The organism is Streptomyces sp. NPDC054834 (genome assembly GCF_053611185.1).
In genome coordinates this window covers 1-81,905 of record NZ_JBSGZV010000044.1, presented here as the reverse complement: position 1 = coordinate 81,905, position 81,905 = coordinate 1, and the positions used below count along the sequence as shown (strand labels likewise).

Sequence of the window (81,905 nt, the reverse complement as noted above, 5' to 3'; positions counted from 1 at the left end):
GGCCCAAGGGCCGGCGCCCCTTACCGTTGCATCCGGCCCATGGATCTGGTGAAGGTCGCCGGGTCGTCCTCGAAGCCGTGCACGCCCGGGTGGAAGTTCCAGCCGCCGGACTCGTTGCGCACGAACTCCGCGACCGTCGCCGCCGTCGCCCCGAGTACCGAGCCGAAGTCGTCCTCGGCGAGCACGTTGTAACCCTCCCGGATGCGTACCGCGGGGTTCAGAACGCCGACGAAGGTCCGGTCCACGATGCGCTGCTGGATGACCACACCGACCACCACGCGCGCGTACCGGGTGTCGAGCCGGTCGAGCTCGAGGGTCATGACCTCGTCCCAGCCGAAGCCCTTGCCGTCGGTGCTGTCCCGGTTGAGGAAGATGGTGCCGTCGGGGGACCTGCTGTCGAAGTGCACCACATACGCCGGAGCACCGTACGGGTCTCCTGCGAGGAACGGCGCGGCAACGATGTCCAGATCGGTGGGCGGCTGCCCCACCGGACTCGGATCCCACTTGAGCGCCACCTCGACCTTGCTGATCCCCTTGCTGAAGCCGGTCACCAGGCGTTCCCTTCCCCCTAGAGGCTTCACTGCCTCAACTCCTGAGCAGCGACAGGTCTTTGTCCATCGTGCCATGGGCACGGGGGCGCGTGCGCGGGCGATCTCCGCCGGAGCGTGACCGACGCCACGCCCCGTGGCCTTACCATGGCGCGGTGCTGGTCAAGTGGATTCGCTGCACCGTGGTGGACCGCCGCGGCTTCGAGCGGGGGCAGCGAAAATGGGCGGGGCTTCTGGGGGAGCCGGGATTTCGGGGGCAGGGGGGAGGGTGGAGCCGACAGCGGCCCGGCGTGGCGCACACCTTCGCCTTCTGGGAGAGCCGTGCCTTCTACGACTCCTTCATGGCCCGCTCCCACGACCGGCTGGCGGCGTCGCAATCGGGCACCTTCAAGGACATCCAGGTCAAGCTGTTCGAGTACCGCTTCGACGTGAAGACCGGCTTCGAACCACGGTTCACGGACACCGACCTGATCCGCGTGGCCCTCTGCCGTGTCCACGAGGAACGCGTCGAGCACTTCACGCTCATGCAGGAGAAGGTCTGGAACCCCGCGATGGCGGGCTCACCCGGCATGATCCGCGGCATGTTCGGTGAGGCTCCGGGGCAGGAGTTCCTGGTGTTGTCCATGTGGCGATCGGCGGCCGAACACGGCAAGTACCGCACCGAGCGTGTGGAACGCCTCGCCCTGCGCGCACAGACCGAGGCGGACATCGCCGCCCTCACCGGTGACATCGTGGAACTGGAGCCGAGCTGGACGGTTTGACACCCGCGGCCCCGAGCCGAGTGTGCTTGTGTGGTCCGTGGTGCGGGAATCATGTGACCTATGCCGTATGGAGCCCGTAGGAGTGCTCGACCGGCTCTCATTCGATCTAGGGTTCTGGCATGGCACGACCACGGCGCATCGTTCTTGTCCGGCACGGGGAGTCAACGGGCAATGTTGATGACTCCGTGTACGAGCGGGAGCCCGACCACGCCCTCGCACTCACCGAGCAGGGCTGGCGGCAGGCGGAAGAGACCGGAAAGACACTCCGCGAGGTGTTCGGACGCGAACGCGTGAGCGTGTACGTGTCCCCTTATCGGCGTACGCACGAGACTCTGCGCGCCTTCCACCTCGACCCGGACCTGATACGGGTGCGCGAGGAGCCCCGGCTACGTGAGCAGGACTGGGGAAACTGGCAGGACCGCGATGACGTACGCCTCCAGAAGGCCTACCGGGACGCCTATGGGCACTTCTTCTTCCGCTTCCCGCAGGGCGAGTCCGGTGCCGACGTCTACGACCGGGTCGGCGGCTTCCTGGAGAGCCTCTTCCGCAGCTTCGAGGCCCCCGACCATCCGCCGAACGTGCTCCTGGTGACCCATGGCCTGGCCATGCGCCTCTTTTGCATGCGCTGGTTCCACTGGACGGTTGCGGAGTTCGAGGCGCTGTCCAACCCCGGGAACGCCGAGATGCGCATGCTCGTTCTCGGGGATGACGGCAGGTACACCCTCGACCGGCCCTTCGAGCGCTGGCGGGAACCGATGCCGTTCTGGATCAACGGCTAGAGTGACAGGGCGATGACCGCTGACTCCTCTCCCCCCGACCGCCTGGCGCGCGCCCTGACCAGCCTGCGCGGGCTCGCTGTGGGGGACGCGCTGGGCTCACAGTTCTTCGTTCCGGCGCACTACCCCCTGCTCAAGCGCCGCGAGCTGCCCGCCGGGCCGTGGCAGTGGACCGACGACACGGAAATGGCCTGCTCGGTGGTCGCCGTGCTGGCCGCCCACCACCGCATCGACCAGGACGCCCTGGCCCACTCCTTCGCCCACCACCACGACTTCGACCGGGGCTACGGCCCGGCGGTCAACCGATTGCTGCGTCTCGTCCGGGAGGGCGAGGACTGGCGAGAGCTGGCCGCGGCGCTCTTCAAGGGGCAGGGCTCCTGGGGCAACGGCGCGGCGATGCGGATCGCGCCTCTCGGCGCCTGGTACGCGGACGACCCCGAGCAGGCCACTCACCAGGCGGAGATCTCCGCGTATCCCACGCACCAGCACCGCGAGGCCGTCGTCGGCGCCATGGCCGTCGCCGCGGCCGCCGCCCTGGTCGCGGCCCCCGACGGTCCGCCGAGCCCCGAAGCACTTCTCGACTCGGTCGTCGCCCTCGTCCCGAAGAGTGCCGTCGGTGCTGGCCTGCGCCGCGCCCGCGACATGCTCGACTACGGCGACGCCGGCACCGTCGCCGCCGTACTGGGCTGTGGCCGGCGTACCAGCGCCCATGACACAGTGCCCTTCGCCCTCTGGTCGGCCGCCCGGTCCCTCGGTGACTACGAAGCGGCGTTCTGGACCACCGCCCAGGTCGGCGGTGACGTGGATACCACCTGCGCCATCGTCGGAGGTGTGCTGGCGGCCGGCAAGGCGGGGACTCCGCCTGCCGAGTGGGTGCAGCGGACGGAGCCGCTGCCGGACTGGGCCCCCACGACCGTGTGACGCCTGTGGGCACCTGAACACTGCTCGCCCGATGACATGCGAAGACTCTGCGTGCTCGACGGGAACTGTGTGTGACCGTCGTGCGTTGTCCGGACAGCCGCCGTGCGACGGCGGAGGGCGCGCGGTCATCGGGCCGCTCGGGCAGCAGGAGGTGGGGGCGTGGCATACGTACTTGTGATGGCCGTTTTCGTGCCTCTTTTCATGCCCTGTCTTCGCGCCTGCTTGCCGGCCCCGCGGCCGGGATGCGGATGGCCGGCCGATGCCCCTGCCGTCTGTCCCCCGGGCTCGGGCCGGCCGTCCGTGGCCTTGCGCGGACCCGGTCGGGTCAGCCGATGCCCGGACCCGCGCTGCCTGCGAGGGCCTCGAGGTCGCTCTTGCGCACCCTGATCACCAGACCGGCGGTGGCCAGGGCCAGTACGGCCATCGCGGCAGCGGGGACGAACGCGGTCGAGATGCCATGGGCCAGCACCTCGTGTCCCCAAGGGGCGGGCAGCTGATGCGTCTTGGCGAACTCGGCCTGTTGCTGGGACGTGCCGTCGGCGAGGAACTTCGGCAGCTGTTTCTTCGCCTCGTCCTTGCTGGCGGACCCGAACACCGTGGTCAGGATGGACAACCCCAGCGAACCGCCCACCTGCTGCGTGGCGTTGAGCAGCCCGGACGCCGCGCCGGCCTCGTGCTGGGCGACGCCGGAGACCGCCGTGACCGTCACCGTCACGAAGTTCAGGCCCATGCCGAAGCCGAACACCAGCATCGGTCCGAGTACTCCGCCGAGGTAGGAGCTGTCAGGGTTGATGAAGGTCTGCCAGACGAGCCCGATCACCACGAGCGTCGAGCCCACCGTCATGAACGGCTTGGGGCCGAGGACGGGCAGGAAACGCTGCGACAGCCCCGCGCCGACCGCGATGGCGACCGTCACGGGCAGGAAGGCCACACCGGCCTTGATCGGGCTGTAGCCCAGTACGTTCTGGACGAACAGGACGATGTAGAAGAACATGCCGAACATCGCCGCGGCCAGGCTCAACATGATCACGTACGTGCCCGAGCGGTTGCGGTCGGCGAACATCTTCAGCGGGGTGATCGGCTCCTTGGCCCGCCTCTCGGTGAAGGCGAAGGCCAGCAGCAGGACCACCGCGGCGCCGAAGGACCCGAGCGTCAGGCTGTCGCGCCAGCCCTCCTCGGACGCCCGGATGAAGCCGTAGACGAGCGTCGCCATACCTGCCGTGGAGGTCAGCGCACCCGCGATGTCGAAGCGCCCGGGGTGCCGTTCGGACTCGCTGATGTAGAGCGGTGTCAGGAAGGCGATCAGTACGCCGATCGGCACGTTGACGAAGAGCACCCAGCGCCAGTCGAGCCATTCGGTGAGCATGCCGCCCGCCAGCAGGCCGATGGCACCGCCACCCGCGGAGACCGCGGCGAACACACCGAACGCCCGGTTCCGCTCCGGACCTTCGGGGAACGTGGTGGTGATGAGCGCCAGCGAGGTGGGCGACGCGATCGCGCCGCCCATGCCCTGCAGGGCCCGTGCCGCGAGCAGCTGCCAAGGTTCCTGCGCGAGACCGCCGAGCAGCGACGCGAAGGTGAACAGCAGGATTCCGGTCATGAACACCCGGCGGCGGCCGAGGATGTCACCGGCGCGAGCGCCGAGCAGCAGCAGGCCACCGAAGGTGAGCGTGTAGGCGCTGACCACCCACGTGAGGTCCGTGGTGCTGAACTTGAGCGCGTCTTGAATGTGCGGAAGCGCGATGTTCACAATCGTCGCGTCGAGTACCACCATGAGTTGGCAGGCCGCGATGACGGTGAGCGCGATGCCGGGATGCCCCTCCCGGCGGGCCGCTTTCGGCTTGTCGTCCTGAATCAGTTGAGAGGTTGTCACCTTGGGTCCCCCACAAAGCCGTTAGTGAACGCTCGCGTTCACTGTCGCGTCAACGGTAGTGAGTCCCCGATAGAGAACGCAAGCGTTCACTTAACTTGTCGCCGCGTCGCGTCCCCCTTTTGCCGCGCGGCGCCTGCCCTGTTGCCTGAATCCCCGCTCCCCCGCTTCCTGGAGAAACTCGGATGGTTACCTCGCGCTGGACGGCCGCTCCCGCCCGGCCGGCCACCCCTCGCCGACGCGGCGCCGTACTCGAACGCGCGATCTTGGACGCCGCGCTGGAGCAGCTCGGTACGGTCGGCTGGAACGGCCTCACGATGGAGGGCGTCGCCGCCGGCGCGCAGACCGGCAAGGCAGCGGTATACCGCCGCTGGCCGTCCAAGGAGGATCTCGTCGTGGACGCGCTTCAGGCCGGACTGCCGCGTCTCGAGGAGGCGCCCGATCTGGGCGGTATTCGTGAGGACCTGCTCGCGCTCTGCCTCCAGGCCCGTCGGGCCATGTTCTCCCGCCCTGGGTTCGCACTGCGCGCTGTGATTCACGAATGCGACCCCGCACAGGCGGAACGCTTCCATGGCGTGATCTTCAGCAGTGTCGTAGAGCCAACCGTCAGGCTGCTGCGTGACGTCATCACCCGTGGGATAGAACGGGGAGAGGTGCGGCCTGACGCGGCGAACAGCTATGTCTTCGACGCCATTCCGGCGATGATGATGTACCGCTCAAAGGTTGGCGGCAGCGAATGGAGTGACCAGGATCTGGAGGAGATGATCGATCAGCTGATGCTTCCGCTGCTGCGGCCGAACGTCCCCTGATCCCCGGCCGCACCGGCCTCGGTCGCGGTTGGGCAACCGGGGTGTCGCGCGGCGATCTCGGCGGCGTAGTCTTAGGGCGCCATGCCGTACGAACCACCTACTCACACCGTCGAGCGCTCACTCCGAGCCACGACCGGAGCCAAGGTCATTGCCGGTGTCGACGAGGTGGGGCGCGGCGCGTGGGCCGGGCCCGTGACCGTCTGCGCGGCGATCACCGGCCTTCGCCGCCCACCGTTGGGCCTCACCGACTCCAAGCTGCTGACCGTCAAGCGACGCTCGGAGCTCGCCGTGGTGCTGCGCCAGTGGGTAACGGCCTACTCCCTGGGACATGCCTCCCCGGAGGAGATCGACGATCTCGGGATGACGGCCGCACTGCGGCTCGCTGCGGGCCGTGCCCTGGAAGCCCTGCCCGTCCGACCCGAAGCCGTCATCCTCGACGGGAAGCACGACTATCTCGGCGCGCCCTGGAGGGTGCGGACGGTGATCAAGGGTGACCGGTCGTGCGTGGCTGTCGCGGCGGCGTCGGTGATCGCCAAGGTCCAGCGCGACAAAATGATGGCCGAACTGGGTATCGACCATGCAGACTTCGGTTTTGCGGACAACGCCGGGTACCCGTCACCCGTGCACAAGGCCGCACTGGAGGAGCGGGGCCCCACCCCGTACCACCGGTTGTCGTGGGCGTATCTTGATGCGCTGCCCCAGTGGCGGCACCTCAAGAAGGTCCGCAGCTGGGCGGATGGAAGCGTTCCGGAAATCGAGGGTCAGCTCGGCTTCGATTTCTGACCGTTCCGCTCGCACTGATGTGCCACCCAGTCGCGCGAGCCGCGCCAATGTTTGATAAATATCAGCTCATGCCTCTCATTCCCGAGGAGCCTCAGATTCACGAGAGTGCCCAGGGTCCCCGCGCTACTCCGGCCAGTGGCCGTACCGCGCCGACCCCCCGCCCCGTACCCGGCCCCCGCCCCGCGGCTCCGTCGCGTCCCGGTCGTCCGGGCCCTCTCCGGCCCGCACCGCCGGTGCAACGCACGCCGCGTGACACGGCCACTGCCAAGCCGGGCCCGTCGGGCCCGGCCGCTGCTGCCGCCATCGCGACGGCCACCCCGCAGATCCAGATGATCCCCGCCTCCGCCGAGGGTGCCCTCGACGCCGCCGAGGAAGCAGTGGACCTGCTACTGGAATCGGGACGTGCCCCCGGTGAGGTGCTGGTGATCACCACCGGCGAACCGCACCCGTGGGCCGCCCACGAACTGACCTTCGGCGAAGCCTCCTACTGGGCGCAGCACGACGCGGGCGACGACGTCTTCTACACCGACGCCGCCGTGGCCTCCCGCGCCGCGTCCCGCCCCGTGGTCGTCGTCGCCGTCAACGGCGGTTCAGACGACGCTGCCGCCACCGCCCTTCCGCTGGCCCATGCGCGAGCGGGTGCCCTGCTGATCGTCTGCGGTGACCCGCAGCAGATCAACTCGGTGCTGGGCGCGGGCGTCTGATCCGCGTCCGGCCCGTCCGGGGGCACCGTAGGTGACGCTGCTGCGGCGGCGGCATGTGCACGGTGCGGCCTTCGGCATGCCCGCGTGATGGGCGGAACAGCGCTCCCCGCGCGGCATGGCGCGGGGACATCGCGCGCGGGATTTCCGTGCGTTGTACGACGATGCCGTGGCCGTCGTACGTCACCGCAGAGCGACCGTCGCCGGAGGGCGGTGTCGCCGTCGTACGCCACCCCCTGGCGCCGTACAGGCGCAGTGCCTGGTCGACAGGCGTCTGCCGCGCGTCGCGGGGGTGTCGAACGGCTCCCGTGCCCGTAGGGCCTCGCTCAGCGGGCCGCCGCGCGGCGAAGGACCTCCGAGACGGCGCCGCCGGTACGGGGCAGCGGGGGCAAAGCGTCCGAGGCGGCGAGGGACTCCGGTGCCGAGTCCGCGTTCGGGCGGCGTCCACCGCGGCCTTCGCCGAGGACCTGCCAGCCGTCCCGGGTCAGCGTGATGTACGCCCCGCAGCGCAGCCCGTGCAGGGTGCAGGCGTCACGCAGGCCCCACATCCACGCGCCGTCCTCCTCCGTCCAACGCGCGTCCCCTTCGCGGCAGTAGAGCAGCACGGCGGTGCGCACCGGGGTGCGGCGCCGCAGGTCGTGCGGGATGACCCGGCGGAGCTGCGCCAGCAGCGCGTTGCGGAACATCCAGCCGTCGGCAGGGGCTGCGCGGCGGGTGAACGAGGCGCTGGCGCACAACCGGTCCTCCGGGTCCAGGACGGCCACGATCGCGGTGGCCGGCTTGGGACGGTGCCGGGCGTGCAGCCCGCTGACCACCTCGCGGGGGTTGCGCAGCAGCGGGATTCCGGCGGCGGCCCATTCCGCCGGCTCGAGCAGGCGACTGGCGGACGCGGCGGACGCGGACGTCGACAGCGATGCCGACGACGACGGAGCGAATCCGAAGGTCACGTTCCTCCCTTCGGCTACGCGCCCACACTGCGGGCGAGGTCGGATTTCAGGGGAGCGCGCACCGCAGCAGAACCCAGCCGGATCACGGACGAGCCGTGCGGGGAGCGGACCTCAATTCTTCCTGTCGAACTTGGATGCGGCAACGAGCAATTGGGGCCACCGACTGTTATCTGATGCTGCGTGGCTTATATCCCTACCCATTGGGTCGCCTGGTGACGCAAGAGGTGGACGATCAGCCCTGGACGGCGAGGACCAGCGGCAACACCCCCTGCGCGCCGGACCTCCTGAGCAGCCGGGCAGTGACCGCCAGTGTCCAGCCCGTCTCGGTGTAGTCGTCCACGAGCAGGACGGGGCCCTGTGCCCCGGCGAGAGCCGATGCGAGCTCCGGCGGCACGGTCAGCGCACCGTCCAGGGCCTTGAGGCGCTGCGCGCTGTTGCTGCGGGAGGCGCGCGGCACGTCACCGGCGTACGCAACGGAGCCCAGCAGGGGCATTCGGCCGATCTCCGCGATGCGGGCGCCCAGGGAATGGATCAGCCGCGGCCTGGTCCGAGAGGCGACGGTGACGACGCCCGCCGGGCGATCCTGCGCGTCGGACACGCCAGGGGCCCAGCCGCCGGGCCCCTTCGCCCAGTCGGCCAGCACGCCCACCACGGCTCGTGCGATGTCGTCAGGCACGGGTGCGTCGGCGGCCCCGGGCGCGAACATCGGCCGCAGCCGGTTGCCCCAGCCGATGTCCGACAGACGCCCCAGGGCCCGCCCCGGGGCAGCCTGTTCGGCTGCGGGGATACGGCCCTTGAGCTCGATGCCGATCGCCGGAAGCCCCGTCGGCCACATGCGGCGGGGTTCCACCTCCACACCGGCCCGGTCCAGATCGACACGCGCGGCGTCCAGCGCGGCCGTCGAGGTGTCCGCGGTGAAACGCGCGCCCGCGCAGTTGTCGCAACGGCCGCAGGGCTTCGCGCCCTCGTCGTCCAGTTGGCGTTGCAGGAACTCCATCCGGCAGCCCGTGGTGGCGGCGTACTCACGCATCGCCTGCTGCTCGGCCTTCCGCTGGCGTGCCACCCAGTCGTACCGCTCGGAGTCGTAGGTCCACGGCCGGCCGGTGGCGATCCAGCCGCCCTTGACGCGCTTGACCGCGCCGTCCACGTCGAGGACCTTCAACATCGTCTCCAGCCTGGAGCGGCGCAGTTCCACCAGGGGCTCCAGGGCGGGCAGCGACAGCGGGCCGTCGGCGCGGGCGAGCACGTCGAGGGTGCGGCGCACCAGATCCTCCGAGGGGAAGGCGAGCGACGCGAAGTACTCCCAGATCGCCTCGTCCTCCTTGCCGGGCAGGAGGAGCACCTCGGCGTGCTCGACCCCACGGCCCGCGCGGCCGACCTGCTGGTAGTAGGCGATGGGGGAGGAGGGCGAGCCGAGATGGATGACGAATCCCAGGTCGGGCTTGTCGAAGCCCATACCGAGCGCCGAGGTCGCGACGAGCGCCTTGACCCGGTTGGCGAGCAGGTCCTCCTCGGCCTGCTGCCGGTCGGCGTTCTCGGTCCTGCCGGTGTACGAGGCGACGGCGTGCCCGCGCTGCCGGAGGAAGGCGGTGACCTCCTCGGCGGCGGCCACGGTGAGCGTGTAGACGATCCCGGAGCCCGGCAGGTCGTCGAGGTGGTCGGCGAGCCACGCCATGCGGTGCGCGGCGTCCGCCAGCCCGAGGACGCTCAGGGTGAGGCTCTCCCGGTCCAGCGGGCCGCGCAGCACCAGCGCGTCCGAGGTGCCGCCGGTGCCGAGCTGCTCCGCGACGTCCGCGGTGACGCGGGCGTTGGCCGTGGCGGTGGTGGCCAGCACGGGGACGCCCGGCGGGAGGTCGGTGAGCATGGTGCGCAGCCGGCGGTAGTCCGGACGGAAGTCATGGCCCCAGTCGGAGATGCAGTGGGCCTCGTCCACGACGAGGAGGCCGGTCGCGGCGGCGAGCTTGGGCAGGACCTGGTCGCGGAAGTCCGGATTGTTGAGCCGCTCCGGGCTGACCAGCAGGACGTCGACCTCGCCGGCGGCGATCTCGGCCTGGATGGCATCCCAGTCCTCGGTGTTCGAGGAGTTGATCGTCCGGGCGTGGATGCCGGCGCGGGCCGCCGCGTCGACCTGGTTCCGCATCAGCGCCAGCAACGGCGACACGATCACGGTGGGCCCGCTGCCGTGGGCCCGCAGCAGCGAGGTCGCCACGAAATACACCGCGGACTTGCCCCACCCGGTGCGCTGGACGACCAGGGCCCTGCGCCGGTCGGCGACCAGTGCCTCGATCGCCCGCCACTGGTCCTCGCGCAGCCGGGCGGCGCCGGTGGTGTCCCCGACGAGGCGGGCGAGGACGGCGTCGGCCTGTGTCCGGAGATCCGCGTTGCTCGTGTGCTCCATGCGTTCCATACAACAGGACGGCACTGACAGTCGGGCACGCCACGGCGCCCGGAGCGCGAAGCCTTGACGCTTGGCGTGTCCCTGCTCGGAGTTATCCACAGGCTCAAGCGGAATCTCGTGATCCGCGAGATCGTCGGTGCATGACGAACCACAGCGAAACGACCGGACCCGCCGAAAACGGTGACATCACCGCAGGCGGCGCAGTGAACGCACCCATCGGACGCGACGGCCAGGTCACCCTGCGCACCCCGGCCGAGCTGGCCGACGCCCTGCCCTACCTGCTCGGGTACCGCCCCGAGGACAGCATCGTCCTGGTCGCCCTCCGCGACCGCGACGGCCGAGGCCGGTTCGGCGGGCGGGCCCGGCTCGGCATCCCGGCGAACCCGGACGACTGGGCCGCGGCCGCCCGGCAGTTGGCCCATGGCCTGGTGACCGGCAGCGAACGCAGGGGCGCCCGCCCGGAGCAGATGGTGGCCTACGTCTGCCAGGAACCCCAGAAAGGCGAGTCGGGCGGCGAGGTCATGCGGCGTCTGCGTCCGCTCGCCCAACTGCTGCGCACCGAGTGCGGCCGCCTCGACGTACCGGTGATCGAGGCGCTGTGCATCTCCGGCGGCCGCTTCTGGTCGTACTGCTGCCCGCACGAGGGCTGCTGCCCGGCCGAGGGAACGCCGATGGGCCTGCCCGGCACCTCCGTGCTGGCGGCTGCGGCCACCTACGCCGGCATCCAAGTACGCGGCACACTCCGCGAGTTGCATGTCAGGCTGCTGCCCTGGGAGACCGCTGCCGCGCTGGAACAGGAGATCGTCCTCGACGCCGCCGGCATGGATCTGGTGCCCCGGATCCTCGACGACGCGAGCCGTGCCGACGTGGCTGAGGAGACCCTCGGCCTGGCCGAGCGGATCATCGGCCGGTTCGCGGCGGCCCCCGCCGTGTCCGGCGCACTCCAGGCGGACCGCCGCGACGACGAACTGCTCGGTCACGACGAGGCCGCGACGCTCATCCTCGGCCTGCAGGACCGCACGACCCGCGACCGCGCCGCCGCGTGGATGGAGGGTGAGGAGGCCGGCCCGGCCCTGCGTCTGTGGCGGGCCCTGGCCCGCCGCTGCGTCGGACCCTACGGGGAACACGCTGCCGCACCCCTCACCCTGGCCGGCTGGGTCGCATGGTCCACCGGCGACGACCTCGAGGCCCGAGAAGCCCTGGCCATGGCGCTGGGCGCGGACCCCGACTACCTCTTCGCCCGCCTCCTGCACCAGGCATGCAACGAAGGCCTGGACCCGGAGTCGATCCGCCGCTGCCTGCGCGCGGAACGCGCGGGACATGCCCGGCCGGACGACACGGCCGAGGACACGCAGCCGGATGCCGCCGCGACCGGCCAGGACGTGCCGGAGACCGGGAGCCGCCGACGCCACCGCGCCCGCGCCAGCGAGCGCCCCGACGCCCACCCGCGCCCGGCACGAGCGGCCGAGGGCAAGCGAGCCCGTCCCACGGCCCCGGACCGCACCCGCCCCGGCACCTCGAAGCCGGGCAGCACGCGCACGCGTGCGGCGGGGAAGAGCCGTGGCCGACGCGACGCCACCGCGCCGGAGGCCACGCGATCCGCGGGCAACGCCATGGAGGGGGACATGTGAACAACGGCTGGATCCGACTGCCGACGGCCCGTCTCCTCTCCTTCGCCCGGATCCGGCTCGGGCGTCGCTCGGTGGGGCCGGGCTGTGACAGCTCCGAAGGGTTGCCGCCGTCCAGCGGACGCGGGCATCGGCCGGCCCGGGGGAGCGGGGCCGGTTCCGGCGGCCCGGCACCCTTCCGCCGCCGGCACCGGCGCGGTGGCCTGAACCCCACGCCGGCACTCCGGGCGCGCCGCCACCCGCTCGACTCACCCGAGGGGAGGCGTGACCCGGAGGAACCTCGTTCCGTTCACCTGAGTGGTGGAACGCCTGGACGGGCCGTGCCGCCGCACGTCCCCTGTCCCTCCCGAACCCTCGCCCACCCGGCGCCGGGCACGTCCCCGGCGCAGAGAGCGCAGAAGAAGCCCGCCATGCATCAGCCGACTCCGCACGTCGCAGCCGACGGCCGCCCCGCCCCCCGCCGACCCGCGCTGTCGCCGCAGGGCGCCGGCCTAGGCCCGCCCTCCCCGGACAGCACGGGTGTTCCGCCCCGACCACCGACACGGGTCGCCACCTCGCCGCGCGCAGACCCCGCACGCGCACCGCTCCGGGCCACGCACCGTCCGGCCGACCTGCCCCCCACCCATACCGCCCTGATCTGTGTCGCGCTCCCCGGCCTGGCCATTTCCACGGAACAGGGACAGCTGACCGGTCGGGGCCTGGAGGGCTTCTACCGAGCGGGTCGCCGCCTTCTCTCACGCTGCCGGCTCAGGGTGGCCGGCAGAGAGCCGCTGCCGGTGCAGGCCAGGATGACCGGAGCCGACCGGGCCCGCTTCGTGGGGACGCTGCGCACCTCCCCAGCCGTGGGGCCGGACCCCGACGTCGTCGTCGAGCGCATCCGCCACGCCGACGGCACCGAGCGCATCACGCTCCACAGCGCCGCCCCGCGCCCACTGCGCCTGCCGGTCGAGGTGGCCCTCGCCACGGACCTCGCGGACCTGAGCGCCATCGCCTCCGGCAACGCGGGCCCCGAACTACCCGCCACCGTCCACGACTCCGGCCTGCGCTGGACCCGCGCCACCGGGAACTCCTCGGTCACGGCCCACCCACCGCCCGCCGACGCGCTGGCCTCCGCGGGGCTCTTGCGCTGGGAGTTCGAACTGCCGCCGGGCGGGACGGCCACCGTGGAGCTGCGGGTACGCGCCGACGGTGCCGGACCGGTCAGAGCCGTGGGCCGAGCCGCGACGAGCCCCCTGGCGTCCGCCCGGGCGGCGGGCGACGACCCGCGGGTCCCGGCGCTCCTGCGCACGAGCATCGAGGACCTACAGGCCCTGCTGCTGCGCGATCCCGCACAGCCCTCCGACACCTACCTCGCGGCAGGGGCGCCCTGGCGCTGTGGCCCGGCCCCGGCCGAGGCGCTCGCCGCCGCGCGGATGACGCTGCCGCTCGGCACCCGGCTCGCCGCGGGCACCCTGCGCGTCCTCGCGCGCACCCAGCTCACCGGCCCAGGACCGCGGGCGGGCATGATCCCGGGACCGCGCCGCGACACGGGCGCCCACCTGCCGCCGGGCTGCACGGGCACCGAGGCCACACTGCTGTTCCCGGCCCTGCTGGCGGAGGCCCGCCGCTGGGGGCTGCCGGAGCAGGAGACGGAGGAACTGCTGCCCACGGCGGAGCGCTGCCTGACGTGGCTGCAGACCACCGCGGGCGAGGGCCCCTACCTCCGCGACCCACAGCCGGGCGGGCCCATTCGCTGCGAGACACAGGCCCACGCGCATCGCGCCGCGCTGCTCGGCGCCGATCTGCTCGACGCGTACGGCAGACCGGGCGGCGACGGGCTGCGGCGGTGGGCGCAGGAGCTGCGGAGCGCGTTCCGCGAGGACTTCTGGGCGGAGGATCCGGGCGGCGGCGGCCCGGTCGCGGCCCGCGGTCCGGACGGCCGCCCCGTTCCGCACCTCGGCTCCGCCGCCGTCCATCTCCTGGACACGGGCCTGCTGGGCGCCGGAGAACTCGCGCCCGGTCTGCTCGACAAGGTGCGGACCGAACAGCTCGCCCGGCTGCTCGGCGGCCCGGCCATGGACTCAGGCTGGGGCCTGCGCGGACTGGGCGCCAAGGAGGCGGGCCACAATCCGTTCGGCCACCGGACCGGAGCCGTCCGCGTCCAGGAGACGGCCCTCGCCGTCGCCGGGCTGGCCGCGGCGGGCTACGAGAAGGAGGCCGGCGGGCTGCTGCGGGGGCTGCTCGCCGCGGCCGAGCACTTCGGGCACCGGCTGCCCGAGATGTACGCAGGGGAGCAGCGCGCCGACGGCAGCGCGCCCGTACCGCATCCGGCGGCCTGCCGCCCGGCGGCCACGGCGGCGGCCTCCGGGGTACTGGTCCTCGCCACGCTCGCGGGCATCCGCCCCGACGCGCCCGCCCGCACGGTCACCCTGCGCCCCATGCACAGCGCGCCCGTGGGCGAGATCGGCCTGACCGGACTACGGGTCGCGGGCGCGCCCTTCTCCGTGCGGGTCAGCAGACTCGGCCTGGCCATGGTCGAGGAGGCGGCGGACGCCCTGCAACTGGGAGTGTGACCTCGGGCGATGCGAAGGATGACATCAGCTGTAGCCGATCACGGGCCGTATGACGGCTGAAGTGGATCAGAGGCCGATGCGACCGGCGAAGGGCGTGTTTATCGTCAGGCAGACGACTATGATCGCGGCATGCCCTACGACCCGTCAGCGTTCCCGCCCTTCGCAGTCACCGTGGACCTGGTCGTGCTGACCGTGCGCCGCCACGCCTTGTGTGCGCTGGCGGTGCGCAGGGGCGAGCCGCCGTTCCAGGGGCGCTGGGCGCTGCCCGGCGGCTTCGTGCGGGAGGACGAGGATCTGGCACAGGCCGCGGCGCGCGAACTCGCCGAGGAGACGGGGCTGCGCGCCCACGACCCGGACGCGCCGTCCCAGGACCACGGTGCGCATCTGGAGCAGCTGGCGACCTACGGCGACCCCAAGCGCGACCCACGGATGCGTGTGGTCAGCGTCGCGCACCTCGCGCTCGCCCCAGACCTGCCCGCACCCCGCGCGGGCGGCGACGCCAGCAACGCGCGCTGGGCGCCCGTCGAGGAGCTGCTCCAGCAGGGCGGGTACGGCCGCGACGGGGAGCCGGTGGCGCCCCTGGCCTTCGACCACGCCCAGATTCTTTCCGACGGGGTGGAGCGGGCGCGGTCGAAGATCGAGTACTCGTCGCTGGCGACCGCGTTCTGCCCGCCCGAGTTCACCGTCGGAGAGCTGCGCCGGGTCTACGAGGCGGTGTGGGCTGTCGCACTCGACCCCCGCAACTTCCACCGCAAGGTCACCGGCACCCCGGGGTTCCTCGTCCCCACCGGCGGTACGACCACCCGCCAAGGAGGCCGCCCGGCCCAGCTTTTCCGGGCCGGTGGCGCCACGCTGCTCAACCCTCCGATGCTGCGCCCCGAGGTCTGACGGCTCCGGCGCTGAGCGACGACAGCGAAGCGGTACCCGAAAATCCGGACATATCGCGCTATCTTGCTGCGGGTGATCCAGGCCATCGGACTGACCAGCAACGCCCGCAAGGGATGCCCGCCTGCCGTCGACGACGTCTCCTTCGAGGCGCGGCCGGGCTGTGTCACCGCGCTCCTGGGAACACCGGGCGCGGGCAAGACGACGACGCTCAGACTGATGCTGGAACTCGAACCGGGGCGTGGGATCACGTACTTCAGGGGGCTGCCCCTGCACCGCATCGCCCACCCGTCGCGTGAGGTCGGGGCGCTCCTGGGCGACGTGCCCGGACATCCGGCACGCTCGGTCCGCGGTCACCTGCGCATGCTCTGCGCCGCGGCGGGAGTGCCCGTCCGGCGCGCCGACGAGGTGCTCGAGGCGGTCGGACTCGTCAGCCTGCGCGAGGAACGCCTGGGCACGCTCTCGCGTGGCGTGGACCGTCGGCTCGGCCTGGCCTGCGCCCTGCTGCCCGACCCGCACACGCTCGTGCTGGACGACCCCGCCGACGGGTTGTCCGTCCGGGAGGGCCGCTGGCTGCACGGCATGCTGCGCGCGCATGCGGAGCAGGGTGGCACGGTTCTGCTCACCACGGCCGACCCCAAGGAGGCCGCTCGCGCCGCCGACCGCGTCGTCACCCTGGAGCGGGGCAGGCTCCTCGCCGACCAGGACGCCTCGGAGTTCGGCCGCACCCGCCTGCGCCCCCGCGTCGCCGTCCGCAGCCCGCACGCCCCACGCCTCGCCGCCCTCCTCGCCAAGGAGGCCCGCACGGGCCGGCGCTCCGTCGAGGTCGTACCGGAGGGCGGAAACCATCTGTCCGTGTACGGCAGTACGACCGCCGAGGTCGGCGAGACCGCGTTCCGCCACGGCATCCTCGTCCACCAACTCGCGGACGAGGTGGGGGACATGGGACCCGGTGCCGGAGCGCAGCCGTCGGCGGGCAACGGACCCCGCGACGCGGACGAAGCGGCGCCGGCGAGCCGGTGGAAGACCGCGGACGGGTACCCGGTTGTCGGGCAGCCGCGCAAGGGCGAGCGCTCCGGCGCGGACGAGGCGTCCGCGGTGGATCGAGCGGAGAACGCCCACGAGTTGCCGGTCGTGGATCGAGCCGAGGACACCCACGAGTTCCCGGCCGTGGACCGAGCGCAGACCGCCCACGAACGGTCGGCAGCGGACCGAGCCCCAGCCGGCGGTGCGCTGTGGACGCGAGGGCAGCCGCAGCCCGACGGTGACTCGCCCGCCGCGGACGCGGCACCGTCGATCCCCGCCCCGTCCGCCGTGGTGGCGGTCACGGCCGCCACCGCCACGCACTCCGCTCAGGACTCCGCCACGGCCCAGGCCGTCCAGGCGCCGGCAGGCACCTCCACCGCCGCAGCGACCGGTCGTTCGTCCCTCACCGAAACGTACGCGCCGTACGACGAGCATGACCCAGCCGACGATCGGACCGTCCCGAGCGGCTCCGGGCTCACCGCCGCGCATGCCATCCCCGACCCCGACTCTGACCCCCTGAGCCCGCTCCCGCCCCCCATCTCCGTACGCTCCGCCCCCAGTCCCCTCCGCCCGCTGCGCTACGAACTCCGCCGCGCCTGCGGTATCGGCACGGGTTTCCTCACCTGCGGCGCCGTGCTCGTGGTGTCCGCGCTCGCCGCCGTGCTGCTCGCGCGCCTCGGTCACACCCCGCAGGCGCGCCTGTTCGCCGCATGGCCGCTGGAGCTGCCCCTGCCGCCCGCGGCGCTCGGCGCGGCGCTGCTCGGCGCGCTGGCCTTCGGTGACGAGTTCCGCCATCCCGCCCTGGCGGCCGACCGCGGCACCGTGCCCCGCAGGCTGGGGCTGCTGACCGCGAAACTCCTCGTCTCCGGTGCCACGGCGGGGATGTTGGCCTTCCTCACCGTGGGCTGCGACGCCGAAGCGCTCTACATCGTCTACGGACAGGAGTTCGCGAAGGTTCCCGCCGACTGGCTCTCTCTCAGCGCGAGTTGGTTCGGGCTCGTGGTGGGGTGCGGCTGGGCAGGTGTGCTGGCCGCGGGAGTCTTCCGGTCCACCACGGGCGGGCTCGCCGCGGTGGTCGCCGTACCGGTCGTCGTCGTACCGCTCGTGGAGAAGGCGCTGGAGGGCCCGGCCGCGCGGATGGCGGCGGACTTCCCGCTGCGTATGCATCAGGTCTTCCTGTTGCAGTGGCCCTTCGGGGGCGAGCGCTACCTGGTCGCCGCGGCCCGGGTCATCGCCCAACCCGTCGGCGGCGCCCTGACGTTGTCGCTGACCGCCCTGCTCTGCGCGTATCTGCTCACGACCCTGAGGAGCAGGCTCCGCTGACTACTGTGCGTACTCGCCTGACCCCAGCATGCGCACAACTCCCCACAGAAAGCCCATTTCTTTCCGATAAGGCGTCAAGTGCGACGGGGTAAGCGATCACCCTTTCGTGTGCTTTTCACCAAAGCCCTCAAGGGAGTTGGACACGGCGCCGACAAAGGATCCGTGAGTACCCTTGCGCACACCATGATGACCGCCGCCCGCTCCGCCGACTCAGGTCTGTCCGGCCCGGGCGAACTCGACCGCTACCCCTACGCAGAGGCGTCCGCCGTCGACCGCGTGGGAGCGCCCGTCTGGGAGGGCGCGGACCCCGAACTGGGGCGTGTGGGCCGACGCGCCGCGGGCAGCCGCGGCCGCGGGCTGCACGGCCAGCTCGTGCAGCAGCTGGGTCAGATGATCGTCTCGGGCGATCTGGGCGCGGACCGCCCACTGGTGCCCGAGGAGATCGGCCAGCGCTTCGAGGTCTCCCGCACCGTCGTCCGTGAGTCCCTCCGCGTCCTGGAGGCCAAGGGGCTGGTCAGTGCCCGCCCGAACGTCGGCACGCGCGTGCGTCCCGTCAGCGACTGGAACCTCCTCGACTCCGACGTCATCGAGTGGCGCGCCTTCGGGCCGCAGCGGGACGACCAGCGGCGGGAGCTGAGCGAGCTGCGCTGGACGATCGAGCCGCTCGCGGCGCGCCTGGCCGCCGGGCACGGACGCGAGGACGTCCAGCAGCGGCTCTCCGACATGGTCGAGATCATGAGTCACGCCATGCCGCAGGGCGACGCGCTCACCTTCTCCCGCGCCGATGTCGAGTTCCACACGCTGCTCATCCAGATCGCGGGCAACCGCATGCTGGAGCACCTCTACGGCATCGTGTCGGCCGCGCTGCAGGTATCCGGCGGCCCGTTCACCGGCTGCGAGCGGCCGAACGAGGCGTCGGTGGCCCAGCACGCGCGGATCGTCGACGCGCTCGGCACCGGGGACGGCGTGGCGGCCGAGGCGGCCATGCGTCAACTGCTCACCGTCCATCCCGAGGTCGAGCGCGTAGTGCCCGCCCCGCGCGAGCACTGACCGCACCGTCGGCGGTGGGGTCGGAGTGCCGCGTTCTCGTGGTGTGGCCGGGCCCGGGAACCGTCAGCCGCCGGACCGCGTCGGATCCTTTGGGAACCCGCGGGTCCGGCGGCGTGATCATCTACGACCTCGTCTGTCCGTGTCTGGCCATTTTTGCGTGTTTACGGGGTGTGACTCGGGCCACGTAGATTGGGCGTAACGCTTGTGGGAACAACGCGATGACCTAAGAGGTGACAGCCGCGGAGGGAATACGGACGCCATACAAGGCGCTGTGCATCTTCCCGGCCCCCGCCCGCGCCGTCGGCCCATCCCCAAGCCGGCGGTCGGCCCCTGTCCGTCTTGGACGGGGCCGGAAGCCGTTTTCCAACGTTCCGAGAGGTTGTTCGTGTCGGCCAGCACATCCCGTACGCTCCCGCCGGAGATCGCCGAGTCCGTCTCTGTCATGGCGCTCATTGAGCGGGGAAAGGCTGAGGGGCAGATCGCCGGCGACGATGTGCGTCGGGCCTTCGAAGCTGACCAGATCCCGGCCACTCAGTGGAAGAACGTACTGCGCAGCCTCAACCAGATCCTCGAGGAAGAGGGTGTGACGCTGATGGTCAGTGCCGCGGAACCCAAGCGGACCCGGAAGAGCGTCGCAGCGAAGAGTCCGGCCAAGCGCACCGCCACCAAGACGGTCGCGGCGAAGACGGTGACCACGCGGAAGGCCACCGCCACCACGGCCGCTCCGGCCGCGCCCGCCGACCCGTCCGCCGTCGATCCCACCGACGAAGCCGCACCCGCCAAGAAGGCCGCAGCCAAGAAGACGACCGCCAAGAAGGCGGCCGCGAAGAAGACCGTCGCCACCAAGAAGACGGCGGCCAAGAAGACGACCGCGAAGAAGGACGACGGCGAGGTCCTCGAGGAAGAGGTTCTCGAGGACACCAAGGTCGCCGACGAGCCCGAGGGCGCCGAGAGCGCGGGCTTCGTCCTCTCCGACGAGGACGAGGACGACGCGCCCGCCCAGCAGGTCGCCGCGGCCGGCGCCACCGCCGACCCGGTCAAGGACTACCTCAAGCAGATCGGCAAGGTCCCCCTGCTCAACGCCGAGCAGGAGGTCGAGCTGGCCAAGCGCATCGAGGCCGGCCTCTTCGCCGAGGACAAGCTCGCCAACGCCGACAAACTGGCGCCGAAGCTCAAGCGCGAGCTGGAGATCATCGCCGAGGACGGCCGCCGCGCCAAGAACCACCTCCTGGAGGCCAACCTCCGTCTGGTGGTCTCCCTGGCCAAGCGTTACACCGGCCGCGGCATGCTCTTCCTGGACCTCATCCAGGAGGGCAACCTCGGTCTGATCCGCGCCGTCGAGAAGTTCGACTACACCAAGGGCTACAAGTTCTCCACCTACGCCACCTGGTGGATCCGTCAGGCGATCACCCGCGCGATGGCCGACCAGGCCCGCACCATCCGTATCCCGGTGCACATGGTCGAGGTCATCAACAAGCTCGCGCGCGTGCAGCGCCAGATGCTCCAGGACCTGGGCCGCGAGCCCACCCCGGAGGAGCTGGCCAAGGAGCTCGACATGACCCCTGAGAAGGTCATCGAGGTCCAGAAGTACGGCCGCGAGCCCATCTCGCTGCACACCCCGCTGGGCGAGGACGGCGACAGCGAGTTCGGTGACCTCATCGAGGACTCCGAGGCCGTCGTCCCGGCCGACGCGGTCAGCTTCACGCTCCTGCAGGAGCAGCTGCACTCGGTGCTCGACACCCTGTCCGAGCGCGAGGCCGGTGTCGTCTCGATGCGCTTCGGTCTCACCGACGGTCAGCCGAAGACCCTCGACGAGATCGGCAAGGTGTACGGCGTGACGCGCGAGCGCATCCGCCAGATCGAGTCCAAGACCATGTCGAAGCTGCGTCACCCGTCGCGTTCGCAGGTGCTGCGCGACTACCTCGACTAGGTCACACGCTCCATCGAAGGCCCGGTCTCCCCGCGCGGGGAGACCGGGCCTTCGTGCTGCGCGCCGTGGCGCTCTGGATGACTCTGGGTGTCCTGATCCCACCCAGAGTGAGGAGCCCCTATGCGCCGACCTCGTGTCCGAGTGTTGATCCGGCCGCTGTTCCTGGCGGCCGTCACCGCCGCCATACCGTTGGCCGACGCGGTAACCGTGGCGGCCGACAGCGTTGTCGTGGGCGGCTTTCCCGTAGACGTGTCCGAGAGTCCGTGGACGGTGGCGCTGTCCAGCCGTGACCGGTTCGGGGGTACGCGGGCGGGACAGTTCTGCGGAGGGGCGGTGGTCGGGCGGACCACGGTGCTGACCGCGGCCCATTGCCTGGCCGAGGAGGTTCTGGGGGCACCGCCCGACAAGGCGCGCGACCTCAGGGTCATCGCCGGTCGTACGGACCTGCTGTCGAGCGTGGGTGAGGAGATCGCCGTGCGCGACACGTGGGTCAATCCCGGCTACGACAAGGTCAGCAACGCGGGGGACTTCGCCGTACTCACTCTTGCCGAGCCGTTGCCGCAGAGCTCCGTCGTGCCCATGGCGGCCGACAGTGACCCCGCGTACGCGCCGGAGACAGACGCCTTGGTCTACGGGTGGGGTGACACGACCGGCGCCGGTGACTACACCCGGCACTTGCACGCCGCACGCGTGCGCGTGCTGGCCGATGCCCTCTGCGCCCGGGCCTATCCCGGCGGGCCCGACGGCGAGTACCGGCCGGACTCCATGGTGTGCGCCGGTGAGGCCGCGGGCGGCCCTGATGCCTGTCAGGGGGACAGCGGAGGCCCCCTGGTCGCCGAGGGGCGACTGATCGGACTGGTGTCCTGGGGGAACGGCTGCGGGAGGCCGGGCAGCCCCGGCGTCTACACGCGGGTGTCCGACATCATGCGCACACTGGGGTGGGTGAACCGGGGGAGCGGCGTTCGGGGGCCGCAGGAGGGCGTCTGAGGGCCCTGTGGGCCCTGTGGGTACTCCCAGTCGGCGCCACTACGACGGCGGGACCCGGGCCGATGGGTGAACCAGTACGGGCGGCCGCTCCCCTCAGTCGGGAGCGGCCGCCCGTATACCGGCCTGTGCCGGAGCTGGCTCGTCGTATGTGCGAGATGTCAGCGCTCTTCTTCGGACGCGTTTTCGGGAACGGACGTCAGCCGCTCCGTCTCGTCCTGTATCTCAGCGGCGATCTTCTTGAGTTCCGGCTCGAACTTGCGGCCGTGGTGGGCGCAGAAGAGCAGTTCTCCGCCGCTGAGCAGCACGACGCGCAGGTATGCCTGGGCGCCACAGCGGTCGCAGCGATCGGCGGCCGTCAGGGGGCTCGCGGGGGTCAGAACAGTAGTCACGTCGCCTCTTCTCTAGCTCGACGAGCTGTCGTACCAGGGTCAACATCCAACCAGCCCGAAAACGTTCCCGCTCGTGGCTTTTCCTCGAAAAAATCATTCCCGGGGCGGCGGTCTGCTGCCGGTTGGCGGCGAATGTGCCGTAGTGCGTGTCTTGTGTGCTTACGGGTTCGCGCTGTCAGTGTTCGGTAGGTGTCCGTCCTCCCGGCTGGCTTGCCGGTTGTTCATGAGGACGTGCCCGGAGCCTAAATGGTTCATGCCTCGAAGGGAACGTGATGTGTGCTTCACTCCAACGAGGGATCGAACGCGTATACGAGTCTGGACTAGTGTGAGTTCATGACGAGGGTGGCGGTACAACGGCTCTACCAGGCCTCGGTACCCTCTGAGCGGCGACCGAAGCCGGGCCCTTACCCAAGTGGGGTCCACCTGAAATTCAGCGAGGAGCGAACCGCGTGACCGCCGAGACGTCCGTGCCGTCCACAGCGCTGCTGGCAGGAGCAGACCGGGACGGTTCCAACTACACCGCGCGGCACCTGCTCGTCCTCGAGGGCCTCGAAGCCGTGCGCAAGCGCCCTGGCATGTACATCGGCTCGACCGACAGTCGCGGCCTGATGCACTGCCTGTGGGAGATCATCGACAACGCCGTGGACGAGGCCCTCGGTGGTTACTGCGACCACATCGAGGTACTCCTCCACGACGACGGCTCGGTGGAGGTCCGGGACAACGGCCGTGGCATCCCCGTGGACGTCGAGCCCAAGACGGGACTCTCGGGCGTCGAGGTCGTCATGACCAAGCTGCACGCCGGCGGCAAGTTCGGCGGGGGGTCGTACGCGGCCTCCGGCGGCCTGCACGGTGTCGGCGCCTCCGTGGTGAACGCGCTGTCCGCCCGCCTGGACGTCGAGGTCGACCGCGCCGGTCACACCCACGCGATCAGCTTCCGGCGCGGTGTTCCGGGTGCTTTCGCGGGCAACGGCGCGGACACCAAGTTCGAGGCCAAGGGCGGTCTGCGCAAGGCGAAGAAGATCCCCAAGACCCGCACCGGCACGCGCGTGCGGTACTGGGCCGACCGGCAGATCTTCCTCAGGGATGCGAAGCTCTCTCTGGAGACGCTGCACCAGCGCGCGCGACAGACCGCGTTCCTGGTGCCGGGTCTGACCATCGTCGTCCGAGACGAGTACGGCCTGGGCGAGGGCGGCAGCAAGGGTGAGGAGTCGTTCCGCTTCGACGGTGGCATCAGCGAGTTCTGCGAGTACCTGGCCACGGACAAGCCGGTCTGCGACGTCCTCCGCTTGACCGGTCAGGGCACCTTCAAGGAGACCGTCCCGGTTCTCGACGGCCACGGCCAGATGACCCCCACCGAAGTCACCCGGGAGCTCGGCGTCGATGTCGCGCTGCGCTGGGGCACCGGCTACGACACGACCCTCAGGTCGTTCGTCAACATCATCGCCACCCCCAAGGGCGGCACTCACGTCGCCGGCTTCGAGCAGGCCGTCACCAAGACGATGAACGAGGTGCTGCGCGCCAAGAAGATGCTGCGCGTCGCCGAGGACGACATCGTCAAGGACGACGCCCTGGAGGGCCTCACCGCGGTCGTCACCGTGCGCCTGGCCGAGCCGCAGTTCGAGGGCCAGACCAAGGAGGTCCTCGGTACCTCGGCGGCCCGTCGCATCGTGCTCAACGTGGTCACCAAGGAACTCAAGGCGTTCCTGACCTCCACCAAGCGCGACGCCGCCGCGCAGGCCCGGGTGGTCCTGGAAAAGGCGGTCGCCGCCGCCCGCACACGCATCGCGGCCCGCCAGCACAAGGACGCACAGCGCCGGAAGACGGCCCTGGAGTCCTCCTCGCTGCCCGCCAAGCTCGCCGACTGCCGCAGCGACGACGTGGACCGCAGCGAGCTGTTCATCGTCGAGGGAGACTCCGCGCTCGGCACGGCGAAGCTCGCCCGGAACTCCGAGTTCCAGGCGCTGCTGCCGATCCGCGGCAAGATCCTCAACGTCCAGAAGTCATCCGTGACCGACATGCTGAAGAACGCCGAGTGCGGCGCGATCATCCAGGTCATAGGAGCGGGCTCGGGCCGGACGTTCGATCTCGACGCGGCCCGCTACGGCAAGATCATCATGATGACCGACGCCGACGTGGACGGCTCCCACATCCGCTGTCTGCTGCTGACCCTCTTCCAGCGCTACATGCGGCCCATGGTCGAGGCCGGCCGGGTCTTCGCCGCGGTGCCGCCGCTGCACCGCATCGAGCTCGTCCAGCCGAAGAAGGGCCAGGACAAGTATGTCTACACGTACTCGGACCGCGAGCTGCGCGACAAGCTCATGGAGTTCCAGAGCAAGGGCGTCCGGTACAAGGACTCCATCCAGCGCTACAAGGGGCTGGGTGAGATGGACGCCGACCAGCTGGCCGAGACGACCATGGACCCGCGCCACCGCACCCTGCGCCGGATCAATCTCTCCGACCTCGAAGCCGCCGAGCAGGTCTTCGATCTGCTGATGGGCAACGAGGTCGCACCCCGCAAGGAGTTCATCTCCAGCTCGGCGGCGACGCTGGACCGCTCCCGGATCGACACGTAGGCGCTGCGCTCGGCCCCGGCCGGGCCGGTGTCGCACCTCGGTGGGTCGAACGGGGTACCGACGGCGTCGCCGGGGCGTTGCGCGGCGGGCACGGCCGGGCGCGGTGCCCGCTGAGCCGGTGCGGCGCGGCGACGCCGTGCTGGGCTGTGTGGCGGTCCGACCGCGGCTCCGACGCTCGACTGCGGCTGCGAGGCCCGGCGGCGGCGCTCGCGGCCTCGCCCGCCGCCGTCGACGTCGTTGTCCGTGGCTCACAGCGCCGGGCACCCCACCGTCCGGCCGGGCTTCGCAGCGTCGGCGTCCGAGCGCTGCCGCCCGGCGCCGGTGCCCCCCGTGGCCGGCGATCGCTCCGGTGCTTCTCCACCCGTGGGTGGAGGCCGTGCGGGGGGTGGATCCACCCGCGATCCACCCCCGCTCCGATCTGCTGACCTGCGAACTTCCGTAGCGTCGAAGACGTCGGCAGCGCTCGCTGTAGGCGCTCCCTTCCGCTCACGGAGGCTCTGATGCCCGGGCTCGTCAACGCGTTGCTGATCGTGGCCGTCGTCGTGCTGGTGATCGTGCGCCAGTTCCGCGCCCAGGCCATCAGCATCGACCGACGGTGGTGGCTCGTGCCCGTCGTCCTCGCGGTCCTGGCGCTGCGCGAGCCCGGGACGATCGACGCCCACCACCGCACCGCGTCCGTCCTGCTGCTCGCCGCCGAGCTGCTCATAGGCCTGGCCACCGGTGCCGGCTGGGCATGGACGAGCCGCATGTGGCGGGAGCCGGGCGGGGTCGTGTGGAGCAAGAGCACCAAGGCGAGCGTGGCCGTGTGGGTCCTCGGTATCGCCCTGCGCGCGGGCCTCTTCGGCCTCGGCGTGCTGTTCGGCGTCCACCAGGACAGCTCCGCCCTGCTCCTCGCGCTCGCCGGCACCCTGCTCGTCCGCTCCGGAATCCTGCTCTGGCGTGCCCAGTCCCTCCCGACCGCGGTCGCTCCGGCCGCGGCGTACGGTGACGCCATGCCGCGGCCCGCGTGGAAGGAACGTGTGTGACGGACAACGCCTGGACACGCTGGCCCTCCCGGGAGGCGCTCGGCCGGGAGGGCATCTCCCGGCCGAGACGTGTGATCGCCTGGGTCGTGCGCCTGGTCGTCCTCACCCTGCTGCTGTGGAGCGCCTTCGAAGACCGCCACGTGCACGGCTGGGGGACGGTCGTGGCGGTGGGCGGCATCGTCCTGGCCGGAGCGCTCGCCTGGGCCTTCTACCGGACCACCTACCAGCACCGTCTGCTGACATCGCTGGCGGTCGTCGCGCTGCTGCTGGGCCTGGCGATGGTGGCCCAGTCGACGGGGTTCCGCGGGCCGGCCCTCGTCCTGTGGTGCGGCTGCGCGATCTCCGCACTGGAGCGGATGCCGCTCGGCGCGGCCCTCCCGGTCGCCGCTCTCGCCCTCGCCGCCTTCTCCGCGGTCAACAACGACGTATGGCTGACCACCGCCGCCACGGTCACGGGCATGGCCCTCGCCGGCTACGTCCTCCGGCTCGACGCCGAGGCCCGGGGCAGCGCCCAGCGGCTGCTCGCCCAGGAGCGGGCCGCACGGTCCGCCGAGGCCGAGTCCGCGGCGCTGGCCGAGCGGGCCAGGATCGCGCGGGAGATCCACGACGTCCTGGCCCACAGCCTCTCCGCCCAGCTCGTCCACCTGGAAGCCGCCCGGCTGCTGATCGAGCGGGGCGCGGACCGGGAGCAGATCCTGGAGCGGGTGGTGGCGGCACGCGGAATGGCTCGCGACGGTCTCGCCGAGACCCGGCAGGCCCTCTCCGCGCTGAGGGGCGAGCTGACCCCGCTGGAGGAGTTCCTGGCCGAGCTCGTCAGCGAGGCGGTCGGCGCCGAGGTCACCGTCACGGGTGATCGCAGACCGCTGTCCGCCGAGGCGTCACAGGCCGTGCGCAGGGTCGCCCAGGAGGCGCTGACGAACGTGCGCAAGCACGCCCACGGCGCCAAGGTCCGGATACGGCTGGAGTACGGCGAGCACGAAGTGACGCTCGGCGTGCGGGACTCGGGCGGAACGCCGGGGGAACTGACCGGTGCGGGCGCGGGATACGGTCTGCTGGGCATGCGGGAGCGTGCCGAACTGCTGGGTGGTTCGCTCGAGGCGGGGCCGGAGGAGGAGGGGTTCGTGGTGACGCTGAAGGTGCCCGTATGACGGAGGAGGCCGAGAAGAAGCCCGCGCGGGTGATCGTCGTGGACGACCAGACCGTGGTCCGGGAGGGCATCGTGATGCTGCTCGGGCTGCTGCCGGGCATCGAGGTCGTCGGGGCCGCGGGTGACGGGGAGGAGGCGGTGCGGCTCGTCGCCGAGCTCGCACCCGACGTCGTTCTGATGGACCTGCGGATGCCTCGCTGCGACGGTGTGGAGGCGACCCGGCGGATCCGGGCCGAACACCCCGGGACCCAGGTCGTGGTGCTCACCACCTTCGCGGACGACGATTCGCTGTTCCCCGCGCTGAGAGCGGGAGCGCGTGGTTACCTCACCAAGGACGCCGGCGGTGACGAGATCGTCCGGGCCGTGGAGAGCGTGCTGTCGGGGCACGCGGGGCTCTCGCCGAGCGTGCAACGGCGACTGCTGGAACGGCTGTCGCAGCCCGAGCCGCCCTCGGCGCCCGAGGAGGCACCGGACGGACTGACCGCCCGGGAGACCGAGGTACTGGTGCTGATCGCCGAGGGGCTCACCAACCAGGAGATCGCCCGCAAGCTGCACGTCTCCACGGCGACCGTGAAGACTCATATCAACAACCTCTTCGCCAAGACAGGTCTCAAGGACCGCGCCCAGGCCGTGCGTTACGCGTACGCGAACGGACTGGCGCGGCCACCAGCGGGTTGAGTCACCTGATGGGGTGAAGAGCCCGGCGAAGAAGAGCCGGGGATCTCCCCGGTCTGTCCATCCTTGGGCATGCAGTCAAACAACGGTGGTTATCGCCCAGACGGGGGCGGTCCGGACAGTACGGCCGAGAACCAGGACGGCCACGGCCCGGCTCCCCACCACGTGAGGCACGAGGACCCTTGGCACGACGCAGCTCGCTCGGGGTGGGGTGAACTGGACGGTACGGGTGCCCCCGCTCCCGCCGCCGTGCCGGTCGCGCGAGCCGGCGGGCAGGGACCGGAGGTTCGCGCCCGCGACGTGTACCTCGAGGTGCAGCGGAGTGCGGCCTTCCAGGAGGTGCGCAGTCGGTACCGGAGGTTCGTGGTGCCCGGGGTTTTGCTCTTCCTCAGCTGGTACGTGGGGTATGTGGTGACTGCGACGGTCGCACCCGGGCTGATGGCGAGGCCGGTGGCGGGCGCGGTGAACGTGGCGATACTCGCGGGGCTCGGGCAGTTCCTCACCACCTTCCTGTTCACCTGGGCCTACTCCCGTCACGCGCGTCTGCGCAGGGACCGGGCGGCCCTGGACCTGCGCTGGGACACGCAGGAGCTGGCGCGCGGCGGCAGGGGTGGTGCGCTGTGACGGGTCAGCATCAGACACTGGCGTTCGGGCTGTTCAGCGTCTTCGTGGCCGTCACTCTGGCGATCACGACCTGGGTGGGTCGCCACCGGCGTGGCTCGGCGGAGGAGTTCTACGCGGGCGGGCGGCTCTTCTCCCCGATGGAGAATGGTTTTGCCCTCGCGGGCGACTACCTGTCGGCCGCCTCGTTCCTGGGTGTGACCGGGCTGATCGCGCTGTTCGGCTACGACGGACTGCTGTACGTGGTGGGCTTCCTCGTCGCCTGGCTCGTGGTGCTGTACCTCGTCGCCGAACTGGTGCGCAACTGCGGGCGCTTCACTCTCGCCGACGTGATCGCCGCGCGGATGAGCGAGCGGCCGGTCCGGCTCGCCGTGGGAACTTCCTCGGTCACCGTGTCCGTTCTGTATTTGGTGGCGCAAATGGTGGGCGCGGGCAGCCTGGTCGCGCTGCTGCTCGGGCGGACCAGCGAGGCGGCGCAGGCCTGGACCGTCATCGGTGTCGGCGCGCTCATGGTGATCTATGTGTCGTTGGGAGGGATGCGGGCCACCACATGGATTCAGATCGTGAAGGCGGTCCTGATGCTCAGCGGTACCGTCGTGCTGACCGTGCTCGTCCTGTTGAGGTTCCACGGCGACGTCGACCGGTTGCTGCTCACGGCCGCCGAGCGCAGCGGCCACGGGCGGGCCTTCCTGGCGCCGGGCCTGAAGTACGGCGGGGACTGGACGGCGCGCCTGGACTTCATCAGCCTGGGCCTCGCGCTGGTGCTCGGTACGGCGGGGCTGCCGCACATCCTGTCGCGCTTCTACACGGTGCCGACCGCGCCGGCCGCGCGTCGTTCGGTGGTCTGGTCGATCGGGCTGATCGGCGGGTTCTACCTGATGACGATCGTCCTCGGGTTCGGCGCGGCCGCGATCGTCGGGCCGGAGGAGGTACGCAGGTCGAACGCGGCCGGGAACACGGCGGCTCCGTTGCTCGCGCTCGATCTGGGTGGCGGGGCGGACTCCACCGGCGGAACGGTTCTGTTCGCGGTCGTGGCAGCCGTAGCCTTCGCGACCATCCTCGCGGTGGTCGCCGGGATCACACTCGCCTCCTCGGCGTCCGTGGCCCACGACCTGTACACGTCCCTGCGGCGCGGGCGTGGGGCGCCGCGCAGCGAGGTGGCCGTGGCGCGGGTCGCGGCGGTGGGCATCGGCGTGGTCGCGATCGCGCTCGGTCTGCTGGCCCGGGACCTCAACGTCGCCTTCCTGGTGGGACTCGCCTTCGCCGTGGCCGCGTCCGCCAACCTGCCCGTGCTGCTCTACTCGCTGTTCTGGCGCGGCTTCACGACGCGCGGCGCGGTATGGGCCGTATACGGCGGGCTGCTCCCGGCCCTGGGGCTCGTGATCCTGTCCCCGGTGGTGTCGGGCAGTCCGGGCGCGCTGTTCCCGGACGTCGACTTCCAGTACTTCCCGCTGGAGAACCCGGGCATCGTCTCGATCCCGCTGGGCTTCCTGGCGGGCTGGCTGGGCACGGTCACCTCGGACGAGGCCCCGGACGAAGCCGGGCACGCGGAGACCGAAGTGCGGTCGCTGACCGGAGCGGGGGCCGTGTAGCGGGGGAGCGGACAGGGTGGGGCACGACCCCGGACGGTGAGTTGTTACGGCGCCACCCACGCGTACCGGTGCTCCGGCCGGCCGGTGTCGCCGTACTTCAGGGAGAGACGGAGCCGGCCGGCCTGTTCCAGGTGCCGCAGATAGCGCTGGGCGGTGGAGCGGCTCAGGCCGGTTTCGGCGGCGACCTCGTGGGCGGAGAGCGGGTGGTCGGCGCGGTGCAGGACCCCGCAGATGAGATCCGTGGTGGGCTCCGACTGGCCGCTGGGCAGGCCGGGGGAGGAGGAGGGCGCGGGCGCGGTTCGCAGGGCGCCGAAGATCCGGTCGACCTGTTCCTGGCCTGCCAGGCCCCGGCCGCCGACCCGGTCGACGGTGCGGCGCAGCGCGGCGTACGAGTCCAGGCGGGTGCGCAGCGCCGCGAAGGTGAACGGCTTGACCAGATAGTGCAGGGCGCCCAGGCGCATGGCCTTCTGCACCGTCGTCACATCGCTGGCCGCCGTGATCATGATGACGTCGGTGCCGTGACCCTGTTCCCGCATGCGGTGCACCAGTTCGAGGCCGGTCCGGTCCGGCAGGTAGTGGTCGAGCAGCACCAGGTCGATGGCTCCGCGTTCCACGGCGGACAGCGCCTGGGCGGCGGAGTGCGCGCGGGCGGCCACCCGGAAGCCGGGAACCTTTCCCACGTACTTGGCGTTGATCTCGGCGACGCGGAAGTCGTCGTCCACGACCAGGACGTCAATCATCGGGCCTCTCCTTCAAGGCCGGCGAGCGTTAAGCCCGTGTTTCGTGCTCCGCAGTTGTAACCCGAGCAAAATGAGCACAACAGGCTCTTGCGAGCAAAAGAATGGCTTGCGCTCAGAAGACTGATGCTGTGGCCCGGGCCACACCTACCGTCCCGGGCCATGAGCGCAGACACCAGCCCCGCCATCGAGCTACGGGGCGCGAGCAAGACCTTCAGAACCCCGTCGGGGGGTCTGCACACGGCTGTCCGGGACCTGGACCTGACCGTCGGGCGCGGCGAGTTCGTGGCCGTCGTCGGCCCCACCGGCTGCGGCAAGTCGACCACGCTGACCCTGGTCAGCGGCCTGGAGGAGCCCACCGAGGGTGATGTGCTGGTTGCCGGGGTGCCGGTGAACGGGGTCGGCGACAAGGTCGGCTTCGTCTTCCAGCAGGACGCCACCTTTCCCTGGCGGACGGTGCTGTCCAACGTCATGGCGGGCCCCCGTTTCCGTGGCGTGCCGAAGCCGGAGGCCAAGCAGAAGGCCCGCGAGTGGCTGGCCCGGGTCGGGCTCGCGGCCTTCGAGGACCGCTACCCTCACCAGCTCTCCGGTGGTCAGCGCAAGCGCGTGGCCCTCGCCGCCACCTTCGTCAACGACCCCGAGATCCTGCTGATGGACGAGCCCTTCTCGGCGCTCGACGTGCAGACCCGGGCGCTGATGTCGGACGAGCTGCTGGAGCTGTGGGAGGGCACCGGCGCCTCCGTCGTCTTCGTCACCCACGACCTGGAGGAGTCCATCGCGCTGGCCGACAAGGTCGTCGTGATGACCGCCGGTCCCGCGACCGTCAAGCAGGTCTTCGACATCGACCTGCCGCGGCCGCGCAAGGTCGAGCAGGTACGTCTGGAGCCGCGGTTCATCGAGATCTACCGCGAGATCTGGGAGTCCCTCGGCGAAGAGGTCCGCATCACCCGTGAGAGGGGTGCCGCCAATGTCGCCTGAGGTCATCAGCACGCCGGTCGTCGACACGGCGAAGACTCCGGGCCGCGCCCAGACGCGCGCCGCCGCCGCCCGCAGACGCAAGGTGGTCGTCGCCGCCGCACGGGTGCTCCTCCTGGTGGCCGTGCTCGGCCTGTGGGAAGGGCTGTCCCGGGCCAAGATCATCGATCCGTTCAACTTCTCGATGCCCTCGCAGATCTGGGACCAGATCAGCACCTGGGTGATGCACGGAACGGCACAGGGCTCGCTGGGCCAGCAGATCTGGGCCACGTTGCAGGAGGCGCTGCTCGGCTGGGTCATCGGTGTCGTCGCCGGTGTGGTCTTCGGTATCGCGCTGGGGCGGATCGCCTTCCTCGCCGATGTCCTTGGTCCATACATCAAGGTGCTCAACTCCATCCCCAGGATCGTCCTGGCCCCGATCTTCGTGATCTGGTTCGGGCTGGGCCCCGCCTCCAAGATCGCGTCGGCCGTGGTGCTGGTGTTCTTCCCGGTGTTCTTCAACGCCTTCCAGGGTGCCCGCGAGGTAGACCGCAACCTGGTGTCCAACGCCCGGATCCTCGGCGCGAGCGACCGCCGGGTGACGCTTCAGGTGGTCATCCCCTCGGCGACCTCCTGGATCTTCACCAGCCTGCACGTCAGCTTCGGCTTCGCCCTCATCGGTGCCATCGTCGGCGAGTACATCGGCGCCACCGAGGGCATCGGCCTGCTCGTCGCCCAGTCCCAGGGCACCTTCAACGCCGCCGGCGTCTACGCCGCGATGGTCATCCTCGCGGCCGTCGCACTCGTGGCCGAGGGCCTGCTGACCTTCGCCGAGCACCGCATCTTCCGATGGAAGCCGGCGAACTCCGGCCACTGAGCCCGGGCCGCCCAGCGCCGCCCCGAGGCCGAGCGCTCCAAGACACCCCCCTTCACCCGCACCGCCCCCTCACAAGGACGTGAACCGCCATGCGCAAGACCGCCAGATACGCCTCGCTCGCCGCCTCCGGCCTGCTCGCCCTCTCCTCGCTCACCGCCTGCGCCAATGACGCGGCGAGCAGCACCTCCGCCGACGCCGGCAGCAAGGGCGACGGCAAGGGTACGAAGGTCAAGATCATGGTCGGTGGCCTGGACAAGGTCATCTATCTGCCGGCGATGCTGACCCAGCGGCTCGGCTACTTCGGCTCCGAGGGACTCGACGTGGAACTCCTCAGCGAGCCCGCCGGTGTCCAGGCCGAGACCGCGCTCGTCTCCGGCCAGGTCCAGGGCGCCGTCGGCTTCTACGACCACACCCTCGACCTTCAGACGAAGGGCAAGTCCGTGGAGTCCGTCGTGCAGTTCTCGCACGCCCCCGGCGAGGTGGAGGTGGTCTCCACCAAGAAGGCGGGCGACATCACCTCGCCGAAGGACTTCAAGGGCAAGAAGCTCGGCATCACCGGTCTCGGCTCCTCGACCGACTTCCTCACCAAGTACCTCGCCGTCAAGAACGGGGTGAAGATCAGCGACTTCAGCCCGGTCGCCGTGGGCGCGGGCCCGACGTTCATCTCGGCGCTCCAGCAGGGCTCGATCGACGCCGGTATGACGACCGACCCGACCGTCGCCACGATCCTGGACAAGAAGGCGGGCAAGGTCCTCCTGGACATGCGGACGCCAGAAGGCTCCAAGGAAGCGCTCGGCGGCCCGTACCCGTCGTCCAGTCTGTACATGCAGACGGACTGGGTGAACAGCCACAAGGACACCGTCCAGAAGCTGGCCAACGCGTTCGTCAAGACGCTCAAGTGGATGTCGACCCACAGCGCCTCCGAGATCGCGGCCAAGATGCCCGCCGACTACTCCCAGGGCAACAAGACGCTGTACGCCGAGGCCATCAAGAGCACCCTGCCCATGTTCACCGACGACGGAGTGATGCCCACGAACGGTCCCGAGACCGTCGAGAAGGTCCTCAAGGCGTTCAACCCCAACATCAAGAACGCCAAGGTGGACCTGAGCAAGACCTACACGACCGAATTCGTCGACAAGGCCGCGAAGTAGGCGGGCTGACGTCCCCGTCGGCAGCGGTCAGATGCGGGTCGCCCACACGTAACGGTGTTCCGGGCGGCCCGCATCGCCGTACTTGAGGGTCAGCCTCGCCCGGCCGGTGCGCTCCAGCAGCTTCAGATAGCGCTGGGCGGTCTGCCGGCTCACCCCGGTCCGCTCGGCGATCTCCTGGGCCGACAGAGGGCCGTCGGCGTTCATCAGGGACTGGCGCACCAGCTCGGCGGTGGTGGGGGAGTGCCCCTTGGGCAGCCCGGGCTCCGACGGCGCGGACAGCGCGCCGAAGATGCGGTCCACCTCCGCCTGTTCGGCCTCGCCACCGCCGTCGAGGGTGCGGCGCAGATGCGCGTACGCCTCGAGCTTCGCCCGCAGACCGGCGAAGGCGAACGGCTTGACCAGGTACTGGAGGGCGCCCTGCCGCATGGCGGCCTGGACCGTCGACACGTCCCGGGCCGCCGTCACCATGATCACGTCGGTCTGGTGGCCCCGGCGGCGCATCTCCTGCACGACCGCCAGGCCCGTCTCGTCGGGCAGGTAATGGTCCATCAGGACCAGGTCGAGGCGTGGCAGCGTCTCCAGCCGGTGCAGCGCCTCCGCCGCGGTGTGCGCCTCCGCGGCCACATGGAAGCCCGGTACCTTCTCCACGTAGGCGGCGTTGACCCGGGCCACCCGGACGTCGTCGTCCACGACCAGGACCTCGATCATCGGGCCTCCTCCTCGTCGACGGCCGGGGCGGACGCGGTGAGGGCCGGGTGGAGGGCCGGCTCCAGGCCAGGCTCGGTCAGTGCCTCCGGCAGTACGACCGTGAACCGAGCGCCCCCGCCCTCCGCTTCGGTCACCGTCGCGCTCCCGCCCTGCCGCTCGGCGAACCGGCGCACCAGGGAGAGCCCGAGGCCGCGCTTGCCGTGCGCGGGCGGCTTCTTCGTGGACCAGCCGTCCGTGAAGATCAACTCCCGCTGCTGCACCGGGATCCCGGGCCCCGTGTCGCGCACGCTGAGGACGACCGTACGCGCCTCGGCGCGCAACTCGACCTCCACGCGCGCGTGCGGGGTGCCCGCGACGGCGTCGAGCGCGTTGTCGACCAGGTTGCCCACGACCGTCACCAGCCCCCTGGGGTCGATCAGCCGGTCCGGCAGCCGGGTCCCGTCGGAGACCCACAGGGCCACCCCTCGCTCGGCCGCGACGGTCGCCTTGCCGACCAGCAGGGCGGCCAGCAGCGGGTCGTGGATCTTCTCGGTGACCTGCTCCGCGGTGGCCCGGTGGTCGCCGACCACCTCTCCGACGAACTCCACGGCGTCGTCGTACATCTCCAGTTCGAGCAGACCCAGCAGCGTGTGCATGCGGTTGGCGTGCTCGTGGTCCTGGGCGCGCAGGGCGTCGATCAGGCCCCGCGTGGAGTCGAGTTCACGGCCGAGCTGCTCCAGCTCGGTACGGTCGCGCAGGGTGGCCACCGCGCCGCCGTCGTCGGTGGGCATGCGGTTGGTGACGAGGACCCGCTGGCCGCGCACGGTGAGCAGGTCGGTGCCGGTGACCCGGCCGGCCAGGACGTCGGTCGTACGGCCCGCGCCGAGCGCCTCGTCCGGCGACCGGCCGACGGCCTCGTCACCGATGCCCAGCAGACGCCGGGCCTCGTCGTTGAGCAGGCGGACACGGCCCGCGCGGTCGAGCGCGACGACGCCCTCCCGGATCCCGTGCAGCATCGCCTCGCGCTCGGCGAGCAGTGCCGATATGTCCGAGAAGGCCAGGTCCCGGGTCTGCCGCTGCACCCTGCGGGAGATCAGCCAGGCGGCCAGCGCGCCGACCGCGAGGGCGCCGCCCGCGTACGCGAACAGCCCCGGGATGGCGCCGATCAGCCGCGCCCGCACGCTGTCGTACGCGATGCCGACCGAGACCGCGCCGACGATCCGGTGGTGGGCGTCTCTCAGCGGCACCTTGCCCCGGGCGGAGCGGCCGAGGGTGCCCTTGTCGATCTCCATGACCTCCTTGCCGGCCAGGGCGTCGCGCGGGCTGGTGGACACCGGGCGGCCGATCTCGCTCGTGGTGGGGTGGGACCAGCGGATCTCATGTCGGTCCATCACCACGATGTACTCGGCGCCCGTGGCGTGCCGGATCCGCTCCGCCTCCTTCTGCACCGGGCCGTCGACGCTGGGCCGGGTGGTCAGGATCCCCTGGGCGATCTTCGGGTTCTGCGCGGTGGTCTGCGCGATCGCGAGCGCGCGGCGCATCGCCTCCTGGTCGAGCTGCTTGCTCAGCGGCGCCAGGAACAGCCCGGTCGCGAGTACCGCGACTCCCGCGGCGATCGCCAGCTGCATCAGCAGGACCTGCGAGAACATCCGTCGCGGCAGACCCAGGCGCCGGCGGCGTGCGGGGGAGGTGGGGCTCATACCCAAGACGGTACGTGGGACGCGGGGTGCTGCCGAAGGGGTGTGGCGTGGATCTCTTGACCAATTCTTGGGAAAGCGGCGTGTGGGCTCAGCCCGCCAGTCCCGCCCCGGTCAGTTCCCGCACCGCCACCACGTCCATCCGGGCCGGCGAACCGAGCACGGCGGCCCCGCAGCTCTCCGGGCGGAGGGGCAGCGAGGCGCTCTGGGCCACGGTCACCCGCCAGTGACGGCCGTCGGCGTGGGCGACGGTCACCTCCCAGTGCGGCGCCGCGCCGTCCGTCCGTACGACGCTCAGCGCCTCCGCCGCGTACTCGCCCGTCGCGGAGCGCACGGCCAGCTCCGCCGCCTGTCCGGGCCGTGCCCACGCGGACCGCCCGCGGCACCCCTCGACGACGACACGGCCCTCCTGGACGCCATCCAGGACTTCCTTGACGGCGTGGGCCTCGGCCCGGCCGTACGCGTATCCGTACGGCAGCACGAGCACCGTCGGTGAGAAGCGATGTCCACCCAGATGAGTGACCTCCCACACGCCCCGCACGCCGGACGCGCCGAGTTCGGCCGCGAGGGGACGGCCGAGGAGGGCGCAGCAGCGGTCGCGCTTGCCGTTGGTGCAGATGAGGGCGAGCGGGCCGCCCTCGTGCGGCCGTCCCCCGAGCGCCGAGCCGAAGCTGCGGTGATCACCGGCGCCCAGGGCGGTGAAGTCGAGGCCGAGCAACTGTCGCGGATCGCGGGTGGTGGCGTGATGCAGCCAGCTTCTTCCGGGGACGGTGTGGGCCACGTACACCTGGCGCACGGCGGGTGTTCCGGGGTCGGCGTGCCGGCCGGGGCGGCGGATGAGCGCGATCCGCACGCCCGTGCCCTCGGCGGCGGCCTCCAGGGCGCGGCCCAGTGTGCGGTCCAGGTGGCTGGAAGTGAGCGCCTTGGCGCCCCACGGCCCGGGCTGTTCCAGCAGCAGCCACGTCGTCGCCGTGGCCGCGGTACCGGAAACGGGCTCGTCGAGGCTCCGGGAGACGGTCGCGCACCTACTCACACAGGTAAGCCTAACCTGCCTTTCCTCGAAGAGACTTCCAGCCGTCCTCGTGTTCTACTCGGGCAGGGGCTGAGGGGGCTGCGGACCGACGTAGTGCCCGCTGGGGCGCATGCGCAGCGGGCGCTCCCCGTACTCCTCCAGGGCGTGGGCGATCCAGCCCGCGGTGCGGGCGACGGCGAAGATCGTCTCGCCCGCGGTGGCGGGCATGCCGGTTGCCACGGTGAAAACGGCGAGGGCCAGGTCCACGTTGGCGTGCAGCGGGGCGTGCCGGGCGGTCGTGGCGACGATGTCCCGCGCCGCGAGGAGGGCGGGTTCGGCGCGCGGGACCTGCTCCAGGAGGCCGAAAAGGACGCGCGCGCGGGGGTCCTCGCCGGTGTAGAGCCGGTGGCCCAGCCCGGGAATGCGGCGGCCGGCGCGGAGTTCGTCCGCGATCACGGGCACGGCGGTGCCCTGGTCGAGTACGTCGAGCAGCAGCCGGTGGGCGAGGCCGCTGGCCGCGCCGTGCAACGGGCCCTCGATCACCCCGAGTCCGGCCGAGACGGCCGCGTAGGCGTGCGCCCGGGCCGAGGCGGCCACGCGCACGGCGAGCGTCGAGGCGGCCAGGTCGTGGTCGGCGAGCAGGGCGAGCGCCGTGTCCAGGACGCGCAGGGCGGCCTCGTCGGCCTCGCGCCCGGTCAGCCGGCCCCACAGCCGGTGGGCGAGCGGGCCGTCGTTGAGGTGGGCGAACGGCTGCGGCGGCAGTGCGGCGACGAGTGTCGGGATGAGGATGCGCGCGGTGCTGAGCACGGCCTCCTCCGACAGGTCGAAGCGCAGCGGGTCCTCCGCGGCGGCGGCGATGGCCGCGACCCGCAGACGGTCGGTGGGGGAGGTGTGCTCGGGCAGGGCCCCCACCGCGCGGCGGGCGACGGCGACGGTCGGCTCGGGTGCGGTGAACGTGACGCCCGGTCGCATCCGGCCCGTCCACAGCCACTCGGCGACCTCCTCGTAGGAGTGGCGCGCGGCGAGTTCGGTGGCGTCGACGCCCCGGAAGAAGTACCGGTCCTTGTCGATGAGCGTGATGCGGGTCCGGACGGACAGCTCGCCGCCGGCGCCCGGAATCGCGCTGCCCTCCCGCCTGTTGCGCCGGGCGAGGGCCGCCACTTCCTCGGCGTCGAAGGTGCTGCCGCGGCCGCCCGGCTCCCGCCTGCTGCTGAGCTGACCGCGGCTGACGTACGCGTACACGGTCTCGGGCTTCACCCCGAGCAGCTCGGCGGTCTCCTTGGTGCTCAGCCTGCGTCCCGGACGGCCGGAAGCGGGGTCTTGATCGCGCATGGGGGCCACGGTATCCGCCTCCCGGTGTATTGATGATGCATTGATTCAGTCAATATTGACATCCATAGAGTCAATCATGGATGGTCGAATCCAGTTGAGGGAGGAAGAAACGTGTCCATCAACAGGGCCGCAGCCAGCCTCGTCGACGTGCCGCGTGGACTCGCGGGCGTCGTCGTCACCGACACCCGGATCGGTGACGTGCGCGGATTCGAGGGCTTCTACCACTACCGCCAGTACTCCGCCGTCGACCTCGCGCGGACCCGCGGCTTCGAGGACGTCTGGCATCTCCTGGTCCACGGCGAACTGCCGGACGCCGGGCGGAGAGCCGCGTTCACCGCCGAGACCGCGGCGCTGCGCCGACTGCCCGAGGAGGTGCGGGCCGCCCTGCCCGCCCTCGCGGCGGCGAGCCGTGTCTCCGGTCCGCTGGCCGGGATGCGCTCGGCGCTGTCACTGCTGGGCGCGGTGCGGGGGTTCCGGCCGGTGTACGACATCGACGCCGACCGGCGCCGTGCGGACACCGTCGCCGCCTGCGCGGCCGTACCCACCCTGCTCGCCGCCCTCCACCGCCTCGGGCAGGGGCTCGAGCCGGTCGAACCGCGCGAGGACCTGTCGTACGCGGCCAACTACCTGTACATGCTCACGGGTTCGGAGCCGGACGGACGGCGGGCCCGGGCGATCGAGCAGTACTTGATCTCAACCATTGATCACGGCTTCAATGCGTCGACCTTCACGGCCAGGATCATCGCGTCGACCGGCGCGGACGTGGCGGCCTGCCTGGTGGGCGCCGTCGGCGCGCTGTCCGGGCCGCTGCACGGGGGTGCGCCGAGCCGTGCCCTCGACACCTTGGACGCGATCGGAACGCCGGAGCGGATCGACTCCTGGATCCGGGAACGCGTCCTCGCGGGCGACCGCGTCATGGGCTTCGGGCACGCGGTCTACCGTACGGAGGACCCCCGTTCGCGGATGCTCCGCGACATCGCCCGCGGCTTCGGCGGGCCGCGCGTCGACTTCGCCATCGAGGTCGAGCGCCGGGTCGAGGCGATCCTCGCCGAGCTGAAGCCCGGGCGCGAACTCCACACCAACGTCGAGTTCTACGCGGGAGTGGTCATGGAACTGTGCGGTCTGCCGCGCGAGATGTTCACACCCACCTTCGCGGCGGGGCGCGTGGTGGGCTGGAGCGCCAACCTCCTGGAACAGGCGGAGGATTCGAAGATCATCCGCCCAGTGGCACGGTACGTGGGCCCGGAACCGCCGGAGGCGGTGCCGGCGGTGGCCTGAGGTCGAGCGAGGCCCGGCGCCCGCCGAAGCGCCGGGCCGGAGCGTGTCCACGCTATGCGTCCGGAATATCGGCCTTCGCGCGAAGAAGTGTGTCGCGGCTGATCACCACGATCCGCTCGTGGTCCGCGCGGGCCGCGTCGGACGGAAGGTGGGGGTCGAGCGACTCGGTGGCATCCGTGCCGATGACCGCGAAGTTGCCGTCGGACAGCTCGAAGATGTCCGGGCAGGTGTCGCCGGTCATGCTGCCGCGCTCCCGGGGGGACGCACCGATGCGACGCACGATTTTCAAGGGGGTCCTCATTCTTGCGGTGTGGGTGTGGAAAGGGGGACAGGTTTTTACCACGCCGCGTGTCCGCATAATGAGACGCCCTACGCCAAACGGACCGGCCCCACCGGCTCTCCCCTTGGCTCAACTGGGCTTACTCCGCAGGAGGTTCACCCACGACCCACCACTCCTCCGTGTCGGCCTCGTCCAGATCACGAATGAGGGTGTCCACCATCCGGCCGATGCGGCCCTCCTCGGATTCGTCCTTGAGGCTCGCGCGATGGGGACGAGTGGACTCCCAGTACCTCCGGAAGAGGGCGCTCCGGCACAGCACGCGCAGATGGCCGTGCAACTCCTCCAGGGTGGCGACGCCGATGCGGTAGCCGAACAGCGTGTTGGCGTAGAGGGCGTTGGCGAACAGGTGCTGCCGCACCTGGGTGGGCGACTCCGCCTCGAAGGTGCTCAGTACGAGGGCGAGCTCGGGATCGTCGATGGCGCGCTCCAGCAGGCCGAGCTGGAGCCGCTGGTAATCGACCAGGGCGGCCCGCCGGCTCTCCGCCCGCTCTGCCCGTTCCGCCCGCAGCCGGAGCTCCGCGCACCGCCGCTGCCGCGCGGTCCACGCGGCGACGGTCCCCGCTGTGAAGGCGAGCCCCGCCACGGCCGCGGAGCCCAGCCCCCGCGTCCTTCCGGACCTCTGTGTGGCCATGTCAACCCCCGAATCAGGCGGCCGTCCGCCGGTCGTCGGGACGTGGGTCGACTGTGGGACGTGGGTCGACTGGAGGGACCGGCGAGCGGTGGGCGGCGCTTGCCGTCTCCCAGAGTGCCGAGCGGCTCTGATCGGCGGGGAGGCGGAGAGGCGGCGCACGGAGGGAAGCAAGGGTCGCACGCCAGGCGCCATGCCCAACGTCTGCCCCGCAAGACCTGCTGACAAGCGTTCACTTCGCGGGGTTTCTCCTCACTCGTATCCTGGGTCGGCATTCCATCCTCGTCCGTGCGCCGGGCCGTGAGCCGGTGCGCGCGTCCGCGTGAGAGAGGTCGCACGTTGGGGCACAGCCGCAGTCCGCAGCAGATCCCGGTCGTCGTACTCGCCGGTTTCCTCGGCTCCGGGAAGACCACGCTCCTCAACCATCTGCTGCACCGCAGCGGGGGCAGCCGCATCGGGGCGATCGTCAACGACTTCGGGGCCATCGAGATCGACGCCATGGCGGTCGCGGGGGCGCTCGGCGACTCCACCGTCTCGCTCGGCAACGGATGCCTGTGCTGCGCCGTCGACGCGAGCGAACTCGACCTCTACCTGGAGCGGCTCGCCGACCCCGCCACCGGCATCGACGTCATCGTCATCGAGGCCAGCGGCCTCGCCGAACCCCAGGAACTCGTCCGTATGGTGCTGGCCAGCGAACATCCCGGTATCGTCTACGGCGGGCTGGTCGAGGTCGTCGACGCCGCCGAGTTCGACGACACGCGCGCGAAGCACCCGGAGATCGACCGGCACCTTGCCCTCGCCGACCTGGTGGTGGTCAACAAGCTCGACCGGGCCGCGGACGGCGAACGTGTGCTGGGCCTGGTCCGGTCCCTCACCGACCGGGCCGCGGTGACCCCCGCCACCTACGGCCGGATCGATCCGGAGTTCCTCTTCGACTGCCGGCCGAGCGAGGAGCGGATCGGCCAGCTGTCCTTCGACGACCTGCACGAGGACGACTGGCACGAGGACGACCTGCACGAGCACGAGGCCGGCGCCGACCACGCCGGGCATCTGCACACCGCGTACGACAGCCTGTCCTTCGTCTCCGAGGTTCCCCTCGAGCCGCGCCGCCTGATGGCCTTCCTCGACAGCCGGGCCGAGGGGCTCTACCGGATCAAGGGGTACGTCGACTTCGGCCGGTACGACACCCGGAACCGGTACGCCGTGCACGCCGTCGGCCGGTTCCTGCGCTTCTACCCGGAGCCCTGGGGCCCCTCCGACACCCGCCTGACCCAGCTCGTCCTCATCGGCACCGGCATCGACGCGCCCACCCTCGGCAAGGAACTCGAGGCATGCAAGGACGACGCCCCACACGCCGACGAGCACGGCATGTGGGGCGTCCTGCGCTACGTACGGGACCCCGGGGTTCCCCAGGAGTACGACCCCGAGGACCTGCCGGTCTAGAACACCGGCCCCGCCACCACCCACACCGTCTTCGACAGCGAGGTGCCCGAACCGTCCCGGCGCGGGTCCGGCTCAGGAAGCTCGACCGGGGTGCCGTCCTTCTGCGCCGCACGCGCGGGTGCCGGACCCGCCCACGCGAAGGACAGGCAGTCCTCGCCCTTCAGGAACCGCTGGCAGCGCACGCCGCCGGTGGCCCGGCCCTTGCGCGGATACTGGTCGAACGGGGTCAGCTTGGCCGTCGTCTGCACGGAGTCGTCCAGCGTCCCGCGCGAGCCCGCCACCGTGAAGACGACCGCGTCCACCGCCGGGTCGACGGCGGTGAAGGAGATCACCTTCGCGCCCTCGGTCGGCTTGATGCCCGCCATGCCGCCCGCCGGACGGCCCTGCGGGCGGACGATGGACGCCTGGAAGCGCAGCAACTGGGCGTCGTCGGTGATGAACACCAGGTCCTCGTCGCCGGTGCGCAGCTCCACCGCTCCGACGATCCGGTCGCCCTCCTTGAGCGTGATGACCTCCAGCTCGTCCTTGTTGGACGGGTAGTCGGGGACCACGCGCTTGACCACGCCCTGCTCCGTGCCTAGCGCCAGACCCGGGGACGACTCGTCCAGCGTGGTCAGGCAGACCACCGTCTCGTCGTCCTCCAGGGAGACGAACTCAGCCAGCGGCGCGCCACCGGCCAGGTTCGGCGCCGTCGCCGTGTCGGGCAGCTGCGGCAGGTCGACCACGTTGATCCGCAGCAGCCGGCCGGCCGACGTCACCGCACCCACCTCGCCGCGCGCGGTCGCCGGGACCGCAGAGACGATCACGTCGTGCTTGACGCGCCGGGCGTCGGCGTCCTCCGCGAACGGCTCGCTGTTCGCCGTACGGGCCAGCAGACCCGTCGACGACAGCAGCACCCGGCACGGGTCGTCCGCCACCTGAAGCGGGACCGCCGCCACCGGGGCGCCCCCCGACTCCAGCAGCACCGTGCGCCGGTCGCTGCCGAACTTCTTGGCCACCGCGGCCAGTTCGGCCGAGACCAGCTTGCGCAGCTCGGTGTCCGAATCCAGGATCCGGGTCAGCTCCTCGATCTCCGCGTTCAGCCGGTCCTTCTCCGCCTCCAGCTCGATGCGGTCGTACTTGGTCAGGCGCCGCAGCGGCGTGTCGAGGATGTACTGCGTCTGGATCTCGCTCAGTGAGAAGCGCTCCATCAGGCGCTGCTTGGCCTCCGCGGAGTTCTCGCTGGAGCGGATCAGCCGGATGACCTCGTCGATGTCCACCAGGGCCGTGAGCAGGCCCTCGACCAGATGCAGGCGGTCGCGGCGCTTGCCGCGGCGGAACTCGCTGCGGCGCCGGACGACGTCGAAGCGGTGGTCGAGGTAGACCTCGAGCAGCTCCTTCAGACCCAGGGTGAGCGGCTGGCCGTCGACCAGGCAGACGTTGTTGATGCCGAAGGACTCCTCCATCGGCGTCAGCTTGTACAGCTGCTCCAGGACGGCCTCCGGGACGAAGCCGTTCTTGATCTCGATGACCAGGCGCAGTCCGTGCTCGCGGTCGGTGAGGTCCTTGACGTCGGCGATGCCCTGAAGCTTCTTCGAGCCGACCAGGTCCTTGATCTTGGCGATCACCTTCTCGGGGCCGACGGCGAAGGGCAGCTCCGTGACGACCAGGCCCTTGCGGCGCGCGGTGACGGTGTCCACCGTGACCGTGGCGCGGATCTTGAAGGTGCCGCGGCCCGACTCGTAGGCGTCCCGGATGCCGGCGAGGCCGACGATCCGGCCGCCGGTGGGCAGGTCGGGGCCCGGGACGTGCCGCATCAGGGCGTCCAGGTCGGCGTTCGGGTGCCTGATCAGGTGGCGGGCGGCCGCGACGACCTCGCGCAGGTTGTGCGGCGGCATGTTGGTGGCCATGCCGACCGCGATCCCGGAAGCGCCGTTGACCAGCAGGTTCGGGAAGGCGGCGGGCAGGGCGAGCGGCTCCCGCTCCTGGCCGTCGTAGTTGGGGACGAAGTCGACCGTGTCCTCGTCGATGGACTCGGTCATCAGGCTCGTCGCCTCGGCCATCCGGCACTCGGTGTACCGCATGGCCGCCGGCGGGTCGTCGTTGCCCAGCGAGCCGAAGTTGCCGTGGCCGTCCACCAGGGGCACGCGCATCGAGAAGGGCTGCGCCATGCGCACCAGCGCGTCGTAGATGGACGCGTCGCCGTGCGGGTGCAGCTTGCCCATGACGTCGCCGACGACGCGGGCGCACTTCACGTAGCCCCGCTCCGGGCGCAGGCCCATCTCGTTCATCTGGTAGACGATGCGGCGGTGTACGGGCTTGAGGCCGTCGCGGGCGTCCGGCAGGGCGCGCGAGTAGATGACCGAGTAGGCGTACTCGAGGTAGGAGCCACGCATCTCGTCCACGACGTCGATGTCGAGGATCCTCTCCTCGTACGAGTCGTCGGGCGGCGGGGTCTTCGTGCTGCGGCGGGCCATCGCTGCCGGCTCCTTGCTGAAGCGATTGACGGATCTGACGCGGACCATTGTGGACCGCGGCACTGACAGCGCGGGCCAGGCCCCGGCACGGGCGCCCACGCGACTCCTCGCGGACGACGCGAACGTGTCGGACGGGCCCCACCCGCTGTAGGGCTGCCCGCAGGCTACGCGATCCGCTGTGGGCGTACGTCCCGCGGGAACTTCGCCCGGGATGCGCACGCTTGCATACAGTGGCAGGACCGGCAGGAAGACCGCGGTTTCACGACCGCCTCCGCGATCGAAGGGACGTACATGCCCATGGGTCACACGACCACGGCCGAGGCAGGCTCCGGGGGCCTGACAGCGACCGAGCACCGGCTGGCCAACGGTCTGCGCGTGGTGCTCTCCGAGGACCACCTGACCCCCGTCGCGGCGGTCTGCCTCTGGTACGACGTAGGCTCCCGCCACGAAGTCAAGGGACGTACCGGTCTGGCTCACCTCTTCGAGCACCTGATGTTCCAGGGCTCCGGGCAGGTGAAGGGCAACGGGCACTTCGAACTGGTGCAGGGCGCCGGCGGCTCGCTGAACGGCACCACCAGCTTCGAGCGCACCAACTACTTCGAGACCATGCCCGCCCACCAGCTGGAGCTCGCCCTCTGGCTCGAGGCCGACCGTATGGGCTCGCTGCTGACCGCCCTCGACGACGAGTCCATGGAGAACCAGCGGGACGTCGTCAAGAACGAGCGCCGGCAGCGCTACGACAACGTCCCGTACGGCACCGCCTTCGAGAAGCTGACCGCCCTGGCCTACCCGGACGGCCACCCCTACCACCACACGCCGATCGGCTCCATGGCGGACCTGGACGCGGCGACGCTGGAGGACGCGCGCGCGTTCTTCCGCACCTACTACGCGCCGAACAACGCCGTCCTCTCCGTCGTCGGCGACATCGACCCCCAGCAGACCCTCGCCTGGATCGAGAAGTACTTCGGCTCGATCCCCGGCCACGACGGCAAGCCCGAGCCGCGCGACGGCTCGCTGCCTCAGACCATCGGCGAGCAGCTGCGCGAGGTCGTCGTGGAGGAGGTCCCGGCGCGCGCCCTGATGGCCGCCTACCGGCTCCCGCACGACGGCACGCGCGCGGCGGACGCGGCCGACCTGGCGCTCACCGTCCTCGGCGGCGGCGAGTCCTCCCGCCTCTACAACCGGCTCGTACGACGGGACCGTACGGCGGTCACGGCCGGGTTCGGGCTGCTGCGGCTGGTCGGGGCGCCCTCCCTGGGCTGGCTGGACGTGAAGACCTCCGGCGACGTCGAGGTGCCGGTCATCGAGAGCGCGATCGACGAGGAGCTCGCCCGGTTCGCCGAGGAGGGCCCCACGCCCGAGGAGATGGAGCGTGCCCAGGCCCAGTTGGAGCGTGAGTGGCTGGACCGGCTCGGCACGGTCGCGGGCCGCGCCGACGAACTGTGCCGCTTCGCGGTCCTGTTCGGCGACCCGCAGCTCGCTCTCACCGCCGTCCAGCGCGTACTGGAGGTGACCCCCGAGGAGGTCCAGGAGGTCGCCAAGGCCCGGCTGCGCCCCGACAACCGCGCGGTGCTCGTCTACGAGCCGGTCTCCGCGGAGGCCGCCGAGCAGACCGAGGACGTGGACGTTCCCGAGGACCCGGAGGCCGAGGCCACCGTGGAGACGCGCGCCGACCAGAACGAGAACGAGGAGGCGGACAAGTGAGCGAGCTCGCCGCGATGGAGTTCCACCCGCAGCCCCAGGCGGGCGAGGCCAGGCCGTGGGCGTTCCCCGCGCCCGAGCGCGGCGCGCTGGACAACGGCCTGACCGTCCTGCGCTGCCACCGCCCCGGCCAGCAGGTCGTCGCCGTCGAGGTGCTGCTGGACGCGCCCCTGGACGCCGAGCCGGCCGGCCTGGACGGCGTCGCCACGATCATGGCGCGGGCCTTCTCCGAGGGCACCGACAAGCACTCGGCCGAGGAGTTCGCCGCCGAGCTGGAGCGTGCGGGCGCCACGCTCGACATGCACGCCGACCACCCCGGCGTCCGCCTCAGCCTGGAGGTCCCGGCCTCCCGCCTGGCCAAGGGGCTCGGGCTGCTGGCCGACGCCCTCAGAGCGCCCGCGTTCGCCGACGGCGAGGTCGAGCGGCTGGTGCGCAACCGCCTCGACGAGATCCCGCACGAGCTGGCCAACCCCTCCCGCCGCGCCGCCAAGGAGCTGTCCCGGCAGCTCTTCCCGGCCACCTCGCGCATGTCCCGGCCCCGCCAGGGCACCGAGGACACCGTCGCCAAGATCGACTCGGCGGCCGTCCGCGCCTTCTACGAGCGGCACGTGCGGCCCGCCACCGCCACCGCCGTCGTGGTCGGCGACCTCACCGGCATCGACCTCGACGAGCTGCTCGGCGAGACCCTGGGCGCGTGGAGCGGCTCCGCGGCCCAGCCGCGCCCGGTGCCGCCGGTGACCGCCGACGACACCCAACGCGTCGTCATCGTCGACCGCCCCGGCGCCGTCCAGACCCAGCTGCTCATCGGCCGCGTCGGCGCCGACCGGCACGACCGTGTGTGGCCCGCCCAGGTGCTCGGCACCTACTGCCTCGGCGGCACCCTCACCTCCCGCCTGGACCGCGTCCTGCGCGAGGAGAAGGGCTACACCTACGGCGTCCGCGCGTTCGGGCAGGTCCTCAGGTCCGGCCCCGAGGGCAACGGCGCCTCGATGCTGGCCATCAGCGGCTCCGTGGACACCCCGAACACCGGTCCCGCCCTCCAGGACCTGTGGACGGTGCTGCGCACGCTCGCCGCGGAGGGGCTCACCGACGCCGAGCGCGACGTGGCCGTGCAGAACCTCGTCGGGGTGGCGCCGCTGAAGTACGAGACGGCGGCGGCCGTGGCGAGCACACTGGCCGACCAGGTGGAGCAGCACCTGCCCGAGGACTTCCAGGCGACGCTGTACCGGCAGCTCGCCGCGAGCGGCACGGTGGAGGCCACCGCTGCGGTCGTCAACGCCTTCCCGGTGGACCGTCTGGTGACGATCTTGGTCGGGGACGCGGCACAGATCAAGGAGCCGGTCGAGGCCCTCGGCATCGGCGAGGTCTCCGTCGTGCCGGCCGAGTAGGCGAGCGACAGCGGCACGCGCGCGTGGGGCCCCGGTGACGATGGATCACCGGGGCCCCACGGTGTTCCCCGGGTCCGTCTCCCATGTCTCTGCCCAGATGTCCGAATTGGGGCGGAGGTTGCCTGTCTGCCCTGTGGCGTGCACTACAAAAACCCTGTTGCGTTTGAGGATTGAAAGTCGTGGCCCTTAGCGTCGTCCAGGCTGTTCGTCAGGCAGTGCGCCGCACCCGCGGCACCGGACAGCGATCGCCGAGTCCCCGTACGGCGCGAGCCAGGGGAGCCGGGGACCCATCGTCCCTTGGGGTGAATCGGACGCCCGCGCACACCGCGAGGGGGCCCGTAGGAGACCTTCCTGCTCCGAACCCGTCAGCTAACCCGGTAGGCGAGAAGGAAGGAAAGGACCAGCCACTTCATGGCGTTCACCCGCGCCACCGGGAAGCACCGCCGTCCCAGCCGGATGCACCGCACCACCGCCCGCGCGGCGGGCGTCGCGGTCCTCGCCACCACCGGCGCCGTCGGCAGCCTCGCCGCCCCGGCGCTCGCCGCCGAGCCCGCGCCGGCGCCCGAGCAGACCGCCCTCACCCCGGTCATCGCCATCAGCGAATCGGTCCCCGAGCACATCGACGCCCAGGCGGCCGCCCAGCAGGAGGCCGCCGACCTGAAGGCGGCCGAGGAGGCGGCGCGGAAGAAGGCCGCCGAGCAGGCCCGCGAGCAGGCGGAAAAGGCGCGCGAGGCCAAGGCGCGGGCGGCCCGCGAGGCCGAGCGCAAGCGGCTCAACGCGTTCGTGGCGCCGATCACCGGGTCCTACGTCTCCACCGGCTACCAGGCCAGCAGCTCCCTGTGGTCCTCCGGCTCGCACACCGGCATCGACTTCCACGCCGCGAGCGGCACCGCGGTCCACGCGGTCGGCTCCGGCACAGTGGTGTCCACCGGCTGGGGCGGGGCGTACGGCAACCAGATCGTGATCAAGATGGCCGACGGCATGTACACCCAGTACGGCCATCTGTCCTCCATCGGCGTCTCGGTGGGCCAGAAGATCGTCCCGGGCCAGCAGATCGGCCTGTCCGGCGCGACCGGCAACACCACCGGGCCGCACCTCCACTTCGAGGCCCGCACCACCCCCGAGTACGGCTCCGACGTCGACCCTGTCGCCTACCTCCGCAAGCACGGCGTGAACGTCTGACGAAGGCGCACTCCCGCCAGGAGACCCACCCCCACCCGAAGCCCCGGTCCACGAGCCGGGGCTTTTGTGGTTTCCGTGCGCCCCGTCACCCCTCGCTGTCCAAAAAATATCCATGGATTCCGACCCGCCGTCGGAAATTCCCGCTCATTGCAATAGAGTCACGGAACGCGCGTCCATCGGCGACGTTTCACGGGGATTAAGGCGGAGGTCGGTCATGCGTATTCCGGCGCACTCGGTATGCACGGCGATCCGGGACGACATCGTGGCCGGCGTCCACGAGCGCGGCAGCCGCCTCACGGAGGAACTCCTCGCCCGCCGCTACGGCGTCTCGCGCGTCCCCGTCCGGGAGGCCCTGCGCACCCTGGAGGCCGAGGGCTTCGTGGTGACCCGGCGGCACGCGGGCGCGTGCGTCGCCGAGCCGACCGAGCAGGAGGCCGCCGACCTGCTGGAGATGCGCATGCTGATGGAGCCGCTCGGTGCCGCCCGGGCCGCCCAGCGGCGCACCGAGGCCCATCTCAAGGTGCTGCGCGGCCTGGTGCGGCTGGGCCAGGAGCGGGCCCGCCGGGGCAACAGCGACGACCTGCGCTCCCTGGGCGGCTGGTTCCACGAGACGCTCGCCCAGGCCTCCGGCAGCCACGCCCTGACCTCCGTACTGACCCAGCTGCGGCACAAGATCGCCTGGATGTACACGGTGGAGGCGCCCGCCGACCCGGTGGAGTCCTGGACCGAGCACGGCGCCATCGTGGACGCGGTGGCGCGTGGCGAGGGCGAGCGCGCCAGGGCGATCACGGCGCTGCACACCGAACGCGCGACGGCCGCGCACCGGCTGCGTTTCACCGGCGGCACCGACCGCCCGGAACGCGTGAGGACTTCGCAACAAGCCGTAAACATTCCGAGCCTGCGGCATTAACACGGGCGCCGTATACAAAGAGGAGCAATTCGGCGGGGGTTATTTTCCGCTGCCTGAATTCATGGCGCTCCCGGAATTCCCGGTAAAACGGTGGAGCCGCGCCGCCCGAAAGGGGCGACGCGGCTCCACCGTTCTGTGCGGTGTGCGCTCAGACGGTCTCGGGCAGTTCCTCGAGTCCCTCGGAGACCAGCTTGGCCAGCCGGTCCAGGGCGGCGTCCGCACCCTCGGCGTCGGAGGCGAGGACGATCTCCTCGCCGCCCTGGGCGCCGAGGCCGAGGACGGCCAGCATGGAGGCCGCGTTGACCGGAGTGCCGCCGGTCTTGGCGATCGTCACCGGCACGCCTGCGGCCGTGGCGGCTCGGACGAAGATGGATGCGGGGCGGGCGTGGAGGCCCTCGGCCCAGCCGACGTTGACGCGGCGCTCAGCCATGTGTTGCTGCCCTTCAGTTCTCAGGGTTGTCTAGACCAGTTTCCCATATCGTGAAGCATGCCCGGAGTGGTCCTTCGTCCCGTCCGGGTGTGTCGTCGGATCGCGGCCTCGATCCGATGTCGTCCCCCACAGACTGCCTCGCGCCGTTGTCGGACGCGAGCCGTACTCTGGGGCCCATGCAGACCCCGGCGGACCGGCAGGACCGGCACGACTACCCCGCCCACTGGGAGGCGGACGTGGTGCTGCGCGACGGCGGAACCGCGCGCATCCGGCCCATCACCGTTGATGACGCCGACCGGCTGGTCAGCTTCTACGAACAGGTGTCGGACGAGTCGAAGTACTACCGCTTCTTCGCGCCCTACCCGCGCCTGTCCGCCAAGGACGTCCACCGCTTCACGCACCACGACTTTGTGGACCGGGTGGGACTCGCGGCCACGGTCGGCGGCGAGTTCATCGCCACCGTACGCTATGACCGCATCGGCGCCGACGGCATGCCCGCCTCCGCTCCCTCCGACGAGGCCGAGGTCGCCTTCCTGGTGCAGGACGCCCACCAGGGCCGCGGGGTGGCCTCCGCCCTCCTCGAACACGTCGCGGCCGTCGCGCGCGAGCGGGGCATCCGCCGCTTCGCCGCCGAGGTCCTCCCAGCCAACACCAAGATGATCAAGGTGTTCACGGACGCGGGTTACACCCAGAAGCGCAGCTTCGAGGACGGCGTCGTACGCCTGGAGTTCGACCTCGAACCCACCGACCGCTCGCTCGCCGTCCAGCGCGCTCGGGAACAGCGCGCCGAGGCACGGTCGGTGCAGCGGCTGCTGGTGCCGCGGTCGGTCGCCGTGGTCGGCGTCGGCCGCGAGCCCGGGGGCGTGGGGCGCGGCGTCCTCGGCAACCTCAGGGACGCCGGCTTCACCGGACGCCTGTACGCCGTCAACAAGGCCTACCCCGAGGACCTGAAGGAGGCCGGCGGGGTGCCCGCGCACCGCTCGGTGCGGGAGATCGACGGCCCCGTGGACCTGGCCGTCGTGGCCGTGCCCGCCGAGCATGTGCCCGAAGTGGTCGCCGAGTGCGGCGAGCACGGCGTACAGGGGCTCGTCGTGCTCGCCGCCGGGTACGCGGAGGCCGGGCCGGACGGGCGCAAGCGACAGCGCGCACTCGTCCGGCAGGCGCGCACGTACGGCATGCGGATCATCGGGCCGAACGCCTTCGGGGTCATCAACACCTCCGAGGAGGTGCGGCTCAACGCCTCCCTGGCACCCGAGATGCCCCGCCCCGGTCGCATCGGGCTGTTCGCCCAGTCCGGCGCCATCGGCATCGCGCTGCTGTCCCGGCTGCACCGGCGCGGGGGAGGGGTCACCGGCGTCACGGGTGTCTCCACCTTCGTGTCGTCCGGCAACAGGGCGGACGTCTCCGGCAACGACGTCCTCCAGTACTGGTACGACGATCCGGACACCGACGTCGTCCTCATGTACCTGGAGTCCATCGGCAACCCCCGCAAGTTCACCCGGCTCGCCCGGCGGACCGCCGCGGCGAAACCGCTCGTGGTGGTGCAGGGGGCCGGGTCCGCGCCACAGGGGCACGCGGTACGGGCCACGCGGTTGCCGCATGCCACCGTGTCCGCGCTGCTCAGGCAGGCCGGGGTGATCCGGGTGGACACGATCACCGAACTGGTTGACGCCGGACTGCTGCTCGCCCGGCAGCCGCTGCCCGCCGGGCCGCGGGTGGCGATCCTGGGGAACTCGGAGTCGCTGGGGCTGCTGACGTACGACCAGTGTCTCGCGGAGGGGCTGCGGCCGATGCGTCCCCTGGACCTCACGACGGGGGCTTCGGCGGAGGATTTTCACGCGGCGTTGTCCCGGGCGCTGGCCGATGACACGTGTGACGCGGTGGTGGTGACCGCCATACCGGCGATCGGCGAGGCGTCGCCGGGGGACGCGGAGCTGGCGGAGGCGCTGCGGTCGGCTGCCGCCGGGGTGCCGGGGAAGCCGGTGCTCGTCGTGCACGTGGAGCTCGGGGGACTCGCGGAGGCGTTGTCGGCCGCGGCGAGCACGGCACCGCAAGGGGGCACCAAGGCACCAGGCACCGAGGGCGGGGACCCGCACCGCCCCGTGGAACGACTGCCCGCCATGGCGGCGGCTGTGGACAAGCCGGCCGGCACCGCCCCCGCCGGCACCGGCTCGCGGCTCATCCCCGCCTACCCCGCCGCCGAGCGGGCCGTACGGGCTCTCGGGGAAGCCGTGAAGTACGCGCAGTGGCGCAGGGAGGCCGCCGACCCGGGGAAGGTGCCCGAGTACGAGGACATCGACGAGAAGGGGGCCGCCCTGCTCATCGACGGGATGCTCGCGCGCGGGCAGGGCCTGACGCTCGGGACGCAGGAGACCTGCGAGCTGCTCGGGAAGTACGGCATCCAGGTGCACCGCGCGCTGCCCGCCCCCACCCCGGACGCCGCCGCCGAAGCCGCCCGCACCCTCGGCTACCCCGTGGCCCTCAAGGCGACCGCCCCGCACCTGCGGCACCGCGCCGACCTGGGCGGCGTACGCCTCGACCTCGCGGACGAGGAGCAACTGCGCCGGACGTACGCGGAGTTGACCGAGCTGTTCGGTCGGCCCGAGGAGCTGCGGCCGGTGGTGCAGGGGATGGCACCGCGCGGCGTCGACACCGTCGTACGGGCCGTGATCGACCCGGCGGCCGGGGCGGTGCTCTCCTTCGGACTCGCCGGAGCGGCCTCGCAGCTGCTCGGCGACATCGCTCACCGGCTGGTTCCGGTGACCGACCGGGATGCGACCTCCCTGGTGCGGTCGATCCGGACGGCGCCGCTGCTGTTCGGCTGGCGCGGCTCGACCCCTGTGGACACCCCGGCCCTGGAGGAGCTGCTGCTGCGCGTGTCCCGTCTGGTCGACGACCACCCCGAGGTCGTCGCGGTCACCATGGAGCCCGTCGTGGTCGCCCCGCAGGGCCTGAGCGTCCTCAGCGCCTCCGTGCGCCTCGCACCCCCGCCCGCCCGCGACGACCTCGGGCCGCGCACCCTGCCGGTCTACTGAGCCGGGGAGGTGCCTTCCGCACACCCACCGCCGCAGCGGTGACGAGGCTCAGGGGCTTCCTCGGCGACGCGCCGCCCCTGGTGGTCGCCTTCGAGGCCGACGAGGGTGCCTCCGAGCCCGTCTCCTGTCTGACCGCCGCCGAGCGGCTCGACCTCGTGCCGGGCTCGTGGGCAGGCGCCCGCGTACGGCCGCGGGGTCCCGCCCGGCTGCCCCTGGCTGGCCCGGACCGCACCCGCCCACGGATTAGGATGGACGTCATGGCCAAGACCAGTACGACGTCCCAGGGGCTGCGCGCGGCGATCGAGCGCAGCGGCTACTACCCGGCCCTCGTGGCCGAGGCGGTGGAGGCCGCTGTGGGCGGCGAACCCATCCGGTCGTACCTGGTCCACCAGGAGACCACGTTCGACCAGAACGAAGTGCGGCGGCACGTCACCGTACTGGTCCTCACCGGCAACCGGTTCATCGTCAGCCACACCGACGAGCAGGCCGCCGACAGCACCTCCCCGACGCCGTACGCCACGACGTCCACCGAGTCGGTGAAGCTCGGCCGGATCTCGTCGGTCGTCGTCAGCCGCGTGGTCGCCAACCCGGAGCAGTACACCCCGGGCACCCTGCCCCGCGAGGTCGTGCTGACCATCGGCTGGGGCGCCGTCTCCCGCATCGACCTGGAGCCCGCCGCCTGCGGCGACCCCAACTGCGAGGCCGACCACGGCTACACCGGCAGCTCGACGGCCGACGACCTCAGCCTGCGCGTCAGCGAGGCCGGGGACGGCCCGGAGACGGTGCGCCAGGCGCTCGCCTTCGCGCAGGCCATCTCCGAGGCGACCGCGGACGTCACCCGCTGATGTCCCAGCCCACAGCCGCAGCCTGGGACCACCCGGAACCGCTCTCCCTCGACTCGGCGCCGCTGCCCGAGTACGGCACCGGGTCGCTCGCCGACCTGCTGCCCACCCTGGCCGCCGGGATGGCCGTACCCGGCATGACCGCCGCGATCACGGAACTGACCCCGGCCGACCGCAACTGCGTCTTCCTGATCGACGGCCTCGGCTGGGAGCAGATCAAGGCCCATCCCGACGAGTCCCCCTTCCTGACCTCGCTGCTCGGCAGCTCGCGCGGGGGCACGGGCCGCCCGCTCACCGCCGGGTACCCGGCGACCACCGCGACCTCCCTGGCCTCCGTCGGCACCGGCCTGCCGCCGGGCGCGCACGGCCTGCCCGGCTACACGGTCCGCAATCCGGCGACCGGCGAGCTGATGAACCAGCTCCGCTGGAATCCGTGGACACCGCCCGGCCCGTGGCAGCCGTACCCCACCGTCTTCCAGCTGGCCCAGAAGGCGGGTGTGCACGCCGCCCAGGTGTCCTCCCCGACCTTCGCGAACACCCCGCTGACCAAGGTCGCGCTGAGTGGCGGGACGTTCCTCGGACGGCTGACCGGCGAGGAGCGGATGGACCTCGCGGCCGAGCAGCTGGCGGCCGACGACCGCTCACTGGTCTACACGTACTACGCCGAACTGGACGGCGCCGGGCACCGCTACGGCATCGCGTCCGACACCTGGCTCGGCCAGCTGATGCACGTCGACCGGCTGGCCCAGCGCCTGGCCGAGCAACTGCCCCCGCGCAGCGCGCTCTACATCACCGCCGACCACGGCATGGTCGACATCCCGTTCGACGAGCAGCACCGCATCGACTTCGACGAGGACTGGGAACTGCGTGCCGGGGTCGCCCTGCTGGGCGGCGAGGGACGGGCCCGCCACGTGTACGCGGTACCGGGCGCCGAGAACGACGTCCTGACCGTCTGGCGCGAGGTGCTCGGCGAGCAGTTCTGGGTGGCCTCGCGGGACGAGGCGGTCGCGGCGGGCTGGTTCGGACCGCGGATCGACGACCGTGTGTACCCGCGCATCGGCGACGTGGTCGCGGCCGCGCACGACGACGTGCTGCTCATCGCCTCCGAGCGGGAGCCGAAGGAGTCGTCGATGGTCGGCAACCACGGTTCCATGACCCCTGCCGAGCAGTTGGTCCCGTTGCTCGAAGTACGCTCCTGAAGCCCCCGCCGATCTGAAGCCCCCCGCCGAACCGCAATCCCCGCCGCCTCCGCCGAAAGGTGCTCATCTCCCCATGCCCGAGCTGGTGTTCTTCTCCGGAACCATGGACTGCGGGAAGTCGACACTTGCTCTACAGCGAATCTACAATCGGTCGGCGCGGGGGCTGCAAGGTGTGATCTTCACGCGCGATGACCGGGCGGGGGAGGGGAAGCTGTCTTCGCGGCTTGGTCTGGTGACGGATGCTGTTGAGGCGGCGCCGGGGATGGATCTGTACGCCTATGTCGTGGGTCGCATGTCGCAGGGCGACAGGGTCGACTATCTGATTGTGGATGAGGCGCAGTTCCTGGCGTCGGAGCAGATCGATCAGCTGGCGCGGGTCGTGGACGACCTGGGCCTCGATGTCTTCGCCTTCGGTATCACGACCGACTTCCGGACCAGGCTCTTCCCGGGCTCGCAACGGCTGATCGAGCTGGCGGACCGGATAGAGGCGCTCCAGGTGGAGGCGATGTGCTGGTGCGGGGCGCGTGCCACGCACAATGCCCGCACGGTGGGTGGCGAGATGGTGGTGGAAGGTGAGCAGGTCGTCGTCGGTGATGTGAACGGCCCTGCCGCGGAGGTCGGCTACGAGGTGCTGTGCCGACGTCACCACCGCCGCCGGATGACGAGCGCTTCCGCCCGCGCCGGCGCGCTCTCGCCGGACGTTCTGCCCATCGCCTCTGAGTGACAGTTGTCGGCCCAACAGGCCGTTGTCCACTGTGTCGTGGTCTGCTGAACAGGCCGAATCCGGCACGAATGAGAAGGCCCGTCAGCGCGAGCAGCAGGCGCAGCGCGCCGGGCCGCCGCCGATCAGCGCAGGGATCGAGAGCCGTTTGTCCACGACGGAGGGCCAGGTGCCTACGGTGCTGAAGGAACTGCGGGCCCCGAAGCACGGAGAAGCTGCGGGTCCTGCTGCTGGGCGCGGCTTCCGACGGTGATCTGCGGGTGGGACGGGAGCAGCAGCCCGCTACATCGACGCCGCCGTCGTCCAGCTTTGCGCGGAGGGTCATGAGATCCGTGACGAGGACGTGGCCCGGCTGTCCCCGCTCAAGCACAAGAACCTCAACGTCCTGGGCCGCTACAGCTTCACCCCCACCCAGCCGGCGGGCGGCACCCTGCGCCCGCTGCGCGACCCGGACGCGGCCGGACTCGATGACGACGAGGACGGCGCTGAGAACTGACGGCGCCAGGTGCCGACCAGGCGCACCGATCAGCTTGTGAGCCGCCGCCTTGGTCAGCCGCTTCGCAGCCGTGACGGTCTGCCCCCCGCGGCCCCGAGGCCACCACGGCGTGGTTGTAGCCGTTGGCGGGAGGCATGCCCCTGGGCGTACGAGGTGGCGCATCGTCACGTCCTACTCATCCGGGTCCCAGGCGCTGAGCTGCTCGAAGAGACGTGGGTCGCCGTCGAGCTTCAGGGAGTTGATCGGGATACGGTCGTGCAGGATGAGGACCAGCTCGCTGGCCGTGCCCCGAGCGGAGAAGAAGGCGGCGGCCGCGTCCGGGTCCTGGCCGGCAGCGGTGGCCAGCATGGTGCCGGGCCCGGGGAGGCGGGCGGTCCGTGCGCCGTCGGCGGAGAGCGAGAGGCGCCAGGAGCGGCCCTCGGAGGCGTGGAAGTCGACGGCAGCGGGCTTGTGTGGCCAGGCACTTGTCGTTGCGACGCAGGTGGACAGGAACTCGTCGACACCGTCGAGCGCCACCTCGCCCGGCAGCGGCTGCGGGGCACCTACGGTGATCTGGGCGTCGTAGGTGTGCACCGCGATCTGTTGGAGCTGGTGCCGAGCTACGGCACCGGAGGTCTGCGGCGACTGCGATGTCTCCCACCACGTCCAGCAACCGCGATCCGGGCCGGCCTTCCGCAGTGCGTCCAGCAGTTGCTCCGTGGACTCCGCCAACCAGGCCAGCAGGGCCTCGCGCTCCCGAGGCGCAGCGGGGGCGCCCTCCGCTGCGGACTTGGCCGGAGCAGGCCCTGCGGCGACGGTGGCGGCCCAGGCGCGGCGCCCCTCGCCGATGTGCTCCGCCAGATCGAACAGCGTCCAATCGGGGCAGGTCGGCACCTGTACGTCGAGGCTGGGCGCGGAGGCGACCGCGGCGCGGAAGGCAGTCGACCGTTCGTCGATCAGTTGCAGCAGAACGGGGAACTCGAGAGTCATTGTCACCCTGAATCTCTATCACTGCGTTCCGACAATCGGACAGCGATTTTCACGGCCGCAGCAGGCGGACCCTCACCACCGCGGAGAAATGATGGAGGACCTCTCCGCCGCCGACTGTGCGTCACACACGGTCATTCTCATAAATGTTCATCTGTGAGAGTTCTGCGACAGGCCTCGGAGTGACCGCGTTGCCGCAGATCACCGTTCACGAAAATCCTCTCAAAAGCCGCACGTTGTGCGAGGCACTTCTGAGGAGCTGCCGCCATGGATCTCACGCCCGAGCAGGCCGCATTGGCGGTAGAACGTCACGACTGCGCGAACTGTGACGCGCCCGCCGGCAGCGCCTGCCGCACGCGGGGCGGGAAGATCACCGCGAAGTACCACACCCCGCGCTTCGTCCGCAGAGCTCACGCCTGCGGGGTGGAACGGCGCCGCACCCGTCCCTCCAGCGCAGCCCGTTCCCCGTCCGACAGGGTCAACTCGGCCTTCGGCCGCCCAGTACGCGCCACCCCGCATCCCTGCACGTCTGAACAGAATTGCTGACTCAGAAGACTGGACGCCTACCACGGCACTTCTCCGTTTTCGTCCTGGAAAGTTCCTGTCGGGCCGTCCGCGTCGAGCGTTGCCAAACGCACGACGACCCTGGCACTCGCCTCCGGCGCCCTTCCGATTCCGAATGCCGCGGTCAGGTCGGTCGCGGTGGTGCCGGGCTCGACTGCGTTGAACTTGATGCCCGGCTGGGACTTGGCGTACTGGACCGTGAGCATGGTGGCTGCGGACTTGGACGCAGAGTAAAGCGCCAACGGCAAGTTGAACTCCGGCCGGTCCGGATTGGTCACTGCCCAGAACGACCCGGCGCTGCTGGAAACGGTGACCACGGTTGGGTTCGAGGACTTACGCAGGAGGGGAAGCGCCGCCTCCGTGACGCGCACGATTCCCACCGCGTTGGTGTTGAAGACATGGAGAGCCGTGGGGCCGTCGGTGACTCCGTCCCCCAAGATGCCCGCGTTGTTCACCAGGACGTCGAGCCGGCCCTCGGCCGAGTCGATCGTCGCCAGCGCGCTGCTCACCGATGCGTCGTCGGTCACGTCGAGCTGCACGATTCGTGCGCCGAGCACTGCCGCTGCCTTCTCACCTCGCTCGACGTCACGAGCGCCGATGTAGACAACGTGGCCCAACGCCAGAAGCTGTCTGGCTGTCTCGAAGCCGATGCCCTTGTTGGCCCCGGTGATCAGTGTGGTGGTCATTGTGTGTCCTCGCGAATTGTGTGGCCCGGGCGGACCGTTAGCGGTGTCCGGTGTCCGAGTGTTCTTTGAGTTGCTGGCGCTGATTTCCGGAGGTCAGCCGGTCAGCTGCCGGAGGAGTTCGCCGGCGTCGTGCAGGGCGGTCATATGCACGAACCGCCCGTTGCGGACCTGATAGATGGCGTACTCGACGATCTCGAACGAGGCTCCGGTGGGAGCCACGCCGAGCCATTCCTTCACCGGAGTACCGGTATTGACCAGACGCGCAGCCAGACGGTCACCGTCGAAGAGCAGTTCCTTGAGCTCCCAGTGGAGGTCCGGAACCGCGTCCACGTCATGCTTCTGAACCGCGATGAGATCGTCCCGGGTGGCCGGCTCACCGTTCAGGGTGGTCCGGTCGTTGATGAACTCGTCCATACCATCGAACTTGTGGGCGTTGAGCGCCTCGATATAGCGCAGGTAGAACGCGCGCAGATCACTGTCGGACATGAGGTGACCCTTCTGTGGGGCGGCTCCGGATCGGGGCTGCAATCGGATGTTGATGAGATGCGACGCCCTCCATGGCCTCGCCGTGCCGGCCATCGCCGAAGCAGATGTCCCGCCGATCAGAGTCACTCCTGGCTAATGCGCTGCGCTCTCTTCAGATTGGCCATCAGCTCGTCGCGGGTCTGATGCGCAAGCTCGGCCAGGCGGGCTGACCGGGAGCAGTGCGCCAGGATTCGCTCAGCGGACTGTTGTCCACGGTGTCGAAACCGAACTGGTCGTATAGCCGCGTCACGAGTTCAACGGCTTCTGGGTAATCACTTGAGACCGATAGGGCAGATCGTTGACAACTTTGAGAGGTACGGCCACCACTGCGAAATCGCCGGTTTCTGGAGCATCCGCAGCGCGTGCGGCGCGCGCTGACGGCCCGAGTTCAGCAGCCTCGGACGTTGCCGCCGAAGAGGGTGTCGAAGTGGTCCTCGGTGATCTGCTCCAGCGGCGCGAGCGAGGCGACGGAGGCATTGGCGAACAGGACGTCCAGGCCCCGTTCCCGGCTGTGGATCGTCACGTAGGGCCGGTCCAGGTCGGCCAGGTTCGAGATGTCGCCGGTCACCGCGGCAGCCGCTGAACCGATCACTTCGGCGGCCGCGTCGAACTCGGTCTTGCGTCGGCCGGTGATCAACACGTGTGCGTCCTCTGCCGCCGGCCGGACGGCACTGGCCAGGCCGATTCCGGTGCTGCCCCCGGTGACGTGAGCGGTCTTTCCCTCAAGCAGTCCCATGCGAGCAGCCCCTTCGACTTCCGCAGCGATCGCTGCGGAAGTCGAACGTTAGCACTTCTGCAGCGATCGCTGCGGAAGAGGTAGGCTGCGGGGGTGGAGACGAAACAGAGCGGCCCTATAGGCCGACCGCGAGGCTTCGACGCCGACGAAGCTCTCGAGCGCGCCATGCTGGTCTTCTGGAAGCATGGCTACGAGGGGGCCAGCACGGCCTGCCTGACGAACGCGATGGGCATCTCCACCACCAGCATGTACGCAGCCTTCGGCAACAAGGAGGAGCTGTTCCGCAAGGTTTTGGAGCGCTACACCGAAGGCCCGAGCGCATACCTGGCCCGAGCCATGGAGGAGCCGACCGCACTCGACGTCGCCACCGCGATCCTGGCCGGCACCGTTCGGACCACCACCCGCCCGGCCAATCCCCACGGGTGTCTGGGCGTCCAGGGCGCCCTGACCACCAGCGACTCCGGGCAGGAAGTCCGTGACCTCCTCGTTGCCTGGCGCAACAACGGCTACTCCTGCATCCGGGAACGGTTCCAGCGTGCCGTCGACGACGGCGACCTGCCTCCGCAGACCGATCCGGGGCTATTGGCCCGCTACCTCACCACCTTCGCCTACGGCATCGCCGTACAAGCCGCGAGCGGTGTCGGCCGCGGTGAACTCCAGGAGATGGCCGACGCCGCCCTGCGCAACTGGCCACTCTTCTGAGACCCGGTGTGAGCCCAGCTCACGGGCATTTTCCCGGGGCTGGACGGTGGCTGTGCCTGATCAACACCGGACCGCTCACCCTGCTGACCGGCTACCAGACGCCAGCAGCCATCCGCCGCATGGGGAGGAAGCGGCTCGAGACCTGGCTCCGCAATCGCCAGGCGTCCGGCCGACCGGGTCGCCGAGACGGCCGCCCAGGCCGCCGGACGCCAGCACACGAGTCTGCCGGCGAAAGGCCGGCCGCCCAGATGGTGCACACGCCGGCGACGGAGATGATGGCCCTCAACCAGCAGGTTGCTGAGATCGACAAACGCATCGAGGCACGCTTCCGGGATCCTGGGTGCCGAGTTCGTGGCCGCGACCGGCGGAGACATGACGGTATGTGGCACTCCCGACCGCCTCGCCGGCTTCGGCGGCGTCGCACCGGTGCCTCGGGACTCCGGCAAGACCAGCGGCAATCGCCGACGCCCTCGGAGATGCAACCGCCGTCTCCAGTGCGTCCTCTACGCTTCGGCGTTGTTCAGCGTCCGGTACTGCGAGGAGTCCCGCCGGTTCTACGAACGCAAACGTGCGGAAGGCAAGGGACACGTCCAAGCCGTGCTCGCTCTCGCCCGCCGTCGCGTCAACGTGCTCTGGGCTGCTGCTCGGGGATGTATCGCTGCGGGCAGTGGCGCCGGACGCGGTACGGCGGTGACGGTGTTCTTGGTGGCACGCAACCGCTGGAATCAGGCCGCGAATCGCCACGCTGGCCGAGTTGATCGACCTCACCCTCGAAGAGTTCTTCGACGCGGCCATGCCTTCGCTGCCGTGTGCCTGATGTCGCAGGTCCGATCACGGCACCGGGGACCAGGTGTATCTCGGGGCATGCGGCGGTGTGATGTGCCCCGGGTCTGATGGAGTCACCTTGCTGGGCAGATGATGCTTCAGACACTCAAGGGGGCTTCCATGCCCCGCAGTTACCCACCCGAGTTCGGGCGCAAGCTCCTCGACCTCGTCGAGGCCGGCCGGTCGATCCGGCAGATCGCCCACGACCTCGGCATCAGCGAGCAGACGATCTACGTCTGGCGCCGGCAGCACCTCATCGACAACGGACGGCTGGCCGGCCCGACCAGCGAGGACCAGGCCGAACTCGTAGCTGCGCGCGTGTTGGCGTAAACGTCGAGTCGATGCTGCTCACGACCCAGGTGTTCGGCCCACACATGAAGCGTCGGGGCCGGGGGCGAGTCATCAACATCACGTCCGGCAGCGTCGGTTCGCAGATAACGGGTGCCGCTCACTACGTCGCCTTCAAGATGGCAGTCGGCTCACCCGGGCTGCCGCCAACGAACTCGGTGCCTCCGGCATCACGGTCAACGCCGTGGCGCCAGGGCTCGTCCGTACTCCTGGCTCGTCGAGCATGCCGGAGAAGGGCTTCCAGGGGGTCGCCGAGCGGCAGACGATCCACAGCGCGTTCAGGGGCCGGAGGGTCCTGCCCGTCTCCTCCCCCTGAACGGACCGCTGACCTGACCGCTGACCAGACCGCTGGACAGCCCGCGCTAGCGCGGATCCTGGACCACCGAGAACGGTGCTCCCTCCGGGTCCGTCACCGTCGCGACCCGGCCGTGCGCGGTGTCGTGGGCCGGTTCGAGGACCCGGCCGCCCAGTTCGGCCACCTGCCGCAGCGTGTCTTCCGCGTCGTCGACCTGGAAGTACGTCAGCCAGTGCGGGCCCCGGTCCCGGGGCAGGGCGTGGCCGACACCGTGGATGCCGGCGACCGGACCGTCCGTCAGGCGCAGGGTCACGTGGTCGAAGCCGGCGGCGACCTCCGGCTCCTCCTCGTAGCCGAACACGGTCGTGTAGAACTTGCTGACGCTCGCGGTCTCGAAGGTCAGCAGCTCGTTCCAGGCCGGCGTGCCGTGGACGCCGGTGACGGCTGTGCCGGGATGCCCCGGCGCCCCCTGCCAGACACCGAACACGGCCCCCGAGGTGTCGGAACCCAGGACGAGCCGCCCGTCGTCGGCCGCGTCCAAGGGGCCCACGCCCACGGTGCCGCCGCACAGCCGTACCGTCTCGGCCGTCAGGTCCACGTCGTCCGAGGCGAAGTAAGGCGTCCAGGCGGTGGGCAGTTCGAGGTCCGACGCCAGCTCGCCGATGCCCGCCACCCGACGCCCGTCGAGCAGGGCCCGCACATACGGGCCGAGCTGCTGGGGGCCGGGCTCGAACTCCCAGCCGAAGAGCTCCCCGTAGAACTCCTCGGTCGTGGTCAGCCCGTGCACCATGAGACTCACCCAGCAGGGTGTGCCGGGCGCGCGCCGACCGTGCGTGCCGCCGTTCGGGCCGGCCGACCCCCGTGCCTCGGTCATCGTCACTCTCTCCCCGGCCCCTCGCGGTGGCCGTGTCGCTTCCGCTTCCCGCATCCACGTGCACAGACCGTGTGCACGCCCCGTGCCGACGCCCGCCCCGTGCGTGGCCCCCCGGTGCCACGGCGGCGCCGCCAGGTGTTCATCGGATGTACAGCATGTGCCCGATCCCGTACGCCTGGTGATCGAACCTGTCCGGCGGAGCAGAGTAGTCGGACCTGGACGACGCGGCCACCCCTGACGTATGGATGGACGCCATGAAAGCCATCATCACCGCAACGGAACTCGCGCACGACTTGACCGGGGCCAATCCGCCCGTGCTGCTGGACGTCCGCTGGCAGCTCAGCGTGGCCAAGGCGGCCGGGGCGCCGGCCTTCGACGGGCGGGCCGAGTACGCGGCCGGGCATCTGCCCGGTGCCGTGTTCGTCGACCTGGACGCGGAACTCGCCTCGGCGCCGGGGGAGCGCGGCCGTCATCCGCTGCCGGACATCGAGGAGTTCGGCGCCGCGATGCGCCGGGCGGGTGTGTCGCCGGGCCGGCCGGTGGTCGTGTACGACGGGGGGCAGGGCTGGGCGGCCGCGCGTGCGTGGTGGCTGCTGCGCTGGACGGGTCACCCGGACGTGCGGGTCCTCGACGGCGGATTGCCGGCCTGGGAGGGCCCCCTTTCGACGGACGTACCCGCCCCGGCCCAGGGCGACTTCGAGCCGGTGCCCGGTCCCGGGGGACTCCTCGACGCGGACGCCGCCGCCGCGCTGGCCCGCTCCGGCGTGCTGCTCGACGCCCGGGCGGCGGAGCGGTACCGGGGGGACGTGGAGCCCATCGACCGGGTCGGCGGGCACGTCCCGGGCGCCGTGTCCGCGCCGACGACCGAGAACGTGACGGCGGACGGCCGGTTCCTGCCCGCCGAGGAGTTGCGGGCCCGTTTCAAGAACCTCGGCGCGTCGCAGGATGCCGAGGTCGGCGTCTACTGCGGCTCCGGTGTCTCCGCGGCCCACGAGGCACTGGCCCTCGCGGTCGCGGGCATCCCGGCGGCGCTGTACGTGGGCTCCTGGTCGGAGTGGTCCTCGGATCCGTCCCGGCCGGTGGCGACGGGGCCCGACCCGCAGTAAGGCGAACGCGGGCGGAGCAAACAGCGAACGGAGGGGGCTTCCGGTGCGGAAGCCCCCTCCGGGTACGGCAGTACGGTCCGCTACTCCTGCTTCTTGCGCCGGGTCCCGAACACGATCTCGTCCCAGCTTGGAACGGCGGCCCGGCGTCCGGGGCGGACCCCGTCGGCCTCGGCCTGGCGGTCGGTGGCGCCGATCAGGCGGTCGCGGTGGCTGGCGACCGAACGGGGCATGAGGACGTCCGCGTAGGCGGAACCGGCCGAGGCCGCCGGGGCGGGGGGTTCCTCCGCCTCCGGTTCGGTCTCCGGTGGCTCCTCGGTGGACTCCGCGGGCCGCTCCGGGACCACCAGGTCGCCCCGGAAGCTGGGCACCGCCTCCAGCAGACTGGTCAGCGAGTCGCGCTCGCCCGTGCTCTCCTCGGCCGGCTCGGACGCCTGCGACGGCAGGCTGGGCCGCTCCCGGTCCAGGGCGCGGTCCAGCGGCCGGTCGCGCGGCAGTCTGGCGATGCGCGGCACGAAGGGGAAGCTCGGCTCGGGCGAACCGAGGTCGTCGGACTCCCCGATCAGGGAGCGCGCCTCGTCGTCGAAGGCCTGGACGAGCCGCCGGGGCGGGTCGTACGTCCAGCTCGCCGAGTGCGGCTCGCCCGCGACCCGGTAGACCAGCAGGACCTCCCAGGTGCCGTCGTCGCGGCGCCAGGAGTCCCACTGCACGGTGTCCTTCTCGGCACCGCGCAGCAACAGGCGCTCCTGGACGGCCTCGCCGAGCAGCGGACCGGAGTTCTCGCCGGGCCTGCGGACCGGGGTCTTGCGGGCCCGCTCGGCCATGAAGGCGCGCTCGGCCAGTACCGGACCCTCGAAGCGCCGCACCCGGTCGACGGGGATGCCGGCGAGCTGCGCGACCTCTTCCGCGGTCGCGCCCGCACGTATCCGCGCCTGGATGTCACGGGGGCGGAGATGGCTCTCCACCTCGATCTCGATCTGGCCGAGGCGGGGCCGGTCGCCGCGCACGGCGGCGCGCAGGCGTTCGTCGATCGGAAGCGTGTACTCCGTAGAGTCGGCAGCCTTCAGCACCAGCCGTGTGCCGTCATTGGAGACGGCCACGACACGCAGTTCGGGCATGGGGACCTCCCGGGTGGTGCCTGCCGACGTCACGTGCGTCGCTGCTTCCGCTAGTCGAGTGTGGCCTGCCCGGGTGCAGCCTGCCACAACCTTGCCGAGTTGCCCGGCGTGTCGGGCACGGGCCCGGGAACGCCGTTATGGCACGGTTACCAATTCGCAACGCTAAGTGACCAACTCCGTCACCCTGTGCAACTAGCCCCCCTCCCGGCGGTCCTGTAAGGCCCCCGGACACCCTGGCGGGAGACCGGTCCCAGGGCTCGCAACAGTACTCCATTTGGACCATGTGCGTGGATGGGCGCGCCGCCCAACTTCTGACAAGAGGCAGGAGTCCGCCGTCCGCAAGCGGTTTTCGCGATCACGGGCGTGGCATGCTTCACACGATCCCCGGAAACGGAACCGGTGATTTCGCCGTGGCTACGCCCCCAACACCCGCCGCAGGTAGTCGTTCTGGAACCGCCGGTCCGGGTCCAGCCGGTCCCGCAGGGCCGTGAACTCGCCGAACCGGGGGTAGACCTCGGTGAAGTACGCGGCGTCCCGCGTGTGCACCTTGCCCCAGTGCGGCCGCCCCTCGTGCGCGGTGAAGATGCGCTCGGCGGCGGTGAAGTACGCCTGGTAGGGGGTGCCCTTGAACATGTGGACGGCGACGTAGGCGCTGTCCCGTCCGGAGGCGGTGGACAGGGTGATGTCGTCGGCGGGGGCGGTGCGCACCTCGACCGGGAAGCTGATCCTGAGGTTCGAACGGTCGACCATCGCCTTGAGTTCGCGCAGCGTGTCCGCCAGGGCCGCGCGCGGGACGGCGTACTCCATCTCCACGAACCGCACCCGGCGGGGCGAGGTGTAGACCTTGTAGGGGATGTCCGTGTACGTCCGCGCGGACAGCGCCCGGCTGGATATCCGGGCGATGGCCGGGATGGTCGCGGGCACCGCGCGGCCGACCCAGTTGGCCGCCTGGAAGACGCCGTTGGAGAGGAACTCGTCCTCGAACCAGCCGGACAACTGCCCGATCGGCTTCTCCGGTCCGGCGCTGCGGTTGTTGCGCTTGGTGTTGGTGTTCCCGGTGTGCGGGAACCAGTAGAACTCGAAGTGCTCGTTCTCGGCCCAGAGTTGGTCGAACTCGGCCAACACCCGGTCGAAGGGCATCGGTTCCTCGCGGGCCGTGAGCAGGAAGACCGGCTCCACGGCGAAGGTGATCGCGGTGACGATGCCCAGGGCGCCCAGGCCGATGCGGGCGGCCGCGAACACCGCGCGTTCTTCGTCGGTCCCCTTCTCGGAGCAGGTGAGCACCGACCCGTCCGCCGTGACCAGCTCAAGGCCCTTGATCTGGGCGGCGATCGAGGCCGATTCCCGGCCGGTGCCGTGCGTGCCGGTGCTGGTGGCGCCGGAGACCGTCTGCTCCATGATGTCGCCCATGTTGGTCAGCGACAGGCCCTCGCGGGCCAGGGCGACGTTGAGTCTCTTGAGCGGGGTGCCCGCCTCGACGGTGACCGTCATGGCCTCGCGGTCGATGTTGCGGATACCGGTCAACAGTTGAGGGCGGATCAACACACCGTCGGTGGCCGCGATGGCGGTGAAGGAGTGCCCGGTACCGACCGCCTTCACCTTCAGGCCGTCCTCGGCGGCCCGGCGCACCGCCGCGGCCAGCTCCTCCACCGAGGCGGGAGTCACCTCCCGCGCGGGACGGGCGACGACGTTGCCTCCCCAGTTACGCCACGTGCCGTTCTTCCCGCTCGCTGTGGTGCTCAAGGGTGCCTCCCCGACCCGGAGCCGGCCTGCTGAGCCGGCGGTACCCGAGGAAACCGACCGCGACCGCGACGGCCCCGGACACCGCCGGAACCCCGTACCCGGCGTGCGCGCCGGCTGCGTCGATCACCCAGCCGGCCGCGGAGGAGCCGAGCGCGACCCCGACCGCCAGGCCGGTGCTCACCCAGGTCATCCCCTCGGTGAGCTGCGCGCGAGGTACGTGCTCTTCGATGAGGGACATCGTCGTGATCATCGTCGGCGCGATGGACAGACCCGCAACGAACAGCGCCACGGCCAGAAGCGACAAGTTTCCGACCAGTAGGAGGGGGATCATACTCACGGCCATCGCGCATATGCCCAGCAGCCACCTGCGTTCCGGCGCCCCCGCGAAGCGCAGCAGCCCGAACACCACTCCGGCCGTGCAGGAACCCGCCGCGTACAGCGCCAGGACCACGCTGGCCGCGGCCTTGTGACCGCGCTCGTCGGCGAAGGCGACGGTGACCACGTCGACCGCCCCGAAGATCGCTCCCGTGGCGACGAAGGTGGCCACCAGCACCCGCAGGCCCGGGGAGCGCAGGGCGCTGCCGCCGCCCCGGTGCTCGCGCGGGTGCGGCTCGGGCTCGGTGGCGCGCTGGGAGGTCAGCCAGAAGACCCCGGCCGCCAGGAAGCAGCCGGCCAGCAGCGGGCCCGCCTCGGGGAACCACGCCGTGGACAGGCCGATGGAGATGATCGGCCCGAAGATGAAGCAGACCTCGTCCACCACGGACTCGAACGAGTACGCCGTGTGCAGCTTGGGAGTTCCCCGGTACAGCGCGGCCCAGCGGGCCCGGACCATCGCGCCCAGGCTCGGCACACAGCCGATGCCGGCCGCGCACACGAACAGCACCGGGTCCGGCCACCCCAGGTGCGCCGCCAGCAGCAGCCCGGCCGTCGAGGCGAGCGCTCCCAGCGTCGCCGGGCGCAGCACCCTGCGCTGGCCGTACTGGTCCACCAGCCGGGATATCTGCGGCCCGATCGCGGCGGCGGACATCGCGATGGCGGCGGACAGGGCCCCCGCGAGCCCGTACCGCCCGGTGAGCTGCGAGATCATCGTGACCACGCCGATGCCCATCATCGACAGCGGCATCCGGCCGAGGAAGCCCGCGGCGGAGAAGCCCTTGGTGCCGGGGACGGCGAACAGGGCGCGGTAGGGGCTGGGCACGCGGGTCTCCGGTGTTCGGACGTAAGGCGCGAATGCGGCTGATACAGCTTACGAGTTAGGTGACCCTAATGCACCCGGAAATGCCAGAGGTGAAACCGGCCGAAAACCGTCCGGAACCCGACTCTTCATTCCACTGTTTCCGGGCTGTCAGTGCCGGGTGGCAGGATCGAGCCATGCCAGACGTGCTCGATGCCACCCCCTACGACGCCCTGCTCCTGCTCTCGTTCGGCGGCCCGGAGGGCCCGGACGACGTGGTCCCCTTCCTGGAGAACGTGACCCGCGGGCGCGGCATCCCCAAGGAACGCCTCAAGGAAGTCGGGCAGCACTACTTCCTGTTCGGCGGGGTCAGCCCCATCAACGGCCAGAACCGCGCCCTGCTGGACGCACTGCGCAAGGATTTCGCCGAGCATGGCCTGGACCTGCCGGTCTACTGGGGCAACCGCAACTGGGCCCCGTACCTGACGGACACCCTGCGCGAGATGGTCGCCGACGGCCGCCGCCGCATCCTGGTGCTCGCCACCAGCGCCTACGCCTCGTACTCGGGCTGCCGCCAGTACCGCGAGAACCTAGCCGACTCGCTGGCCGCGCTGGAGGCCGAGGGCCTGGAGCTGCCGAAGATCGACAAGCTGCGCCACTACTTCAACCACCGGGGCTTCCTCCAGCCCATGATCGACGGGGTGCTCGAGTCCCTCGCCGACCTCCCCGAGGACGTCCGGGCCGGCGCCCACCTCGCCTTCACCACCCACTCCATCCCGACCGCCTCCGCCGACACCTCAGGACCCGTCGAGGCCCACGGCGAGGGCGGCGCGTACGTCGAGCAGCATCTGGACGTGGCCCAGCTGATCGCCGACGCGGTCCGCGAGCGCACCGGCGTCGACCACCCCTGGCGGCTCGTCTACCAGTCCCGTTCCGGTGCCCCGCAGATCCCCTGGCTGGAGCCGGACATCTGCGACCACCTCGAGGAACTGCACGGGTCGGGGGTCCCGGCCGTCGTCATGGCGCCCATCGGCTTCGTCTCCGACCACATGGAGGTCCTCTACGACCTCGACACGGAGGCCACGGCCAAGGCCGGGGAACTGGGCCTGCCGGTGCGCCGCTCGGCCACCGTCGGCGCCGACCCGCGGTTCGCCGCCGCGGTCCGCGACCTGATCGTGGAGCGCGCCGCCGCCGAGCGCGGCCAGGAGACCGCGCCCTGCGCCCTGGGGGCCCTCGGGGCGAGCCACGACGTCTGCCCGGTCGGCTGCTGCCCGGCCCGCGCCCCCCGCCCGGCCGCCGCGGGCGCCGACAGCCCCTACGCATGAGGAGCCCCGTGACCGACAGCCTGCACACGGACCTGCTGGGGCTCGCCCAGGAGGCCGCCCGCCGGGCGGGGGAGCTGCTGCGGGACGGCCGCCCCGCCGACCTCGCGGTCGCCGCGACCAAGTCGAGCCCGATCGACGTCGTCACCGAGATGGACATCGCGGCCGAGAAGCTGATCACCGACCTGATCTCGGCCCACCGCCCCGACGACGGCTTCCTGGGTGAGGAGGGTGCCGCCACCGAGGGCACGAGCGGCATCCGCTGGGTGATCGACCCGCTCGACGGCACGGTGAACTACCTGTACGGGCTGCCCACCTGGTCGGTGTCCATCGCGGCCGAACAGGACGGCGAGACCGTGGCCGGCGTCGTGGCCGCCCCGATGCGCGGCGAGACGTACCACTCGGTACGCGGCGGCGGGGCCTGGGCCACCGGCGCCTGGGACGGTGAGCGCCGGCTGGCCTGCCGGCACGCGCCGCCCCTGGACCAGGCGCTGGTCTCCACGGGCTTCAACTACGTCTCCGAGGTCCGTGCCCACCAGGCCGAGGTGGCCGCGAGGCTGATCCCGCGGCTGCGCGACATCCGGCGCGGCGGCTCGGCGGCGGTGGACCTCTGCGACGTGGCCTGCGGCCGGCTGGACGGGTACTACGAGCGCGGGCTCAACGCCTGGGACGTCGCCGCGGGTGACCTGATCGCCCGGGAGGCGGGCGCACTGACCGGTGGACGGCCCGGGGAGCGCCTGTCACGCGACCTGACAGTCGCGGGCACCCCGGGGGTCTTCGAGCCCCTCCAGCGGCTGCTGGAGGACTTCGGGGCCTGGCACGACTGACCGCGGTATCGACCGACAGACGCAGCAGGGCCCCGGCGCTGGATTCGCCGGGGCCCTGCTGTCGTACGGGTCAGTGAGGCCGTACGGGTGTCACAGGCCGATCAGACGCTGGGCGCGCCGACCTCCACACCGTGTTCGGCGGCGAGGCGGCGCAGGTCGTCGAGCTCTGCCAGCTCCACCTCGACGAGGAAGTCGTCGCCCTCGTCGCGAGCCCGCGTCAGGTCGGACTCGGTCGTCCTTATGCGCTGCAGAAGTCCTGCGGTGAAAGCGTCCATGCTGCGCCCCCTCGTCCTGGGTCGTGGGTCGGGTGGCACGGGGGTGTGCCGTTCGGGAAGGGGCGATCACGTCTCCTGTAGGTGCCCAGCGCCGCCCGGGCTGGGCGGCGACGGTGCCGGACACCCACGCCCACTCTGCTGATAAGCGGATCGCGGTGTACCACATGGTGCTGCGGCACATGCAGAGCGTGATCGCGGGGTGTAAAGCCGTCCTCCCCCCGCTCTCTTCCGTGGAAACCTCAACCGGAGGAGAAAATCTCGCATTCCCGTCCGGAGCCCGTGATCCACCGGGGCCACCGCTGTCTTACAGCCGACTTATGGCGGAAAAGGGCAGGATGGAGGTCACACAACCCCGTCAAGGCCCCTGCCGCGCGCGCTCTGGCGCGCTACGCGGGTGGACACAGGAAGGACAAGCGACGTGCGCGTACTCGTCGTCGAGGACGAGCAGCTGCTCGCCGATGCGGTGGCCACCGGACTGCGCCGGGAGGCCATGGCCGTCGACGTCGTGTACGACGGTGCGGCCGCCCTGGAACGCATCGGCGTGAACGACTACGACGTGGTCGTCCTCGACCGCGACCTCCCGCTGGTGCACGGCGACGACGTCTGCCGCAAGATCGTCGAGCTCGGCATGCCCACGCGCGTGCTGATGCTCACCGCCTCGGGTGACGTCAGCGACCGCGTCGAGGGCCTGGAGATCGGCGCCGACGACTACCTGCCCAAGCCGTTCGCGTTCAGCGAGCTCATCGCGCGCGTGCGCGCCCTGGGCCGGCGCACCAGCGTGCCGCTGCCGCCGGTCCTGGAGCGCGCCGGCATCAAGCTGGACCCCAACCGCCGCGAGGTCTTCCGCGACGGCAAGGAGGTCCAGCTCGCGCCGAAGGAGTTCGCCGTCCTGGAGGTGCTGATGCGCAGTGAGGGTGCCGTGGTCTCCGCCGAGCAGCTGCTGGAGAAGGCCTGGGACGAGAACACCGATCCGTTCACCAACGTGGTGCGTGTGACCGTGATGACGCTGCGCCGCAAGCTGGGCGAGCCGCCCGTCATCGTCACCGTCCCCGGCTCCGGCTACCGGATCTGATGGCCGTGGCCACCACGCCCACGCCCACGCAGGCGCCCCCGAAGCCCACCTGGGACCCCAGAAGGCCGGAGCCGCCGTTCCCCTGGCTGCGCCCGACCATCCGGATACGGCTGACACTGCTGTACGGCGGCATGTTCCTGATCGCCGGCATCCTGCTGCTGTCGATCATCTACCTGCTGGCCGCGCAGGCCATCAGCACGGGCAACCAGCCGCCCTTCAAGATCGTGAGCGCCAGCAACGAGATCAAGGTCACCAGCCCCGACTGCCCCGCGGTCAACAACGCCTCCGGCCTGACGCTCACACAGTTCAACTCGGCGGTCAGCGACTGCATCGACCACTCGCGCCAGGCCGCCCTGGACAACCTGCTCAGCCGCTCGCTGCTGGCCCTGCTGGGCCTCGCCGTGATCGCCTTCGCGTTCGGCTACGCCATGGCCGGCCGCGTGCTGTCGCCGCTCGGCCGGATCACCCGCACCGCGCGCGCGGTGGCCGGCTCGGACCTGTCCCGCCGGATCGAGCTGGACGGCCCGGACGACGAGCTCAAGGAGCTCGCGGACACCTTCGACGACATGCTGGAGCGGCTTCAGCGGGCCTTCACGGCGCAACAGCGCTTCGTCGGCAACGCCTCGCACGAGCTGCGCACGCCCCTGGCGATCAACCGCACGCTCCTGGAGGTGCACCTCTCGGACCCGGGCGCGCCCGTGGAGCTGCAACAGCTCGGCAAGACACTGCTGGCCACCAACGAGCGCAGCGAGCAGCTCGTGGAGGGCCTGCTGCTGCTCGCCCGCAGCGACAACCAGATCGTCGAGCGCAAGCCCGTGGACCTGGCCGAGGTCGCCTCGCAGGCCATCGACCAGGTGCACGCCGAGGCCGAGGCCAAGGGCGTCGGTATCCGGGGCGAGCGCAAACCGGCCGTCGTCCAGGGCAACGGCGTCCTGCTGGAGCGGATCGCGCTGAACCTGGTGCAGAACGCCGTGCGGTACAACGTGCCCAATGAGGAGGGGCAGCGCGAAGCGCTTCAGAACAAGGGCGGTGGCGGGCGACGGGAGGGCGGTTGGGTCGAGGTCGTCACGGAGGTGCAGCACGGGCAGGCGATGCTGGTCGTCTCGAACACCGGGCCGGTCGTGCCCGCGTACGAGATCGACAACCTCTTCGAGCCCTTCAGGCGGCTGCGTACGGAGCGCACGGGCAGCGACAAGGGCGTGGGCCTGGGCCTGTCGATCGCCCGGTCCGTGGCCCGCGCGCACGGCGGCCACATCTCGGCGACGCCGAGGGAGGGTGGCGGTCTCGTGATGCGGGTCACGCTGCCGATCTGACCGGGCCCGTGACACACCCGGTGATGTTCGCTTTGCGCGGAATTTTCCGGCAGCCCGGCGCACATCACCGTGTGTGATCGATCACATGGGCAATATTCCGGCCATCTACTCTCCGTGATCAAGAACCTTGGTGGAAAGCCGGGAAAATCCGGGTTTTCGGGGGTCCTGATCACGGGAAGTACACGGTGAGATGCCTTTGAGGTGCGGCACCTGGACCGTGTACGGTCCCCATCGCCATCCCAGCCGATCACTCTTGAGGGGTCCGGTTGGGTGTCGATTGAGTAACAGACCTTGATGTGAGGCAAAATCTCCGCCTCGGGTCGGGCACAAGTCCGGCCTCTCACGCGTTACGTGCGCTGGAGACACCGCAGCAGACACCCAGAGGGGGAGAGCGACATGGCAACCGACTACGACACCCCACGCAAGACCGACGACGACGTCGATTCGGACAGCCTTGAGGAGCTGAAGGCCCGGCGCAATGACAAGAGCGCGTCGGCCGTGGACGTCGACGAGTTCGAGGCCGCAGAAGGCCTGGAGCTGCCCGGCGCCGACCTCTCCAACGAGGAGTTGGCCGTCCGGGTCCTGCCGAAGCAGCAGGACGAGTTCACGTGCATGAGCTGCTTCCTGGTGCACCACCGCAGCCAGCTGGCCCGCGAGAAGAACGGTCAGCCGATCTGCCGCGACTGCGACTGAGGCGGGGTCGGCCGTGACTGGCTCGACCCCACCTCGGAAGCGCCGTTTCCGCCTGCCGGGAGCGGACCAGGGGCCGTCCGACGGCCTGTACGACGCGCGTGACGACGAGCGGGGCTCGCCCGTAACGGGAGCCTCGCTCGAACCGGTGGCCGACCGGGGTGACCTCCCGGCGTCCGCACGGCGAACCGCGGCCGTCGCCCTGCGGCGGGCCGCGGCGATCCGGGAGAAGGCCCGGGAAAGAGCCCGTCAAGGCACCCGCAAGGGCGGCAGCCGCGCCAGAGCGGGGCTTGCCTACGTCACCGACCGGATCATCGAGATCGCCCCGCGGATCCCCGTACGCGACCTCGCGACGCTGCGCCGGCAGTTCCCGGGCCTCGGGCCCGAGCAGCTCGCCGACAAGCTCGTGGCGGGCGCCGCGAACGCGACCTCCACGGTCGGGGCCGGGATCGGTGCGGCGGCGATGCTGCCGGTGCCGCTCGCGATGCCCACCGAGCTGGCCGCGGAGATCACCGGGGTCGCGGCGATCGAGCTCAAGCTCATCGCCGAACTCCACGAGGTCTACGGCGTACGGCCGCCGGGCAGTCTCAAGGCCCGCAGTACCGCGTATCTGGCCTCCTGGTCGGAGGAGCGCGGCATCGACGTGATGAAGCCGTCGACGATCAACACGGCCCTCGGGGGCCCGATGAAGCGCCGGCTGCGCCAGCAGGTCATGAAGCGGACGGTGCGCGACCTGCCCAACCTGATGCCCTTCATGGTCGGCGCCGCCGTCGGGGCGGTCATGAACCGCCGCGACACCAAGAGACTGGCGGCACGGATCCGGACCGACCTGCGCAAGATCCAGGTGCCGTGGGACGCGCTGACCGCGCTGCCACCGCTGGAGCCCCCCGCCGACCCGCTGGCGATCGGGGACATCGCCAAGGAACTCGAGGACTGACCGGGCGCCCTACGCCACGGCCTCCCGCGCCGCCGCGATCGCGGCCGCGAGCCCTTCCGGATCCCGGGTCGACAGGTACAGGTACGGCGTCGGGTCCGCCGGATCGGTGACCTCGACGCGAAGGGCCGTGGGGATGTAGGCCCGCAGCAGGAGGAAGGCGCGGGTGTCGGCCTTGTAGGTGCGCCAGGCCCGGGCCTCCTCCGCGTCCAGGAACTCCGCGTCGCCCAGCGCCGTCACCGGGATCTTCGCCTCGCCCGCGATCAGCGAGTCGCCCACGACACGGATCCGGACCGAGCCGTAGGAGCTCGCGACGACGGCCGCCGCGGCCGTGCCGCCGACCAGGCCGCCGAGCAGCGGCAGGGGGCCGAAGGGCAGCAGGACCAGGGCGAAGGCGATCCCCACCAGGAAGCTGATCAGCCACCAGGAGCGGGGAGCGGTGAGGCGTTCGTCGTACGGGGCGGCGGAGAGCTGCATGGAGCCAAGCTTGGCACGGTGAACGGACACCCCCGACGCGCGGGTAAGGTCTGCGGCTGTGAGTGGTGGTTCCCCAGTCCTTCAGCCCCCGGCCGACGCCGTGAAACCCGTTCGGCACCCCGAAGCTCCCGCACCCGGCGAGCTCCTCGGTGCCCACTACGGCCAGTGCTTCGGCTGCGGCGGCGAGCAGCCGCACGGGCTGCGCCTGGCGGCCCGCGCCGGCGAGGGCGTGTCCCTGACCGCCGAGTTCACCGTGCAGCCCGCCCACCAGGGCGCCCCGGGCCTCGCGCACGGCGGGGTACTCGCCACCGCCCTCGACGAGACCCTCGGCTCGCTGAACTGGCTGCTGCGGACCATCGCCGTGACCGGACGGCTGGAGACGGACTTCGTACGGCCCGTGCCCGTGGGGACCACGCTCCATCTGGAGGCCGAGGTGACCGCCGTCGCCGGGCGGAAGATCTACTCCACCGCCACCGGCCGGATCGGCGGCCCCGACGGCCCCGTCGCCCTCCGCGCCGACGCGCTCTTCATCGAGGTCGAGGTTCAGCACTTCGTCGACAACGGCCGCCCCGAAGAGATCAGGGCCGCCATGGACGACCCCGACCGGATCCGGCGCGCCCGCGCCTTCGAGGTGAACCCGTGACCCCCATGAGCCCCGAGCCCCCCGCCGACCGCGACCCCGTTCACGTGCCGATCCGCCGCGTCGACCCCGACGTACCGCTCCCGGCGTACGCGCACCCCGGTGACGCGGGAGCCGACCTGCGCACCACCGAGGCATGCGAACTGGCGCCCGGCGAGCGCGCCGTCCTGCCCACGGGAGTGTCCATCGCCCTCCCGGAGGGGTACGCGGCCTTCGTGCACCCGCGATCCGGTCTCGCCGCCCGCTGCGGTGTCGCCCTGGTGAATGCCCCGGGGACGGTTGATGCCGGGTACCGTGGGGAGATCAAGGTGATCGTGGTGAACCTCGACCCGCGCGAGAGCGTACGGTTCGAGCGCTTCGACCGGATCGCCCAACTGGTCGTCCAGCAGGTCGAGAGGGTCCGCTTCCAGGAGGTGGCGGAGCTTCCCGACTCGGCGCGGGCCGAGGGGGGCTTCGGGTCCACCGGCGGTCATGCCGCGGTGGGCGACGTGAGCGGCACAAGCGGTCGGGCCGCCGAGGGCGGCCGGACGGGTGGGTATCGATACGCTTCGGTCGTATCCGACCGGGAAGGACAGTGACGTGTTCGGACGTCGCAAGAAGAAGGGTGCCGCCGAGGACGCGGCCGGCGAGGCCGAGCAGGTCGTCGACAGCGTCGACACCGAGGCGGACGGGGAAGTGGAAGAGGCCGAGCGCGAGCGCGTCCGGCTCGAGCCGGAGCCGCGGCCCGACGGGCCCTGGGACAGCTCCGAGGTGCGCGACCCGGCCGAGGGCCGGGTGGACCTGGGCGGTCTGTTCGTGCCGGGCGTCGACGGCATGGAGCTCAGGGTCGAGGTCGCGGGCGACGCGATCGTCGCGGCGACCGTCGTACTGCGCGACAGCGCCATCCAGCTACAGGCCTTCGCCGCGCCCAAGCGAGAGGGCATCTGGGGCGAGGTACGCGAGGAGATCGGGACCGGTATCACCCAGCAGGGTGGCATCATCGACGAGGTCGAGGGGCCGCTCGGCTGGGAGCTGCGCGCCCAGGTGCCGGTGCAGCTGCCGGACGGCACGGGCGGTTTCCAGGTCGTCCGGTTCGTCGGCGTGGACGGGCCCCGCTGGTTCCTGCGCGGCGTGATCTCGGGCCAGGGCGCGGTGCAGCCGCAGGCGGCCGGGCTGCTCGAGCAGATCTTCCGGGACACGGTCGTGGTGCGTGGCGAGGGCCCGATGGCGCCGCGCGACCCGATCGTCCTGAAGCTGCCGAACGACGCCCAGATGGTGCCCGAGGGCCTCCAGCAGGACGAGAGCGGCTCCCGCTTCTCCGGCGGCATGGGGCAGTTGCAGCGCGGGCCGGAGATCACCGAGGTCCGCTAGACGTCCCCGTACACACAACGCGAGGGGCCGCATCCCGGTTCGGGGTGCGGCCCCTCGCGCGTCCCGGCGTGCTGGGCACGGGAACGCGCCGGTTCACCCCATCAGGGTTGCGTCAAAGATGCCCCCCGTACCGGTTCTCCTCCCGTTCGCCGGGACCGATGGCCGTAGGGTCGACGCTGCGTAGGCGGTAGTCACCGGAAGACAATGGGGCCATGGCACGCGGCAAGCTTCGGATCTATCTCGGCGCGGCGCCGGGCGTGGGCAAGACGTACGCCATGCTGTCCGAGGCGCACCGCCGGATCGAGCGGGGCACCGACTGCGTCGTGGGCTTCGTCGAGCACCACGAGCGGCCGCGCACCGAGGTGATGCTGCACGGGCTCGAACGGGTGCCGCGCAGGGAGCTGGAGTACCGGGGTGGCCGTTTCACCGAGATGGACGTGGACGCGGTCCTGCGGCGGGCCCCCGCCGTCGCCCTGGTCGACGAGCTCGCCCACACGAACGTCCCCGGTTCCCGCAACGCCAAGCGCTGGCAGGACGTTGAGGAACTGCTCGCCGCCGGGATCGACGTGGTCTCGACGGTCAACATCCAGCACCTGGAGTCGCTCGGCGACGTCGTGGAGTCCATAACGGGCGTACGGCAGCAGGAGACCGTACCGGACGAGGTGGTACGGCGCGCGGCCCAGATCGAGCTGGTCGACATGTCCCCGGAGGCGCTGCGCCGGCGCATGGCACACGGCAACATCTACAAGCCCGACAAGGTGGACGCCGCACTCTCCAACTACTTCCGGCCGGGGAACCTGACCGCCCTGCGCGAGCTGGCGCTGCTGTGGGTGGCCGACCGGGTCGACGAGTACCTGAAGCAGTACCGCAGCGAGCACCGGGTCTCGGCGATATGGGGCTCGCGGGAGCGGATCGTGGTGGGCCTGACCGGCGGCCCGGAGGGCCGGACCCTGATCCGGCGCGCCGCACGGCTGGCCGAGAAGGGCGCCGGCGGCGAGGTGCTCGCCGTCTACATATCCCGCAGCGACGGGCTCACCTCCGCCTCCCCCAAGGAGCTCGCCGTCCAGCGCACCCTCGTCGAGGACCTCGGCGGCACCTTCCACCAGGTCGTCGGCGACGACATCCCCGCCGCCCTGCTGGACTTCGCGCGCGGGGTCAACGCCACCCAGATCGTGCTGGGCTCCTCCCGGCGCAAGACCTGGCAGTACGTCTTCGGACCCGGCGTCGGTGCCACGGTCGCCCGGGACTCCGGTCCCGACCTGGACGTGCACATCGTCACCCACGACGAGGTCGCCAGGGGACGCGGGCTGCCCGTGGCCCGAGGCGCCCGCCTCGGCCGCTCGCGGCTGGTGTGGGGCTGGCTGGTCGGCGTGGTCGGCCCGGCGGTCCTGGCGGTGCTGCTCAACACCGTCCACCTGGGCCTCGCCAACGACATGCTGCTGTTCCTGACGGTGACGGTGGCCGCGGCCCTGCTCGGCGGCCTCTTCCCCGCCCTGGCCTCGGCGGCGGTGGGTTCCCTGCTGCTGAACTACTTCTACACACCGCCCCTGCACCGCTGGACGATCGCCGACCCGAAGAACATCGTCGCCATCGTGATCTTCGTGTCCGTCGGCGTCTCGGTGGCCTCCGTGGTGGACCTCGCGGCCCGGCGTACCCACCAGGCGGCGCGGCTGCGCGCAGAGTCGGAGATCCTCTCCTTCCTCGCGGGCAACGTGCTGCGCGGCGAGACGGGCCTGGAGGAGCTGCTGGAGCGGGTCCGGGAGACCTTCGGGATGGAGTCGGCGGCCCTGCTGGAACGGGCCGGCGACGTCGACCCGTGGACGTGTGCGGGCCGGGTGGGCGCCGGGCGGCCCGTGGAGCGGCCGGACGAGGCGGACGTGGACATGCCGGTCGGGGATCACATGGCGCTCGCGCTGACCGGCCGGGTGCTGCCCGCCGAGGACCGCCGGGTGCTGGCCGCCTTCGCGGCGCAGGCCGCCGTCGTCCTGGACCGCAGGCGCCTGAAGGAGGAGGCCGACCAGGCCAAGGAACTGGCCGAGGGCAACCGCATCCGCACCGCGCTGCTGGCCGCCGTCAGCCACGACCTGCGCACCCCGCTGGCCGGCATCAAGGCGGCGGTCTCCTCGCTGCGCTCGGACGACGTGGCGTGGTCCGAGGAGGACCAGGCGGAGCTGCTGGCGGGCATCGAGGAGGGCGCCGACCGGCTCGACCATCTGGTGGGCAACCTGCTCGACATGTCCCGCCTCCAGACCGGCACGGTCACCCCGCTCATCCGCGAGATCGACCTCGACGAGGTGGTCCCGATGGCGCTGGGCGGTGTCCCGGAGGGCAGCGCCGAGCTGGACGTCCCCGAGACCCTGCCCATGGTCGCCGTCGACCCCGGGCTGCTGGAGCGGGCGGTGGCGAACCTGGTGGAGAACGCCGTCAAGTACAGCCCCCCGGAACGGCCCGTCCTGGTCGCCGCCAGTGCCATCGCCGACCGGGTGGAGGTGCGGGTGGTGGACCGCGGACCCGGCGTCCCCGACGAGGCCAAGGACCGCATCTTCGAGCCCTTCCAGCGGTACGGGGACGCTCCGCGCGGCGCCGGCGTCGGCCTCGGCCTCGCGGTCGCACGCGGCTTCGCCGAGGCGATGGGCGGCGCCCTGAACGCCGAGGACACGCCCGGCGGCGGCCTCACCATGGTCCTCACCCTCCGCGCGGCAGGATCGCGTCCCGAGCTCCTCCCCGCGGGGGAAGGCACCGCACACCGCGAAAGGCAGAATTCATGACCCGTGTCCTGGTGGTCGACGACGAGCCGCAGATCACGCGCGCGCTCGTGATCAACCTCAAGGCGCGCAAGTACGAGGTCGACGCCGCCCCCGACGGCAGGACCGCGCTCGACCTCGCCGCCTCCCGCCACCCCGACGTGGTCGTCCTGGACCTGGGCCTGCCCGACATGGACGGCGTCGAGGTCATCAGGGGCCTGCGCGGCTGGACCCGGGTGCCGATCCTGGTGCTGTCCGCCCGGCACTCCTCCGACGAGAAGGTCGAGGCGCTGGACGCGGGCGCCGACGACTACGTCACCAAGCCGTTCGGCATGGACGAGCTCCTCGCCCGGCTGCGGGCCGCCGTCCGCCGGGCCGAGCCGGTCGGCTCCGGCGAGGACGACGTGACCACGGTGGAGACCGAGCAGTTCACCGTCGACCTGTCCGCGAAGAAGGTCCACCGGGGCGGCAGGGACGTCCGCCTGACGCCCACCGAGTGGCATCTGCTGGAGGTGCTGGTCCGCAACACCGGCCGACTGGTCGGCCAGAAGCAGCTGCTTCAGGAGGTGTGGGGCCCGTCGTACGGGACGGAGACGAACTACCTGCGCGTCTACATGGCCCAACTCCGCAGAAAACTCGAGGCGGACCCCTCCCACCCGAAGCACTTCATCACCGAGCCGGGGATGGGCTACCGCTTCGAGAAGTGAGGCGCGGCAGAGGTGCTGGGGCCGGGGGGTGTCCTCGGGGGGTGCGGTGTCGCGGAGCCGGGGTGGGCTACCGCTTCGCGAGGTGTGGCGCGGTTGTAGTGCTGCCGGGGGTCCGGGGGTTGTCCGCCGGGGGATGCGGCATCAGCGAGCCGGGGATGGGCTACCGCTTCCAGAAGTGGGGCGCGGCCGGGGATTACGTGGCCGTCAGTGTGCCCCGGTACGCTTTCAGGCATGAGCGCTGTTCCTCGTTCCGAAAAGCCGGCCGGCCGGTTCCGGCGCATGCTCGACCGGCTTTCCTCGTCACAGGAGGACCTGGAGTCGGAGGAGCTCAGGGAGGACGCCGACACCGCGGGCTGTACCCGGATCGGTGACTGCCAGGACCGGCAGATCGTCACCGTAACTGGTACCTTGCGCACGGTCACCCTGCGGCCGCGCGCCGGGGTCCCGGCCCTGGAGGCCGAACTGTTCGACGGCTCCGCCGCGCTGGACGTGGTGTGGCTGGGCAGGCGCTCCATCGTGGGCATAGAACCGGGGCGCAGGCTCATCGCATCGGGCCGGATCTCGATGAGCCGGGGCCGCCGGGTGCTGTTCAACCCCAAGTACGAACTGCGACCCCTCGGACGGGAGTAGCCGGTGACGTCACTCGACAAGCCGACCGAAGACACACAGGCGGACGAGGCTCGGACGGACGACGCGCGGGCGGTGACCGAGGCCGCGCTGTTCGAGGCGTTCGGCGGTGTCCGGGGCATGGTCGAGACCGTCCTGCCCGGTCTCCTCTTCGTCACCATCTTCACGATCAACAAGGATCTGCACTGGTCCGCGATCGCCGCGCTGGCCGTGTCCCTGGTCCTGGTCGTGGTCCGGCTGGCGATGAAGGACACCGTGAAGCACGCCTTCAGCGGTGTCTTCGGTGTCGCCTTCGGTGTCGTCTTCGCGATGTTCACGGGCAACGCCAAGGACTTCTACCTCCCCGGCATGCTGTACACGCTGGGCCTGGCCCTGGCATACATCATCACGACGCTCGCCGGGGTCCCCCTGATCGGCCTGATCCTCGGCCCGGTCTTCAAGGAGAACCTCTCCTGGCGCACCCGCAACCCCGGGCGCAAGACGGCCTACGCCAAGGCCAGCTGGGCCTGGGGCCTGATCCTGCTGGCCAAGTGCGCGATCCTCTTCCCGCTGTACTGGTGGGCCAACACGGCGCAGCTCGGCTGGGTGCTGGTGGCCCTGAAGATCCCGCCCTTCCTGCTGGCCGTCTGGCTCACCTGGGTCTTCCTCGCGAAGGCGCCCGCGCCGATCGACGTGTTCGCGGAGATGGAGGCCGAGGAGCGGGCCGAGAAGGAGCGGCAGGCCGCGGCGGCCACGGAGCGCGGCGAAGCGCCCAGCGCGGGCCGGCACCGCCGCGAGGCCTAGCGGCGGCGCAGCGAGCCGCCCACAGCTTCCGTACGAGGATGGGGGCGCCCAGAGATCTCTGGGCGCCCCCAT

At 71.1% G+C, this 81,905-nt stretch carries 72 protein-coding genes, 5 pseudogenes and 1 riboswitch; of the genes and pseudogenes, 53 read left to right on the top strand and 24 right to left on the bottom strand.

Going from position 1 to position 81,905, the window contains the following annotated elements; translation table 11 throughout:
* Positions 1–20 precede the first annotated feature (20 nt).
* On the bottom strand, positions 21–551 hold the full coding sequence (locus ACWGJM_RS38795) for a TerD family protein (protein ID WP_453416448.1): 531 nt from the start codon (positions 549–551) through the stop codon (positions 21–23).
* A 152-nt stretch (positions 552–703) separates the two neighbouring features.
* Between ACWGJM_RS38795 and ACWGJM_RS38790 the strand changes: the two genes are divergently transcribed.
* The 3 genes from ACWGJM_RS38790 (at position 704) to ACWGJM_RS38780 (ending at position 3,006) form a co-directional block, all read left to right on the top strand.
* Complete coding sequence (locus ACWGJM_RS38790) at positions 704–1,309, top strand: YdbC family protein (protein WP_361454661.1); 606 nt, start codon at positions 704–706, stop codon at positions 1,307–1,309.
* A gap of 119 nt (positions 1,310–1,428) precedes the next feature.
* The gene (locus ACWGJM_RS38785; protein WP_453416447.1) at positions 1,429–2,088 is read left to right on the top strand and encodes a histidine phosphatase family protein; all 660 of its coding nucleotides are present in this window, start codon (positions 1,429–1,431) and stop codon (positions 2,086–2,088) included.
* Positions 2,089–2,100: 12 nt separating this feature from the next.
* The gene (locus tag ACWGJM_RS38780) at positions 2,101–3,006 is read left to right on the top strand and encodes an ADP-ribosylglycohydrolase family protein (protein WP_453416446.1); all 906 of its coding nucleotides are present in this window, start codon (positions 2,101–2,103) and stop codon (positions 3,004–3,006) included.
* 325 nt (positions 3,007–3,331) lie between these two features.
* On the opposite strand, the gene ACWGJM_RS38775 is transcribed toward ACWGJM_RS38780, so the two are convergent.
* Positions 3,332–4,879: an MFS transporter gene (locus ACWGJM_RS38775; protein ID WP_453416445.1), complete on the bottom strand. Its 1,548-nt coding sequence runs from the start codon at positions 4,877–4,879 to the stop codon at positions 3,332–3,334.
* 182 nt (positions 4,880–5,061) lie between these two features.
* Here ACWGJM_RS38775 and ACWGJM_RS38770 point away from each other — a divergent pair, with 182 nt between their 5' ends.
* The 3 genes from ACWGJM_RS38770 to ACWGJM_RS38760 all read left to right on the top strand — a co-directional run bounded on the left by ACWGJM_RS38770 (position 5,062) and on the right by ACWGJM_RS38760 (position 7,172).
* Positions 5,062–5,685, top strand: coding sequence for a TetR/AcrR family transcriptional regulator (locus ACWGJM_RS38770; protein ID WP_453416444.1), 624 nt, complete (start codon positions 5,062–5,064; stop codon positions 5,683–5,685).
* Positions 5,686–5,766: 81 nt separating this feature from the next.
* The gene (locus tag ACWGJM_RS38765) at positions 5,767–6,468 is read left to right on the top strand and encodes a ribonuclease HII (protein ID WP_453416443.1); all 702 of its coding nucleotides are present in this window, start codon (positions 5,767–5,769) and stop codon (positions 6,466–6,468) included.
* A gap of 68 nt (positions 6,469–6,536) precedes the next feature.
* On the top strand, positions 6,537–7,172 hold the full coding sequence (locus ACWGJM_RS38760; RefSeq protein WP_453416442.1) for a hypothetical protein: 636 nt from the start codon (positions 6,537–6,539) through the stop codon (positions 7,170–7,172).
* Positions 7,173–7,495: 323 nt separating this feature from the next.
* On the opposite strand, the gene ACWGJM_RS38755 is transcribed toward ACWGJM_RS38760, so the two are convergent.
* Together ACWGJM_RS38755 and ACWGJM_RS38750 are read right to left on the bottom strand one after the other, a co-directional pair.
* Positions 7,496–8,116: a hypothetical protein gene (locus tag ACWGJM_RS38755; RefSeq protein ID WP_453416441.1), complete on the bottom strand. Its 621-nt coding sequence runs from the start codon at positions 8,114–8,116 to the stop codon at positions 7,496–7,498.
* A 232-nt stretch (positions 8,117–8,348) separates the two neighbouring features.
* The gene (locus ACWGJM_RS38750; protein WP_453416440.1) at positions 8,349–10,514 is read right to left on the bottom strand and encodes a RecQ family ATP-dependent DNA helicase; all 2,166 of its coding nucleotides are present in this window, start codon (positions 10,512–10,514) and stop codon (positions 8,349–8,351) included.
* A gap of 140 nt (positions 10,515–10,654) precedes the next feature.
* Between ACWGJM_RS38750 and ACWGJM_RS38745 the strand changes: the two genes are divergently transcribed.
* The 7 genes from ACWGJM_RS38745 (at position 10,655) to ACWGJM_RS38715 (ending at position 21,895) form a co-directional block, all read left to right on the top strand.
* Entirely contained in the window at positions 10,655–12,145 is a 1,491-nt protein-coding gene (locus ACWGJM_RS38745) for a DUF4192 domain-containing protein (RefSeq protein ID WP_453416439.1), read from the top strand.
* A 632-nt stretch (positions 12,146–12,777) separates the two neighbouring features.
* Positions 12,778–14,694, top strand: a complete 1,917-nt coding sequence (locus tag ACWGJM_RS38740; protein ID WP_453416449.1) for a glycogen debranching N-terminal domain-containing protein — start codon at positions 12,778–12,780, stop codon at positions 14,692–14,694.
* Positions 14,695–14,823: 129 nt separating this feature from the next.
* Positions 14,824–15,582, top strand: a complete 759-nt coding sequence (locus ACWGJM_RS38735) for an NUDIX hydrolase (protein ID WP_453416438.1) — start codon at positions 14,824–14,826, stop codon at positions 15,580–15,582.
* A 72-nt stretch (positions 15,583–15,654) separates the two neighbouring features.
* Positions 15,655–17,928, top strand: coding sequence for an ATP-binding cassette domain-containing protein (locus ACWGJM_RS38730; protein WP_453416437.1), 2,274 nt, complete (start codon positions 15,655–15,657; stop codon positions 17,926–17,928).
* Between the two features lie 162 nt (positions 17,929–18,090).
* Positions 18,091–18,978 carry a FadR/GntR family transcriptional regulator gene (locus ACWGJM_RS38725; protein ID WP_453416436.1) on the top strand — a complete coding sequence of 296 codons (888 nt, stop codon included), beginning with the start codon at positions 18,091–18,093 and terminating at the stop codon, positions 18,976–18,978.
* Between the two features lie 385 nt (positions 18,979–19,363).
* Positions 19,364–20,908: an RNA polymerase sigma factor gene (locus ACWGJM_RS38720; protein ID WP_453416435.1), complete on the top strand. Its 1,545-nt coding sequence runs from the start codon at positions 19,364–19,366 to the stop codon at positions 20,906–20,908.
* Between the two features lie 120 nt (positions 20,909–21,028).
* A complete protein-coding gene (locus ACWGJM_RS38715; RefSeq protein ID WP_453416434.1) occupies positions 21,029–21,895 on the top strand; it encodes a S1 family peptidase in 867 nt (288 codons plus the stop codon).
* A 158-nt stretch (positions 21,896–22,053) separates the two neighbouring features.
* On the opposite strand, the gene ACWGJM_RS38710 is transcribed toward ACWGJM_RS38715, so the two are convergent.
* Positions 22,054–22,284, bottom strand: a complete 231-nt coding sequence (locus tag ACWGJM_RS38710; RefSeq protein WP_376405276.1) for a DUF7455 domain-containing protein — start codon at positions 22,282–22,284, stop codon at positions 22,054–22,056.
* A gap of 449 nt (positions 22,285–22,733) precedes the next feature.
* On the opposite strand from ACWGJM_RS38710, the gene ACWGJM_RS38705 reads away from it, so the two are divergent.
* From ACWGJM_RS38705 to ACWGJM_RS38680, 6 genes are all read left to right on the top strand, one after another.
* Positions 22,734–24,857 carry a DNA gyrase/topoisomerase IV subunit B gene (locus ACWGJM_RS38705; protein WP_453416433.1) on the top strand — a complete coding sequence of 708 codons (2,124 nt, stop codon included), beginning with the start codon at positions 22,734–22,736 and terminating at the stop codon, positions 24,855–24,857.
* 500 nt (positions 24,858–25,357) lie between these two features.
* A complete protein-coding gene (locus tag ACWGJM_RS38700) occupies positions 25,358–25,882 on the top strand; it encodes a DUF1453 domain-containing protein (protein ID WP_453416432.1) in 525 nt (174 codons plus the stop codon).
* Positions 25,879–27,030, top strand: a complete 1,152-nt coding sequence (locus ACWGJM_RS38695) for a sensor histidine kinase (protein ID WP_453416431.1) — start codon at positions 25,879–25,881, stop codon at positions 27,028–27,030. Before ACWGJM_RS38700 ends, ACWGJM_RS38695 begins: the two co-directional genes overlap by 4 nt.
* Positions 27,027–27,707, top strand: coding sequence for a response regulator transcription factor (locus ACWGJM_RS38690; RefSeq protein ID WP_453416430.1), 681 nt, complete (start codon positions 27,027–27,029; stop codon positions 27,705–27,707). The genes ACWGJM_RS38695 and ACWGJM_RS38690 overlap by 4 nt, the downstream gene beginning before the upstream one ends.
* 69 nt (positions 27,708–27,776) lie before the next feature.
* Positions 27,777–28,328 carry a DUF485 domain-containing protein gene (locus tag ACWGJM_RS38685; protein ID WP_453416429.1) on the top strand — a complete coding sequence of 184 codons (552 nt, stop codon included), beginning with the start codon at positions 27,777–27,779 and terminating at the stop codon, positions 28,326–28,328.
* Positions 28,325–29,917, top strand: coding sequence for a solute symporter family protein (locus tag ACWGJM_RS38680; RefSeq protein ID WP_453416428.1), 1,593 nt, complete (start codon positions 28,325–28,327; stop codon positions 29,915–29,917). The genes ACWGJM_RS38685 and ACWGJM_RS38680 overlap by 4 nt, the downstream gene beginning before the upstream one ends.
* Positions 29,918–29,961: 44 nt before the next feature.
* Here the strand turns inward: ACWGJM_RS38680 and ACWGJM_RS38675 are convergent, their stop codons facing one another.
* The gene (locus ACWGJM_RS38675; protein WP_453416427.1) at positions 29,962–30,657 is read right to left on the bottom strand and encodes a response regulator; all 696 of its coding nucleotides are present in this window, start codon (positions 30,655–30,657) and stop codon (positions 29,962–29,964) included.
* A 159-nt stretch (positions 30,658–30,816) separates the two neighbouring features.
* On the opposite strand from ACWGJM_RS38675, the gene ACWGJM_RS38670 reads away from it, so the two are divergent.
* The 3 genes from ACWGJM_RS38670 (at position 30,817) to ACWGJM_RS38660 (ending at position 33,636) form a co-directional block, all read left to right on the top strand.
* Positions 30,817–31,632 (top strand): ABC transporter ATP-binding protein, encoded by an 816-nt coding sequence (locus ACWGJM_RS38670; protein WP_453416426.1) that lies wholly within the window; start codon positions 30,817–30,819, stop codon positions 31,630–31,632.
* The gene (locus ACWGJM_RS38665; RefSeq protein ID WP_453416425.1) at positions 31,622–32,485 is read left to right on the top strand and encodes an ABC transporter permease; all 864 of its coding nucleotides are present in this window, start codon (positions 31,622–31,624) and stop codon (positions 32,483–32,485) included. Before ACWGJM_RS38670 ends, ACWGJM_RS38665 begins: the two co-directional genes overlap by 11 nt.
* Positions 32,486–32,574: 89 nt before the next feature.
* Positions 32,575–33,636: an ABC transporter substrate-binding protein gene (locus tag ACWGJM_RS38660; protein ID WP_453416424.1), complete on the top strand. Its 1,062-nt coding sequence runs from the start codon at positions 32,575–32,577 to the stop codon at positions 33,634–33,636.
* A 27-nt stretch (positions 33,637–33,663) separates the two neighbouring features.
* Here ACWGJM_RS38660 and ACWGJM_RS38655 read toward each other — a convergent pair whose 3' ends face one another.
* The 4 genes from ACWGJM_RS38655 to ACWGJM_RS38640 all read right to left on the bottom strand — a co-directional run bounded on the left by ACWGJM_RS38655 (position 33,664) and on the right by ACWGJM_RS38640 (position 38,364).
* On the bottom strand, positions 33,664–34,344 hold the full coding sequence (locus ACWGJM_RS38655; RefSeq protein WP_453416423.1) for a response regulator: 681 nt from the start codon (positions 34,342–34,344) through the stop codon (positions 33,664–33,666).
* On the bottom strand, positions 34,341–36,023 hold the full coding sequence (locus ACWGJM_RS38650) for a sensor histidine kinase (RefSeq protein WP_453416422.1): 1,683 nt from the start codon (positions 36,021–36,023) through the stop codon (positions 34,341–34,343). Before ACWGJM_RS38650 ends, ACWGJM_RS38655 begins: the two co-directional genes overlap by 4 nt.
* A gap of 88 nt (positions 36,024–36,111) precedes the next feature.
* Entirely contained in the window at positions 36,112–37,053 is a 942-nt protein-coding gene (locus tag ACWGJM_RS38645) for a sucrase ferredoxin (RefSeq protein ID WP_453416421.1), read from the bottom strand.
* Between the two features lie 54 nt (positions 37,054–37,107).
* Entirely contained in the window at positions 37,108–38,364 is a 1,257-nt protein-coding gene (locus tag ACWGJM_RS38640) for a citrate synthase (RefSeq protein ID WP_453416420.1), read from the bottom strand.
* Positions 38,365–38,475: 111 nt separating this feature from the next.
* On the opposite strand from ACWGJM_RS38640, the gene ACWGJM_RS38635 reads away from it, so the two are divergent.
* Positions 38,476–39,642, top strand: coding sequence for a citrate synthase/methylcitrate synthase (locus ACWGJM_RS38635; RefSeq protein ID WP_453416419.1), 1,167 nt, complete (start codon positions 38,476–38,478; stop codon positions 39,640–39,642).
* Between the two features lie 52 nt (positions 39,643–39,694).
* Here the strand turns inward: ACWGJM_RS38635 and ACWGJM_RS38630 are convergent, their stop codons facing one another.
* Positions 39,695–39,931, bottom strand: coding sequence for a hypothetical protein (locus tag ACWGJM_RS38630; RefSeq protein WP_361799787.1), 237 nt, complete (start codon positions 39,929–39,931; stop codon positions 39,695–39,697).
* A gap of 130 nt (positions 39,932–40,061) precedes the next feature.
* Positions 40,062–40,613 (bottom strand): DUF6082 family protein, encoded by a 552-nt coding sequence (locus tag ACWGJM_RS38625; RefSeq protein WP_453416418.1) that lies wholly within the window; start codon positions 40,611–40,613, stop codon positions 40,062–40,064.
* 336 nt (positions 40,614–40,949) lie between these two features.
* Between ACWGJM_RS38625 and ACWGJM_RS38620 the strand changes: the two genes are divergently transcribed.
* The gene (locus ACWGJM_RS38620; protein ID WP_453416417.1) at positions 40,950–42,053 is read left to right on the top strand and encodes a CobW family GTP-binding protein; all 1,104 of its coding nucleotides are present in this window, start codon (positions 40,950–40,952) and stop codon (positions 42,051–42,053) included.
* Here the strand turns inward: ACWGJM_RS38620 and ACWGJM_RS38615 are convergent.
* Positions 42,050–44,509 (bottom strand): DNA gyrase/topoisomerase IV subunit A, encoded by a 2,460-nt coding sequence (locus tag ACWGJM_RS38615; protein ID WP_453416416.1) that lies wholly within the window; start codon positions 44,507–44,509, stop codon positions 42,050–42,052. The two genes, ACWGJM_RS38620 and ACWGJM_RS38615, sit on opposite strands and share 4 nt — an antisense overlap.
* 291 nt (positions 44,510–44,800) lie before the next feature.
* On the opposite strand from ACWGJM_RS38615, the gene ACWGJM_RS38610 reads away from it, so the two are divergent.
* The 4 genes from ACWGJM_RS38610 to ACWGJM_RS38595 all read left to right on the top strand — a co-directional run bounded on the left by ACWGJM_RS38610 (position 44,801) and on the right by ACWGJM_RS38595 (position 49,690).
* Positions 44,801–46,213 carry a M16 family metallopeptidase gene (locus ACWGJM_RS38610; protein ID WP_453416415.1) on the top strand — a complete coding sequence of 471 codons (1,413 nt, stop codon included), beginning with the start codon at positions 44,801–44,803 and terminating at the stop codon, positions 46,211–46,213.
* On the top strand, positions 46,210–47,598 hold the full coding sequence (locus ACWGJM_RS38605) for a M16 family metallopeptidase (protein ID WP_453416414.1): 1,389 nt from the start codon (positions 46,210–46,212) through the stop codon (positions 47,596–47,598). The genes ACWGJM_RS38610 and ACWGJM_RS38605 overlap by 4 nt, the downstream gene beginning before the upstream one ends.
* Before the next feature lie 236 nt (positions 47,599–47,834).
* A riboswitch (cyclic di-AMP (ydaO/yuaA leader) is annotated at positions 47,835–47,996 on the top strand.
* A 13-nt stretch (positions 47,997–48,009) separates the two neighbouring features.
* Positions 48,010–48,780, top strand: coding sequence for a M23 family metallopeptidase (locus ACWGJM_RS38600; protein ID WP_453416413.1), 771 nt, complete (start codon positions 48,010–48,012; stop codon positions 48,778–48,780).
* A 214-nt stretch (positions 48,781–48,994) separates the two neighbouring features.
* Positions 48,995–49,690: a GntR family transcriptional regulator gene (locus ACWGJM_RS38595; protein WP_453416412.1), complete on the top strand. Its 696-nt coding sequence runs from the start codon at positions 48,995–48,997 to the stop codon at positions 49,688–49,690.
* 148 nt (positions 49,691–49,838) lie between these two features.
* Here ACWGJM_RS38595 and ACWGJM_RS38590 read toward each other — a convergent pair whose 3' ends face one another.
* Positions 49,839–50,120 carry an HPr family phosphocarrier protein gene (locus tag ACWGJM_RS38590; protein ID WP_361799811.1) on the bottom strand — a complete coding sequence of 94 codons (282 nt, stop codon included), beginning with the start codon at positions 50,118–50,120 and terminating at the stop codon, positions 49,839–49,841.
* 176 nt (positions 50,121–50,296) lie between these two features.
* On the opposite strand from ACWGJM_RS38590, the gene ACWGJM_RS38585 reads away from it, so the two are divergent.
* The 5 genes and pseudogenes from ACWGJM_RS38585 to ACWGJM_RS38565 all read left to right on the top strand — a co-directional run.
* Entirely contained in the window at positions 50,297–53,155 is a 2,859-nt protein-coding gene (locus ACWGJM_RS38585; protein WP_453416411.1) for a bifunctional acetate--CoA ligase family protein/GNAT family N-acetyltransferase, read from the top strand.
* A 248-nt stretch (positions 53,156–53,403) separates the two neighbouring features.
* Positions 53,404–54,000: a DUF5998 family protein gene (locus tag ACWGJM_RS38580; protein WP_453416410.1), complete on the top strand. Its 597-nt coding sequence runs from the start codon at positions 53,404–53,406 to the stop codon at positions 53,998–54,000.
* Entirely contained in the window at positions 54,000–55,196 is a 1,197-nt protein-coding gene (locus ACWGJM_RS38575) for an alkaline phosphatase family protein (protein WP_453416409.1), read from the top strand. Before ACWGJM_RS38580 ends, ACWGJM_RS38575 begins: the two co-directional genes overlap by 1 nt.
* A gap of 73 nt (positions 55,197–55,269) precedes the next feature.
* A complete protein-coding gene (locus tag ACWGJM_RS38570; protein ID WP_453416408.1) occupies positions 55,270–55,920 on the top strand; it encodes a thymidine kinase in 651 nt (216 codons plus the stop codon).
* Between the two features lie 277 nt (positions 55,921–56,197).
* Positions 56,198–56,413 (top strand): annotated as a pseudogene (locus ACWGJM_RS38565) (Tn3 family transposase); the annotation flags it as partial.
* A gap of 171 nt (positions 56,414–56,584) precedes the next feature.
* Here the strand turns inward: ACWGJM_RS38565 and ACWGJM_RS38560 are convergent.
* Positions 56,585–57,388 carry a maleylpyruvate isomerase family mycothiol-dependent enzyme gene (locus ACWGJM_RS38560; RefSeq protein ID WP_453416407.1) on the bottom strand — a complete coding sequence of 268 codons (804 nt, stop codon included), beginning with the start codon at positions 57,386–57,388 and terminating at the stop codon, positions 56,585–56,587.
* A 258-nt stretch (positions 57,389–57,646) separates the two neighbouring features.
* On the opposite strand from ACWGJM_RS38560, the gene ACWGJM_RS38555 reads away from it, so the two are divergent.
* Positions 57,647–57,925, top strand: a complete 279-nt coding sequence (locus tag ACWGJM_RS38555) for a zinc finger domain-containing protein (protein WP_453416406.1) — start codon at positions 57,647–57,649, stop codon at positions 57,923–57,925.
* Positions 57,926–57,942: 17 nt separating this feature from the next.
* On the opposite strand, the gene ACWGJM_RS38550 is transcribed toward ACWGJM_RS38555, so the two are convergent.
* The 3 genes and pseudogenes from ACWGJM_RS38550 to ACWGJM_RS38540 form a co-directional block, all read right to left on the bottom strand.
* Positions 57,943–58,629 carry an SDR family NAD(P)-dependent oxidoreductase gene (locus ACWGJM_RS38550; RefSeq protein WP_453416405.1) on the bottom strand — a complete coding sequence of 229 codons (687 nt, stop codon included), beginning with the start codon at positions 58,627–58,629 and terminating at the stop codon, positions 57,943–57,945.
* Between the two features lie 93 nt (positions 58,630–58,722).
* Complete coding sequence (locus tag ACWGJM_RS38545; protein WP_453416404.1) at positions 58,723–59,115, bottom strand: ester cyclase; 393 nt, start codon at positions 59,113–59,115, stop codon at positions 58,723–58,725.
* 433 nt (positions 59,116–59,548) lie between these two features.
* Positions 59,549–59,890: pseudogene (locus ACWGJM_RS38540) on the bottom strand (SDR family NAD(P)-dependent oxidoreductase); the annotation flags it as partial.
* A 93-nt stretch (positions 59,891–59,983) separates the two neighbouring features.
* On the opposite strand from ACWGJM_RS38540, the gene ACWGJM_RS38535 reads away from it, so the two are divergent.
* From ACWGJM_RS38535 to ACWGJM_RS38515, 5 genes and pseudogenes are all read left to right on the top strand, one after another.
* Positions 59,984–60,592, top strand: a complete 609-nt coding sequence (locus ACWGJM_RS38535; protein WP_453416403.1) for a TetR/AcrR family transcriptional regulator — start codon at positions 59,984–59,986, stop codon at positions 60,590–60,592.
* Positions 60,593–60,621: 29 nt separating this feature from the next.
* A pseudogene (locus ACWGJM_RS38530) lies at positions 60,622–61,240 on the top strand (transposase); the annotation flags it as partial.
* A 297-nt stretch (positions 61,241–61,537) separates the two neighbouring features.
* Positions 61,538–61,747 (top strand): transposase, encoded by a 210-nt coding sequence (locus tag ACWGJM_RS38525; RefSeq protein ID WP_453416402.1) that lies wholly within the window; start codon positions 61,538–61,540, stop codon positions 61,745–61,747.
* 11 nt (positions 61,748–61,758) lie between these two features.
* Positions 61,759–61,833, top strand: a pseudogene (locus tag ACWGJM_RS38520) (hypothetical protein); the annotation flags it as partial.
* Between the two features lie 74 nt (positions 61,834–61,907).
* Positions 61,908–62,081: pseudogene (locus tag ACWGJM_RS38515) on the top strand (SDR family oxidoreductase); the annotation flags it as partial.
* A gap of 46 nt (positions 62,082–62,127) precedes the next feature.
* On the opposite strand, the gene ACWGJM_RS38510 reads toward ACWGJM_RS38515, so the two are convergent.
* Positions 62,128–62,934 carry a VOC family protein gene (locus ACWGJM_RS38510; RefSeq protein WP_453416401.1) on the bottom strand — a complete coding sequence of 269 codons (807 nt, stop codon included), beginning with the start codon at positions 62,932–62,934 and terminating at the stop codon, positions 62,128–62,130.
* 254 nt (positions 62,935–63,188) lie between these two features.
* Here ACWGJM_RS38510 and ACWGJM_RS38505 point away from each other — a divergent pair, with 254 nt between their 5' ends.
* Positions 63,189–64,040, top strand: coding sequence for a sulfurtransferase (locus ACWGJM_RS38505; protein ID WP_453416400.1), 852 nt, complete (start codon positions 63,189–63,191; stop codon positions 64,038–64,040).
* Between the two features lie 80 nt (positions 64,041–64,120).
* On the opposite strand, the gene sepH is transcribed toward ACWGJM_RS38505, so the two are convergent.
* The 3 genes from sepH to ACWGJM_RS38490 all read right to left on the bottom strand — a co-directional run bounded on the left by sepH (position 64,121) and on the right by ACWGJM_RS38490 (position 68,096).
* Positions 64,121–65,155, bottom strand: coding sequence for a septation protein SepH (sepH, locus tag ACWGJM_RS38500; RefSeq protein WP_453416399.1), 1,035 nt, complete (start codon positions 65,153–65,155; stop codon positions 64,121–64,123).
* A 414-nt stretch (positions 65,156–65,569) separates the two neighbouring features.
* Positions 65,570–66,898 carry a D-arabinono-1,4-lactone oxidase gene (locus ACWGJM_RS38495; RefSeq protein WP_453416398.1) on the bottom strand — a complete coding sequence of 443 codons (1,329 nt, stop codon included), beginning with the start codon at positions 66,896–66,898 and terminating at the stop codon, positions 65,570–65,572.
* Complete coding sequence (locus ACWGJM_RS38490) at positions 66,858–68,096, bottom strand: MFS transporter (RefSeq protein ID WP_453416397.1); 1,239 nt, start codon at positions 68,094–68,096, stop codon at positions 66,858–66,860. The genes ACWGJM_RS38495 and ACWGJM_RS38490 overlap by 41 nt, the downstream gene beginning before the upstream one ends.
* Positions 68,097–68,269: 173 nt before the next feature.
* On the opposite strand from ACWGJM_RS38490, the gene ACWGJM_RS38485 reads away from it, so the two are divergent.
* Together ACWGJM_RS38485 and ACWGJM_RS38480 are read left to right on the top strand one after the other, a co-directional pair.
* Positions 68,270–69,397: a ferrochelatase gene (locus tag ACWGJM_RS38485; RefSeq protein WP_453416396.1), complete on the top strand. Its 1,128-nt coding sequence runs from the start codon at positions 68,270–68,272 to the stop codon at positions 69,395–69,397.
* A gap of 8 nt (positions 69,398–69,405) precedes the next feature.
* The gene (locus ACWGJM_RS38480; protein WP_453416395.1) at positions 69,406–70,221 is read left to right on the top strand and encodes an inositol monophosphatase family protein; all 816 of its coding nucleotides are present in this window, start codon (positions 69,406–69,408) and stop codon (positions 70,219–70,221) included.
* A gap of 101 nt (positions 70,222–70,322) precedes the next feature.
* Here ACWGJM_RS38480 and ACWGJM_RS38475 read toward each other — a convergent pair whose 3' ends face one another.
* Positions 70,323–70,496, bottom strand: a complete 174-nt coding sequence (locus ACWGJM_RS38475) for a hypothetical protein (RefSeq protein ID WP_165955390.1) — start codon at positions 70,494–70,496, stop codon at positions 70,323–70,325.
* A gap of 418 nt (positions 70,497–70,914) precedes the next feature.
* Here ACWGJM_RS38475 and ACWGJM_RS38470 point away from each other — a divergent pair, with 418 nt between their 5' ends.
* From ACWGJM_RS38470 to ACWGJM_RS38455, 4 genes are all read left to right on the top strand, one after another.
* Complete coding sequence (locus tag ACWGJM_RS38470) at positions 70,915–71,568, top strand: response regulator transcription factor (protein WP_003993508.1); 654 nt, start codon at positions 70,915–70,917, stop codon at positions 71,566–71,568.
* A gap of 5 nt (positions 71,569–71,573) precedes the next feature.
* Positions 71,574–72,881 carry a sensor histidine kinase gene (locus ACWGJM_RS38465; RefSeq protein WP_453416394.1) on the top strand — a complete coding sequence of 436 codons (1,308 nt, stop codon included), beginning with the start codon at positions 71,574–71,576 and terminating at the stop codon, positions 72,879–72,881.
* Between the two features lie 396 nt (positions 72,882–73,277).
* Positions 73,278–73,574: a DUF4193 domain-containing protein gene (locus ACWGJM_RS38460; RefSeq protein WP_003993510.1), complete on the top strand. Its 297-nt coding sequence runs from the start codon at positions 73,278–73,280 to the stop codon at positions 73,572–73,574.
* Between the two features lie 13 nt (positions 73,575–73,587).
* Positions 73,588–74,508 carry a hypothetical protein gene (locus tag ACWGJM_RS38455; protein WP_453416393.1) on the top strand — a complete coding sequence of 307 codons (921 nt, stop codon included), beginning with the start codon at positions 73,588–73,590 and terminating at the stop codon, positions 74,506–74,508.
* A gap of 9 nt (positions 74,509–74,517) precedes the next feature.
* Here ACWGJM_RS38455 and ACWGJM_RS38450 read toward each other — a convergent pair whose 3' ends face one another.
* Entirely contained in the window at positions 74,518–74,982 is a 465-nt protein-coding gene (locus ACWGJM_RS38450; protein WP_453416392.1) for a DUF3093 domain-containing protein, read from the bottom strand.
* Positions 74,983–75,040: 58 nt separating this feature from the next.
* Between ACWGJM_RS38450 and ACWGJM_RS38445 the strand changes: the two genes are divergently transcribed.
* The 7 genes from ACWGJM_RS38445 to ACWGJM_RS38415 all read left to right on the top strand — a co-directional run bounded on the left by ACWGJM_RS38445 (position 75,041) and on the right by ACWGJM_RS38415 (position 81,833).
* Positions 75,041–75,625, top strand: a complete 585-nt coding sequence (locus ACWGJM_RS38445; RefSeq protein ID WP_453416391.1) for a PaaI family thioesterase — start codon at positions 75,041–75,043, stop codon at positions 75,623–75,625.
* Between the two features lie 5 nt (positions 75,626–75,630).
* On the top strand, positions 75,631–76,200 hold the full coding sequence (gene dut / locus ACWGJM_RS38440; RefSeq protein ID WP_453416390.1) for a dUTP diphosphatase: 570 nt from the start codon (positions 75,631–75,633) through the stop codon (positions 76,198–76,200).
* A gap of 1 nt (position 76,201) precedes the next feature.
* On the top strand, positions 76,202–76,972 hold the full coding sequence (locus tag ACWGJM_RS38435) for a DUF3710 domain-containing protein (RefSeq protein WP_453416389.1): 771 nt from the start codon (positions 76,202–76,204) through the stop codon (positions 76,970–76,972).
* A 212-nt stretch (positions 76,973–77,184) separates the two neighbouring features.
* Complete coding sequence (locus ACWGJM_RS38430; protein WP_453416388.1) at positions 77,185–79,740, top strand: ATP-binding protein; 2,556 nt, start codon at positions 77,185–77,187, stop codon at positions 79,738–79,740.
* Positions 79,737–80,423, top strand: a complete 687-nt coding sequence (locus ACWGJM_RS38425) for a response regulator (protein ID WP_453416387.1) — start codon at positions 79,737–79,739, stop codon at positions 80,421–80,423. The genes ACWGJM_RS38430 and ACWGJM_RS38425 overlap by 4 nt, the downstream gene beginning before the upstream one ends.
* 231 nt (positions 80,424–80,654) lie before the next feature.
* Positions 80,655–81,053: an OB-fold nucleic acid binding domain-containing protein gene (locus ACWGJM_RS38420; RefSeq protein ID WP_361799872.1), complete on the top strand. Its 399-nt coding sequence runs from the start codon at positions 80,655–80,657 to the stop codon at positions 81,051–81,053.
* A 3-nt stretch (positions 81,054–81,056) separates the two neighbouring features.
* On the top strand, positions 81,057–81,833 hold the full coding sequence (locus ACWGJM_RS38415) for a DUF3159 domain-containing protein (protein WP_453416386.1): 777 nt from the start codon (positions 81,057–81,059) through the stop codon (positions 81,831–81,833).
* The last annotated feature ends 72 nt before the right edge of the window (positions 81,834–81,905 follow it).

What these genes read in the sequence shown, in the direction of transcription:
- ACWGJM_RS38460 (WP_003993510.1), top strand. Translation starts at nt 73,278, where the DNA reads ATGGCAACCGACTACGACACCCCACGCAAGACCGACGACGACGTCGAT.
- ACWGJM_RS38770 (WP_453416444.1), top strand. Translation starts at nt 5,062, where the DNA reads ATGGTTACCTCGCGCTGGACGGCCGCTCCCGCCCGGCCGGCCACCCCT.
- ACWGJM_RS38700 (WP_453416432.1), top strand. Translation starts at nt 25,358, where the DNA reads ATGCCCGGGCTCGTCAACGCGTTGCTGATCGTGGCCGTCGTCGTGCTG.
- ACWGJM_RS38735 (WP_453416438.1), top strand. Translation starts at nt 14,824, where the DNA reads ATGCCCTACGACCCGTCAGCGTTCCCGCCCTTCGCAGTCACCGTGGAC.
- ACWGJM_RS38745 (WP_453416439.1), top strand. Translation starts at nt 10,655, where the DNA reads ATGACGAACCACAGCGAAACGACCGGACCCGCCGAAAACGGTGACATC.
- ACWGJM_RS38650 (WP_453416422.1), bottom strand. Translation starts at nt 36,023, where the DNA reads ATGAGCCCCACCTCCCCCGCACGCCGCCGGCGCCTGGGTCTGCCGCGA.
- ACWGJM_RS38585 (WP_453416411.1), top strand. Translation starts at nt 50,297, where the DNA reads ATGCAGACCCCGGCGGACCGGCAGGACCGGCACGACTACCCCGCCCAC.
- ACWGJM_RS38430 (WP_453416388.1), top strand. Translation starts at nt 77,185, where the DNA reads ATGGCACGCGGCAAGCTTCGGATCTATCTCGGCGCGGCGCCGGGCGTG.
- ACWGJM_RS38485 (WP_453416396.1), top strand. Translation starts at nt 68,270, where the DNA reads ATGCCAGACGTGCTCGATGCCACCCCCTACGACGCCCTGCTCCTGCTC.
- ACWGJM_RS38760 (WP_453416442.1), top strand. Translation starts at nt 6,537, where the DNA reads ATGCCTCTCATTCCCGAGGAGCCTCAGATTCACGAGAGTGCCCAGGGT.
- ACWGJM_RS38575 (WP_453416409.1), top strand. Translation starts at nt 54,000, where the DNA reads ATGTCCCAGCCCACAGCCGCAGCCTGGGACCACCCGGAACCGCTCTCC.
- ACWGJM_RS38615 (WP_453416416.1), bottom strand. Translation starts at nt 44,509, where the DNA reads ATGGCCCGCCGCAGCACGAAGACCCCGCCGCCCGACGACTCGTACGAG.
- ACWGJM_RS38475 (WP_165955390.1), bottom strand. Translation starts at nt 70,496, where the DNA reads ATGGACGCTTTCACCGCAGGACTTCTGCAGCGCATAAGGACGACCGAG.
- ACWGJM_RS38765 (WP_453416443.1), top strand. Translation starts at nt 5,767, where the DNA reads ATGCCGTACGAACCACCTACTCACACCGTCGAGCGCTCACTCCGAGCC.
- sepH (WP_453416399.1), bottom strand. Translation starts at nt 65,155, where the DNA reads ATGCCCGAACTGCGTGTCGTGGCCGTCTCCAATGACGGCACACGGCTG.
- ACWGJM_RS38425 (WP_453416387.1), top strand. Translation starts at nt 79,737, where the DNA reads ATGACCCGTGTCCTGGTGGTCGACGACGAGCCGCAGATCACGCGCGCG.
- ACWGJM_RS38715 (WP_453416434.1), top strand. Translation starts at nt 21,029, where the DNA reads ATGCGCCGACCTCGTGTCCGAGTGTTGATCCGGCCGCTGTTCCTGGCG.
- ACWGJM_RS38655 (WP_453416423.1), bottom strand. Translation starts at nt 34,344, where the DNA reads ATGATCGAGGTCCTGGTCGTGGACGACGACGTCCGGGTGGCCCGGGTC.
- ACWGJM_RS38685 (WP_453416429.1), top strand. Translation starts at nt 27,777, where the DNA reads ATGCAGTCAAACAACGGTGGTTATCGCCCAGACGGGGGCGGTCCGGAC.
- ACWGJM_RS38660 (WP_453416424.1), top strand. Translation starts at nt 32,575, where the DNA reads ATGCGCAAGACCGCCAGATACGCCTCGCTCGCCGCCTCCGGCCTGCTC.
- ACWGJM_RS38610 (WP_453416415.1), top strand. Translation starts at nt 44,801, where the DNA reads ATGCCCATGGGTCACACGACCACGGCCGAGGCAGGCTCCGGGGGCCTG.
- ACWGJM_RS38590 (WP_361799811.1), bottom strand. Translation starts at nt 50,120, where the DNA reads ATGGCTGAGCGCCGCGTCAACGTCGGCTGGGCCGAGGGCCTCCACGCC.
- ACWGJM_RS38665 (WP_453416425.1), top strand. Translation starts at nt 31,622, where the DNA reads ATGTCGCCTGAGGTCATCAGCACGCCGGTCGTCGACACGGCGAAGACT.
- ACWGJM_RS38670 (WP_453416426.1), top strand. Translation starts at nt 30,817, where the DNA reads ATGAGCGCAGACACCAGCCCCGCCATCGAGCTACGGGGCGCGAGCAAG.
- ACWGJM_RS38675 (WP_453416427.1), bottom strand. Translation starts at nt 30,657, where the DNA reads ATGATTGACGTCCTGGTCGTGGACGACGACTTCCGCGTCGCCGAGATC.
- ACWGJM_RS38750 (WP_453416440.1), bottom strand. Translation starts at nt 10,514, where the DNA reads ATGGAGCACACGAGCAACGCGGATCTCCGGACACAGGCCGACGCCGTC.
- ACWGJM_RS38525 (WP_453416402.1), top strand. Translation starts at nt 61,538, where the DNA reads ATGCCCCGCAGTTACCCACCCGAGTTCGGGCGCAAGCTCCTCGACCTC.
- ACWGJM_RS38690 (WP_453416430.1), top strand. Translation starts at nt 27,027, where the DNA reads ATGACGGAGGAGGCCGAGAAGAAGCCCGCGCGGGTGATCGTCGTGGAC.
- ACWGJM_RS38550 (WP_453416405.1), bottom strand. Translation starts at nt 58,629, where the DNA reads ATGACCACCACACTGATCACCGGGGCCAACAAGGGCATCGGCTTCGAG.
- dut (WP_453416390.1), top strand. Translation starts at nt 75,631, where the DNA reads ATGAGCCCCGAGCCCCCCGCCGACCGCGACCCCGTTCACGTGCCGATC.
- ACWGJM_RS38505 (WP_453416400.1), top strand. Translation starts at nt 63,189, where the DNA reads ATGAAAGCCATCATCACCGCAACGGAACTCGCGCACGACTTGACCGGG.
- ACWGJM_RS38450 (WP_453416392.1), bottom strand. Translation starts at nt 74,982, where the DNA reads ATGCAGCTCTCCGCCGCCCCGTACGACGAACGCCTCACCGCTCCCCGC.
- ACWGJM_RS38570 (WP_453416408.1), top strand. Translation starts at nt 55,270, where the DNA reads ATGCCCGAGCTGGTGTTCTTCTCCGGAACCATGGACTGCGGGAAGTCG.
- ACWGJM_RS38420 (WP_361799872.1), top strand. Translation starts at nt 80,655, where the DNA reads ATGAGCGCTGTTCCTCGTTCCGAAAAGCCGGCCGGCCGGTTCCGGCGC.
- ACWGJM_RS38510 (WP_453416401.1), bottom strand. Translation starts at nt 62,934, where the DNA reads ATGACCGAGGCACGGGGGTCGGCCGGCCCGAACGGCGGCACGCACGGT.
- ACWGJM_RS38595 (WP_453416412.1), top strand. Translation starts at nt 48,995, where the DNA reads ATGCGTATTCCGGCGCACTCGGTATGCACGGCGATCCGGGACGACATC.
- ACWGJM_RS38785 (WP_453416447.1), top strand. Translation starts at nt 1,429, where the DNA reads ATGGCACGACCACGGCGCATCGTTCTTGTCCGGCACGGGGAGTCAACG.
- ACWGJM_RS38625 (WP_453416418.1), bottom strand. Translation starts at nt 40,613, where the DNA reads ATGGCCACACAGAGGTCCGGAAGGACGCGGGGGCTGGGCTCCGCGGCC.
- ACWGJM_RS38600 (WP_453416413.1), top strand. Translation starts at nt 48,010, where the DNA reads ATGGCGTTCACCCGCGCCACCGGGAAGCACCGCCGTCCCAGCCGGATG.
- ACWGJM_RS38545 (WP_453416404.1), bottom strand. Translation starts at nt 59,115, where the DNA reads ATGTCCGACAGTGATCTGCGCGCGTTCTACCTGCGCTATATCGAGGCG.
- ACWGJM_RS38780 (WP_453416446.1), top strand. Translation starts at nt 2,101, where the DNA reads ATGACCGCTGACTCCTCTCCCCCCGACCGCCTGGCGCGCGCCCTGACC.
- ACWGJM_RS38580 (WP_453416410.1), top strand. Translation starts at nt 53,404, where the DNA reads ATGGACGTCATGGCCAAGACCAGTACGACGTCCCAGGGGCTGCGCGCG.
- ACWGJM_RS38640 (WP_453416420.1), bottom strand. Translation starts at nt 38,364, where the DNA reads ATGCGCGATCAAGACCCCGCTTCCGGCCGTCCGGGACGCAGGCTGAGC.
- ACWGJM_RS38555 (WP_453416406.1), top strand. Translation starts at nt 57,647, where the DNA reads ATGGATCTCACGCCCGAGCAGGCCGCATTGGCGGTAGAACGTCACGAC.